Raw genomic sequence first — 115,343 nt, 5'->3', positions numbered from 1 at the left:
CTGCGATCGCTTTTTGATTGCGTTCCTCTACCTGCTTGGAAACTGTACCAAACGCTCCTTGAGCAAATGCACCTAGTAAAGAGCGATTTCCATTGCGACTGGTTTGGATACTGCTAAACCCACCATTAGATTGAGAAATGCTACTTTGAATATCAGGTTGATTAACCACCTCCCCCACCTTGGCCAGTCCTGACATTAAACCTAGTCCTGCATCCAAGCTTAAAATCTCTTTACCTTTGTCCCGATACTGATTAGCAATTAACGGTTCTCCCCCTTGACCTTGTATGACAATTGTTCCTGGTCTTAATGTATATTCAGTTCCATCTTTAAGAATTGCAGTAACTACAGCAGTAACTCTTCCAGAAGAATCAACTCCTTGAATTTCTGCACTCAAAAGTGTATTAGCAGGAATCGCTTCTTCCCCAATATTGCTTAGTAAAGGTTGGGTGAGTTTAACAACAAACTTAGTTTGAAGGTGAGAATTATTAGAATTAACATTTGCCGACCAGACAATAGGTGTTTCTAATATCCCAGTAGCGTATTCTCCTACTCTTAAATACTGTTCTTCTCTGCCCTCAATAATAGCAGCTTCTTCTGGAGAATAATTGTTGCTTTCACTGAAATTAGTTACCTTATCACTTTTATCTAAACTTTTCGCACTAATTACTGGAGTCCACTTTGCTTTTAGTTGTTCAATCACCCTTTTGTTATTATCAAAATTGCTGTCATAATCTGATTCTGAGTGATTCGTAGTAACTGTTTCTAGTTCTGTTCCTAGTTGAGAATCGCGGTTATAACTCGACCTACGTCTAGGAACATAATCAGATGTGACAACATTTTGAGTCTGCGTACTTGCTACCTCCTGTTTGTCATTTGTAATTGCTGCTGCATAATCAATTTGACCACCAGAACCTAGAGAACGTAAATTTGCTAATTCTGTTAATGGATCTGAAGGTTTTGTAGGAGCTTTAAAGGTGGTTTGTTGTTTGGGTAAAATCGTTGAAGTTGCAACAGTTTGTACTGGAGGTGAAGAGCGTGCTATTGGCGCTTCTCTGACAGGTCTTTCCCTTCTCATTGGTCTTCTAGGTTGTTGTTCCCTAGTGACTGTTGACGATGTTTCTCTGCTGACAAATTTATTAGGAATAGTTTTAGTTCTAGGTAGGTTTTCAACTGTCTGTTTATCCTGTTTTTCAACTGGTGATTCTTGCCTAATTCTATTTTGTTCTTTAAATGCTTCCAGTTCTTCAGCTTGTTTTTGTAATGCTAATTTGGCATAAATATCACCATCTTGTTTGGGAACTTCTTCTTCAGGAGGAGAGGTAGCAGCAACTTCTGGTGTTTGTTCTTTCTTCGTTACCTTCTCATTCATCATGGGATTGAGGAACATAAAAATTAGTATAAATCCTAATCCAAATCCTCCTCCAACTACTATTGTGCGTGACCAGGGAGAATTTACAACTGAATGTTGTGTTTCTACTAATTCCAATTCATCTGCCAATTCCACATCTGATTCAGTAATAATATTTTGATTTTCAGTACCAGCAAGATTATTTCCAGCATTATCTTCAGCGAAATTGAGTAAGTCATCTATCTTATTAGATTCAGTTCTGTTTTCTAAATTCGTTTTCATAAATATCCCTATTGTATTTACAGTAAATAACCAGAAATCTCAATTTTTATGGATCGGATCAAAAGCATCTTATTAATTCAATAACACTAAAATCTTCAGATTGATTAATGCCTAATTTTTGATGATACTTTTTCGATAATAAACATAACTTCTATAAAAATCTTATGAAATGATATTTCGTCATTAAGATTTTTATTTTCAATCAACCACTAGCAATAAAGTAAATATCTGTTGTGTGAGATTAATTTTGAATTTTTCACTCCTTAATATAAACCTAGTCCAAGTTGAGAAGTGTAGTTTTTTAAAAGGGAACAGGGAAGAGTATAGAATTTGAAAATAAAACCCGATTTAAAAAACTATGGGTTTCAAAATAGACGCGGTTTAGTTCAAATAAGGCTCTTTATCCAGCTTTCCTTCTCTCAGTTCTTCCCTAAATTTAAATCTGTGATTTCAATAATTTCTAACCCTGACCTGCGAACCGAATAAATTTTCTGAGCAATCTCTGTTGTTTCTGGAGGTTTTTGAGGAGTTTGTATTACTTGAACTGTCACAGTTTTATTAAAAGCTATTCCATTACCAGCATTATCCTCCTTACTAAAAGTCACCAGAGTAGCAATCACATCTACTTGCCATTTTCCTTTACCTATCTTGCGTGGTTCACTAACATATCTTGGTACTAGAGAACTTTGTAAACCACCTTGAAAGACACTTGGTGGTGTGAGTTCTGCTAATCTTTTCAGAAAACTGGCTCGAAAGTCTTGTTCTTCACTTAATGCAAAAGCAGCTTCCCAAGCTTTTGTCGTAACTCTTGCAGTCCCTTTTGTAACTTTTATATTAGTGCCATTATCTTGTTGAGTAATAATTTCTCCATTTTTAGTTGATTTGATTAATCCATCCCAATTGAACATTTTTACCAACGTATCAACCACAAATTTTTTAATCACTTCTGCTGAACGGTCATCAGGTTCTAGTGCTTTAACATTGATTGTATTACCATCAGCAATTTGGACTAGAGATGGTGGCTTTTTACGAGCTAAAGTTGAAGTTGCACCATAATTAAAAAGTTGTAACAGAAAAGATAAAGAACTAAGAATTAGAGACATTACAGCAACAATAGCAATAGGATTAGATACCGATTGCCCAGAACTTAAAAATTGTAATGCTTCTCTTTTTGGAACTTTGGATTTAGTGTGATTGAGCATAATTTCTCAAAATTGATAAAGTTCTTATTGATAAAATTCTTATTTGCGAATCATAGTGGTGATTCGAGATACACTAGCAGAAAGAGCAATATTACCTGCTGAGATAGCACCACTAGCCAACCATTGAGCGCCATTATTAAGCTGAGTTAGGACTGCTAGACCACCTCCAGCAGCAATTCCTGTGGCTAAAAATGGGGCAACTAAACCAATAAATGCCAAAAAAATCATCGGTTGACTAGCTTTAGCTGTAGCAATTAACTGTCCAGCTAAACCTAAAATAATATTGAAAGAAAGTTTAGCAAGACCAACAGTAAAAAACCCTGTTAACCAACCAAAAATTGCTTTATTACCAATTGGCATTAAAGAACCTCCAACTGCTAAAGGAGCTATTAATGCAGTTAGAAGTAATGCTAGTTCCAACCCCCATTGGTAAGCATTATTTAATGCTAATAATAAACTGGTAATAAAAGTGGTAACAACTGCACCAATCGCCGCACTAGAAGCCGCAGATAATTTGCTAGTAATAGTTCCCACTAAACCATCACCTTCAGCTTCAGAAGCTGCTTGGTTGATTTTGTCCAAACCTTGAGTTACCCAACTACCTGCTGCTCCTAAATAACTACCACCTTCTACATCTTTAAAAATGTCAGGAAATTTGGCTTCTAAATCGGCTCTTGCTTGTTTGAGACATTGTATTTCTTCTTCATTTGATAATTGAGAAGAACGACATTCTTGAATCGCATTACCTACGGCTGTTTCTAATGCTGCTTGTCCTAGTGCTTGTTGGTAAGCTGCTCTCAAATCAGCCTCTGCTGCCGTGTACTCTAATATATAGTTATTGACACTGTTAATATATTCCCTCAATGCCAAAGTGCTATTCGCTAGTAGAGAACCATTATTAGCAAGGAGAACAGTGACAATTAAAGGCCAAATTAATTCACTGAATGCCCTTTGTTCTTCGTCATTAATCATTTGCTTACCCCATTGCACCATGAATAATGCGAGGGTAGCAACTGCAAATAATACTCCAACTTTGCATAGAGAAGCATATAATCCACCTGTAAGAGTTTGTTGCCATAGTTCATTAAAACCTTCTGCTACCAAGCTGGCACCAGCAGAGGCATTTTCAATTAAATCCCCTGCACCGAAGTTATTAGCTGCTAGTATTGTTAGACCTAACATAGTGTTATTCCTGGTAGGATAGAAGGAAAAAAAGAGTTGATTAACTCCTTGTTTAAAAATGTGATTAGTGTTAAAATTTTAGAGGCTATATATATCATTTCTTGACATAAGCAGGGTCTAATCTACTCCAACCAGTTAACTCTAAATATTGACTGGTCATACCAGTAGTTAAAACTCTTCTGGCACGATTTTGTTCTGCTTGACTTTCAGCAATTTGATTGAGCATGAGGTTAGTTTGTTGAGCATCATGTCGTGCTTGTAAACCATCAGTACGTACCTGTCCTAACATGGAGACAATTTGAGCATTTTGAGCAGCGATCGCTTTGAGGACATCTTGTGAAGCATCCATATTTTGAGCATCTTCAGCTAACTGCTGTGCTTCTCCAACAGTTTTATTGGTAGCATCAATTTCAGATTGAGTCCGCTGCTGTCCTTCTTTCCCTAAAACACTAGCTACCGTAGCGCGGGTGCTATCTCTTTCTAGTTGTTTCCCAGCTTCCACCGCACCAATAATGGTGCTACTTTCTGCTGCTATCCCTCCTTTTTCTTGCAACTTATCAGCTAATTTTTGACTAGCTGCTGTAGGGTCTGGTATCCCCATATTTCCCTTAGATTCTTCAATTGCAGCTTGAGCATCTTTTTGGAGATTTCCCCAACTTTTATCTACTTCTTCCTTGAGTTGATTCGCTACCTCGTTAAAATAGCCGTTTATGTATCCAAATGTTTGATTGAAGAAGTTGTCAAGTTGTCCTCCTAAGTCAATTGCAAAAGCATTACTTGGTATAGTTATTGCTGCTAATATAAAACCTGATGTAATAGCAGTTGAAATTAACTTTTTCTTGTTACTTTTCATGATATTTCACCTGTTGAGTAATTCAATAAATGAATGATATGCCCAGAATATTAGACCTTGTGTTTTAATAATTAAAAAATTGTAGTAGCATAATTTACAACACCAAAAATAACGAAAGATGGTTTTTAAAGTAGAGTGATTATTACAATCACATTCTTATATAGCAATCCTATTTGAGTTGAGAACTTATCAGTGATAGCGTAGCGTGATGTAAGTCATGGGGAGGAAACAGAAAGAGATAAAAAGAGATGTAACCCACTAGACTGAGAAAGAAAGGCTATATACCAATTTTATGTGAGGCTGAACAGAATCCTGAAATCCATTGATTGTCCCATCTTTATCTGTGTTTATCTGCGTTTATCTGCGGTCAATTATTCTTGATATTTCGTTCTATGCAGCTTCATATTAATTGGTATTAAACCCTAATTTCTCCGTGTCGCGCCAGTTGCTGCCTCTTTCAGAGGAGCTATGCCTACGGCACGCTGCGCGAACGCTAACAAGTCGGGAAACCCGCCCAACGCACTGGCTTCTCTGTGGTATGTCTTCGACACGCTTTGCGAACATTACTAATTGACTTGTGCGTAAGTCCTAATACTATTTCTTTATGAGGTATAGATTTCCTTTATGCTACTATTTTCAATGGTTTATCAGACTTAGTTTCTGAAATATGAATTTGTTTTGATTTCAGTTTCACCTGTTCTAAAATTTCATTAGCCTCCTCAGTAAGTTCTTCACCTCTAATCAATTTGATGTACACTTCAGAAAACCTGACTATTCCCGTAATAGGATCATCTTGGTATTTCCTGAGATATAATGTTCTGAGTTCCTGTTCTTGGGGATTATTAGCAACAGCAGCTAAAAGGCAATAAGCAGGATAATAACGGCAGAATGTAAATTTCCCATTATCATCTAATAGCCATTGTGAATAAATACTTTCCTTTTTGGGAAAGAATGACTCTGTACTATTACGAGAAATAATCTCTGTTGGATATTGAAAATATTTGATAAATGACTCTATCGCACTACTTTGAATCCGACCAATCAGCCGAGTTGTCAGGTTAGCAAAGATTTTGGCAGATGATTTACTTTGATAGATAGTATCTGGCTCTTGTGCTGATAAAATTACACGAATTCCAGCTTTAGCACCATTAGCACATAATCTACCAATTAGTTCGGCAATTGCTTCAAATTGAAACAATATTGGTGCTTCATCTAAAAAGAAAATTGAAGCCTTAGAACTAAGAGCGCGACGCAAAGCCGCAGCATAAGCACTTAATGATAAAATAGCTGCATCTGCCTCAGAAGAAAGAGAACGCAATGCAAATACTAACAGTTTAGCATCAGTACGAAAACTGGAAGGTTGGCTAATAGATTGACCGACTCTACTATTAAGCCAAAATTTTAATCGTAGCCTAATTTGGTCTAGTGCTTTTAATTGCTCCTCACTATTACTAGCAATTGAATCTAGTTTAATATAACCAGGAGAACAATAGTTATAAAAGTCATTGAGTGTAGGCGTATCATTCCATTCCTCCGTTCCTAAACCTTTTTCTAATGCCAGTTTATAACGTAACTTGATGTCATCATCAGCAAAGAAAGTTTCAATTGCTAAGGTGATAATACTTTCAATATTACTCACCATTGTGGCATCAACACCAACAGAATTAGTGCCTATCACCATTGTGATGATTGTAGATTTAAGAAAATCCTTAAAATCTGTTAATCGCTCTTTTCTTAACTCTGTTTCTAAACCCCTCAAATCTGGTAATTCAAACAGGTTGTTTGTTTCACGGCTAATATCAAAATATGCCCCATCTTCTCCCATAAAATTAGTATAATCAGTAAAAGTGCTACTACCATCAGGCTTGGGATAATCAAGAGCAACAACAGGAATATCTTGAGCTAAAGCTGGGGTAAGTAAACCAGCCACCAATACTGATTTACCTGCGCGAGTTGTCCCAAATACTGCTAAATTTTTGTGGTGGTTGTATAAATCTAAATGAATAGGAGTACCACCTTCATCAGCAATTAATTCAAACCCTGTTTTATCCCCAGTTGCAGTTTTAATTACTGGCATCAATCCGGGGACTTCATTGGTAAAATAAGGCAATCTGCGATTAAACGGTTTAGTCAACAAGTTTTGCCAAACAATTGGTAAACATTGTAACCATACTTTCCAGGCATATTCCATTTCTCGCACCACAACAGCCGGACGGAGAAAGCAGCTAGAAACATAACGACAAGCTTCGTCTAGTTTCTGACGTGAGGGACGGTGTACCAGAAAGACTACTGCGGTATTAATTGGTACTGCACCTTTATAGATAGTTTCTTGTGCTGCGATCGCTTCTTCCATGTTCAAATTGGCTTTTACATCCACACTGTTTTTATCAGCAGACATGGCAGAGGAAACGATAGATTGTTTAGTCAGACGTTGCAGTGCTGTTTTAGCTAACCCCTCATTGGCTCTTGTTAATTGACAAATGATTTCTGTATCAGAAACCTTATCTCTAGCAATTAGTTCCCACAAATAGCGCAATTGAGCATATTCATCCACCCAGCCAATTGGTTTTTCTGTGAATGTTAATGCACCAATATAATGGTCTTGTAAATTTACCCAAGCTCTATCCAAAAAAGGAACTGATGCTTCTCGTTCTAAAATTAAGTGACGGATGTGGAAATCGCTGTTTTGTTCTTCCCGCAATCCATCATTATCCAAAGTCAATAAGTGCGGAATATTTGGAGGGTTGCTGGTATTAAATTGTCCCCAAATTACTCCCCACAGTTCCTGAGAACCCAAGGGTTTAATATTCAACCCCATTTTATTATTCAGGGTTTGTTCCCATAGCTGAAAGCCAGATGTAAAGCTATTTTTGAGAATTGATTCAATACGTTGATGTCGCACTTCGTGAATTTGTCCAGTAAATTTATGCCAACTTTCTTTAGCTTGGAGAATGAATTTCTCTACAAAGTCCGCTGTTTCACTATTTTCAGCAACAGTATAGGTACAGTAAATTCTCAAAAATTTGTTTTTGCGATCGCCTTGATTTGTTAAATCTCTAATTCGCAACCGTTCTGACCGAATTAACAGCATCAGTTCATTACTACGACAATTTTCTTCTAATGCTTTTAGTTCCTGTTGACGGTTATGGTCATCGGTAAATGAACCCAGATGAAATGTTAAAGATTCACCATAGGGTATTTCTTTAAGTCCGGCTTCTATGCCCGCAAAAATTGGTAAAATTTGGCTTTCTGGGAGAGAAGAATGGATACCTTGACAATCAAAGCAGAATTTAATTTGGATATCGTCTTTTCGCTTGAGGATAATTGCTCCAACATCTTTTCTGCCGGCTATGGAGATACTAGCTATCGCTGCAATATGGGTTAAATCCTCAAAAGGAGTCAGGCGTTTGGCTACAGAAATCTCTTGAGCAGAGATATTTTGTCTACCTACCTTATCTTTGGGTATTTTTTCTTTCGCTGAAGAATTCATTGCCATGATTTCGTTACTCAAATAATGTAATTTTTTCTGACTTTGACTAATAAAAAAAGGATGTAAGCCTCGAAATTTATTTATGGGAATATGATAATTGTGAATGTTCAATGGTGTTGCTGTTAGCGCAGCTTGGCTTTATACCATTTATTTATGAGGCTGCGCTGAATAAATTCTTCAAATAAGGTTTGAACCAAAAGAAAATGAGATTATTTTTTAGGGAATCTATGGATCTACGGCTACGCCACACAAGCTATTAAACAAAAATTGTATTAGCCATATCAGGCGATGATTTTGTGTGATTTTTACCGAAATTTAGATAGTTTCAGATTCTAATTGATCCTGCATTTATGCAACGACTTTTGAATTTTCTTATCTAGTACACTGCGGCGTAAGTTAATGAACCATTCTCAATCGTTCAAAAGCTGATTCCATATTACTTTTAACTTTTGTGAAGCGGTACTAGCCTGTAGACGGCACTATTTGGAATTTGGCACGACCATTTTTTTTGAAGTTGATGTTAGTATTTCTGGTTTTTGAATCAGAGAGTAAAAGCGTTTGTATCCTCTGGTAACTCTGGGTACTGTGAGAAATTTTGATAGCCAGGTTTTATTACTGGTAAGAGTCCACCAAGTTGCACATCCCCAAGCTGTAACTAACCCAGTAACTAACAAAGAAGTTTGAAAAGTTAGCTTGCAGATCAAGTAAGTTGTCAAAGCAATAGCTGCCCAAGGAAAAACTTGATCTGCTGGAAATGGTCCAATTCTCGGTTGTTCCCCCAAAACTCTGTTGACTGTTCTAAATTCTTTGCGCTTCATTAGTTATCTGATGTTTTTGAAGGTGTAAATTTAACCTAAACTGCTATTATCAGACTGAGAGAAAAACTGAAATTTTGTCCGTTGTATTGTCGAAAAATAGTGAATTTATCCAAGAGTGATAGAAGTTGTTGAAAAACGAGCGCCCGTTATGAATCTCCAGAAACCACCTTGCTTTTTGAAAAGAGAGTTAAACGCCTCTTTTTTTGAATTACTTAGACTGCATTACCAGTAATCAAACCTGTGAGAATATCGCCAACTACAATAGTAACGCTGATGATCAGCGGAGTTCTTGCTAAATTCTGCCAATCTTCATCATTTCTGGCAGCATTGACAATTCTCACCAAGGAAATACCAAGATACAGCAGAAACAATGCTCTAAGAACATTAAAAAATAAGATGATAGCATCAGCAGGAATGCCTGCAAAAGCTCCTGTCATCCATGTTTGTGCGCCATTAAAAAATTGGGCATTAGCTGATGTTGTGGTGAAATCAAAAGTGAAAATTATACAGATAATGCCAACTAAAATGGCATAAAAGTTGATTCCCCAACGGCATTGCAATTTTTCAAATTTGGTCAGCAATTTATTTGCTAATTGGGGAAATGCTGCGATGATGGCAGTTAGCAAGATTAAAACAGACATCAGCAGGTGATTAATGGATGTATTTGCCAGCACTAATGCGGTTGCTGCTGCTACCAATAAGAAAATTGAACTTTTTTTATCAACTGGGCGACGTTGGGATACTATTGGATAAACTTCAATTGCCTGTTGCTTGGGAATTTGGTAATTACTGCAATCAGGACTATTGTGTATTCTCATGTCTCAATCTTTATAATTACTTACGAATAAGCATCATTTTCTACTATCCTGCTTCTCTGAGTCAGCTATCAAATTTCGTAATTGCAGATATAAGATTGTGTCTACTTTTTTTCAACACTTATTTCTAAAACATTGGTATAAAATTTATGACAACATCTATCAATTGATATAATAAATTTAGCGTTGCTGAATGATGGGATGATTTTATCTCACGCTCTAAAAGATAGCATCCTATTATGATCTAAATCTTCTAAGAGGGCGATTGTTCACAAAAGATAACGCCTCTCTTGCGGAATCTCGGATGTGTTTTAGCCGAGTTAAATCATCAATTTTGCTCATAAATAACCATCGCTTCTGCTAAAACTTGCTCACGAAAATAACGACTTAAATCTGCTTGGCAGCTTAATAGTTTTTACTCACTAACAGCATCCAGAAAGTCATCTTTATATTCTTTGAGAGTATCTTTAACTTCAGCTTCTATATCAGGACTAATTTTCTCAGTTTCCACCATGTAGGAGAAAAATTTTTTAAAAGAAGTCATGTAAGATTTAGTGCTGCTTTCAGATGCCCACAGTGCTTTACGAGGAAACCAATCAATCAGAAATGAAGAAACATCTTGTTCATCGGCTTCATCAAGTTTTTGTAATGGCTCATAATAAACAAGATATTCTGCAAAAAACTCAATATTGGTGATATGCAGTTTTATCGTTTTAGCTGAAAGATTAGCTTTCTCTAACCATACTTTAAACCCATCTAATAGCGGTTGATTATACTTTTCGATTTTGGCTACTTCTTTTTCAAATTCACTCATGACTTACTGTGATTCAGATGTAGTTAAATAAAATGTTAAGCACGTCTGGCTAAAATCGTAGAACTGTCTCCGTTATGCATTTTTATCTTTCCTTCCAGTTCATTTTCGTCTTCCAATTTCAACCAACCACTACCAGAAGCCTCATCACATTCATCATTGCCTTCCCAAGTAAATTCTAATTTGTTACCATTACCATCTTTAACAATATCGCCATCAATAGATCCAAAAACTAAGCCAAATTGAAACTCCCCATTTCCTTTTTCATCAATTTCGATATAAGCCTGTACTTCCATATTGAAATATTCTTCATCCCAATTCGACATTTCATAAATATGCCAAGTTCCAGTGAATTCCATGATTTTATGCTCCTGATTTAAATATTTACTATATCAGTATTTTTGTGAATTTCTTTCATCTTCCCCAGTGATTAATTGAAAAATATCATTAGGATGGTTATTATCATCTGGTTCAATAGTAGCTTCATCAGAAAAACCAGCAGCAGCAAATTGAGATTTAATGGATTGTAAGTTAATTCGTGTTAAATAAGATAGTTTACTTGATAAACCATGAATTGTTGTTAGACAACTACCTACCTGAATGTTGCTTAGAGTCCGCTAAATCATTAGCAAGCACCCATAAAGCTAACATATAAACATCTTGAGGAAACTGAATGGAAATTGTTTTTAATTCAGATACTCTTACTACTTTACGTTCGTTTATATACATTTGTACTCTTTTTTAATATTATGTGGATTCAATTTATTTACAATACCAATCTTTGCTGTAACCGTGTATATCGTCGCATATCATCAGTAGAACGCACAGCCAAAGATATAGCTTTTTTTGCCCCAATTACAATTGCTAACTTTTTAGCACGAGTTAAACCTGTATAAAGCAGATTACGACTAAGCATCATATAATGTTGCATATAAAAAGGCAAAATCACCACCGGGTACTCAGAACCTTGGGATTTATGTATAGAAACGCTCCAAGCGAGTGTAATTTCATTCAGGTCAGCATAATCATAAATTACAGAGCGAACTGACAAGTCAGCGATTGCGCTATCGCCATATTGCACATTTATTTCTTGTTCAACAGTGTCTATGTCTGTGATGATTCCTAAATCACCATTAAAAACTTCTCTTTGATAATCATTAGTCTGCTGAATTACTCTATCACCTACCCGCAATGTCATCCCACCCCTGGTAATCTCTACCTTATCGGGACTTTTAGGATTAATTAATTCTTGCAATACCGTATTCAGATTACGAGTACCCACTAATCCCCTTGACATCGGACAAAGCACTTGTACATCCGTAGCGGGGTTAAAACCTAATTTTGGGATTAAGTCTGTAATTAATTCGCAAATTGTTTGCACCCCATGTTCTGGCTGAAATCCCCCTCCATGCCACAAACAGTCAGAAACTGGGGAATTATTGATTGGTTCGATTGTGGGATACTGACCCCGATTAATTTGATGAGCAGCAGTAATAATTGCACTCTGTTGAGCCTGACGAAATACCTGAGTTAGTCGTACTACTGGGACTCTGCCCGAATTTATCAAATCAGCAAGTACACTACCAGGACCTACTGACGGTAACTGATCAATATCTCCTACCAATAAAAGTTGTGCGCCGGCGGAAACTGCTTTGACTAAGGCGTATGCTAAAAACAAATCTAACATACTGGCTTCATCAACAATAATTGCTGTTTGAGGTAAAGGATTGTCGTTGTCAGATTTAAAACCCCTGGTTCTGGGGTCAAATTCCAATAAACGATGGATGGTTTTTGCTTCTAAACCAGTCATTTCCGCTAATCTTTGTGCAGCCCTTCCCGTTGGTGCAGCTAAAGCAATGGATTTACCCATGGCCTTCCATAAACTGACTATGGTATGGGTAGTGAACGTTTTACCAACTCCTGGACCCCCTGTAATAATCATGATGGGGGAATAAGCAGCCATCTCTACAGCTTCCTGTTGCTGTTGGGAAAGTTCAATTTTTTGAGTTTGTGTAAATCTTTCCGTCCATGCCCGGACGCGGGGAATGTCAGTAGTAACAGGTTTATTCAAACGTTCATGTATAAGTTCTGCTAAGTTTTTCTCTGTATGATAATAGGTAGGCTTGTAGCAAAGTAATGTATCACCATCCTTTTCTCTAATTAACTCATCTTTCAAAGCCATGTTTGTGATAGTTTGAGTCATTGCCTCTTCTGTGGGCTGATGAGATTCAGTAGTCAGCAGTTTAATTACCGATTCAATTAGTTCTGGCTGTGGTAAGTAACAATGCCCATCTTCTGCGGCTTCACTCAAAGCATGAACAAGTCCAGCACAATATCTAAACTGAGAATCCGGTGCAACTCCCAGATTTCTCGCAATTTTGTCAGCAGTGAGAAATCCTATACCGTAGATATCAGTCGCTAATTGGTATGGATTATGATTAACCGTAGCGATCGCTTTATCCCCATACTGTTTATAAATTTTGACTGCATAGATAGTAGAAACGCCATGTCCTTGCAAAAACACCATCACTTCTTTGATAGCTTTTTGAGTCTCCCAGGCGTTTTTTATCAACTTGATCCGTTTTTTTGCTATGCCATTCACTTCGATTAAACGGTCAATTTGATTTTCAATGATTTCTAGTGTTTCCGTTCCAAAATGGGCAACAATCCGTTTTGCTGTGACGGGACCCACACCTTTAATTAATCCACTGCCCAAATATTTTTCAATACCCGTAAGTGTAGCTGGTTTAGTTTCTTTATAATTGATAACTTGAAATTGTGATCCATATTGGGGATGGTCACGCCAGAAACCCGTTAGTTGTAGTGTTTGTCCTGGCTGAATATTGGCAAAACTGCCGACAATAGTTGTTAAATCTTTGATACTAGAGCGAGTTAAGCGTGCCACTGTGTAACCGGACTCTTCTGAGTAAAAAGTTAGCCGTTCTACTACTCCCGTAATAGTTTCTTGGGGAACAGAAGCATTAATTTGTTGGGAAGTCGGGTTTGGTGCAGTGGACATTGTTTACTCAAATTATGCTGAGTCCAGTCATCACAAAGTTGTAACTCGAAAGCAATAAAAGTAGAATTACAGTACTTGTATACTTAGATTGAAATTCAAATAACACATAATCTAGCCTGATGAATAAAGTCATGAGCATAGGCTTAACTGTCAATAGTTATAGCAGTCGCCGCAATTGTTAGGGCATTTTTCTGTTCCCTTTAAATCAAAATACGATTTCTTAAGCATTTTAGCAACTGCTATAAATTAAACTGCTGCCATTAAGTCTTCCTGATTGAGCGGCTGATACTCTGGATTAGAAAACGACCGAAAGTCGTCTTTACACAAAGCAGTTATCTGACACAGTAGCCGAAATTGGAGCGGTGTCGGTGGTAAATTTACACGTTCTACTTTCAGTATTACTGAACTGGGGTCGCGTTCAAGAAGTTCAAAAACTTCATTTCTTAAGTAACGTGGGCAATAGCCTACGATGTGGTGATCCTCACTATGAAGAGTTAATGCTTGGGAATCGTAGGAGTTTTGAAATTCATGAGCTAACCATAATTTTTCTCCAGGTTCCAAGCGATTAATCCGCTCAATTGCACATTGTGGCAGGTGTCGCAGCCCATGTACAAAAAAGTGCAGCTGATATTGTCCTGCTGCATCTGGCTCTGGGCAGGGAAAGACGGTGAGTGTGTCTGTTTCTCGTTGTCCACCACTACGGGCTAGTACTGCAATTGGATCATCTTCATGTTCTGGAATATTCAGCCATTGCCGGAAACTTGCATAATCAGGACGGGAACGAGGCAACAACCGATTAGAGAAAATAGGAAATAATTGGGTTGATGTATATTCTTCATTCAAGTGCGGAAAGGAAGATAAAGGTGTAAAACTGCACATCCGTTCTGCCGCTTTTACGCCTTGGGTGTAGACAAACTTGTACCTTGTACCATCAAAGGTTAACCTACCAATCGGAAACCAAGAGCGACTATTAGAGTCTTGCCAAGCTAAAAATAATGTTTGAGGTGTCTTCACTGAAGTAATTCCCTTAATTTAAGCAGCTTGTGTTGGTTGAATTCCAGAATATTCTGTGCAAACTCAACGGCAATAGTTGAGATGCGCTTACGCTGAATACGACTAAAAATTAATAGGGTATTTGCTCTTGAGATGCTTTCAAGCCGCTCCAGCCATACATTGGCTGCTTGGGGATAACGATGAGCAACTCGGTGAAATACATCAAAAGTTTTAAGGGGCTTTTTGTCTTCAACACTGTTATAAAAAGCAGAATAACATTTATTTGCATACGCCTCGATTGAGCGTTTCTGTCTCTGTCCGTCAGGGAGGTCACGTCCCAAACACGAAGCATGGTCATAGGTAGGTGCTAAGTGTACAGTTTCTGTAGATGCCACCTTATTTCGCACAAAAGCCCAGTTTTCATGATGCCGGTCTCCGTTACCAATCCAGGCATCTAACAACAGGTACCCAACAAACACTTCTACTGCTGTTTGGATACCGCTCGGTGGTGTCCAAGCTATTGGCAAGCCCACATAATCTGCTGCGATAACTTGCAGGACAATATCTATTGTATGTTGTGATGCGCCATAGGTAACGAAGGTAGGGTAATTTGGCACAATTGGCGTGAGAATTTCGTTGCCATGAACAAGTGTCCCTCCTCCTGGTAAAAAGTACGGTGAAACTACACCCCAATTCCCTTCCCAAGTTTCTGCCAGATCATAAGTAGCATGGGGTAATCCTAAAAGCTCAGACAACTCAGATGCTACTTTCTCTGCCCAATCTTCTCCTAAATTTGGTCGCGCTTGCTTATATAGGCAACGCCCAAGTTGTTCATGCTCAAACCAAAATTTATACTTGCTGCCCATCATCTCGTTACTGGAAAGCTCATAATCTGCTTCAGTAACAAAAATGATAGGAAATTCAGGAGCGGGCTTCATTAGTAATTTATTTCCTTATTAATAACTTCAACCACCAAATATATCTATATTACCAATTGCATACTCCGATGAATCTATGGTCGAAGATGGCAACCCCTGAAGTTCTGCTTTGTTCCTCATACTTTCTACCTTATCTGCTTCTCTAATAGCTAACGGATTAATTTGCTGACGTTCTGCTAACAACGTCGCCACTGAAATCTCCAATGCTGGTAGTTTACTATTGGTAGGCACAGGTACATCATCGGGAAACATTTGACAGAAAGTAGTAGCCGCAGCCCTCTCCACAATAGTTTGAATTTCTGCACCTACACAGCGATTAGTTTCTTTCAATAGTCGTCGCCATTCCTCTTGACTGTAAGGGTCAATTTTACCAGAAACATCACCACTAAATCTATCATCAAATCTAGCACAGTGAAGTTTAAAAATACTGTGTCTTTCTCCATAATTAGGCAAGTCTACTTTATAAATGTAGTCGAATCTGCCTGCCCTAGTTAATTCTGGTGGTAGCCATTCCAAGCGGTTGACACTGGCGATTACAATTACATCACTGGTACGTTCTTGCATCCAAGTGAGTAACTGTCCTGCTAACCTTCTAGCTATATCATCATCTCCAGCAAATCCCTTATCAAAGTCATCAAAATAAATAACAACTTCATTCAAACAGTCTACTAAATTTAGTAACTGTTTCAGTCTTCTTTCTGCTTCATTACCATAGCTTCTCAAATTACCCCAATCTACTAAAATCAAAGGAACACCTAAAATTTGAGAGCATACTTTAGCAGAATGTGATTTACCCGTACCTGGGGGACCTACCAGCATTATACCTTTAGGAACTCTGAGTTTATAGGCTTTGGCAAGGGGACTAAATAATCTTTTGAATTTCTTAAAAGCCTCCTGCATCAAATCTAATCCTCCCAAGGGAACTTGGGGAGTAGGAATAAACTCAATTCCATAAAGTCTGTTAAGCAAATTGATTTTATATTGGAGTAGTTGTTTAGCTATTGTTTCTGCACTTTTATCATGAGAATGAATTGATTTTAGCCCTTTTATTAAATCGGAAATGTATAATCCAATCCCACTACGGATAATTGTAATTTTGTCAATTTCGCTCAAATTGGATGGTAAAATTCCCTCTGCTTCCTCATTAAGACTTGCAGTAATTTCTGAGATATCAGGTAATTCTTGAGTGACTACAGGAATTTGAGCAGCAAGTTCTGGGTGTAAGTTAGCTTGAGAACCTAAAAGAATAGCACATTTGATTTTACCAACAGCAGATTGGGAGAAGGAAAGATTGAGCAACTTTGATTTCACCCATTCAGATATCAAGAAAAACTGTGTTTCTTGGGCTACATTAGCACTAATCCAAGGGTAGATACTCTCGATAATTAATACACCTTCTTCCTGAAAACATTCCCAAAATTTCAAAATTCTAAAGTGGTCTTTAAGCTCTTGTGTCGGATTTAGAGTATAGCCATAAAAATCTTTGAAACTTAAATCTATATTATTTACGCATTCAACTTCCTTAATTATTTCTTGTCCCAAATTCCATAGATAGCACTTAATGCCTATTTTTGAGCAATATTGGCAAAGAGAGCGGAGCATTCGATATCTTTCTTGTACAGGAGATTCACAAATAATCACAGGCTCTCCTGTGGTGATGAAGTTAGTCAGTTTTGCTAAGAATAAGGATGCCATATTATTATATCCAGAAGCTTTTTATAGGATTAGTACCGCAGTGCGAAAATCAAAATGAATACGGCATTGAGCTTTTCAGATATCTGAAATACGGTTCTAAACTACAAAGTTTTTAACAATTATAATGGTGGGTTCACTTGTGCTGTACTAGATTTATACTAATTCTGTATGATTATTGAATCTTTGAAAATCCAGATTAGCCAAAACTTTGGCTGACATTGATGAAAGTTTTAACGTACATAACAAGATTCAAATCTGATTCGTATATCCAAATTCTAATGATAATTTGAGGTTTTATCTAGGATTAAACTACGTAATTTCTTTCTATCAAATGATAGATGCAGAATGTAAATAAAAATAGATTAAGTTACAGATTTAGAGTAAGAGGATTGTCTTTAAAATAGGAGTATAACCAATACTTTTCTGATTAATCCACAATTTACTTTGTCGTCTGGGTAAAGGAATTATAACTTTTTCCCCTTAATCAAAAGGTATTGGTAGTGTTGTTACTTATACGCAACAATGGTGACTAAATCAGTTCCAGTTTATCCTATTATTTTAATTCCCACCTTCGCTGATACTAAAAATCGTTCTCCTTCTATTAAACCAAATGGTGGTGGTAGTGTGACTGTGGGTGTTTCTGAAAAACGGTTTGGACAAGTGCTAAAATATTATTTTGGTGATTGGGTGCATTCCCAACAAGAAATGCTACCAAATGGTCATGACCGCCCTTATACCGCAGATTTTGTAATTGTAGAGCCAACTATTGAGCTATATCTTGATATTGAAGTGGATGAAAGCCATTGTTTTTCTACAGGAGAACCAACACATTTTATTGGCGATGATGATTATAGGAATAAGTGTTTTGTGGATGCTGGATGGGTGATAATTAGGTTTGCAGAGGAACAAGTAGTTAGTCAGCCAGAACGCTGTTGTCGCTTTATTGGCAATGTGGTAGCAAAGTTGAGTAGAAATGAATCATTGAGTTACCAATTTACAGATGTTCCACAACTGACTCCTGTTAAGCAATGGTCAAGAAAAGAAGCAGCTTCCTTGAAGAAAAAGAAGTATCGCCAAGGCTACTTGTCAGCTACACCATAAAAATAGCACCGAAGACCACAATCCCCAAGTATTCCTGGATCAACAAATGTGATCCATGGATCACAAAATGCAATTGAAACCTCCGATAACACCTGAGTTCGATGTAAGAAAATTCGCTAGAAATGAGTCTTCAAAAGGGTTAGAGGCTTGTAGGTAGAGAGACTATATTCTCAATAAATCTTAATTATTGAGAATGACTGGAAAACCGGGCTAGATTAAAGTAAATTTTTATAACAAAATCTAAATTTATATTACGAATACTATTTGAATACCAACTCAAAGTACCTCAGATTAGGAACAATTAAGATAGGCATCGCATTCACAAACTCTTGTTCCAATATTCCAAACCCGTCAGGATTACATCTTCCAACCACAACTTAAACCGTTCTGTTAAGTTATCATCTTCATCAGCATAAGAGAACTGAAATGGAGAATCCGTTAGTGTTTGAATATCACTAATATTGCGTTCACCATCCTCTGTATTATCTCTATGGTAGGCACAGGCTGAACATACTAGCAATCCCCGATATTCATGTCCAAGAACATGAAAGGAAAACAAAATTGTCGTTGATATTCCTATATTAATAACCAACTGTATCCAGGCATGATAACTACGAAGATTAGCAAAATATCCTAACTGTTTAGCAGTTTCCACAATTTGGTAACGGTGGTAATATGAACGAGTATCACCAGCAGGCGCACTAATTATAAAAACATCTGCATCATCCACTATATTTTGTACAGATAGCTTGATTTCATTGGCAACATCTTGTGCGCGATTAGAGGCTATTTCAAATAACTTTGAAGCAAAATCTTCAACTTTTTGACTGCGCTCTGGAATAGATGCTGATTGATTTTGCTTAAGCTTTTCAGCAATAGAAGCAATAATAACCTGAGTCCGTCGTGCCTCTGACAACACCTGTTCTGATAAACCAAGACTGCGGAGGAAAGCTTGCTTTTGGCTCTTGGCAAACAAATTAATTAATTTTGATAAATCCCCCTGATCTGCCTGCTCTAAAGCGGCAATGTAATCCGCTCGGTCATCACGAGTTAGAACTAGGGGAAACCAACCAGCTTGAATAAAAACTAAACTGGCAATACATCGAGCAACTCGGCCATTTCCATCCTGAAATGGATGAATCTGTGTAAATCTATGATGCAACCAAGCCGATTCAACTTCAGGGGGAATTTGTTGATTTCGATGTTGATGATGCAATTCAATCAACCTATCCATTTCCGATGCTACTTGTTCTGGAGGGCAATATTCATGAATAATACCATCTGGTCTGATAGGATTGTTCGGTTGACGCTTCCAGTCACCGCTAATCAGAGAAACACGAATAATTTCCCCTGTTGACGGAACTAAAGCCTCTGTATTATCTTGGTTTTGGGTAAGAACCTGATGTAGCTGTTTTATATAAGAGGTTGATAAATTCCTTTGTCCACCGACAAAATCAAACAGTCCTTCAATAGCAGTTTCTTGATCCCTGATTAAAGATACTACTTGTTTTACCGGACGATCTGTCGCTCCATGAGGAATTAGTGATTCGTTAATTCCTTGTTCAATTAAAAGGCGAGTTATTCCTCTATCTATATTGTATAACCGCTCAATAATTCCCGTTTCAATGGCTATTTCCCGGCGTAGTCTTTCCATAAAAACTTTAAATTCACCAGATGCGCGCAGCCGCTCTGCCTGTTCATTCCAAACAGTAACCAAAGGACGTAACTCAGAACTAGCTAAATTTTGCCAACTTGATAATATATCTTCTATTGGTTGCCATATCATAAGTAATTACTATTTGATGATTCTCTAACATTTTACCTCAAGTTTTCCAAGTTTTTATGCTCAAACTCTTATTTTTGGTAACCCATAATTTTGTGGTCAATTTTATTTGTTGATAAAAGCTAATACTCACTCATCACTTTGGTAAGCTTAGTAAACATCTCTCACTTTTTTTCTAAATTTACCTTACAGATTTCGAGTAATTAGCAATATTTGTTATAACCCTCTTTCATTAAACTGGGAATCACAAAAATGATTTCCTAATTTTGAAATATAGATGTGATAAAGGTTTGAATATTTTATTAATAACAAAATATGGAGAACATTTTGAAACAGTAATAAATCACCAAAAACCTTGTTAAATAAAGGGTATGGCTAATGGCACGGCTATCAGATTTTTACTTTCTGAAAGTGATGGAAGAGGGATTCCAGGTTAAATCAGAATTGCAAGTTGTTAAATTTGCGTTCCTAATGGGTTGGAAGCATTTCCACGGGCGACATACCACCCGCTATGAATGAAATAAACACTCGAAATCTCAAAATTTCGTAATGATCAGGGTTTTGGCTCGTGTTTCTTAAAAGTTGAAGTCCTTGCTTTTGTTTTGAACTCATCTGTACGTAAATACACTCGTCTCACCTGTCCTGACTGATTTTTCTCCTCTTTGCAAAAAACTGGGATGCTCCCCACAAATCTTCTTCTCTATTTCTGCGATTTCCTCTGCTTGTGGTGATTTTTCTTCCATCTGTGCGACTGATTCTTCTGGGGCTGCTTGCCAATTCATATCGGCATTGAGCCGAGATCCTTGCTCAAACGGAAATAGAAGCTGAAAAGCCTTGTCAATTCTAGGTTTCAAAGATTTCAGAAGGCAGAGGAATAGCAGCCTCAAAAGGTTGAGGAATATTTTGCAGATTCACCACATAATCGCCATACCGCTTGATATGTCTAGTGAGATAGGGACTCAAAGCAGCTACAAAGCGATGATTGACTGGATATCCTTGTGCCGTTAAAGTCTGAATTGCCAACGACATATCCACAGTATTCTGTAAAATCACAGCACTAGCAACCAAATCGAGGTACTTCAACCGCTTTTCCTGCTCAATCGGGTCGTTTTCAGTAATAACGCCATCCTTACCAAAAAACACCCAATCCAAGAAATGATGATACTTTTCTACAATATTTGTAATTGCTGTAATCTCAGAACGCATCTTAGCATTAGAGATATACTCCAACTTTGGCGCTCGGAGGGAATAGCTTTTCCCCATTCACGTAATTCTAAAGATGATTGAAGATGTTTAATAATAGCAACAGGTACATTTTCTAGAGGAGGAAAATATCCCAGTCTTTGAAAAGATTTCAACATTACCATGAAGCAAAGTAAAGCTTCATGGCTACGAACACGAGACTTAACAAATTTAATTTCTTCAACCGTTGGTGTATAAAGTTCAGCTAGTTCTTTAGCAGAGGGATATTGTTTAAATCTTGGGTAAGCTGTACGATCTATTAAGGTCATCTAAGTTAAAATTAGCATAAAAAAATTGAGGGCTACCCAAACTAGGTTTAGGTTGATCCCTCACTCGTGAACCGCACAGTATTTTATCTTCTTTTCTGATAGCGTATCCTACGGGATCTTGCTACACGTAGTGTGCCGTAGGCATAGCGTTGGAGCTTGCGGAGCGCCCGAATCTCATCACCATATAGTGGTTGTGTAGAGGGAGTTCCGGTCTTTACCCGCTTAACGTGGAGATTACCTCCACTCCAATCTATTTGCTCCCATCGTAGTGCAGCAGCTTCCGCAACTCGCAATCCGTGACGGTAAATTAACAGGATTAGTGTTGAATCTCGATGGGTATGGCAACCACCAGCTTTCTTGAGTGCATCTCGCATGGCCTCAATTTCTGAAACTAGTAGGTATTCTCGTGTTCTGACTGCGGCATACTTACGAGAGTTGGGTGATTGAATCGGTGAATTTTCAATTTTACCAACTTTTGATTGTTGGAGTGTCTTTGTATTCATAACCAGACCCCCTGAAAAATCAATGTTGTTTTGTCTGGTATTACCTACTTTGACTCATAAGTTGGTATTTGAGTTTCAATTGTATTGATTAGTAACTATGTACTAAAATATGTCTGCTTGTATCATTCTTCGTGTTTACTTAAAACGGGAACGACAGAAAATCTGAAAACTATATACGATAAGCTTTTTCAGCTTCTATTTCCGTTTGAGCAAGGATCTCGGCTCAATGCCTAAATCGCTGTGTGTTCCCAAATTCTAATTTGACAATATCTCCTCTATTCGGAAAATAAGAATTAACTACCAATCCTCACTCCCCACAGCGTTTCCAGTTTCAAATTCAGGATGAAATTTATCAGGAGTCATACCCAAGAGCAACTCATCAAGCGTATATTTTTTTCTTTTTTGTGGTGTAATCACAATACTGTTACCTTCCACACTAAAATTTATCGCAATCCCTTCTCTTAAATTATATAACTGCATAATCCGTATATTGCCGCATTTCCGGAGCTTGAAACCCTAACACAATATCTTCCTTTGCCACCCCCAGATCCACAAGTTCTTGGGCTACTCTCATTTCCGTCATATTTTGCTCAATCCAAATCTTTCCCTGCTTAATATCCAAATGTAAAACACAACCATATACCCGCCGATGGCCATCCCATCCCACATTCATGACCTGGTAATGGTCTTGTTTCGGATCAAAAACAGTGTAGCAATCTATCGACCCATTGGCGATGGGGATAGCAGCATAATCTGTCAACAACGACTGAATTATATGGCGATAAGACTCTATGGTATCCATTGTACAATTACCTCTTGAATCGGGTCATAAATAATTTGTTTAATTTGATATCATTAAACATGAGATTTGTGCAAATTCCCGTTTAAAAAAAGTTTCATAAGTAACCACAGGCACAGCTAAATAGAGAATGCGAGTTGGATCACTGATTTCTAAGGCCAGCCGATAATTCAAAAACTGTCCTAACGCAGCATGGTAATCGGTCAGTGGTGAATCACTCAAGAAGGTTTTAATCTCAACTGCAATTTTTTCTTGGTCTCGCTCTGCTGCTAATAGTTGCTGGGCACCTAAATCAATTTCAAACTTTGTTCCGCCTACTTCCAGTCGCAGGGGATCATCGGTTATCTGCCACTGCTCCTTTTCCTTCTTCAATTCTAACCACAGCATGAAATCTATCTTTAGCTGCCATCGTTATCTTTCTCTGATTTACTTGCAATTATAGAACAATTGAAATAAAGAGTGCGCTTCGCGCCATCGCACTGCGGGCGTAAACCAACGGGAGCAATCACTGCGCTCACCGTAACCACACGCACCAAAAGCCATCTGGTGCGTTAACCAAATATTCCCAACGAGCGAACGCTTTCTTAGACATGAAGTTCCCTGCACATTCACGGAAGGATAGAATAAAATAAAAGCTTCCTGAAAGCTCCCTTCCAGGAAGCTAGATGTTAGTTGTCATGTGATGGTTATTTCCCAGATGGATATCACTAATGTTGAGGTTAGCCCGGTAGAAATTCTCCCTCCCTCCTCCAGTAAAGTTGTATCTCGTGATACTTCAGCATCTGTTACCGCCGAATTAGTAGAGGAGGTGATTCGTCAATATTATTACCGCACACCTGCTGTAGCAAATGATGAGGAGTTGATTTTGGCTTGGGCAGGGTCACAGAACCGTGAGCAAACTAAGCGAAAATACTATCGCTTTGGTCAAAAATTACTCGCTTGGTTGGAAAAACAAGGTGTACGGGATTTACGGCTGGTTCAGCCACCAAAGTTACTGGAATTTATTGCTAGTTGGGGTGAGGTTTCCCCTTATACTAAATCTAACCAGGTACTAATGTTGCGATCGCTTTGGAGTTATGGTCATGGGGAGAATGTTGGCTATTTTTTACGGAATATCGCAAGTACCATAAATTACGATAATTTCAGTGACTTACCGAAGGCAGAGCGTTATTTAGAAGATTGGGAGATGGCGCAGTTGGCTGATGTTGCCCAACGGTTGGGGGAGCAGTACTGGCTGGTTTTTTCTTTGCTTTTTTATAGTGGGATGCGGGTGGGTGAGGTTGGTCGGGTGACGGTTCCTGGTGATAAACCGGGTCAGCCGAAGGAAGATTATCCGGGTTTATATTGGCACAACTTTAAATGGCAGCCAGACCCGATACCGTCAGATAGGTATAGGGGATATTACACAATTAAGTTTCGGGGGAAGGGGGGGAAGTACCGGGAGATTGGTTTGGACCACCAGACTTCGCTGATCTTTAAGAAGTACCGGGGGATGGCAGGTGAGAAGATGCCAGTGTTTCCGAATCTGTCACCTGACCCGAAAAAGCGGGGTTTGCCATTGAGTGACCGGGCGATTAAAAGGTTGATTCAGGATATATCTGAGGTGGCGAAGGTGAAGTTTTCTTGCCACTGGTTACGCCATTCTCACGCGTCGCGGGCGGTGGATAGTAAATCACTGTTTGAGGTGCAAGACCAGTTGGGGCATAGTAAGAGCGATACTACTAAAACCTATGTTCGTTCTAAGAAGGATGCGGGAACGGGGACTGTGTTGCCGAGGTTTTGAGGAGAAATGTGCGCCATGGCGCACAAAATTGAGTTGCAAGTTCGCGTACTTACTTAGTACAGCGCAGCTATCGCCTTTGAGACTGCACTCTCCAAAATTTTCTTAGGGGAAAACTTTATTGAGGACACTGTGCAGGATTTTCTTAGGGGAAACTTTCTCCCATAAATCTGCAATTTCATCTTTACTGTTAAAATTGAATTGGTAAACAGTATTAGCATGAACTTGGGAATTTTCCAGGGTGATAGTGAAACTATTATCATCTTTATAAATGCTGTTATTTTATAGTAATAAAAATGGCATAATTAATATTTTACAAGGAATGATTTAGTTGATAGAGATTATCAGAGTTCGTGCCACACCAGAACAAATAAAGCAGATGTTACAAGAGTTAAAGTTTTATATAAAAGTAGCTGTAGATGTAGATGTAGCGACCTGCAATACTAATCAGTCAAACCTGCAATCAAGGGATTTTCAAACCAGGATTAAATGCAACTATAAATACACTTCAGCCAGAATTAATTGCAACTGACCGAAAGTCCTGTTAAATCGTTGTTTAGCAGTTTACTCAAAAAAGGCTCCAACTTATCAACAAAACTATTTGAGCTTCAGCCAGGATTAATTGCAACTATATAAGGTAAAAGAAACGACCGTTTTTTTTACCCCTATTATTACCATCAAGCAGAACCAAAACCGGAATCAAGTTTAGTAAAGAAACTCGGTAATTATATCAAAGGCAAAATATGCTGTTAGGTAACGAGTTTATTTACTTGTTGTGGTTCAAAGTATGTTGATAGGCTATGCCCGAATTTCAACAGATGACCAAAATCTGAACCTGCAAATGGATGCTTTGCAGCTTGCTGGTTGCGAGAAAATTTACTCCGACCGGACAAGCGGTGCAAAAGCAGAACGACCGGGACTCTCCTTAGCATTGGAAGTTCATTTACTACTTGCTTAATTCGGAAAGTGACAGAAGAGGGGTATTTTGAGTAAGCTACCCATCACCAATTGTCAAAAGCAATATGGCTGTATAAGGTATTTGTTAATTGTGCAAAGTAACCTTGTTAGGGTAGGTGAGAGTTTCTTGGGAGATTTTGATGAAACTCCTCTAAGTTTGGAAGGGAGCAACGTGATTTCATCCTAATTTCATCTCTACATGAAACACTAGTGATCAGAGTGTATTTCTTAAACCTAAAAGCACTTTTAACCGTTCCCAAGTCCTGATGCTTCATACTCACAAACCTAACAAGCGCAATGTCTAACTCAGAGCGTTCTCAAACACCCATAACGATTTTTTGTGTTTCTAGCACATTCCTCAGCCTACTGTTATTAGTAAGTCCCACAATTGTTCTGGCTCATGCTGGACATGGAAACGAATTTCAAGGAGGAAGTGAAGCTACTCAAACTAGTAATTCTATCCAGGTTGATGCCGACACAGCCAAACGCTTAGGAATTAAAGTCGAGCCAGTCAAACGTCAGCAGTTAGCCATCGGTATTAAAACTACTGGACAAATCGAAACTCTACCCAGCCAAAAAGTGGAAGTAACTACCCCCATTGCCGGGGCGAAAGTGGTGGAATTATTGGTAGAACCTGGTGCATCAGTAACAAAAGGTCAACCTGTTGCTGTTGTCACTAGCCCAGACTTAGTAACATTGCGCGTGGAATCTCAGGAAAAATTAGCACAAGCTCAAGCTGATTTACAGCAGTCCCAAGCAGACTTAAGACTGGCTCAACAGAATTACCAAAAATACCAACAAATAGCTGACGCGGAAATCGCCCAAGCACAGAGTCAAGTTGAATTTGCTCAAGAAAAATACAACAAAGATAAGCAGTTGGCTGATGATGGTGCTTTACCTCGACGCAATGCTTTAGAATCCCAAACGCAGTTAGCACAAGCAAAAGCCGAACTTACCAAAGCCAAAAGCCGTAGAGAAGTTATTGAAGCAGAAAATCAACTCAAACGCGCTCAAGCAGCAGTTGGACTAGCAAAGTCAAATATTAGTCGCAGTAATAATATTTATCAAACCCGACTTGCTCAAGTAGGAACGTTTGCTAATGCTAAGGGATTAGTCACAATCACTGCTCCCATCTCTGGTAAGGTTGCAGATCGAGAAGTCACTATTGGTCAAACCTTTGAAGATGCTGGTGGTAAATTGATGACGATTGTCAACGACACTCAGGTATTTGCTACAGCTAATATTTATGAAAAAGATTTCAGCAACATCAGAACTGGTCAAAGAATTATTTTAAAAGTTGCAAGTCTACCAGAACGAACCTTTTCAGGACGAATTTCTCGCATTGGGACATCGGTAGAAGGAGAAACACGAGTTGTACCAGTACAAGCCCAGGTGAATAACTCAAGCGGTCAACTCAAACCCGGAATGTTTGCTCAACTGGAAGTTTTGACAAACCAAACTTCCTCTGCTACTTTAGCTATTCCTACCTCAGCAGTGGTTGACGCAAATGGTAAAAAACTTGTCTATTTGCAAAATGGTAATGCTTTTCAGTTCACTGAAGTAACTTTAGGACAAACTTCTGGAGATATGGTTGCGGTCAAAAGTGGTTTGTTTGAGGGAGATATGATTGTTACTCAACGCGCACCACAACTTTACGCCCAATCATTGCGGGGTGGTAGCAAATCTGCAACCGGAGACAAAAATGAAACACATACCAACACAGAATTAACCCAAGCAAAAACAAACTTACCTATACCTTTGTGGTTATTGGGAATAGGAGGAATAACACTTGTTGGTGTTGCTGCTTTTGCCGCAGGTAGTCTTTGGTCAAGTCGTCGCATACGTCAGCGTTTTGTATCAGTTGGTCATCCCGAATATGATGGCTTTACTTATGAAACTGAAACTCATATTGATAACCATAAAAAACCAACCACATCAAATTCTGCTGCTGTCTTTGATCAACCAGACAATAATATTTAATAACTTAAAATGCTCAATAACATCGTCAGGTGGGTGATTGACCGACGTTGGCTCGTTGTCTTAGCTACAGCGATCGCTGCATTGTGGACATTCTACGTCATTCCCCAAATGCCATTAGATGTGCTACCACCCTTTGCACCGCCCCAAGTAGAAATTCAAACCGAAGCACCGGGACTCGCGCCGGAAGAAGTTGAATCTTTAGTAACTTTACCAATTGAGAGTGCAATTAATGGTACACCAGGAGTAACCGCAGTCCGTTCATCCTCAGCAGCAGGAATTTCAGCCGTGAGGGTAATCTTTAACTGGGGGACAGAAATTTATCAAGCACGTCAGCTAGTGACTGAACGACTGCAACAAGCAGCCAGCAAACTTCCCCCAGGAGTAGAAACGCCGCAAATTTCTCCTACTACTTCACCTGTTGGTTTAGTTGTTCAATACGCTTTTACAGTCGAATCAGAAAATAATTCTCAATCCAAAATTGACTTGATGGGAGCTAGACGAATTGTTGATTGGCAAGTCACAAATCGTCTTTTAGCTGTTCCAGGTGTGAGCCAAGTAGTAGTTTTTGGTGGTGATGCTCGTCAATATCAAGTTTTAGTTGACCCAGCAAAATTAGCAGCCTTTAATATTTCTTTAGAGCAAGTTACTAATGCTACAAAAGCCGCTAACGGTAATGCACCAGGCGGTTATTTAATCACACCAGATAAAGAAACATTAATTCGAGGTATCGGACGCATTGAATCAATTGCAGATTTGCAAAAATCAACTATTACTGCACGTAACGGAGTACCGGTGAGGCTACAAGATGTAGCAGATGTGAAAATTGGTGGTGCGATTAAACGGGGTGATGGTAGTTTTGATGGTAAACCAGCAATTATTTTAATGGTTAACAAACAGCCGCTTGCAGATACTCCCACTGTTTCCCGTGCGATAGAAGCGGCAATGAAAGAAATTCAAGCTGGTTTACCACCAGAGATTAAAATCACCACGACATTTCGCCAAGATAGGTATATTGATTCCTCGGTTCAAAATGTTAGTTCATCATTAATTCAAGGTAGCATCATTGCGGCAATAATTCTTATTCCCTTTTTAATGAATTGGCGGACTCTGGCAGTATGCTTACTAGATTTTTTCTTAACTTTACTGTTTGGATTGCTAGCCCTTTCTTGGTTGGGAATAGGACTGAATACCATGACGTTAGGAGGTTTGGCAGTAGCGATTGGTACGGCAATTGATGATGCTATTGTTTATGGAGAAAATACTTATAGAAGATTGCGAGAAAATAAAATTTCTGACAATCCATTACCACCGTTAGAAATTATTTTTGAAGGTTCAAAAGAAGTACGAGAATCATTGATTGGTGCAACTGTTATTGGCATTATTGTTTTTTCACCAATTTTTACTCTGCCAGGTGTAGAAGGAAGAATTTTTACACCAATGGGAATCTCTTATTTAGTAATAGTTGTTATTTCTAGTTTAGAATCGCTGTTAGTCTCCCCTGCTTTGTGTGCGATTTTACTACCTAATGTCAAAGTGGCAAAAAGAGAGCCTTGGTTGGCGAGATTATGTAAGACAATTTATAGCTACTGTCTCAACTTTTCTTTTCGGAATTCTTTACCAATCATTGGTGTTGCATTGGCTTTAACCGTAGCAGCGATCGCAGTTATTCCTTCATTCGGTAGAGCTTTTTTACCAGAGTTCCAAGAGCAAACGATGGTAAATACTTTAACTTTATATCCTGGTGTGTCTTTAGAAGCGACAACAAAAGCCGGTTATGTAGTAGAAGATGCGCTTAAAGATGACAAACGCTTTAAATTTATTCAAACACGAGCCGGACGTGCTGAGGGAGATGCCGATGCGGCAGGTGTGAATATTGCACACGTTGATATTGAACTTAGTGACGAGGGGATGAAAGACCGCACGAAGACTTTAGAAAAGCTGCGGCAAGAGTTTGATAAGATACCGGGAGCAGCACCAAATGTGGGCGGATTCATCTCCCACCGTATGGATGAAGTTTTGTCTGGGGTAAGAAGTGCGATCGCAGTCAAAATTTTTGGTTCAGACTTAGCACAACTCCGCCAAATCGGCGAACAAGTAGAAGCACAGATGAAAACCATTGATGGTGTTGTAGATTTATTGCTAGAACCACAAATCCCCATACCACAAATTCAAATTAAATTTGATCGAGATGCTGCTAGTCGCTACGGTTTATCAGTCGGAGAAATTTCTAGCATTATTGAAACCGCACTCAACGGACAAGTCGTTTCTCAAGTTTTAGAAAATCAACAATCCTTTGACCTTTTAGTGTGGTTAAAGCCGGAAGCACGACAAGATTTGTCCACCATTCGGGATTTATTAATTGATACCCCTAATGGACAGAAAATTCCTTTAGGTAATGTGGCAATAATTGACAATGGTACTGGGCCTAATACAATTAATCGTGAAAATGTTTCCCGTTTGATTGTAGTTTCAGCTAATGCTAAAGGTAGGGATTTACGCTCGATTGTCAATGAGATTGAAGCCAAAGTCAAAAGCAATGTCCAAGTGCCTGCGGGTTATTTTATCCAATACGCAGGTCAATTTGAAGCCGAAGAACGCGCTACCCAAAATATTCTGGTGTTCAGTGCGATCGCATTTGTGGCAATTACAGTTCTCATGTATATTTCAGTGAAATCTGTACCTTCTACCATCATGATTATGATTAATTTACCAATTGGTTTGGTAGGAGGTGTAATCGCAGTAGCGTTAACTGGAGGCGTGATTTCTGTTGCGTCTTTGGTTGGATTTGTTTCCTTGTTTGGGGTAGCAACTCGCAATGGTTTGTTATTAGTGGATAACTATAACAGTAAATTTGCCGAAGGAATGCCGTTAAAAGAAATTATTGTTAAAGGTTCAATGGAACGACTTAATGCGATTTTAATGACAGCTTTGACTTCTGCATTAGGTCTAGCACCAATGGTACTACAAGGTGGCCCAGGACAAGAACTTTTGCAACCACTTTCTATTGTTGTTTTTGGTGGTTTGTTTACATCAACTGCGATAACTTTGGTTGTTTTACCTGCTTTGTATGCCAAGTTTGGTAAACATTTATTTCCCAAGAAAACGGAGGAGAGTAAAGCAAAAGACGAGAAATTTTTTATGCACATGTAGCTACTCAAAACGTCTAAACATATATACAAAGAGGAATAAACCAATGAAATCACTTAAATCTGGCTTAATTATTCTTGGAAGTGTGGGACTACTATTTTTAGGATCTTGCAGTAATGCTAATCAATCAGCTAATACAGAAAATAGTCCAGATGCTTCCAAGGCGACTACTCAAACACCATCTGTTTCTGCCTCACCAGCAACTAAAACAGATAGCGAACATGGTGCATCTCATGGAGGCCAAGTTGTAGAGACAGGAAGCTATCATTTAGAATTTGTTCCTGAAAAAGAAGCAAATGCAACTCACATGGATTTATATTTGCAAACAGGTGATAACCACGCCACAGTACCTAATGCAAAAGTAACGGCTCAAGTGCAGCTACCTGATGGTCAACAAAAGACGATTCCTTTTACTTATGATGCCAAGGATAAACACTATACTGGTCTACTGAATGAAAAAGCATCTGGTCAGTATCAAGTGAAAATTACGGCAGATATTAAAGGCGAACAAGCAACCGGACGTTTCAACTTTAATCGCTAACTAGTGTTTATCATGCTTTGATTTCGACACTGATTATTCTAGTTTTCGAGGCAATCTCACTTTTCAACCGTACATTTTTACACACAAATACTATTTTCATCAAAATGAAAAGTTTTTTGACTGCACTGGCTATCACTTCAACTCTTGCATTGACTCAAGGTTGTGCTTCACAAGTTAAATCTGGGGAAATTTCAGACACTAATCCCACCAGCATAAGTAATGCGAATCCCCATACTGGTCATAATATGGAGAATTCTAAAAAACCAAAAGAAAAAGATAATCCTCATGACGGACATAATATGGGGGACTCCCATGATGAGCATGGTCATTCCCAGTTAGAACCTGCGAACGCTACTGCAAAGCTTATCCTTCCCAGCAAAATAACTCCTAACACTCCTGTTCCTATAGCGATTGAAATAAAAGACAAAAATGGTAAAGCCATTGCTAATTTTGACAAATTTCAAGAAGAATTAATGCACTTAATTGTCGTTAGTGATGATTTACAATCTTTCCAACATATTCATCCTGCATATAAAGGAAATGGACGCTTTGAAGTTCAATTTAATTTTCCCTATTCGTCTAATTACACTCTTTTCAGTGATTACAAAGTAGCAGGAAAAGCAGAACAAGTGTCAGTCCTCAAAGCACTAGTTCCAGGTCAATCACCAGCTAAACCAAAAATTGATTTAGCTACTACTAAAACTTTTGATAATACTCAAGTTAATCTCAAGTTATCTCAATCCACCATTAAAGCTGGACAAGAGGTGCATTTAATTTTTAATTTACAGGATGCTGCAACTAAAAAACCACCTACAGATTTAAAACCTTATTTAGGAGAAAGGGGACATTTAGTTATTCTTAAGCAATCATCACCGTTAACACAAGCAGACTATATCCATGCTCATGCTATGAAAAATACTCCAGATCATGAAGTTCATTTTATCACCAGTTTTCCAAAACCGGGAAAATATAAAATGTGGGGACAGTTTAATCGAAACGGGAAAATTATTACTGCTGATTTTTGGGTAACTGTTACTTAAATACATTGATATATCTTGATTTCATCTTGATTTCATCTTGATTTCATCTATACTTTGTATAATCTAAATTAGAAACATGCTCCTCATGTTTACACCCCACCAAGCTTTTTAGCCGTGCCACTTTCAACCATGACTAAAAAGCTTGATTTCTTATTAATTAAAAGATTTGTTATTTTACAAGTAATTTTATTAAATAGATTATTTTCCTGAGAAATTAAGTTACTTGCTACAAAAAATAATTATATTTTTTCACTAAATTAAAACTTAATTATTCAATTTCAAAACTAAATCCAGTAATTTACTTCTTTTGTTGTAATAGTATTCTTAAAATTAATAGTGTTATCCATTTATTTCTAGCACCACCAACTTGCAAATAAGCTTAAACACATTACTACAACCAATTATTAGTTCTAATTCTACCTGTCATCTTTCGACTGAAGTCGTTGGTAGCGATGTGGAGATTCCTTGAGATGAAGTTCAAGTTTCTTCATATTAATTTATTTGTAAATTTTAATGATAATTGCTGAAATTTCATCTTGATTTCATTATGAATTGTCATGCTAGTAGATAGAGTTAGTATAGAGGTTCAGCAAAAAAATCACCAATAATTCTCACCTAAATAAGGACAACTTAACTGGCTACTTCTCCTCATTAATCAGGGTATTAATGAGGTAGTTAAATATAGCTTTACCGAGCTTGATGTATGTATCTATGAAGAGCAGATTAATTCATAAATAATGCTCTGTAATTGAGCTGATGTATTTGATTATTTTGGAGGTAAATATGAAGAGATCATTGATTTACGCTGTTGTGTTTACTCTGAGTAGCACAGCTATTATTTTTCCTAGCTATGCAAGTCCTAGAACAGACAATGGTAAGGTTCCCCATATTGATAGAAATACACAATTTCTCCCTACACGTTGGGGAAGTTTTAGACATACTTTCCAGTTGCACGTTCCCCAAAATAGTAAAGCTGTTACTCAACTACTTATCAAAGTTCCAGACAATGTAACTATAAGTAATGACATTCAGGATATCGATGTTGTGGATGAAAAGGGAGAGAAAATTAATACTAATGTATCTGTCAACGGTAAAACAATACTACTAGCTTTTGCTGAACCAGTTGCCCCTAATACTAAGTTTGATATTGACCTTAACAAGATAAAAAGACAAAATCTTGGTAATGGTTCTGTTTACAGTTTCTCAGTTAGAGAGGTTGGTATTGATGCAGAAATCCCTATAGGTGTTGCTTGGTTTCGTATTTACTAATCGAATCTTTTTCTAATAACAAATTAAGGAATTTCATGGAGATTTCATTTATGGATGTGAAACTGATAATAGGAACAAAATTTACGTAATTTTTGAGGAGAGACGAAATGAAAAAATTGATTTATCTGACTGCTTTTACTTTAGCAGTGACATCTTTTTCAGTTCCTGCTGTATGGGCAAGTGGAAAACCAGGTGATTTTAGAGCTTCTCATCTGCTTAAAAGTGCTGCCATTCCTAATACTGCTTATGCCACAGATGCTACTCATAAATTTGAAGTTCATGTACAAGGTAAACCTTTAGCAGAACTCGCAATTAATCTACCTGATGGAATAAGAATTGATAAGGGAATTGAAGTTAAAAATCAATCAGGGCAGAAAATTTCTACGACAGTTTCTATTAATGGACAAAAAGCTACTGTAGCTTTTTCACAACCAATAGCTCCTGAAACAAAGCTCTCAGTTTTAATGAAAGGAGTCAATACTCAAGGGTATGAATCAGGCTCTGGTACAACTTGGCAGTACCAAGTTTATGCTAAAAAAGTTGGATTCACGCAAGAAATTCCACTTGGTTTAGCTCAGATTCAGACTTATCCTTGATCCAAATAATACAGATTAACCACTTACTCTTCTGCTTGACTGGAGATTTAAATCTAGTTTAGAACTAGCAAATTGATATAAAGCATCAAATAAGAGCAGAAAAAAGCTCAACATTTTGGAGTAAATGTAGTGAAGAGATCGCATCAATGGATAACTTGTCTGAACTGAGAAACCGAATTTAACACAATCGCTAGCTGTTAGCATAGGTCAACTCCTAAATTAGAGATAGCCAGAAACAAGAATTCACCACCTATTTAGGTGGTGAATTCATATAGGTACTATGTACATCCAAAGTTGGAAGGTAGGAAGTTCTGCCCTTCTTATTTTACTAAGAAAACATCAGCTAAATTAAACCACATTAATCCAGAAATCAGCAGTAATGATTTTACCGTTGCGATTGAATTGTCCCCAAAGTTTATACTTTCCTGCTTGCGGAAAGCTAGTCATAAAATGAACCTGTCCAGTTGGAGTATTATTGAGTGCGTGAGCATGGATGTAATCTGCTGCTGTTAATGAGCTTGACTGTCGCAGGATAACTAAATGTCCTTTTTCTCCCAAGTAAGGCTGCAAGTCTGTAAGCGGTTGATTGTTAGTAGCATCTTGTAATTTAAACATTAAAGTTACTTCTTGACCTGCTTTTACAGTGGGTTCAGAAAGAGCGAGATTGACTTGAGTATCATTGAAAGTTTTACTACGCTTAATGTCAATTTCTGGAGCAGCAATAGTGATTCCTGGAACTTGTGTTTTTAATACTGAAATTTGTTCTGACTGACCAGCAGGTTTGTAGTCACTAAAGAATGTGTAACCACCTGCTTTTGGAAAACTAGCTTCTACTTGAAACTGACCATTATCTTTATATGTGGGATGAAGATGGCTGAAAAACTGAAGATCGTCACTGACAATAATTAAGTGCATGAGCTTTTCTTGGAAATTGTCAAACTTGGCGATCGCCTTTCCTTCTAAATCTTGAACATCAATCAATAGCGAAATATTTTTATTTGGGGTGATGTTACTGGAAACTTTAAGTTTTACTTGAGTCAACGCTTTCTTCTCACCATGAACTGTGCTACTTGTTGAATGTTCTCCATGATGACTTTCATTGATTGAAAGCTCCTCATGCTGATGTGTGCTAACAGACATTGCTTTTTCTTCAGCTTTAGGTAATGATGAGCAAGCTTGAACTATTACCAAAGTAGTAGTGATAGCGATCGCATTGATAAATCTCTTCATTAATTCTGCTCCATTAGTGAATTTATGAATTGTCTACTCAACATAAAATTGAGTTTAAATTGTCTAGTTTACTGGAGAGTCAAGAGGCAAAATCAATAAATTATTATGTTTAATTTTTATTGAATTTCATGCAAAAGCACGTTTATTTAAAACAATAAACGTACCTGAAAATCTGATATTTAAAATTCCATATTAACCTTCAAGTAATAATAGGACAAATTGTTGAATGATATGTTTCAGATTGAATTTCCCAGCCAGAAAGCATCGCTGACAAATCTTGTCTCAAAACAAGTAATTGCTGAATCTGATAATCAATAGCTTGTACCTTATCCTCAAGCTTGGTTTTTATATGTTCACAAGGTAGTTCCCCCTCATCATGAACATTCAAAAATTCTTTGATTTCGGCTAAAGATAACCCCAGGCTTTGGGCGCGTTTAATAAAGTGCAGGCGAGCTAAAACATCAGTGTTAAATAATCTAAAACCACCCTCAGTTCTGCCTGATGATTTGAGTAGACCAAGCTCCTCATAGTAGCGAATGGTTTTAATCGGTACTCCACTTTCTTTAGCAACTACACCAATCTGTTTTGACTTTTCTTGAACTAGCATAATTACTTCTCTTAAATTTAATCGTCTACTTTATCCTAGATTCTCCAGTCAGATGGAGAGTCAAGTATCAACTCGATTAAAAATAATGGGGTAAAGTGAAAACCCCTAAGCTCAAGCCAGGGGATATACGCCAAGCTAAGAATTCTCGCTTATTTTCAGGGAAGTACGTCAACTTCTGATTGTTTTACTAACTTACCTGCTTGATGCCTAACCTTTGGTACACCTGCAAACAGTAAGCGAATTTGGGTAATCACGATATACAGGATAGGTACTACAAACAAACTCAAGAAAGTTGCAACGAACATTCCACCAAAGACAGCAGTACCAAGAGATTGACGGCTAGCTGAACCTGCACCTGTAGCCACAGCAAGCGGCCAAATTCCTAGCAGAGTAGAAATCGCAGTCATGAGAATTGGACGTAAGCGTTCGCCAGAAGCTTTCACTGCTGCTTTGGTAATTGAAAAACCTTGTTCGCGTAATTGGTTAGCAAATTCAACAATTAAAATTGCATTTTTACTCGCTAAACCAATTAACATCACTAACCCAACTTGACAGTAAACATCGTTATATAAACCGCGCCATGATTGGGCTAACAATGCTCCCAAAACCGCCAAGGGAACTGACAATAAAATAATCAGAGGATCAATGAAGTTATTATACTGAGCAGCTAAGACTAAGAACACAAAGAAAATTCCTAGACCAAAAATAATTGGTGCTTGTCCACCAGATTCTAATTCTTCTAAAGTAATACCTGACCATTCATAGCTGATGTTTCTGGGTAAAACAGTAGCGGCTAAATTTTTCATAGCTTCTATTGCTTGTCCAGAACTAAAACCAGGAGCAGCTGCACCGTTGATTTCTATTGAGCGATATAGGTTGTAGTGGTTAATTGTTTGCGGCCCGGTGGTTGGTGTAACCTTCACCAAACTACTAAGGGAAATCATCTCACCGCGTCCAGAACGCACATATAGTAGTCCAATATCTTCTGGGTTAGAGCGAAACTGTTGATCTGCTTGGACATAGACTCGGTACGTGCGACCAAAAGCGTTAAAGTCGTTGACGTAGCGGGAACCAATGAAAGTCTGCAAGGTGCTAAAGATATCTCTGACAGGGACTTGTAAGGCTTCGGCTTTTTCTCGGTCTACTTCGATAAGTAATTGGGGTGCATTAGCGGTGTAGGTACTGAAGACTCCTTGCAATCCTGGGGTTTGATTAGCTTTGCCGATTAAATCGTGGCTGATTTTGACTAAATTATTGATATCACTATTATTGCGATCGCCTCTATCTTGCAATTGAAATACAAAACCACCCACACTCCCTAAACTTTGGATAGTCGGAGGATTCACTGCAAACACGGCTGCGTCTTTAATTGCTGACAGTCCACTTCTAGCTTGATTTACAATTGCTGATGCAGTTTGTTCGGCTGTTTTTCTGACATCCCAAGATTTTAGCGGTGCAAATATCAAGCCTCGGTTAGGAGTATTACCACTAAAACCAACACCACCCATTGCAAAAGTACCTTGAATCTCTGGGATTTTCAGAAGTTCTTTTTCTGCTTGCTTCGCAACTTCACGGGTGTAATTGAGTGAAGTGCCATCTGGCCCCTGCATTAAATTAATAAAATAGCCTTGGTCTTCTTCCGGTAAAAATGCTGTGGGGACGCGCAGGTAAAGCCAGCCTGTCCAAACCAAAGATGCAACAAACAGTAATAAGACAACGATTTTGAAGTTGATGAGCAATCTGAGAATTTGTTGATAGCCTTTTTGTATCCAGCCGAGCAACCAATTAATCGCTCCAAAAATCCAGCCTGGTAAACCGCGTGGTTTTTGTGTTTTTCGTAATAACAAAGCAGCTAAAGCAGGCGTGAGGGTAATCGCGTTAAAAGTTGAAAGTACAATTGAGAATGCGATCGTTAGTGCAAATTGTTTATATAGTTGTCCTGTTGTTCCAGGGAAAAAACCTACAGGAACAAATACAGCCAAAAGTACGAGAGATGTAGCAATCACCGCCCCAAATAGTTCGTGCATTGATTGGGATGCAGCGCGACGCGGGCTTAAACCTTTTTCTTGAATCAAGCGAGTTATATCTTCAACAACAACGATCGCATCATCTACAACCATGCCACTAGCTAAGGTTAAACCAAACAGAGTTAAGCTGTTAAGTGAAAAATTAAAAACCTTTACAAACGCAAACGTCCCAATTAAAGAAACCGGAATTGTAATTGCGGGAATGATGGTAGTGCGCCAGTCTTGCAAGAAAATAAAAATGACGATGACAACCAGCACAATTGCTTCTAATAAAGTCTTGACAACTTCCTTACGAGATGCTTCGACAAACAGCGAGGAATCATAGGGAAATTCATATTGCAAACCAGGTGGGAAATCCTCTGCAATTCTCGCCATTTCCGCTTTGACCGCATTGGCAATCTTTAAAGCATTGCTTCCAGGAATTTGCAGGATTTGATAGCCAACAGCAACGTGACCACTATAGCGAGCAAAGGAACTGTAATTTTCTGCCCCAAGTTCAGCACGACCAACATCTTTGAGCTTAACAAGTGTGCCATCTGTACCTGCTTTGATGACCATGTTTTCAAATTCGTCAGCGTCTTTTAACCGCCCTTGAGTTTGCAACTCTATTTGATACATTTGCCCATTGGGTGCGGGTGGCTGTCCAATACTACCGATACCTAACTGTAGGTTTTGTTGGTGAAGTGCGTTAATTACGTCCTCAGTTGTCAACTTGCGATTGGCTAGTTGAGTCGGGTCAAGCCACAACCGCATCGCGTAGCGGCGATCGCCAAAAGTCGCAATGTTACCGACACCTTTAATGCGTCTGAGGCGATCTAAAACATAAAGGTCGGCGTAGTTACTAATAAAAGTGTCATCGTACTTATCGCCTTCACTATATAAAGCCATCGCTAAGACGATACCACTGGATTGCTTAGTCACAGAAACGCCCGTTTGTCGGACAACTTCTGGCAATTTTGGTTCCGCAAGCAAGACGCGATTTTGCACATCAGCAGCCGCAGTATCAATGTCATACCCTTGGTCAAAAGTGACGATGATGTTGCTAGTACCGTCACTGCTGCTAGTTGAGGTGATATATTTTAAGCCTTCGACACCATTAATTTGTCGTTCTAAAACTGTTGTGACTGTATCTTCTACAACTTGCGCGCTCGCACCAATGTAATTGGCGGTGACATTGATTTGTACGGGGCTGATATCTGGGTACTGCTCTACTGGTAGTAGCGGAATGCTGATTATACCTACCATGAGCATGACAAGAGCGCAGGCGATCGCAAATACGGGTCGCTTGATAAAAAAATTAGCAAACATAGACTTATGCTTTCTGGGTAAAAATCTGGATTTAACTAAGGTTCAGGAATAATAGATGCGCCGTCTCTTAAGTTGAGTAAACCGGAAACAATAATTTTCTCTCCTGCGGTTAACCCTTTCAGCACTTGATACTGATTACCCTGGATACTACCTAGCTCTACGGGTTTGAGGCGTGCTACTAACTCCTGTTTTTTGGGTGAGGTTTCGGCTACGTACACAAAAGTTTCTGCACCCAAACGGATAACAGTTGTTGTGGGAATTAATACTCCTGGGCGTTTGTTCCAAATCACTTTCGCTTTAACAAATTGGTCGGCTCGCAATTGTTTGCGGGAATTATCAAACAGTGATTTTACTAAGACTGATTGAGTATCGTTGGCTGTGTTAGGAGCGATGAAAAATATGCGGCTGCTTCCAAGATTTTTACCCCGTTCGTCAATTAACTGCAATGTCATTCCAGGACGCAATCGGGTTGCTTGCTGAACTGGTACGGAAATATTGACTTCTAGAGTTTGATTTTCGGTGATAGTTGCCAATTGAGTAGAGGTATCAACAAAATCACCGATTTTGATGGGGATATCGCCCACTTTCCCAGCAAAGGGGGCGGTAATTTTGTAGTATTTCAACTGGACTTGTTGCTGTTTGGTAGCTGCTTGAGCCTGCTGTACAGCTTTTTCGGCTTGAGAAATGGCAGCTTTTTGGGCTTGAATTTGGGCATCAATTGCATTCAAACTGGCTTTAGCTGTAGCTAGTTTATTAGCGTATTGATCCTGAGTTTGGCGAGATATCGCACCTTCCGCAGCTAGGTAAGAGTACCTTTGGTAGTCCAACTCGTTGAGCTTGACATCAGCTTGTTTGGATAAACGTTCAGCTTCTATGGATTTGAGAGTCGCTTTGGCATTTTCGAGTTGCGATCGCGCCGCCATTGCAGCTGCATCCACACCGCTAACTGCTGCTTTTTGTTCTTCCGCATCTATTTGCAGAATTGGTGTACCTGCTTTTACCTCATCCCCTGCTTGTACAAAAATCTGGCTAATTTGTCCTTGAATTCTGGGACGGAGAGTGACTGAACGCCGCGATCGCAGGTTAGCAATAAAATTGGAACTTTGTTCAATTGTGCTTGCTTTTAGGGAGGATAATTTTACTTGTACGCCAGGAGGTGCAGCAGCTGTAGCCACTGGGGGTTTTTGGCTGGGAGTTAGTACACGCCAAACTGCAATTCCTCCACCTGCTAATAGTAGAGTGAGCAATAGCCAAAGCCAAGGTCTTTTTGAGTGCGGTGACGGTGATTCAGCCTCAAAATCATCGTCATCTAGAATGGGAGTCTGATTTTCCAAATCATTGTCTGAATCTAGAATAGGAGTTTGGTTTTCCAACGGGTTCATGTTTGAGCAATTTCCTGTAAATTAAGTTGAGTCAAAATAATTCCTCATTGATAAATTTTTTATCAACAGTTAGTAAAAGCTAACTGTTGATATGTTTTTGAAAACCTCTAGATGGATGGATAACCAACAGAGGCGATCGCTTCTTTAATAGCCGTCTCTGATGCTTGAGTTTCTACACTGATAGTTTTGGTTTTTGTATCAGCTTTGACAGTGGCAGCAGCATCAACTTTTTGAATTGCTGTGTTGATAGTATTTACACAAGCTGAACAAGCTAATTTAGGGATAGTAAGTTGTACTGTCATCTCTAAAAACTCCTGATTTTTTTACTACTAAAGCGTGGTTTGTTTGAGTAAGTTTTTAATTTTTTTACTCAACCTGGAATTAGCTTAAATTCTCCATCTGCCTGGAGAGTCAAGAGGAAAAATAAAAAAATAACTACAGATAAAAATAGATACACACTGATAAATCATTACTGTTTATCTGTGTGCATCTGTGGTTTTATATAAAATTGGAATTTTTGTTCTTGTAATTAGTGAAAAGCTTTTGAAAGTATTATTTTTAGTAAAATCAAAAGTGTATAAGCAGCAATAAAACAACTTAATTCTTGAGAATTGCTGTAGCTACCATCAACCCCCATACAACACCAAAGCGAATTCTGGTTGCGCGATAAACCGCAAAATTTGCATCTTCAAGCAAGCGGTGAAATTCATTTTGGGTATAACACTGCTGATGAGCCGGATCGAAACTTTTAAGGATAATGTCACAGATTTTACAAGTTAAATAATCTCTACACCAATCTAGGATAATAACTTTACCATCAGGCTTAAGAACACGCCTCATCTCCTTTAATGCAGCAAGTGGATCATCAAAGTAGTGAAACGAATTAGCAGACACAATCACATCAAAACTATCATTGTCAAATGGCAAATTTGATGCACTTGCAATCTGGAATGATACTTGAGGATAAGCACTACATTTCTGTTTGGCGATCGCCAGCATTTTATCTGAAATATCTACCCCAAAAATCTGTTGTGATGAATACTCAGCCAGCAGCAAACGTTCAAACTCACCAGTCCCACAGGCAACATCAAGTATAGTATCTGTTGGTGATATCTCTGCCCAAGTTTTCAGAAAAGATAGTGTATTAGTTATATAACTTTTCCAACGTAGATCGTAAACAGAAGCTAACTGGTCATACTGGTTACGAACTATAGTTTCATTCATATTGTTTTTTGTAAAATTTATTCGTGTTCAATAATCGGACAAATAGTGGAATGAGAATCATCCGGCTTGATTTCCCAACCAGAAAGCAACCCTGATAATTCTTGTCTCAAAATCAGTAATTGCTGAATTTGATCATCAATAGCTTGTACTTTATCTTCTAGTTTAGTTTTGATATGCTCACAAGGTAATTCCCCTTCATCATGAACATTTAAAAATTCCTTAATCTCTGATAAGCTTAATCCTAAACTTTGAGCGCGTTTAATAAAGTGTAGTCGTTCCAAAACATCAGAGTTAAATAATCTAAAGCCGCCTTCTGTTCTTCCGGATGATTTGAGTAGACCAAGTTCTTCATAGTAGCGAATAGTTTTAATTGGTACTCCGCTGTCTTTGGCAACTACACCAATCTGTTTTGCTTCTGCTTGAGCTAACATACTTAGCAAATCCTTAGTGAAATATGATTACCGATCATATACTAAACTCTCCAGCGAACTAGAGAGTCAAGCATAAGCAGTATCATTCCGTCATTTTTATGAGAAATGAATTTGAGTGGACACCTTTTCTTCACTAGCGTCTGCGGCTTGGACGGAAATTGCACCACGAAACATATTCATGCCGCAGCTGAAACCATACTCACCTGGTTTTTCGGGTGTGAACTCAATTGAGGTTAATTGATTGACTGGTAAATCAGCAGCAATACCAAAATCAGGAATTAGCACTTTCGCAAGGCAATTACTGGGATTTTCGCGCAGAAAGTTGAGTTGTACTCTTTGCCCCGCTTGGACAATAACATGATTCGGTGCATATCCCTTATCTACATTGATGGTGGTTTTCTGAATTCTTTGCTCTACAGTTGTTTCATGCTCATCGATTGAACTAAAGGATTTGGGTTGTGGTTCTTTCATCGTTTTTTCTTCCTTTATGACTGTTGATTGAATGTCTGAAGCTTCGGCTTGAATTTCACCGCGAAACATATTCATGCCACAGGTAAAGAGATAAGTTCCAGCTTGTTTGGGTGTAAATTCCACAGTGGTTACTTGATTAAGCGGTAAATCTGCGGCAATGTGAAAGTCTGGAATCACAACTTGTTCTAAGCAACTACTGGGATCTTTGCGTTCAAATTTCAGCCTTACTGGTTTCCCTACTTGCACCACAATTCGACTAGGATCATATCCCCCATCAACAGTGACGGTTACTTCTTGGACATTTCCACCTGTTGCCACTGCTTTCTGAGACTTAGGTTTACTCAGCAAGAACCACCAAAGTTGTAGGCCAAGTAGTCCCAATCCGCCGAGGGTGACGGCTATCTTATTCTCTAATGGCTGTTCAATACGTTGAAATTGATTAGTTTGGACTGTTGCAGATGAGTGCGTATCGTGAGATTTTTGTGCTGCTGCTTCACCAGAGGCGATTGATAATACAATTCCTAAACTGGCTATACTACCGATGAGTGCTGTTTTGTTTACCATTGAAAAACCTCCTACATGGATATAATTCGTGGTTCGTAATACTTCTCTACGTTCGCGTAGCGTGTCGGAGACAGACGCTCCGCGTAGCTTGCTTCCACGGAGTGGTACGGCTGCGCTCAGTACAAGTTCGTAATTAAGAAAGTCAGCTATGGTCTGAGTTTTAGGGATTGAAAGAGAATTGGTGTAAATTATTAGCTACACTAGCGTTCCTGAAATCACTCCCAGCAGAAATCCAAATCCTGCTAAAGTCCCGAAAAATATGGTTTGATTGAACATTGTTATTTCCTCTATCCCAGTGTTTTAGGTTGGAAGTTACGTAAACGCAGCGCATTAGTAACTACAGAAACCGAACTAAATGCCATTGCTGCACCGGCGATGATGGGGTTGAGTAACCAACCGAAGAAGGGGAAGAGAATTCCGGCGGCGATAGGAATACCAGCAACGTTGTAAATGAAGGCGAAGAATAGGTTTTGGCGAATGTTGCGAATTGTAGCGCGGCTGAGTTGAATGGCTGTAACTATGCCTTGTAAATCACCAGAGATTAAGGTGATATCACTAGCGGCGATCGCCACATCTGTACCAGTCCCAATGGCAATTCCCACATCGGCTTGAGCTAAGGCTGGTGCATCATTGATACCATCACCAACCATTGCGACAATTTTGCCTTCTGCTTGTATTGCTTGCACTGTAGCAGCTTTTTGGTCAGGACGGACTTCTGCTAAGACTCTTTTAATACCAACCTCGCGCGCAATACTTTCTGCGGTGCGGCGGTTATCGCCTGTGAGCATGACAACTTCTAAACCAAGTTTTTGCAAAGCTCTCACAGCCTGGGTGGAAGTGGGTTTAATGGCATCAGCAATCCCCATTAATCCTTTGATTTCGCTGTCAATTGCCAACCAAACTGCTGTTTTACCTAAATATTCTAAGCGTTCTTTGTCTTGTTGCAAGGCTTGAGTGTTAATACTCAACTCTTCCATCCACCGTTGTGTACCAATTTGCACCAAACGGTTAGAAACAACACCTTGGACACCGCTACCTGCGATCGCTTCAAAATCTCTCACATCTGCTAATGGCACTTGCTGAAATTCGGCATATCTAACAACTGCTTCTGCCAAGGGGTGTTCCGAATTACGTTCTAAGGATGCAGCTAGCTGTATCAGCTTAAGTTCGTTGCCGTTACGTGTACCGTCAACTGTGAGAAAATCTGTAACTGTGGGTTTACCTTGGGTAATTGTGCCTGTTTTGTCCAAGACAATGGTTTGAATTTGGTGTGCTATTTCTAAGCTTTCGGCTCCTTTAATTAAAATGCCGTTTTCTGCACCTTTACCTGTACCTACCATCACAGAAGTTGGTGTGGCTAAACCCAACGCACAAGGACAAGCGATAATTAACACCCCGACTGTGGTAATCAACGCCAAGGTGACATTGCCCATGATGTTGTACCAAATAATAAATGTGAGGATAGCGATCGCAATTACCGCAGGCACAAACCATCCAGTAACTTGGTCTGCTAATCTTTGAATGGGGGCTTTTGAGCCTTGAGCTTGCTGCACTAATTGGACAATCTGCGCCAGTACGGTATCTTTACCAACTCTTGTCGCCCGAAACTTAAAACTTCCAGTTTTGTTGATAGTAGCTCCGATGACTTCATCCCCTGGGTGCTTTTTCACGGGTAAACTTTCGCCAGTCACCATCGCTTCATCAACTGTGGATGTCCCGTCAACGACTTCGCCATCAACGGGAATTTTCTCCCCAGGACGCACCAGCACCACATCGCCAATTTGTACTTGTTCAATCGGTACATCTATTTCTCGTCCGTTGCGAATTAACCTTGCTGTTTTGGCCTGTAAACCAATCAGTTTACGGATAGCTTCTGAGGTTTGTCCTTTGGCGCGGTTTTCAAATAGTCGCCCTAGTAAAATTAGGGTAATGACTACAGCACAAGTTTCATAATATATATCTGGTTGTAGCCCCTGACTGATGAAGAAACTAGGAAATACTGTAGGGAATAGGGAATAGAAATATGCTGCACTTGTACCTAAAGCTATTAAGGTATCCATTGTCGCGGCATGACGCTTAAAAGCTTTCCAGCTATTAACGTAAAAAGAATAACCACACCAAAACTGTACAGGAGTGGTCAGAACTAATTGCACCCAAGGATTATGCAACCATGTGGGAATAAAAGGTAGGTTTAACCCTGTCATCATTGGTAGTGAGCCAATCACCAGCACGATGCTCATGATTCCCCCTACTGTCACCTTTTGCTGCAAATCGCGGGACTCTTTCAGGCGATGTCTTTTCTCTTCATCATCTTCTCCCGCCATCAGATTTTGTTCTTGGAGAGGGTAAGCATAATAACCTGCTGCATCCACCGCATCTTGAATGGCTTGTAAATCTGTTGTTCTGGGGTCATAATCAACTGTTGCCTGTTCTGCCCCAAAATTCACACTACATTCATTCACACCTGGGACAGAACTAATAGCATCTTCAATACTTCTGGCGCAGGAAGCGCAACTCATACCGCGTAGTTTAAGTGTCGCATTCTCCATTTCAAAGCTCCAATTATCAAGTCGTTTTCAAGACTGATTTCATCTTGAATGCTCCAGTTCACTGGAGTGTCAAGGGGGTAAAGGAAAAAAATTGGAACTAGGCAGAAATCCCTTTCTCAACTAGCTTTGCGGCTATTTCTCATACATTAACCGAACTGGGGAAAAATTTCTGTTCAAGTCTCTTGACTCTCCAGTGAACTAAATATTTGAAGATAAACTCCAGCAAACAATAACCAGCTTGATCTAAAGTTCGGAAAGCTTTTGGAATGCGCTATTGGCAAAATTTGCCTATGGTTATACCATTTCAGCGGTTCTGGCATAGTTCAGCGTCGGACTTGTAATTCACTGGACTAACAGCTATGAGCATCATCCATCTACCCTCAACAAAAACCACTGTTTCAAAATCTCCTACTGTTTCAACCTTAATTCGTCCCCCTTCACCTTCTCTGTTAATTGCTTTCTTTAATGGAGCCGTACTGCCTATTCAAGCAGCAATTAATGCTCAGTTAGCTCGGTCAATAGGTTCTTTCCCTCTAGCTGGAGATATTTCGTACTTCGTAGGCACTATAGTTCTCGTAAGTCTTCTATTAACTGGCAAATTCGGACGACCAAATTGGTCTGCGTTACCCAAAGCACCTTGGTGGGCTTTTTTTGGCGGATTGGTGGGTGCTTGGTACATAACCTCAAGTGCATACTTGACAACTAACTTGGGAACTACGCTCACAATTGCGTTGATTGTCAGTGGTCAATCTTTCATGGGTATGCTGGTAGATCATTTTGGATGGCTCTCAGTGCAGCCTCGTCGTCTTACGCCTAACCGACGCATTGCTGGAGCATTATTACTCTTAGCCGTTTTTTTTCTCACTTTGAAATAAGAGTTTTTAGTTTGGAGTATTAGTATGGAAATTTTGCTAGCGCTGGTGCTGGTTCTGCTGGCGGACTGCTTGCTTATGGTAGTGCTGCTAATGTTCGATTAATGCAAGTAATTCGTTCCGCGATCGCTGCTGCTACTGTTAATTTCACTATTGGATTTACAACTTTAGCACTACTGATGGTGCTGGGAGTCATCGGCCCGCTATCCCTCAACCAATTGTCTCAAGCTCCTTGGTGGGCTTTCTTTGGCGGTGCTTTGGGAGCAACTTACGTAACGCTCAATACTCTCAGCATTCCTAAATTAGGTTTGACAAGCACAACAATGGCTGTAGCATTTGTCCAAATGCTGATGTCACTGATCATTGACCAGTTTGGTTTATTTGGGGTTATGAGTCATATCGTCAGTGCGCCCAGATTATTAGGAACTGGGCTTTTATTAGCCGCAGTTATACTTATACAATTAGATGCTAAACACAGCCTCTAACTGACCAATGATATATCTGATATCTGCAATAATTCAATCCATCATAGTTGAGATTTTCTTTGTTCATGGTTACTGAAGGATTTTATCGTCGTCCCTTACCTCCTCCTAGTATTTCTTTTGCTTCCCCACAGGGGCGACAAATCTTTCAAGAAGCGATCGCATTAGGTGGTATGGAGGGTTATTTTCCTCTGGCTGAACAATTCCATACTCAATCAGAGCCAGCTTTTTGCGGGTTAGGTACTTTAGTCATGGTTCTCAACGCCTTATCAATTGATCCTGGGCGAATTTGGAAAGGTGTATGGAGATGGTACGGTGAAGAATTTCTCGAATGTTGCCAACCACTGAGTGCAGTTAAAAATCAAGGCATTACTTTTGACGAATTTGTTTGTTTAGCGCGTTGCAATGGAGCTAAAGTAGAAGCCTATCGTTATGACCAAAGCAACCTACAAGAGTTCCGAGAAGCTGTTAAGCAAGCCACCTTTCTACCCCAAGGTTTACATTTAGTTGTTTGCTATTCACGACAAGTTGTAGGACAAACTGGGGATGGACACTTTTCTCCAGTAGGAGGATACCATCCAGAACGTGATCTTGTGTTGCTTTTAGATGTAGCTCGTTTTAAATACCCACCTCACTGGGTTCCCTTAAATGTTTTATGGAATGCTCTACAACCCATTGATACTGCAACTGGTAAGTGTCGTGGCTATATGCTTATTTCTAATAAGAATATTTCCAGTCAAAACTTTTTTTATGTAGGAGTTGATATACATCAATGGGTGATGATTGCACCTTATTTTAAGGTTATTGCACCAACTTTACTGGCTCAAGAACAGCCAGATTCATTATTTTTATTGCTGGATACGATATTAATAAATTTGCCACCAGAGTTAACTTCTGTTCTCTGCATTACTGGAGATAATCTATCAAATGAATTTTTTGAGATATGGTGCTGTTTATTGGAAGAAATTAAATCGCATCCTTTATGGACAGTTACTCAAAACGTACTATTGACTAGAAATTTCTCGGAAACTTCTGTTATAGGAAAGTGGCACCTCCAAGAGAAAAACTTAACTTATTTACTAACAATGTTTCTTTTATCTTGTCCAGAGGAAATTTATCAACCGCTAAATGAGCGTTTGCGTTCTCAGATATATCAACTCCGAGAAGTCGATAGGCTGCCGCCACTGATGCGTCAGGAAGTAGTTAGCTTAAAAGAACAAATATTAGCGTTACAGAATTTATTTCAAACATTATCAAATTAAATGTACAACAGTTTGCATATTTGTGTAATATCTGTAGAGACCTTATACATAAGGTCTCTACATTTCTTCCTGTTTAAGTTTTTTCTCTTTTAGATGAGTGTGTCTTCATACAGAATTGGTATTACCTCTGCCTTTCTGTTTGTTATAAACTAGACTTTTTTTGATAATAAAGTCTACATCACTTGAACAGAGATGTTGAATGTCGTTACAAAACTTTACATGATTAGATATAGTAGTCCTATCAAGGGTGAAAATGTCAACATTTCATAATATCTTCCATCCAATGAACATAACTGATTTGTTGACACATACAAGCTTGAAGATAGCGGAATTTATCTAACATTTTATTACCCCATTCTTGAGGAACAGATACAAGTTGTAAAATTAGATAAGCGATGAGACTGGCATAAATTTGTATGCCAATACCATTAACATTTTTGGTAATTAATGTATCTAGTTTTAGGTGCATATTTAAAAATTTCCATAACAATTCAACGCCCCAACGTAAACGGTAAATATCCCTGATTTCATCATCTGTAACTGCCGCTTCTCCATTCGCAGGTAAATTCGTGACTAAGCGAAATTCTGTTTTTGTTTCTAAATCACAAAAATTAATTACCCTGTAAGCGGGAGAATCGGTCGCTGAACCGATTTTTACTAATCCAGTTCCCGATTCAAATTCTAGTTTCCAATTATTCTTAATTCGCACTACAAAATATTTGTCTTTTTGCACTAATTCTTGCATAAAATTTAGTCCTGCAAAACCTCTATCCATTACCCTAACTGCATCTGGTGGTAAGTTAGACATCATTTCTGACCCAAATTTGTAATCATGATTATGACCAAAGTTTATCAAATTATCTTCTGGACTTCCTGTTGACAGATTAAGGGAACTAAAAAGTTTTACTTGATGATGTCCTAAAACCCATAGCAACTTACTTGTTAAGGTAATTACTGTAGAATCAATTGGACAAATGGCGTATTTATCATGTAACTTTTTGTGGGCTTTTTTCTGGACTACTTTATTCAATTGATGATAAATATTTTGGAATATTTCTTGAATTCTGTGTGTGTTAGCCTTGGAAAATGTCGAAATTCTTACATCAATCCCTGTATTGTTTAATCTTTTAAATAAATCCCGCATACTTGTTAAACTATTATCCAAAGCATAAGCCAACCAACACTCAACGTAAAGACGGCTGTTCAAAACCGGATAATCATTTTTTGGCAAGGATTTGAGGATGTCTTTGACAATCTTGGGAAATGAATTTATAATCATAATCAAATCTATATTTTGAGATAGCTTGCCCAGATTTTAATATATTTTGGGCAATTTTTATCGCAGTTTTTTTAACATTCAACACTTCTGGCTCAATCCAAATTAAAACTTCCTGTTCCGAACCCAAAGAAGCAGATTTACCTGTTGCTGGATCATAGGCAAACCACCAGACATTACCTTGGCTATCGCGCCGTTCCCAAACTTCTGGTTCGGGTTCTTTATAGAGGAAGTCAACAAACCATCTCCAGAATTTTCCCAAAAATAATTGAATGCTGAATCGATTTTTGTGAGGTACTTTAGAATCAGAACTTGATGTCAATCTCTGATGTAACTGTTGTCTGCTTGTCATAAATAAATTCCCAGGTATAACTATTGAAAGGACAAAAAGTTATCCTTTCTTTTCGCAACTCAATAATTTAATTTTTAATGCTCCATTTAACTGGAGAGTCAAGAGATCACGAGAAAAACTTTTATGAAGCAAAATATAGTTATAAATTTGTATGAAGAAAATTAATTTGTAATTAATATCAAACAAATTTATACAAATTATTAAGATTGTATTCATAAGCTTGAATCTCCACCTAACAGGAGAGTTGACAATACTAGTAAAGTAATTGTTGGTGGAGATTATGACAAAACGTCAAATTGAGATATTTACAGCCAATTGTCCTCTTTGTGACGAAACAGTCCGTACAGTGCAAGAATTAGCTTGTTCAAATTGTGAAGTATTAGTCTATGATTTGCGTTTAAGTCAGGAGCAGCAGACTTATCTAGCGAAAGCTGAACATTATGGAGTTCAATCAGTACCAGCGATCGCTATCAACGGAGTGTTAGTGCTGACAGGTAAACCAACTCGTGACCAATTGCTAGCAGTGGGTGTGGGTCAACCCCTGAATTAAGCATGGATGTCAAACAAAGTCCAAACAGCGCGATTGCCTTTAGCAGTATCCTTCGGGTAATCGCATTTATTACTAGACCAGTAAGGATGCGATCGCCTTGATTATGTAAAGAAACGTGTACAAGAAGAATATTTCATCCTCTTTTCATCTCTATATGTAAATCTTAAATTATAGGTTTTTGTTGAAGATAAAACGATCTAGCTATTTGATTGGAAAGAAAATTAACTTAATTTTTGCAAGAAAAGTGAAACCAAAAAAGCTTGCATAATACTTGATGTCTGAGCAATTTTATTGAGTTTAATTTAAAATTTTTCGTCTCACAAGTTCCTCACAATCTCTCGATAATTTCATAAATATAAGTTGTCTTTAACTCTTAAAATGAGGTGGGGTTATGAAAACAAAAACATTGTTGTATGGCTTGGCTGGTCTATTAAGCACTAGTGCGCTCGCTGGATTAGTAATTTTAAATAACGCACAAGCTCAGGTTTCAAACTCAGAACATAATACTCATCACCAATCTACAGAAACTACTCCTCCTCCCCAAAGAGGGATGATGACTAATATGGATCAGCATTTCATTGAAAAGATGGTTCCCCATCACACTCAAGCAATAGAAATGGCTGATATCGCATTAAGTCGCGCTCAACACCCAGAAATTAAAAAGCTAGCTCAAGCTATTAAACAAGAACAAAACAGCGAAATTCAGCAAATGAAATCTTGGTATAAGGCATGGTACGGGAAAGAAGTACCTGTAACAGCCATGACTCGTCAAGAAATGATGGCAATGCATCAGCGTATGTGCCAACAGATGAACCCAGGCATGATGAAAATGCCGATGAACTGCAACATGATGGGTATGAATGTAGATTTGGCAGCATTGAAAAATGCACCAGATTTCGACAAAGAATTTGTCCGTCAGATGATTCCTCATCATCGCATGGCTCTAATGATGTCGCAGATGGCTACTAAAAAAGCTACCAAACCAGAAATTCGTAACTTAGCTCAGTCCATCATTAAAACTCAAACGGCTGAAATTAACCAGATGCAGCAGTGGTATCAGGTTTGGTATAAATCCAACCCTGAAGAAAGTTGAATTCCGGAGAGATTTTGACCTGACACGATTGATATCTGCTCTCAAGGAGGTCAATTATGTGGAATTTTTTTAGACGCAAGCGTCAACAAGATAGTGACAAGACTGCTGTAGACCCAATATGTGGCATGACTGTAGAAAAGGCTACAGCATTGAAGTCCGAGCGAGACGGACAGACTTACTATTTTTGCAGCCAGACTTGCCTGCATACTTTTGAATCACAACTAGCAGGATGAAGGAGTTCATTCAAAAATGACCAGAACTCACGAGCATCACGGACATAGACACGCAAGCATTGTACCCCAAGGTGGGATGGCAAAAGATCCTATTTGTGGCATGACAGTACCTAAAGCCACATCCTTGAAGACAGAACGAAGTGGACGCACTTACTATTTTTGTAGCCAAACTTGCTTAAACACATTTTTAGATCCTGAGAAGGAACTCAAATCTATGCGGACTCGCGTCACCATTGCGATGACGGGGGTACTATTTTTAGCAATTCTGCGAGCGGCTGCATTTTTGGGACTGGCAGCAGGTGTAAGTATCTTAAGCTGGGTGCCGATTTCTGCTCTACCCTGGTTCACCTGGGGAGTCTGGCTTTTTATCCTGGCTACCCCTGTGCAGTTCATTGGTGGCTGGTCATTTTACGTGGGAGCGTGGAATGCCATCAAAAGCCGCAATGTAAACATGGATTTCCTGATTGCTTTAGGAACCAGCGTTGCCTATTTCTATAGTGTGGCAGTGATTTTCTTTCCTAATGCTCTACCTGTTGGAGTTGAGGAACGTAGCGTTTATTTTGAAGTTTCTGCCGTCGTCATTGCCTTTGTTTTACTAGGCAAGTATATGGAAGAAATTATCAAAAAGAACTCATCGGCAGCAGTACGCAAACTTCTAGATTTAAAACCTGCCACCGCCAGAGTCATCCGAGATGGTATGGAGATGGAAATTCCGGCAGAGCAATTAATGGTGGATGAAACAGTTGTTGTCCGTCCGGGAGAAAAAGTACCGACGGATGGAATTGTGCTGGATGGATCTTCATCTGTAGATGAGTCAATGCTGACAGGGGAGTCACTACCAGTAGAGAAGCAAGCCGAATCTGCGGTGATTGGTGGTACTTTAAACAGAACCGGACTTTTCCGTTTTCGGGCGACTCGTGTGGGGGCGGAAACGGCTTTAGCTCAAATCATCAAAATTGTGGAGGAAGCCCAGACAAGTACGGCTCAAGTCCAACGGTTGGCGGATAAAGTGACGGGTTATTTTGTGCCTGCGGTTGTGGGAATTGCGGTACTGGCATTTCTCGGTTGGTTACTTGTCGGGAACTTTCCGCAAGCTTTACTGGCATTTATTGCTGTGTTAATTATTTCTTGTCCCTGTGCTTTGGGTATTGCTACTCCCGCCGCGTTGATGGTTGGTGTGGGTAAGGGAGCAGAAGCCGGGATTTTAATTCGGGGTGGGGAAATTTTAGAAAGGGCAGAAAAGCTCTCGACTGTCATTTTTGACAAAACTGGCACCTTGACTCGTGGTGAGCCTAGTGTAACGGATATTGTAGCTTTGGCAGAACGCCCAAACGATGAAATTCTCCGGTTGGCGGCGGCTGTAGAAGCGGGTTCAGAACATCCTTTGGGTGAAGCAATTGTGCGAGAAGCCAGACATCAGATGCTAGATATTCCCAAAGTGAATAATTTTGAAGCTATTCCCGGACATGGGATTCGGGGAGAAATTAATCGAGATAGGATTTTGCTTGGTAATCGCCGCTTGTTCCGCGAGCAAGGCTATCAAATTAATCCTGCAACAGAAGAGATACTGACTCGTTTGGAATCTGACGGTAAAACAGCCATGCTGGTTGGTTGTAATGGTTTGCTAATGGGGATTGTGGCAGTAGCCGACACCATCAAACCTGAAGCCAAGGAAGCGATCGCGGCTTTACGGCGGGAAAAAGTTAAAGTCGTGATGCTCACCGGAGACAATCAGCGTACTGCCGAAGCGATCGCCCGTCAACTGGGAATAGATAAGGTAATTGCAGAGGTATTACCCGGTGATAAAGCCCAAGTTGTCAAAGATATTCAACGACGCGGCGAAGTTGTGGCAATGGTGGGAGACGGTGTTAATGATGCACCCGCCTTAGCAACTGCTGACATTGGTATTGCGATTGGTTCTGGTGCAGATGTGGCCAAGGAAACAGGTGGGATCATTTTGGTGAAAAACGATGTGCGAGATGTTGTCACCTCGATTCGCCTATCTCGTGCCACGATGCTCAAAATCAAACAAAACCTATTTTGGGCGTTTATTTACAACGCCATTGGCATTCCTATTGCTGCCTTCGGTTTTCTCAACCCAATTATTGCCGCAGCTGCGATGGCTTTGAGTTCCTTGTCAGTGATTGTTAATTCATCCTTATTGAAAGGATTTAAGTTATCTAGCACATAGTTCTATAAAAGGAGGTTTTTATGATTCATCAACACAAACATTATTCCTTCCAGCTTGATAACCTGTCTGTAAACCAGGCACTATTTATTATCTTCACTGTTAGTGTTTTTTTACTGCTAGCTGTTTCTCGCTCACCTCTAGTTTCTATCTTTCTTTACACCCTACCACTGGTCTTTATTTTGATGTCCCTTCCTATCTCACTTACGTTTTTTAGAAGAAAGCCAGTAACAAATAATTCACCCTTAATGTTGCCGCCAGCTAAAAAGCTGATTTCGCTGTAGAGATAGACAATTAGAGAATTTCAATTACTACAAATTAAGAAAACATGGCTCACCAACACAATCATCAATCCAGCACAAGAATATCAGTTGTCAAAATCGTATTGTTTGTCTTTCTCGCCATTATTGCCTTCTTTCTCATAGCAGAACATTGGGCCCATATACTTGGCCTTCCACCACTATTCTTACTTCTGGGACTTTGTATAATTATGCACTTATTTATGCACGGTGGACATGGCGGACATGGGGGAGGCGGTGGAAGCAATAACCAATCTCAATAAAGGCAATTAGCACAAAATAACTAATACTTCACCACAAGAAAGGAAAATGAATTATGAAAGATATCCCTGCTTATGGTCTTTGGTCTTTAGTAATTATCAATTCACTGATATTTATCATTTTTGCCTTCAGCTTCACAAAGCCAAAAAGTCCTCGTGATTGGCGTTCATTTGGTGCTTTCTCAGCTTTTATTGTCGCGTTATTTACGGAAATGTATGGGTTTCCATTGACCCTTTACTTACTATCAGGTTGGCTACAAACTCGCTTTCCCAAACTGGATATTTTCTCCCATGATGCCGGACATCTCTGGTGGACATTGCTGGGTTGGAAAGGCGATCCCCACTTAAACCCAATTCACCTTTTAAGTAACGTGTTTATTTTTGGTGGACTCATCTATCTTGGCTCTGCCTGGGAAGTCCTTTACAAAGCCCAGCGCAGTCACACGCTGGCGACTTCTGGGCCTTATGCAACAATTCGTCATCCCCAATATGTAGCTTTTATCCTCATCATGTTCGGATTCCTGCTTCAGTGGCCCACAATCTTAACGCTGTTGATGTTCCCAGTGCTGGTGTGGATGTATACACGACTAGCACGCCAAGAAGAACGTGAGGTGCGAGCAGAATTTGGTGCAGAGTACGATCGCTATGCCAGCAATACACCAGCTTTTTTCCCTCGTCTGGGAGATACTATTAAGAGAAGTAATACCTAAAAGGGAGAACTAAGTAAGTGAAAAGACAGGAAAGAATCAAAATCCTGTTTAATCGTCAAAACGCCTTTGCATTGGTAATTTTGCTCCTATGTTTAGCCGTCTGTTATTGGCTACTAAATCCCCAGGTAAATATATTAACACCAGAAGGATTTAGACAAACTGTAAAAAATTTAGGGTTACTTGGCCCATTTGTCTATATTGGTATCTTGGCTTTATCTGTAGTTATTAGTCCTATTCCCAGTGCGCCACTCGCAGTTATAGCTGGCACTATTTGGGGGACATTGATGGCAGGAATATACAGCATCATAGGAGGTTTTATCGGTGGTTTAATTGCTTATTTTTTGGGTCGAACTTTGGGGCGATCGGCCATTAAAGCTTTAACTGGTAAGATAATTTATTTCTCGAAAAACAGAGGAGAGACCTATCTTAGCTGGGTAATTTTTATTACTCGGATGCTGCCAATATTTTCTTTTGATTTGATTAGCTATGCTGCGGGAATTGCTGGTCTTTCTCTTCCTAAATATGCCCTGGCTACTTTTTTAGGCATGATTCCCTCAACATTTTTACTGACCTACATGGGAGGAGCATTAAGGGTAGGCACACCTTTAGGAATTGCTATTTCGATTATTTTACTGATTGTAATTATAGTGTTGCCTTGGTTGATTCGACGTTATAACTGGCTAGACCTTAGAGATGTTGTGCGTGTGGAATAAATATATATTTTTTTGATTTATAGGACTTACGCACGAGCTATGGAATAAACGAACCACAGAGGCACAGAGGACACGGAAGAATGAGGGTTTGAGAGATATAGCAGGTGACAGGTGACTCTTGACAGGTGACAGAGTTAAAAGGCTTTTACTGTCTACGTTTTATCATCTGTTGATGTCCTAACCACCTTGGCTGTTGCTATATTTTGCGTAAGTCCTGATTGATTAAAAACTTAAATTTTTTCGATTGCAATTATTCAAGCTTTCTACTCAGTTAATCAGAGGTGAATTATGCTATCGCAAAATCATCATCGAGAAAATCAACATAAGGTCAAAAGTTTATGAAAGTGGTATTCGTCAAGGAGCGCCTGAAGCCATTCATGTTGCAGACCGTTTTCACTTATTGCAGAACTTAGCTGAAACACTTAACCAAGTTTTCGCTACACATCATCAAGCTCTCAAAGCCGTCGATGAAGCACACAATCTTTCATCAATAACCCAAACTGATGGCACTGTGGTTGTACGAGTATCACGACCAAGCCGTGAACAACAGGCACTACAATTAGCAGAAGAACGTCGTGCTAGGCGAGTTGCTATCCATAGCTTCTTGGCACGCTTGTGTTATTCCTACATGTTCTTAAACATATAGTTTTTTGTACCAGTGCGTTTCCAGATTCAAGCCAGAAAAACCACGGCTTTGGGGTTATAATTTATGATATCAATCTTAGCTATCATGACTGCCAACAAGACCCCACCCAGCGAGATGATTCGCGTGCCTACTGTACTAATTTCTGTAGTACGCAACTTAGCAAAAATACACCGTGACGGTCATACAACAGCGTTACTGCAAGGCTTACAGGAAGTGATATCGCGTTTTGATAGCAGCGTTAAACTGGAAGCAACCACCGAATTACAGCAGGTGGAGGAAAAACTTTTGGAAATGGAAACGCACCTTTGCCAGCAAGATCAACTGGTGTCCACTAAACTGGAAGTCCTTGGTAAACAATTGGAAAAAATAGAACGGGCGCTTGCTTCTGGCAAATACGGTAGTCAAGCCCGTAGTAGCAGATCCGCATACCCATATCAACAACAACCAGTTGAAATAAAATCTTTTGCTCCTGAGAATTTAGCGCAACGATTGGGTGTCACTGCTCAAAGTTTGATTACAGAGCGCGAAAGCAAGAGTGAAAAAGAATTTATTAGTTGGTCGAGGAATCGTGACCCGATGAGCTTGGGGTGGACATTTCAGGAGCAAGACGGATTATATTATCCGGTTAGGCAGTAGTAGTCTCTACTTCTGTTTCAGAATCTCGCCTAACTCTAGACGTGCTAAATAAAATTTCATTAACAGTTAAATGAAGGACAAATCGTCCAAAATACTCAGGTCGGGAATTGGGGGCTGGAAGAAAGACTTCCCTTCCCCCAGGAGATGGCCTTTGGTAAAAAGTTTACTGTGAAGATTGCGGTACAAGAAACCCAATTGGCTGTTTATTTGAATGACACTTTTCTCTCTCATTACCAACATCGTGTCCAACCGGCGGAAATTGATAGTCTGCGATTAATCTGTACTCAAGGTAATCTGCAAGTTTTGTCGGTCAACATATCTGAGCCAGTAGTTAAAAATGATGATCCTCACTCTGATCTCGATATTGACCAATGATTCTAATGGATATGTTATTCGCGATGCTCAACGACGGTTGTTGTACTGAGTTATGGTTGAAATACTGATATGAATGCTTATTGCAAACTGTAAATTGGAGCTTTTTTACCCACTGCAACTGTTGCAAAAACTACCAACGCTGTGATGATAGTTGGTGTTGTCATCTGCTCTTGCAGAAATAATACTGAAGCAAAAATAGTCAGAAAGGGTTGCAAAAGTTGCATTTGACTGACTCGCACCACCCCGCCAATCCCCAGCCCATGATACCAGGCAAAAAAGCCAAGAAACATACTGAACACACTGACATAGCTAAAGCCTAACCATGCTTGTAATGAGGCGTGAAGTCCATGTTGAGCGACCGCAATAGCAACGGGAACTGTCAAAGGAATAGCAGACAAGACCAATGCCCAGCAAATCACCTGCCATCCGCCTAATTCACGCGATAAACGTCCTCCCTCGGCATAACCCACAGCCGCAGCAATAACCGCACCGAGTAAAGCCAAATCAGTAATCTGTAATCTTCCACCTCCAGTTATGACTGCAAAGCCGACAACTACTGTACTGCCAATACCACTACATAACCAGAATTTGGTCGAAGGACGCTCGCCTGTTCTCAATGCACCAACAATGGCAGTAGCTAATGGTAAAATGCCTACTATGATTGCCCCATGAGATGCAGGTAAAGAGCGCATTGCCCAAGCTGATAGCAAAGGAAACCCTACAATCACACCTAAAGCCACAACCACCAAACTGGATAAATGCCGCCGTGATGGTATGGGTTGCCGAGTCACCTTCAATAACAAAGCTGCCAAAATAGATGCTACTACCGCACGTCCTAACCCCACAAAGGTAGAGTCCAATTCAGCTACTGCAAGGCGTGTTGCCGGAAGTGTCAAACTAAATATTAAAACACCCAGAAAACCATAAGCTAAACCCAATGTTTCTGCATCTGTGCTTTCATTGGTTTTATGGTTACGGACAAATTGATTGCCAGACTTGATTTTCATTTTTTTATCTTGAAGAAGTTAGGGAATAGAAAATAAGCCTTCTCTGTTCCCTTGTAATTTGCGTTTTACCTTACACAGACTTTGCCGAATTTCTAGTATAATTCTGTACGTTAACTGGTAATTTAATCTCTGGTGATAGACGCGGATCTGGTATTGGCGTTGTGGTTGTTAATCGTAATGGCAATTCTCCCGCCCACACGCTTAAAGCGTAATCTTCCTCATAGTCAATTGGTGGTCCTGTTCTCACTTTGGCAGAGGCTTCTGTTATGGGTAGTGATAATACCAGTGTTCCGGCAAGTTCCTGACGGGTGGGAGAACGCACCTCGTCCCAGCGACCAGAAACAACGTGTTCGGTAAATGCTTTCAATGCTGCTAATTTTTCGGCTTCATCTTCCACAACGGTTGCAGTTCCAAAGATGACAACAGAACGAAAATTCATTGAATGACGAAAAGCTGAACGTGCTAACACTAACCCATCTAACAAGGTGACGGTGATGCAAACTTCGATACCCTGTTTCAGGTTTCGCAACATTCGACTAGCTGGGGAACCGTGGATGTACAAACACTCATCTATTCTGCCATAGGCAGTAGGAATCACAAATGGTTGAGAATCAACCACAAATCCGACATGACAGACTAAGCCTTCATCTAAGATTTGGTAAATCTCTTGACGCTCATACTTTGCTTTGTGAGGTAATATTTTGATTTGATTACGTTGGGTAATTGTTAATAAATCAGACTGGGTTTCAGTTGGTAATGAATTCATATTGATTGCTGTTGTGAATAAGTAGTTTGGGATTAAAAATTGTAGTTATTACCAAGCAAGAGAAAGAAGGTTTTGAGCAATTTTACGCGTTATATACTTTTTTGGCTTTTTGTACCTGTTCACTTAATCTACGAATCAACCAAGAGAATGCAAATCTAGCCGCATCAGATTGCTGTTCATAAATCCCAATTGTGAATAAACAGGTTCACCAGATGGGGAAGCATTTAAAACTGCATGGGTACAACCAATTGTTTTCAGATATTCCATCGCTTTTTTTGTTAATTTTGTGGCAATTCCCTGACGACGGTAAGCTGGTTGTACATAAACGCCCCAGATATATCCATCACAGCGTTCTCTGGCTTTCATGATATTTGGATACAATCCAGCAAATCGTTGACAACCGACAGAACCAATAATCAGACCGTCTATCTCTGCGACAAATGCCTGATATTCTAGTTCTCGACGGGCATGATCAATAAAGTGCAACACTGTGTCCAACCAATCGGCTGTAATTGCTTGGGGGGAAATGTTGTTATCTAGCCACATTTGATAAAAGTGTTCTGCAATTAGGGCATCTTCCTGGGGAGTTTCTGCCCTAATCTGAATCTTCTGTTGGGTTAGCATCATTGAGTTGTTGAAATCCTGTTATCAAGAAAGGCAGAGGGCAGGAGGGAGAAGGGAATACTGATTCGGATTTCTCTGCCAGTGACCGGAGGGAACAAGGGTTAAAGACCCCCACTGAACCTTGATTCAGTGCTTCCAAGTCAGGAGGGGTCTGAATCCCCTTGTGACTTGTTTCTTCTGCCCTCTGTCTCCTGCCTTGGTTATGACTAAGTTAGTCATTTAAGTGGACTTTAACAAGAGCCAATTTTATACTTTTATATAAGTCCACTTGGGAATTGAGTATGGATTTAGCGATCGCTCTAGATAGTCGTCTACCACAGCCACTTCATCAACAAATCTACGAAGAATTACGACGGGCAATTTTGACTGGGCGATTACTACCACGCCAAAAAATTCCTTCCACGAGATCGCTGGCCAAATCTCTAGGCATTTCTCGGACAACGGTAACACAGAGTTACGAACAACTTTTAAGTGAAGGCTATTTGCAAACAATTGTTGGTTCTGGTACTTATGTCTGCGCTCAACTGCCCGATGACCTGCTGCATTCTGTGCCTGTGATTACGGATGAAAAACAGAATGCTTCCCCTATTCAGCTTTCACAGCAAGGAACTCGCTTAACCAGCACACTATTCTCATTACAGACAGAAGTGAACACTGCGATCAGTTTTCGCTATGGAAGACCTGCACTGAACCATTTTCCCAGAAAACTTTGGTCTAAGTTGTTGTCACGGCACTGCAAGGCTGATTTAGACTGGTTGGACTATGCGACGGATTTTCAAGGATATCTCCCCCTAAGAGTGGCGATCGCTCATTACTTAGCACGAGCTAGGGCTATAAAATGCGATCGCGAACAAATCATTATCACCAATGGGACTCAACAAGCTTTAGATTTAGTGATGCGGTTGTTGGTTGATCCGGGTGATAGCATGGCAATGGAAGACCCTGGATATTTGAGCGCCCGTCGGGTATTTCTCAGTCATGGTGTAAATTTGTTACCTGTGCCTATAGATGACTCTGGTTTGATGGTCGAAAAACTGGCAAACAGCGATGGAGAAAGAATTCGCATGGTCTATGTCACTCCTTCCCATCAGTTTCCTACTGGATCTACTCTATCTCTACCCCGGCGTTTGGAGTTGCTCTTATGGGCGCAGCAGCATAATGCTTTGATTTTGGAAGATGATTACGATAGTGAGTATCGTTATGGCGACCGCCCTATTCCTGCTCTCCAGGGATTAGACCAGAGCGATTGTGTGATTTATATTGGTACTTTTTCTAAGGTTTTGTTCCCTTCACTGCGAATAGGTTATTTGGTTGTACCACCACATTTAGTATCGCTGTTTGCCCAGGTGAAGTGGTTGAGTGACAGACAGCTACCAACTTTAGAACAAAAGGTATTAGCAGAATTTATTGCTGATGGATATTTGGAAAGTCATATTCGGAAAATGCGATCGCTCTATGACCAACGCCGGCAAGTGCTGGTGCAAGCATTAAATACACATTTTGGCCAACAAGTTACTATTTTTGGTGAGAATGCAGGTATTCATATTATGGTGAAATTTGACACTCATTTGAGTGATGAAACCATAATTGAGCGTGCGGAAACGGTGGGAGTGGGTTTGATGTCTGCTCGTTCTTCTTATCTTAATTCATGGAGCCAAGGTGAATTTATTTTCGGCTATGCTGAACTGGATGAAATGCAGATTCAAGAAGGTATTGGTCGATTGGCTCAGGCTTTTAATTAGTTACAAAGAAAGGCAGAGAGCAGTTTTAATAAAAACTTTAGTTCTGGGTATAAAGCCCAGTTTAAAACCAGAATTGTATCGAGACGCATAGCGCGAGATACAAAGCGTCCTTGCTTGGGGTACAGTTGGGATACCAGCAATTTGGGACATGATGTAAAGTTTTGTAAATTTAATTTTTCAAAACTCTTGATTTACCGTTGTTTGAGCCTCCATGTGAACTTGATTATTCAAATGAAAACATCCCTAAGAAGAGTCATTTATGGGCAAGTTTAAGAGGCTGAACTACGTAAAAAGTTGATTTTAGTGTGCAAAATTTGAACGTCTCTGTACCATTTTTTGGCAAATTAGTAAATTGTTAAATTAGCTTTTGCAGCATTTATTTACATTGTGTCCCAAATTGCAGATATCCCGGCTGTTATGCATACTAGTACCGCCCCTCTAAGTGTTCGTAGGTTTCAATTGCAGGTAAAAATGGTGACCTGACTCTGTTTAATAACTCATAGTACTCAAACTTACTTTCATCTTCAGTTAATTCACTTGGCATTTTATACGAATATTGAATCTCATCAGCTTTCACTAAGCATTTCACATAAATTGGGCGAACATATTGAACTATTCCATAATAAACATTAGCGCTTAGTTCACACAGTTTTGTAAAGTGATAGCCACCAAAATCATCAAATAGCCAGTTATCGATATCTTCTAGAATTAGAATCTCCGTTCCTGGATCTAGTAAAACCCCACTATTCTTATATATTTTAACTATTTTTCCCAATATCGCATTTGATCTAAGAAGGGAGTGTTTACACCTATTGCCAATTAAATAAATAGCATCTTTCCTACACAGTCTAATTTTTAATTCTTTTCCTATATTAGCGGAGTATATTTCATAATAAAATTCATGATTAAGCCAAGTTTCAAATTCCTCAACAGACTTCTTCAGTGCCGCCGTACTTTCTAAGTTGCAGTCTAGCTGAGGTGATACTGATATTCTATGCAATAGCCTTAGCAGATTATCTCCGTCATTTTTCCCAGGAATAATTTCCTTATTAACAGCCGCAATAACTTCTAACAATAATATGAAAAAATACTTCTTAGCTGTGCTGTCTTGAGGCAATACACTTGTTACTAATTTTGATCGATCTTCTGGAAAGCAGCAGATAGCATAGTTCACATAACTCGTAATCAACTCGATAGACGAATTTAGGACACGTATTTCCTGTTGGATGTTCATCTTTATATGCTCCATAACTATTTATTATGCCGTGATCCTCACCGAAAAGACGGCGATCACCTTAATTCTTAAGCGTAGCCGACGATATCATGGAATGAACAGCCGACCAACCCCTTTGTAATTATCAATATTCCCTTTTTTTTTGTAATTTGGGGAACACAAAAAAATAAATTACGCAATTTCACTCCAATCAAAACGACTTTTCTGCCCCCTGCCCTAAAAGCGATTGGGTATTTTTTTATTTGGAAATCCCTTGGTGTGATAGGTCATCCGGCATTTATGCAACACCAAAATTATCTGTTTATTTTCAACATTTGGTTGCCACCTTTTTGAAATTCATAAGCAACTGGCTGCACTTCTACATCAAACTGTTGACTAGAGAGGAGATTGACTACTAACTCAAGATAAGGTGACGGTTCACAATCAAGTTTCAATAAGGGGAAAATTCTCACTTCTTTTGAAATTCTCAAGAGTTCATGAATAGATGCAATATGAAAATCAAGAGATAGGTGATCTGAATAAAGAAATAGTAGATGAGAACAAACACATAGTTCAAATTGATGGTCAGCTAGTTCTAATTTTGGTAGAGATTGCCACAAATAACGCCCTTTTATTCTACCGATTTCATAATCTAGCAAAAACTTATCCATTGCTGCCAGACGAGCGTAACCAAGTTGTTCTGGATCATGAAAATTCTGCCAAATGTAACGGTCTACATTTTGCTTAACTTGCGAGATGATTGGTTCATAAGTTTCTTGTACTCGTTGTCTAATTAGGGTTCCAGAGAACTCGTAAATGGGATCAAGGGAGACAACTGAATATCCCAATTCTGTCATTTCAGCATTGAAACTTGCTGGACCATCACCACAGCCAAGAATTTTCTTGTTTAGGTCTATTTCAGATAGATTAAACATGAGCTTATACTCTTGTAGTGTTCTACCCCAAGGCACAACTTCGTTTAATTTCATAATTTTTCTGATTTAGTGATTGACAAGCTAGACCATAGATACCAGCACGCGATAGTGCGGTAAGGTTTCCAGTTTTCTCCTAATTGTTCTACAGTTAGTTTATTAGGAAGTTCCGGTAGACTATAAAGGCGATGGATAGCATTACGAATACCCAAGTCATCTACAGGTAAAACATCCCAACGATGTAATCTAAACATCAGTAACATCTGCACTGTCCACCGTCCAATTCCCTTAACTTCAGTTAAGATTTTGATGATATTTTCATCATCCATTAACAGCAAATCATCTATGGTGGGTAATTTATCAAATCGTTGTGCTAAGTCTTTCAGATATGAAATCTTAGGACGAGAAATGCCAACTTCTCGCAAAATATCGTCTGGGGTGTTGAGAATATTGCTGGGGGTTAAAACAGTGTAAAGTTGTAAAAATCTCTGGTGAATAGTTGTTGCTGCTTTACCTGATAATTGTTGGTAAATAATAGACCGACAAAGTGAAGATAATAAATCCCCTGTTTGCTGGACTTGATTGAGTCTACACTCCCCCACCTGTTCTATTACCTCGGCTAAAATTGGATCTGCTTGCTTTAATGTGTCAATAGCAACTACGTAATTCATGAAAATTTGAAGTCATCCACTCTGATTGGTTAATTGGTTATAATTCCCACATCTGTGCAAAAATTTAACAACCGTTCCCCTTCGTTTTCAACGTCTTATGCTCTCCAAAGGAAAGCATATACAGCAAAATTCAGGAGTTAGTCCTATGGCTATCTATAGCTTGCATGACGACGTAGGAGTCATACGCTACGCTATCGGCTTGTCTTCGACACACTATGGCTAACACCTCCCGTCAGGGATACGTGAACGCTCAGGGCAAGGAGTCAAAAGTAAAAGCCTCTTGGCAGGGTGGCGTATGCCTACGGCAGCTACGCTAGAGCCATGTTTTGATTCTAGTACCGCAAGGCGGAAGTCAAAAGTAAAAAGTAAGATGGAGTAAGATTTTTGGCGATTGAGAATGGTTGTTTCATTTACGCCGTGTTGTACTAGTAGTCTGTTAAATTTATTTTTACGGATTTTGAAAATCAAGAAACTTTGTATTTTATAGTTTTTGACAAATTTCTATCCGTCAATTACTTCTTGACAGACTACTAGCTTTGTACTTGATTTACTTGCGATATGCTGTAATTTTTTTGTGTTGCGCCCCGTTAACCTTATAATTACTGAAAATAAAAATCAACCATGCCAAAAAACTGGATTATTAAAGTAGATAATTATTTCCATGCTAACCCCGATTGCATTATCGCTACTGCCCATGTAGATACATTCCCTACAGACTTACCTTTAGAACCAAATATCAGAGAACCAAACCGCAAAAGTTCAACATACAGGCAAATCTTTGACTCTCTGACTACGGAACCACAGAAATTCTTCGAGCGTCACAGTGGTATAGTTCTGTGTGCCAATAAAGTTAAACCCAGTAAGGATAAAAAACACCTGGAACTAGAGGTTTTAGAAGCTGCTGAGGGTGGAAGCGATGGTATTATTAATGGTGGACACACTGTTTTAGCGTTTGATAGTGCTAAAAATTACAAGTATGACCTTAGCGTAGCACGGGTCAAAATTACTATTCACATTGGATTAGAAGAAACTGAAGCTAAAGATATAGCATTAGCATCAAATACTACATCACCAGTAGATTCTCGCTCTAAGGTCAATGCTAGGGGAGATTATGACTTTATCAAAAGTTATTTAGCCCAGTTAGAACTCAAAGAAAGTAGAAAATTTAGAGTAGCTTATTACCAGAACCAAAGTGGTGTTCCTAAAAATACCCATTGTAATGTTACCCATTTGTTCAAGTTACTAAATTGCTTGGATAGAAATAGATACAATCCTGAAGGTAATACGAGAAGTAAGCACCCGGCTGTTAGCAATACTCCTAGTCAACTTTCTGATGCTGAGAGGGAAAGATTAATTAAACTACTGCCTCTGCTTACTAAAGCTATGTGGATAGAACAAAGGCTGTATGAAATTATTCAAGAATATATCAGCAAACCTAAAAGAAAAGGGATCAATGATTTAGCATCAATTGATATGCGGAAAAATACCCTTTTGGCGGATAGTAAATATTCTTTTGGGTTTGGTGCGCCAGGAGATTTGGCGTTACCAATAGTTGCATCTTACAGGGTATTTCTAGATAAAGAATATAACTGGATTGTGCCTTTTGAGGATTTGGCTGAAGATTTTCTTCAACAGTTGTGGGACAGTTATTTTCGGAAGTATTTAATTTCCGAGAAAATTGCTGGTAATACGGTGGGTGCGAAAATCTGTCGTAATCAGGAAATTTGGGATAGTCTGTATATTTTTGCCCAAAGTTATCTGAATCAGCTTTTGGTGAAGATGGTTAATTCTGCTAAACGTGAGGAGTTGACGTTAAAATAGTTAGGAGAAAAACTCAGTATTTATTGTCATTATCTCCTTGGGAGTAATTTAGATTTTAACAAATCAATAAAAGCTTCAACAATATGGGTAATTTTGCTACCAGGAGAGTAGGTTGTTAATAAGGATAATTTTCTCATTAACAACAAACAAAAACCCTAGTGGAGCATAGATATAATTCTGCCCAAATGAATTTTACTATCAAATTTATGCGACAAGTAACTAAGCAAATTAAAGAGCGATACAAAATTGACTTACAATCTCAAGATATCGACTACGAACTCTGAAGATTGAAATAATTTGCACTCCTATTGATGCGAGCGACGATGTAACATTGTCAATAAGTACATAGAGCGATCGCTCTTTAGTGGAGCAACATCCAAAGGTAATTGAACTGTAAAAGTGCTACCTTTACCCAATTCGCTTTGTACATTTAATTTACCTTGATGTGCTTGAACAATAGCTTGAACAATGGCTAATCCCAATCCAGAACCGCCAGTGCTACGGGAGCGATCGCTATTGACTCGATAGAAGCGGTCAAAAATTCTAGTCAAATCATGCTGCGGAATACCAATACCCGTATCTTGAACCTGAATCACAGCATAATGGTCACTGCGATCTAGACAAACGGTTATCTTTCCTCCTTTTGGTGTGTATTGAACTGCATTGATAATTAAGTTAGAAAACAAGCGATAAAGCTGATCTGCATTACCAATAACATCCAAAGAAGTTGACACTCGTACAGAAGATGTTAATGTTACATCAGATGCGATCGCCAAGGCTGCAAATTCCTCTATTAAATCGTTAACAATATCATCCAAGCAGCAAATGTCTCGTTGCATTGGCATTGGTTGACGATCCAGACGAGTCAGCAGCAACAAATCTGTAACCAGAGTTGTGAGTCGCTGATTCTGACGCTGTAGAGTTTGCAGAATGTCCCGTGCTTCTATTTCATCTATTTGGGGCATCAAAAGGGCTGATTCTACTGTCGCTTGTGTTGCTGCTAGAGGTGTCCTTAACTCGTGTGCGGCATCTGCCGTAAATTGTTGAATTTGTCTATATGAGCGATAAATTGGTTGCATTGCTAGTCCTGCTAACCACCAACTAGCAACACCAACCAGAGCCATTACCATTGGTAATCCCAATGCTAAAATGAGCTTCACAGCAACAAGATAACTGTTGAAGTCTGCCAGACTTCGCCCTACTTGAATGTAACCCCAATCACGATTGTCTTGGGTGTGTAGAACAAAAGAAATTTGGTGGTAGAAATGTCCTTTGCTGTCTTTCAGAGTTTGCCAAAGTTCCTTGTTAAAGGCTACGGGTAATCCTTCTGGATAAGTTCCGGCGATCGCAATCAAGCGTCCGGAATTATCGAAAAAACGCACATAATAATTACCTTGATTGATTGCGCTTAAAATATGGCGTTTGGGATTTAACTGCTCTTGAATGCAGCTTTTATCAACTACACAAATATTGGGTAAAAGCTGCTGTATAACTGGTTCTAATTCACCAGGTTGCTGTAATTTTAGTTCAATACTGTCGTGTAGTGTTCCGGCAACAGACTCCAGTTCTCGATCTAATGTCATCCAATGGGCATGGGAAATCGCTCTGTAGATACCAAATCCGCACAGGCTTAAAATCAAAGCCATAACGAGGGCATACCACAAGGCTAAACGCAGGCGGGTCTGCTTAAACAGTTTATTTTGATTCATGGCGTGAGATTGAGACGATATCCTGTACCATGCAAAGTTTCAATCATATTCCCGCAGCCACTATTAGCTAGTTTGCGACGCAGCAAACGTATTTGAGCAGCTACTACATTACTTATGGGTTCTGCACTCACTTCCCAAAGCTGATTGCGAATTTGTTCAGTAGTCACAATTTGGTTTGGATGTTTCATAAAATACTCTAGTAACTGGAATTCTTTATTAGTTAAGGAAATCTCCTGTTTCTTGCCTGTATTATTTTGACTAACAACCATATTGTTACCGTAATCTAGAGTTAAGTTGCCAACAGTTAATTCTTGAGGCTGAAATTGGGGCGATCTCCTCTGTAGCGCCCGCAACCTTGCCAATAATTCCGCCATACCAAATGGCTTTACTAAATAGTCATCTGCACCTGCATCTAGCCCCGCAACTTTATCTTCCATCCTATCTTTTGCCGTCAGCATTAATACAGGCAAAGGGCTTTTGTGAGAACGTAGCATTTTGCATAACTCTAATCCTGACATTCCAGGCAGCATCCAATCGAAAATAGCTAATGTGTATTGTGGTGTCCACTTATTGTCTAAATATGCCCACGCATCATTACCATCTAGTACCCAATCAACCAAATACTTCTGCTGGATAAGAGTTCGTTTAATAGCTGCCCCCAAATCTGGTTCATCTTCTACTAGTAGCACTCTCATAGAGTTCTCCTGTCAACTTTGCGTATAAAATATTTCTTGTCTACAATACCTCCAGTCTTGCACCTTCACAGATAATATTAAAAACCTACCCCCTGTGAAACCTCCAACCCTCTCCCTGCGAGCAAGGAAGACCTCATGTAATTGGGAAAAGCTACAAGTGTTTACAAGAATCTATTGAGTCATTACTCATTTTTACAAGTAAGTATGAAATCAAGATGAAATTCCAGCTACTTCCAGAATATTTATAAAATATTTTGGCGTTAAATAGCTATTAGACAAATTAAATTCGTTAGCGCTGTGTTTATGACACTGAACCTTGATCTATAAAAACAAAGCCCACAGTAAGTTGAGCTTCATTGCAGTGCAAACAAAAGTGTAGGTAGTAAAGTAAATCATAAATATCATTTTAATAACAATTGCAAAATCATAGCTACTGAATATTTCAGAAAATGAGCAAATATTTAAGACATAATTTAAAATTTCATCTTAATTTCATAGTCAGCGTTCAGCATAGAAATATCGGATATATTCATAGTGAAATACAGGTTTTTATCGAAACTTGCTTTCAATAATGACTCTGTTATACCAATTTTATGTGAGGCTGCACAGAATCCTGAAATTCATTGAATGTTTCATCTTTATCTGTGTTCATCTGCGGTCAATTATTCTTGATATTTTATTCTATGCAGCTTCATATTAATTTGGTATTAGACATAAATTATTACCTAAGAAGGATGACTGCTATGGATACTTGAATAACTCTCTTCCCCGAAGAAGTATTGAAGGGATACATATTTTCTTTATTTACACTAGCACTAAATTGAGGCTGTAAATATAACAGAAGAAAAGCCTTATTGAGTGAACGAGTTCATGAAGTAGCAATCACAGTAATTTAATCATTTTTCTGATTTTTCTACTAGATGTTCAATATGAATTATCTTCCTAAATCTTTACCGTTCGAGAACTTTTCTAGTTCACAATTCAACAGTCGTAATAGATATACAAAGATTACAGCTATTGATGTTACACAGGCACTAGGAAATGTACCTATTGTACGACTTAAAAACATCTCTCGTGTATGTCTTGAATCAGAGTGTTTATTGAAACTAGAGAGCTGCAATCCTGGAGGATCAATTAAGGAGAAAAATGCAGTTTACCTCGTCAAGCGTGCGGAGGAAGAAGGACTACTTCTACCTGGTGGTACGATTATCGAGTCAAGCTCAGGAAATTTCGGCGTTGGTCTAGCAATGGTAGGAGCAGTCCGAGGGTATCGAGTTATTATTGTTGTCGATGCCAAAACTGCGCCACCGTTTAGACGAATGCTCAAAGCTTATGGTGCAGAACTTGTAGATGTACCGCTACATGAGGCAGACGAATCAGGCTCTATGCAAAAGGCAAGAATGAAACGAGCGCATGACCTTGCCGCAACCATTCCTAATGCTTGGTATCCATGTCAGCACATGAATCCTTGGAATACTGAGGCACATTCATACTACACTGCGCGGGAAATTGAAGCCCACTTTGCTGGTGAACTTGATGCTGTCGTGGTAGGTGTTAGCACGGCGGGACAAATAATGGGAATAGCTCGTTATCTCCTACCGCGATTTCCAAAAATACGTATTGTTGGCGTTGATGTGGTGGGTTCAGTGATTATGGGAACGCCTGCCAAACCGTACAAGATGACGGGTATTGGGTTATCTTTCTTTCCACCAAATCTCGATCTTTCAATGCTTGATCGCGCTTACGTGATACCAGAGGATATGGCTTACTCAGTGTGTCATGCACTTGCAAGTCATGAAGGATTGCTTCTTGGTGCATCAACAGGGGCAATTGTCGCTGGTGGTTTGCATTTGGCGCACTCTCTTGGTGCTGGTGCGCGGATTCTGATGATTAATCCAGACCGAGGTGATAGATACCTTGAGACAGTCTACGATTCTGATTGGCTTGATCATCATGGATTTACCTTGAAACAGGGGAAACATCTTGATGATGCGATCGCCTCACTGACTCCTCTGTCTTTCTAACTTCATCGGATAGCGATAAGAAATATCATGAATACTCCACCCCATATTGAGGAAAGTAAAAAAGCATTTCAGGAGCGATCGCTCCTGACGCTATTCACCCAGTTTATTCCTCTTTCCCTGTCCGATGTGGCAATGACTCTTGGTGATCCGCTTCAGACAGCGGCACTCAGCCGCCTTGCATTCCCGCAGGAGACATTAGCAGGAGTAGGAATTGTAAAAGCGGTAGCTGTATTTCTTGAAAGCCCGATTATCATGATTCTTCATGCATCAACGGCGCTGGGGAGCTATGCCGCTTCTCGGCGTGCGCTTTGGCAGTTTACAGTAATTGCAGGAATCTCCCTTAGCGGTATCTTTCTGGTACTTACCTGGGAGCCTGTGTATAACTGGCTTCTTCTTGATGTATTTGGAGTCAGCCCTTTCATCGCCACACGAGGCAGAACTTCTTTTCTTTTGATGTTTCTGTGGCCGTTCGTCATTGCCTGGCGGCGATTTTTTCAGGGGCTTCTTATCCGTGCTAAAAAGAGTGTTCCCGTCGGATTGGCAAGTGTTGCACGATTTATTTGGGTAATTGTAGCGCTTGTAGTGGGAGTAAATTTCAGATTTGATGGGGCGCTCCTTGCAGGTGTCACTATGATGGGAGCAATACTCATTGAAGCGGTAGTTGTTACATGGTTTTATTCACATCTCAGTATTAACTCTATTCTTGACCAGCAGATAAAGCTTCACACGGATAACCTTCCTAAAACCTTTAAAGGTGTCACATTTTACTATCTTCCTCTTGCATCAACAATGCTTCTAATCTGGGGTGCGAGGGCAATACTCTTGAGTTTTGTTGCTCGCTCATTCGATAGTAGTCTTGCTCTTGCAGTGTGGCCTGCAACCTGGGGACTGGTTCTTTCTATTGCAAACGGTACAAGAATGGTTCAGCAAGTGGTAATTTCTTCTTATGAAGATACATCAAAGCGGATACTTGCTACTTTTGTAGTTCTTGTCGGTTTGGGGTTTACCTCGATACCGTTGTTTCTGGGGTTTACGAGCCAAGGATTTTCGCTTCTTCGTCAGTTTTTTGGCGATAACCCATCTCTTGTAGAAGCAGCACTTCCCGTCATACAAGTACTTTCGTGCTTACCCCTCCTCCTTGCACTCCAAAATACTTTTCAAGGGCTTCTAATTCACCGCGCAAAGAACTGGTTCATTAATCTTGCAACATTAGTTGCCGCAGCCCTCACCTTGATAGTATGTGGAAGTCTCATTTTCACCGGACATAGTGGAGCTACTTCAGCAGCCTATGGAATGATTGCGGGAATTGTGGGTGAAATTATAGTCCTTATTTTCGTACTTCAACATAAATAAAAAGGAGTGCGATCTCTTTCCTTCCCTTGGCTACGTAACACTACCGCGTTAGCACAATCTGTTCGTAGAACTTACGGGACGCTTTGCGCTTAGGAGACGCTACGCATAGCTTCCCCGTATCTCTTACGGGATCGCAGGAAAGGGGTACGCTTTTACCGCAGACATCGCACTCCTTTTAATTCAACTGTCTTTAGCCATTTTAGACAGCATTGTGTTTGTGTGTGAGAGCGTAAACTTGCGGGGGCGCTACCGCTATCAGTTAAGTGAAGATCCTTGGCATCGTATAACTTCTAAAAACGGCGTTGCTCAATCATGAAATGATTTGGTTCCGTGAACGAAGTTTCAATGTTTCCAGCCTCTAATTCATCCCACAAATATGCAACGCCCTAAAAACTTATCTTGCCTAGTTATTCGGAGTCCCAATCATCTCATGCATCTTGTTCATCTGCTGTGTATTCATCATCTTTTTGCAACAGCTGCATCCGGTTTGAGTGGGCTGCTGTGGAGTCTCGTTAGCTGGCACTGGCACTGTTTTTTGGCTAATTTGTTGTTGAGTCTGATTTGCCTCTTTTGTAGTAGTGCTGGAAGTGGCAGTCTGAGTACGGCTCTCTGCTAGACTAGGACTAGCAGACAATGTTAGCAGCGCAAAAATAGCTAAAGTTCCGGTTAATACTGTCTTCATACGTGTAGACATATTCTCTTTGACCCTCTATGTTTTTATCGATTTGTTAGTTCTTGAGGAACTGAAACTATATTAGAATCTCCGGTCGAGTGGAGAGTCAAGCGGTCAATCTGTATCGTCTAGATCAAGGATAAGTCTGAATCTGAGCTAGACCAAGTGGAATTGCTTCCGTGAATCCAACTTTCTTGGCGTAAACTGGGTATTGCCAAGTCTCGCTATACATTGGGATATTAACCCCTTTCATCCGAATTGATATGGTTGTACCAGGGGCTACTGATTCCGAAAAAGCTATAGTAGCTTTTCTGTTGTTCATGGAAACCATTGTAGGAATTTTTTGACCTAATTTATTTTGGACTTCAATTCCTTGATCAATACTTACTCCTTCTGGTAAATCAATCGCCAATTCTGAAAGAGCTTTACCTTGGACATGAACATCAAATTTATGAGTAGCATTTGGGATACGGGCATCATTAGGAACAGCAGCACTATTTCCTAAATGGGAAAATTTAGCATCATTTGGATTTTTAGCCCAAGCAGTAGGAACTGAAGATGCAAAAACTAAGGTAAAAGCAACCGCGTAAATCAGCTTTTTCATCGATATTCTCCTTATTTAGTTAATCAATTATCTATATAGGAATCCAACTTGAGTCTTGCTATGTATACTGAGAAATAAAACCTTGTTTGGCAGGCTGTCAGTCAGCTTGATTTTTCAACAATCAAATGGGATTTCTATATATTTATAATTATGAAAGCTATTGATGAAATCAAGATGAAATATTGTTATATCAAGGGAAATTTAAAATATAGTTAATATTATACGCAATTACTCCAAGTTATTTAGGGGATGCTGAATAAATGTAAAACTTAGATAAATCAAGGAATACAGGGGAATAAAATACAAATAAAGTGTAAAAAAAAGGATGATGGTGTCAAAAACCGACCATTTTTCCATGCTCAATACTATTCCTGCTTTCTTGCAACACTTCCTGAAATCCTAGCCCATGACTTACGTCACGCTGCGCGAACACAGATAACTTTTTCAGCAACACCTATTTATGATTAAACTATTAAATATCTAAATTTAAAAGCAATTAAAAATTCTCCTGATAGTTAACTCAAAAATCAGTTAACTATCAGGAGTTTTATTTGGATAGCGAAGATTTTAAGGACTAATACGAAATCTAGCTACACCTATAGGTATTTTTGCATCACTACCAATGAGATCAGCAGATAAATAATAAACAGGGCCATTACCAAGAAATGGTTGTTTGACATTATTGATGTCAATCTCTAGCTTAGTGTTAGGAGAAACTGGTTCAGCAAAAGCTAGTAGTATAGTCTTGCCATTCAAGGAAACATTAGCGTTAATTTTCTGACCATTCTCTTTATTTACAACAACATCATTAGTATTATCGCTCCACCTTACAGTACTTGGAACTTCAATATTTAACTGCGAAACACCTTTGCTATTTTTAGGAACGTGTACTCGCAAAGTATGTCTAACAAGCGCCCAGCGAGTCGGAGGAAATTGGTAGTTACCATCAACATGAGGAAGACTATCATTTTCTTGATTGGCACTTACATAGTTTGCAGGAATTAAAAATGCAGCAGCTAGAGTAGATATAGCAATATAAGATAGCAATTTTTTCATGTTTACTCCTAATCTAATTAGTAATCTCAGCAAATATTTAGATTCGTGTTTTGTAAGCTGTTATAAACTAATACATAACAACTAAGTAAAGATAGAATTATCTATCTCCTAGATTCACGCAAGCATCACGAGAAGTTATAAGTCTTCTCATTAACTCGGTTACTGTTTTAAGTCAAAAAGGTCTACTACCTTTATTGATCAGTTTGACAGGTCTTAATGAAATCTGGATGAAATTTTTGATTAACATGAAAATCTAAATATTAAAATGTAGGGAATTGAGCTACACCAATGGGAATCTCTACCTCACTACCAACAACTTTAGCTGAAAAGCGGTATACTGAAGCTGCACCAGTAACTGGTTGTTGAACTTTATTAAAATTCACTAAGAGTTTAGTGTTAGAAATAACCTTTTCAGGGAACTCTATAATAATTTGTCTGCCATTGGCGGAAATATTAGTATTAATTTTCTGCTCATTCACATCTAAAACATCAATGTCATTACTCACAGCGACAGTAGGTGGAGTTTGAATAATAAGTTGGGAAACAGCGTTGTTATTTTGGGGGATGTTTAACCGAAAAGTGTGTTTTACCAAACGCCAGCTATTGGTAGGATATTGCAAATTATTCTTAATAATAGTCTCCTTAGCATTTGCATGACCAAAGGAAATGAAAGCTATAGTGGCAAGAGCAAACACTGTACCTGTGTAAATCAATATTTTTTTCATCTTGAATTGTTAAATAGTCATTATGTCAAATAAGTTACAGGTTTCTACTAAATAAACCTTTACATAATAAGTCTGACAGGTCAGGATGAAATTAGGGTGAAATTTTGACTGGTTCAAAAAATAATTTGTTGATGTTGTGTTAGATAGCCAGTCCGAAAGTAAAACTTTGTTGAAGTAACGAAAGAAAAATTTAAATGAACCACGAAGACACGAAGGAAGCGAAGAAAGAAATACAAGATCAAAAAATTCGGCGCAAGCTCATAAAGAAATGGTATTACTTATAATCTTCTTTTATAAATGTTTCGTCTGCTTTCAAAAATACTTCCTTAACTTTGACTGATGCAAATTAATTAATACATTTTATACACTCTTGTCAGACAGAAAGTTTATGGTATATCTTTACTTGCAATCGAGCAGCAAGCAAAATGCTTTTGATTAATGAATCACCCAAATTAGTTTTCAGAGGTCAAAAATGACTAATTTTTCTTCTACTTCAGTGTTGCGGAAGACCGCAGGTCTTACTTTGTCTAAACCAGTACAAGTAACACTTTATATGCTGCTATCTTCTTTGGTTATCTGGACTGTTTTGTTCTCTACCTATCCTGCGGCTCATAACACGGCACATTCAGCGCGTCACCACACTTTAGGCGTTGCGTGTCATTAAATTATCATAATCTCAAGATTTTTCTGGTGCATGAGATTTTGCTAAAACACTCGGTAAAATAACGCCACGAGGATGGCGCAGATTTCGCGCCATTTTTTGAGATAGAAGTAATTTCAAGTTTTGTAAAGTAAAGATACTTTGTCTTTCATCTCTGCATTATTTTGCTTTGATTTCATACCATCTCTGATTTATTGTCAATATTTTTACTGGAATTCTTCACTCTGTAGTGAATAGAAGCTGATAAGGTAACTTTTACTGACAACTATCAAATATTAACCGAAGATACATAGTTTACGTAAGGTTTTATGAAAAAATATCGACTGTTTGGGGCGATCAGTGCTGTTTGTGTTGCGTTGTCAATTCTTTATTCCTTTGTAGGAGTTTCCCAAACTCCTATACCCAGAGTACAACTCTCTACTAACCCACCTTTAGAACAGATTCATCCCTTTGAAGCAGGAACAGATAAACCACAATCTCCCGTTACACTAACGCTACAAGCTCTTGATGCTATAGGTAAACCCTTAGAAAATACCAAAATTAGCTTACAAATTCTGACACCACCACCTAATCCTTGGTTGACTACAGATTTCCCCATTGTCGAGGGAACAAAATTACTACAAATGGATGCGGCTGCACCTGATGGTAAGTTAGAAATTCAGCAGATGTTACCTATCCGTGGGAACTACCAACTGCGGGTAAATGTGTCACCCTTAGTAGCAAATGCTTTTACCCCCTATGAACAAACCTTGAATTTGAATATCCAAGAAAATCCAGTTAAATACAAATATTTTGCTGTTTTTGCAGCTATCTTACTATCAGTTGGATTATTAGGTGGTTGGGTTATCGGCGGACAAGAAGAACTACGACAAGGAGAAATTGCGCCGCAATCTGTGCGTCTTTTGTTAAGTGCATTGACAGTGGTGGCTATAGTAACTTTATTGTTTATTAACATTAGTGCAGAAGTTGCAGAGGCTCACGGTAGTGGACACTCAAGCGGTAAAGAAGAAATCGCACCATCAGTCCAAAAATCTCAAGGATTAGAAGTCCGTGTTGAGGGAAATAAAAACGCAACGGTAGGAAAACTTGCGAATTTAACAGTGAATGTAAAGGATACTGCAACAGGACAACCTATCAAGGATGTAGGGTTACAGGTGAAGGCGATCGCTCTAGAAGATAATTTAACAGTCTTTGCCTACAAGGGAGTTACTGACCAAGAAGGCAAGTTAACATGGCAAGAGCAATTTTTTGATGGCGCACCTCACAAAGTTGAGGTCGAAGCAACTCCTAGCCCTGGATCTAAGCGTCAATTTCCAGTGGTGAAAGTCGCACAAGAAGTTGAAGTTGAGGGAATTGCACCGCCAATGTACATCCGGTTGATTGGTTTATTCTACTTTACTGCCATTGTGGGTATTGGTATGGCAATAGGATTGCTAATACAACAGCGGCGAAAACCACAAGCTGGGGCAAATTAAAAGCATCAACGCTTGACACTACGCCGTATCAATATTCCTAAAATACCCAGTCCTAAGAATACAGCACTAGCGATCGCCAGAATATTCCATTCTTGTTTAGTCGTGCTAGTTGCAGTTTTTTCTGACTGGGTTAATTTTTTGGATGAAGGAGATGGTGCATTCACACCAGATGCAACCGTAACCTGATATTTCATCTGAAATGACTGGAAATTACCTTCAGTTTTAGGCGTACAGTTTAACTCCAGTTGATAAATTCCAGTATTGGGAAAGACAATATCTGCTCCAGGAATACCTTGATATTTTTCAACTGAGATAGCTTTGACAGTAGGTTGTAGCACTGGTAAATCAGCAGGTTTACGAGGTTGCAAGTAAACAGCCATTTGACAATTAGCCTGCTCTAGTGGCAGGATTTTTCCTCCTTTGCGGGTAAGTGCAACCCAGGCTTTAGCATATTCTCCAGCTTTGGGAGTATGGTAAGGCTCAATGTGCCAAGTGCCTGCCACATCCCCTGATACTTGAATATTGTGAGCAGTAGCAGGAGTCACAAATAAGGCGAAAAACAGCGTGTAGCTTAGAGTTTTATTGATAGTTGATAGATATAACATTTTATTTGTAACCTTCACACAAGCCACAGCCTACGTCAAAAGAGAAGCATTCAAACTTAACTTTTTTAGTGATTTTATTTATAAGTACCCAAGCAAAATTAATTTAACATATTGAGTGAAAACAAAAATGTCTGTATTCCTTACCTGTTAAGAGTTCCCTGTTCCCTCTCCCAAATATAAAATTTATTTTGCACGACTACTTATCTTTTAGGAAAGTATTCAATTTTCAATTGCTTGCGCGATAGCGTTCAGCGCTCCGTAGGAATCGCTAACCCAAATCCAGATCCCTCAGTACGACGCGAGCGATCGCTTCGTCTGTCAAGGGTAAGTGAACAATGAAGGTGCTACCCTTACCAAGTTGGCTTTGCAACTGTATACTACCTCTATGAGCCTGAACAATTGCTTGCGCGATCGCTAATCCCAATCCAGATCCACCAGTACGACGCGAGCGATCGCTATTCACTCGATAAAAACGTTCAAAAATTCGCTTTTGCTCCGGCGACGCAATGCCAATGCCTGTATCTTTAACTTCAATCACTGCATCAGTATTGCTGCGTTTGAGGATAACAGTTACACAACCACCAGCAGGGGTATATTGAATAGCATTAGCAATGAGATTAGAAAGCACACGTAACAGTTGGTCTTCATCTCCCATCACGTATAAAAACTCCTGGCATAAAACCGAAGATGTTAACTGCAAAGAAGCCGCAGCCGCTAACGCTGAAAATTCTTCTATCAGGTCATTAATCAAAACATTCAGACAGCAATGTATTTGTTGTGTCGCTAACATTTGCTGTTCCAATCGAGACAGTAACAGCATATCCTGAACTAGTTCAGCTAGGCGATGATTCTGACGTTGAATAGATGTCAAAATATCTTGCACTTCCTCCGGCAGATACTCCATATCAAATAAAGTTTCTACCGTCGCATTAATCGCTGCCAGAGGAGTACGCAACTCATGAGAGGCATCAGACGTAAACTGTTGCATTTGTTTATAAGACCTGTCAATTGGTCGCATTGCTAACCCTGCCAGCCACCAACTAGAACCGCCAACTAACAATACCGTAATTGGCAATCCTACCGCCAAAATTAACTTCAAAGCAGCGAGACGACTATCAAGGTCATTGAGATTACGCCCTACCTGAATATAGCCCCAATTTTGATTATCTTGAGTGTGCAGCAGTAGAGACTTTTGACTGTAGCGATTGCCTTGTAAATCTTTGACTATTTGCCACACTTGGGTTTGCACAGTCGGTGGCAATTCATCAGCTTGGAAACCTGCCACTGCAATTAACCGTCCTGAACCATCGACAAAACGGATGTAATATTGCTTATCTTTGTATACAGAACTAAAAATACCGTGTTCATCAGGGGTGCTTTGACCGTGACTCAGGATCTTTTGGGTAGGGCAACTGGACTCAGCTAAACAAATATTTGGTAAAACCTGCTGGAAAACTGGCTCTGTCAGACCGGGTTGTTTCAAATTCGGTTCAATTACATCATGTAGTGTCCCTGCTACCGATTCCAGTTCCCGGTTGATAGAAGCCACATAAGCATCAATAATTACCTTGTAAACCACAAAACCGCACAAGGATAGAATCAGAGCCATAACTACCGCATACCAGGTAGCCAATTGCCAGCGAGTCTTACGAAATAGTCGAATCTGCATTGCCAGGATTAAAACGATAGCCCATACTAGGGATAGTTTCGATTAGCCCATCACAACCATATTCCGATAACTTGCGTCGCAAAAGTCGAATTTGGGCTGCTACTACATTACTAACGCGTTCTGCACTAAAAGCATACAGATGATTCAAAATTTGGTCGCGGGTAATAACTGTATTAGGACGTTTCATCAAGTATTCTAATAATTGGAATTCTTTTTTTGTTAAATAAATTACCTTATTTTCACCATTCGGGTACTGTCGAGAAACTGTACAATTACCGCAGTCTAGGATCAGACCACCAACTTGCAATTGTAAAGGCTGGAACTGAGACGTAAGCGATGCGCCTCCTAAAGCAGATCGCCTTTGCAAAGCCCGCAACCGTGCCAGCAGTTCTACCATACCAAATGGCTTTACCAAATAGTCATCAGCCCCTGCATCTAGTCCTGCTACCTTATCTGCCATGCTATCTTTAGCAGTTAGCATCAGCACTGGTAAAGCATCACCCCGATCCCGTAATCGCTTACATAGTTCTATCCCTGACATTCCTGGTAACAACCAATCAAAGATTGCCAGTGTATATTGAGTCAAATCATCTTCTAAATAAATCCAGGCTTCGTTTCCATCCAAAACCCAATCAACAATATATTTTTCTTTACTCAACTTTCGCTGAATCGACGCACCCAAATCTGGCTCATCTTCAACAAGCAAAACTTTCATAAGCAGCAGATGTATTTTAGTAATTTGTTCATTAAATTAGACGCAATTGAGCGACACCAATTGGTAACTCTGCATTTATACCAGCGAAAAGGTTAGATATATTGTAGAAATTATTATCAGTAGTAACTGCTGTTTTTTTAACATTATTCATTGTTCTATTCATTACGCTTTCATAATCACTTTACTAAATTCATTAATAATCAGAATTATTTTCAGTGAAAGATGTTACCTCTTAATAGTTTGACAAAATAAGATGAAATTTGGGTGAAATTTTCGCTAGTTACAGAGATTTCTTAAAAAAACAAATAAGTGACCTTTGATGAAGCTATAATACTTTTGTAAATGTATCATTTTTTATAGTCTTAAAGCTATCTCTAACGCTGTTTCAGCTTATAATGATGTTGACAAATAGTTGAAAAAGCAAGATATTCATACTGAATGTTTTGTCATACATTTAACTGAAAATATACTCTTGTAGATTTGTGTGGCAACGACGGAGGTAACTCAGTGCTTGTTTTTCTAAGTAACGAACTCTCCTCTCACTAATGTTAAGCTGTTGAGCTACCTGCGTCAAAGTGAGTTCGCAATTATCTTCTAAGCCATAATGCAAAATTAAGACTTGTTGCTGCTGTGGAGTTAATTCTCTCAGTGAGAGATAGATATCTTGACGCATTAAATTTTGAGTTACTTGGATTTCAGGGGAGGCTTCTGGAACTTCTGTTAAAAATTCTTGCAATTCTGTGTCCTCGTTATCGCCCACTTGTTTATCAAATGAGACAGGTTGACGAGATATCATCAGCAGTTCGCGGATTTGAGCAGGGTTTAATTTCATCTTTTCTGCAATTTCAGACATACTAGGACTGCGCTTTAATTTTTGAGATAATTCCCTTTGCACTTTTTTAAGTTTATTCAACTTTTCGGTAAGATGAATTGGCAGTCTAATAGTTCGTGATTGCTGAGATATTGCTCGTGTCATTCCCTGGCTAATCCACCAATAAGCATAGGTAGAAAACTTATAGCCACGAGTGGGGTCAAATTTCTCTACACCACGCTCTAAACCTAATGAACCTTCCTGAATTAAATCCATAAACTCCACATTTCGTCCTTGATATTTTTGGGCAATAGAAACCACTAAACGAAGATTTGCTGCCATCATCTTTTGCTTCGCCTGTATACCGTGCTGAAAAATTTCCTTCACTTTTATTTCACTAAGCTGTACATATTTAGCTAATTCTTTTTGAGATGGTTCGTGATTGAGTTGTTTTGTTAAAGTTTCTTTCTGTTTATATAAGATAATCATCTGCTGTACCTGTTTGCTATATAAAATTTCTTCCTCATGAGTCAACAATGGTACACGAACAATATCTTGCAGATAATTCCGAACTATATCTGTGCTGAATTTAGTCTTTGAAGTTGTTGTAATTATGTTACGATTTGGCATATATTTAGTATTTTTTGTGTATGTAAAAATTACAGCAGATTCGATGTTGATGAAGTACAGTAACCGATTGAACTTCAAGCTTGAAAACTACATTCTGAAATTGGTGTACCTCATTTACTCCAAAAGTGCTGTAAGTATATTTATATAAATTATTCATTCATGTTACGATAAGTAGCTACGGCTGAAGGAGAACTCCGATTGAGGTAGCGGAATATCCAATATTTAAAAATTGTATCCATGATGACTGGTACAGTAGCAATAAATAAAGAAGTAAGACTTTTATTTTCTGGTAAACCGTAATGTTTTAAAGTACTTTCTAGAATTATTCCCCAACCATAGGAGGAGTGAAACCCGACAAATATATCTGTAGATAGAATAATTAAAAAAGCTTTGGCAGAGTCGCTTAAACTATAAGTTATATCGCCAGCAAAAGACCCAAGAATAGATAGCTGCTGCTTATTGGTTAAAATTAAAATAATTAATGTGATGGCTGTAAGTATATCTGTAAAAACATTTGTTACTGCATTAATACTTTTAATTTTATTGTCTGCTACTAACGCAATAGCTTTTTTCTTAATCTTCTTTTGAACAAGCTCGTCAGAGAATGTGGTGATTTTACCTATTTGAGCTTCAAAATAAACACTTTGCTCAAATCTCTTGAGTTCCGCTAAGGCTTTTTCTTCTTGAGAAGAATTTAAGAAAATATTTGACTCTTGTGAATTCCAGAATCTCTCAACTAGGGGAGTGATTACAAAGTTTCTCGAAAGCTGATTTATCAGTAATGGAACTACAATCAAAATTAACAAAAAACGGACTGAGGAAATTGTTTGAAGTCGAGAAGCGCGAAACTCTTCAATAACCTTTGTTTCGGCATTTGGATCTAACTGCTGCTGAAATTTTCCTATTGTCCGCAGGATAGAGCGAGGAATAAAGCTCATCTTTTGAGATGATGACTTTGGTTTCATTTTAATTTATAGGCATCAAAATTGTAGTTGCACCCATAATTTAGTGAGGCAACTGCGGCGTTTTAAAGAGCTATAAGATTTACAGCAGTTTTCACCTATTTCAATCACATCTATCATAGGGGCTCAGCATTGCGCTTTACCCCTACAATATGGTGTATTTACAGTCAGATACTGTCAGACTTAAGTCTCTAAATTCTACTTTACAAAAATCGTGTGAAATTCAGATGAAAAATCAGTTTTTTCAAGATGTTGTTCCAGTTTGATACTGAATCTGGGCTATTTACCCCCTTTATATTCTTCTGTTCTGGTACAACGATATGCTTTGCGATCGCACTGTTCAAACTACTATTGACAACTCTGAAAGTGCTTTACCTTGGACATGAACATCAAACTTATGAGTAGCATTTGGGGTATTAGCGGTATTAGGAACAGCAGCACTATTTCCTAAATGAGAAAACTTAGCATCATTTGGATTTTTCGCCCAAGCAGTAGGAACTGACGCAACAATAGATAAAGTAAAAACAACCGCATAAATCAGATTTTTCATCAAAACACTCCTTGTTGTTTGATTAACTCTATATCTATAATTGTGAATGATAGTGATGAAATTTAAATGAAATATTGTTAGTTTAAGTAAAATTTATAATAATCTATTTCTGAGATGTAAGAATTCAAAACTTTTGTTAGTCTTTAAATTAAAGGATTAGAATAAAGAATCAAACAAACTTCTGACATTGAACTTATTTCTGAATACAAGGGAAGAAGTTTGTTTTATTGAATAGTATTGAGTTTAAATATTTACACAAAATATAGCTACACTTATAGGTGTTTCTGCATTGCTGATAACAAGATAAATCCCCATCACATTTTCTGTTCATACCCTCAATTCAATTGATTTAAACCACATTTTCTTGAGCAAGCGGACAAGGAAAACTTGGATCGCCTATTTCTATCTGAATTGTAGTGTGTTCGATACCAAAATGGTCGTGAAGTTGTTGATTTACCTGAACTAAAAAAGCATCACTAGGATTTCCAGAAGGCATAATTAAGTGAGCAGTGAGAGCTGTTTCTGTGGTACTCATCGCCCAGATGTGCAAGTCATGAACACTAGATACACCAGGAAGTTCAGCTAAGAATGTACGGACTGCAAGTGGTTCAATACCTGCTGGTACTGCATCTGTGACTAAGTTCAAAGATTCTTGGAACAATTGCCAAGTACTCACAATAATCACGACAACGATCATCAAACTTACAACTGGGTCAAACCATAGCCAACCAGTGGTAACAATCGCAATACCAGCCAGGACTGCACCCAAAGACACCGCCGCGTCAGCAACTAAGTGAATAAAAGCTCCCCTAATATTCAAGTCTCTTTCACGACCAGATAAGAACATTAAGGCACTTCCCATATTAATGGCAATACCTACCGCAGCCACGCCGATAATTGTACTACCTGATACTGGACTAGGTTGAGCAAAACGCTGTATGGCTTCCCAGGCAACTGCGCCAGAAGCTACGAGTACGAGGACAGCGTTCAAAAGAGCTGCCAAAATAGAGGAGCGACGTAACCCGTAAGTGCGGCGTGGTGTTGGTTGGCGACGACCGAGGAAGCTTGCTCCCCAGGCAAGTAACAAACCTAGAACATCACTCAAATTGTGACCAGCATCGGCAAGTAGAGCAAGGGAATTGGCAGCTAACCCATAAACTACTTCAATGACAACAAATCCAGTGTTGAGAGCAACGCTAATAATGAAGGCACGGTTGTAATTAGTCGGTTCGTGGCTGTGTCCGTGACTGTGATTGTGAGACATGAATCTGCCCTTAAGGTGATTTCTGAAAAGAATTTTACTAATGACAAGGGCGCAAGCTTTGCGCCCCTACGGTGAATTTTTAAACACCTGGTAATTTTAATTCTGGAAATCACCTAAAGCGTTACCAACGGTGACAGAATTTCTAGGTTTTGACAAGTGACAAACTTATCTTTAAGCATATCTTTGACCAAGGAAAAAAATTCGGTTATTGCACTTTCACTATCAATAACTGTAATAACAAGTGGTAGCACAGAAGACTCAATAGATGGATCTAGCTCGTTCATAGTGCGAAAAATACCATGTTTGCCATATCCAGAAATTGCTCGCATCACCGTCATCCCTGTTATTCCCTGTTGTCGAGCGATTCCCAATAGAGTTTGGTGAAGTGGTTGGTGCTGCCAACCATCAGACTCACTGATATAGATTGTTAGCTACTTCCATTTAATTGGTTCGTGATTGTACTGTTGAACCATAACTGTTATCCTGTCGCTACCACTTGCTATTAATTATCGCTTGAAGGTAAAGCGTCCATTAAATTTTTCACCATTGACATCAGAAAGAATAGCAACTTTATACTCACCTGCTGCTTTTTCAGAAAATACAGCATGGTAATGTTGTTCTTTAGCTTCATAAGTGAGGGGAAGCGATTTTTGACTACCATCAGGTAGCTGAACTTGAGCAGTTACTTTTGCATCCGACACTGTAGTATGTTTTTCTCCTTTCTTTAAATAGAAATCTAAATGAGTTTCATTATCCTTTGCTTCAGTAACAAACTCCAAATGATACTGCCCAGACTCTATAACTTGACCGCCATGTGAATGTTCACCTTTACCGTCTTCGGAATGCTCTTGAGCATTATTTTTATTATGAGAATGACCATCATTTTCCGAGTGATTATCTTTCGCTGCGGTTTCAATTTTGGCAGCCGTCTCTGTTGTTGATGCCGATTTATTCTCTGAATTTACAGCTTGATTACTGCCACTACAAGCACCTAAGAAAAGCAAGCTTACACTACCTAAAACTACGAAGCTGGTCTTCAGAAATTTCATTGATTTACACTCCTCAATATTTGGTCAATTAACAACTAAAAACTTGCCTCTCCTGCAATTTCTGTCTGAACAATTGGTTCAGCCTTTCTCGGCACTAAAAATCTACCAAACTGTACATACAAAGCCGGAAGTACTAACAGGGTTAAAGCAGTTGAGGTAAACAATCCCCCTAACACCACAACAGCTAGTGGCTGGAGGATTTCTTTTCCGGCTCCACTACCAATTACCAAGGGTGCCATACCCAAAGCTGATGATAATGCCGTCATTAAGATAGCAGCCAACCTTTCTACCGACCCTTCCATCAAAGCCTGCCGCAGAGGTTGTCCTTCTGCCATCCTAGAATTGTAGTTCTCAACTAGTAATAGTCCATTACGTGTAGCAACGCCGAATAAGGTAATAAATCCTACCATTGAAGCTACAGAGAGAATACCACCAGTCAAGGCTATGGAAATGACTCCACCCACTAACGCCAAGGGCAAGTTTATCAAGATCATGATGGTGGCAGGAATCGACTTGACAGCAAAGTAAATCAGAACTGCGATCGCAACAAGTGCTAATCCCCCAGCCGAAAGTAAAGTTTTCGTCGCTCCTTCTTGCGCTTCAAATTGACCACCGTATTCAATAAAATATCCAGCGGGTAATTGCACCTGTTGCTTAACTCTGTCCCGAATATCCTTAATTACAGAACCTAAATCTCGTCCACCCACGTTGCTGGATACGACAATATAGCGGGAGACGTTTTCGCGGTTGATGGTATTGGGGCCTGTACCATAGTTGATTTTTGCAACTTGAGCTAAGGGAATTTTTTGTCCGTTGGGTGTATCAACTAGCAAATTACCGATAATTTCAATATTGTTACGGTATTTTTCTTGCAACCAAACCACCATATCAAAGGTTTGTTGTTGCTCCAATACTTGAGAAACGACTCGCCCATTGAGTGCAGTTTCTACTATCTCTGACAATTCGCCAATAGTTAAACCATAGCGGGCTGCTGCATTGCGGTCGAATTGAATTTGTACCTGTTTAATCGGTACTTGCGGTTCTAGTTGCAAATCTACTAGACCCGAAACACCGCCCATAGCTGATTGTACTTGTTGACCAAGGGTGCGGAGTTCTTCCAAATCGGGTCCAAAAATTTTCACAGCGATCGCACTTCGTACCCCAGAAAGCACTTCATCCATCCGGTGCGAAATAAAACCACCGATATTGGGAACGACTCCGGGAATTTTATCAAATTCTTTACGAATCATTTCAATTGTTTTTTCTCGGTCTTTTGCCCCCTCGTCGCTGAGTTGGACATCTATTTCCGCCCCATTTACACCAGCTACCTCAGTATCCCCCTGAGCGCGTCCAGAGCGCAATTGAGCCGTTTCAACCCCAGAATTTTTTTTCAGGGCTTCTTCGATTGCTATCCCTACTTGATTAGTCGCATTCAGAGATTGGCCAGGCATTAAAACTGCGGCGATTACCAAAGAGCGGTCTTGGAATTCTGGTAAAAAAACTTGCCCTAACGAGAGTAGAATCATCGTTGAAGCCACAAAGGCAGCGATCGCACCTGTCAAAATAATCTTGGGGCGACGAATAGAAAATTTCAAAAGTGGACGATACAGGCGATGGGAAAATCGTTCAACCCAAGTTTCTGTACTTGGTAAACGCCGATTTACTAGTAAAAGGGCGCACAGTGCTGGAGTCAATGTCAGTGCTACTAAGGTAGAAGCGCCAATTGACAGCAAATAAGCTACAGCCATCGGTGTAAAAATCCGACCTTCTACACCAGAAAGAGCAAAAATTGGTGCAAAGACGACTGCAATAATGATTGTCGAGAACAGTACGCTTACCCGCACCTCCACTGAGCCATTAAAAACAACTTGCAGTGGTGGTACAGGATTACCTGCTATTTGGTTTTCTCGCAAACGGCGGTAGACATTCTCCATATCGACAATTGCATCATCCACCACCGAACCAATCGCAACAACAAGTCCGCCCAAAGTCATTGTATTGATGCCTTGTCCCGTCCAATTCAGGATCATCATTCCCAACAACAAAGACACGGGAATCGCACTCAAACTAATAATCACCGTGCGCCAGTTCATCAGAAATAAAATCAAGATCACACAAACGATGATTGTGCCATCACGCAAAGCTTCTTCAACGTTTTTGAGCGAGGCTTCGATAAAATCTTCCTGACGGAAAGTAGTTGTAATTTTCACATCTTTGGGCAGACCGACTTGAATTTCCTCTATTGCTGTCTCAACTGCCTTCGTTACTTTTGGCGTATCTGCTGCTGGCTGTTTGTTGACTGTCAAAATTACCGCTTTTTTACCCGCAAAACTGCCATCGCCGCGTTTGAGTGCTGCACCAATTTGGACATCCGCCACTTGTTCCAACAGGATTGGCGTGCCATTTTTGGCTTTAATTACTGATTTTTTTAGCTGTTCAATAGATTCAATCCGTCCAACCCCTCGCACCAATGTCTCTTGGTCAGGAGTAATTAAAAATCCCCCTGGTGCATTAGCGTTGGCTGCTTGTGCTGCTTTGGTGACATCATCAAGGGAAACATTAAACGCTTTCAATTTGTCTGGGTTTACCAACACTTGATACTGACGCTCATCCCCACCAAATATGACGACATTACTTACGCCAGGGACAGCAAGCAGGCGGTTTTTCACTTGCCAATTGACAATCCGCCAGACCTCCATCATCGGAGTGGTTTCAGAAGTAAAGGCATATTTGACAGTCCATCCCAAAGGTGAACTAACAGGCAGAACCTCTGGGTTTTCCACACCTTGCGGTAGTTGACTGCGTGCTTGTTGCAACCGTTCCGTTACCAATTGGCGGGCGCGATAAATTTCTGTATCCAAGCTAAAAGTCGCTCTCACAGATGAAAGACCGACAGCTGAGGCAGAACGCAATGTTTCTAGTCCGGGAGTGCCGTTAATCACACTTTCTATCGGTCGAGTAACTAGGGATTCAACCTCCTCTGGTGCAAGTCCTGGGGCTTCGGTCATAATTTCCACTTGCGGTGGAGCAAAGTTGGGAAATACATCCAGTGGCATTTGCGTAAGGATGAGAAAGCCCCAAACAGATATGAGGATGGAAGCAATAACTATTAGCCAGCGTTGAGCGATCGACCATTTAACAATAGAATTAAGCATTAGTGAGAAAGATAAAGTTTTACTGAGGATGAGTCAGCATTAACTTTCTCTAGGATGACAGACTGGAATGAAATTCAGGTGAAATTTTTACAAGGGAGAGTTTAGGTGATAAGCTACGCTCCATCGTAGGCGATCGCGATTCCTTTACTCCTTTTTTGAAATCCATAACTAATTATCATTGGGTTATTGAACATCAATGAGTTGCCGTAAATGAGTCAGCTAAACGTTAAAATAATGAGGCTATTTGTATAAATATCATATTTTTTGGATTAGGTTGAGCAGCAGAGGTAAGTAATGGCAAAAGCAAAACGTAGCGGGGGAAAAGGGTTTGGTAAACCACCTAAGCCACCATATCTCAATAGCTCATTAGATTTTGAAGAATTAGTTAATGGCAATCAAATTTTGTTAGTGAACATAATCACCGACGATAATAAAGGGATTGGAGATGCCTTTACATTTATAAAATATAACGATCTTGCTAAAGAGTCATCAGATTTTAGGTCAGCTATTGCCACCGCTTTTGACTCCTCATTGATTAAACTGGCGAAGCGGCGACGAAATGAAGAAGGTAAGGGTTTACTAACTCTAACTCCAAAACGTTATCGTCAAGAATGCGGACTTAGTGATAACTCTGACGGTGAAATAGTTTTTAATTGGTGGACTTTACCAGAGTTGAAAGTTGCTCAAGAACGAAGCTATATATTTGGTGGAACGCGAATTCTTGCCAGATTGACAGAACCTCTAATTATGTATTCTCAAGAAAGGTTTCCGGTTATCTATCATGCTGTTCCATATACAAGTGGAAATGACCAAGTAAATTATGTGCATCTCATGTTTACTGTTCCATTCAGTTCCAGCGAAGCAGCAGAAATTCTTAGTATCAATATAATTGAGCGTGAAACTACACCTTTAACAGAACTTTTACCTCCTATAGGAATCCGGTTTGATTATTAAAAATATACGTAGGGTGTGTTAGCGACAGCGTAACGCACCAAACCCTTGAGAACGGTGCGTTACGGATTTCATCCCAACGCACCCTACAATACCTAATCCTGTTCAAAAATCAAATAGTAATCCTATAGTTTCTAAAAAGTCATTTAAAAACAAAAACACTATGTCTAAAATCCGCATTGGCAATACTGTAGTTAAAAGTAATGAAAAATTAAGACAAATACAATCACAAGTTTTTACTAGTTATGGCTATCAAAAAGTAAACGATTTTTTGCTCAATGATAGCAGAGATTTTAGAGTTGTATTTGATATGTTATGGGAAAAATATCAAAATCAGCCCCAAAACTTTTATGATTCTACTCTAATAAAGGTACTAGAGAAATCGAAATCATTTAAAAAGTTTATATTAGCTGTTAATATAGAAACAATTTCTCAGATGAAAATCCCTTTTGATAAATTTTATATACCGTGTTTAAAACAATGTTATCAAGATTATGAAACTCATAAAGAAACGGGTGCGAGGGGTTGGGTAGTCGGTGTTATTCCTTTTCTCGGTGCTACTTACCCTGAACATCGAAAATTTTTATCAAATTTGATTGACTCTTTAGATGTTACAGAAAATATTAATTCAGGAAGAATTATCTATTTAGATAAGCATCTAGCTTTAACTTATAAACAAGATGATGCAAAAAACCAAGCATTAGGAGAACTGTTATTTGCGGCAAGACATTCTGAAGGTTTATGGTCTTTTAACCAAACAGATGTTTTTGTACCCCTAAGATCCTTACGTCAAGCTAAAACTGCTTTAGCTAATTACCACGGTAAGCCCCGAAAAGGAGAATTAGTAGGAAACGACTCTACACGTTTTTCCAGATTTTTAGACTTAGATATTAAAGATAATTATGCCTATATGTCTGGATATGAAGAATTAGTTAATTATAGAGGAAAAGGATTCCAAAAATGATAATTGGCGTTCTTGAATCAAGAATTATGTAGGTAGAGTGGGTATCCTAAAGCTTGGAAATAAAACACGTTATCAGAGTACATCAAAATATTACAAATATTACAAACTAAAAACACCTAATTAATAAGTGTTGAGTTGAGCTATGCTCAACCCAATCTTCTATTTTAGAAAGTGAAAGTTGTTCTCAATGTACCAATCACAGCATCATTGTTATTGTTAGCAGATTGACCAGGATTAGTTAACCAAATTACACCAGGAGTAATAGAAATGTTATCACTAATGCGATATCTGTAAAAGCCTTCAATGTGATAGGGTTTATCACCGTTGCTACTACCTAAATATGGTTGCGCGCCTGCAAAAATGCCTAAAAGATTGCCCTTCTTGCCAAAGTCGGGTAAAGCTACACCTAATCCATAGCTCCAAACTTCATCGTTATCGTTAGCTCCCAAGCCTGTAATATTGCTGTAGAGCGCAAATCCACTAATTGATAATTTATCACTAGGTCTGAAAGCTGCTTCAAAGCCGTAAGAATTACTTACAAATGGATTGCCACCACCGACAAAATTAGCTTGTGAAGTTCCAACTACAGCAGCACTTACCGAACCAGCATCAAATAAAGCACTATTTGCACCATGATAACCGTGAACGTAGGTTGCAGCCAAGGTCAGGCGATCGCCAACATTAACATTCAACTGTGCTAAAGCTGCATAATTACCATCGAATAAACCTGAGCCTGGACTAGGATTATTCGGTTCAGATCCTAAATAACCCAGAGTTAACGAAGGTTTAAAGGTACTACCACCACCAAATGGGACATTAACACCAATTCCTGCACCGCCACCGATGCGATAGATAGGACTTTCAGAAGCAAAGGTAGATAAAGCACCGTTACCTCCATCAAAGTCTTCAAAATAAGGGTTAACGGTGGGAACATAATCGCTTTGAATACCTCCAGTAGCAGCTACATAAACTTGAGAGTTGCCAACAGGAAAGTAATACGCTAACCAATCAATGAAAGCACTATTATTACTACCAAGAAACAAGTTAAAAGTTTGAGTACCTTCAGCAGTGCCATTGGGTAAAGATAATGGAGTAGCATTACCGGCTGCAATCCGAGTGTGTAAGGTATCTTTACCCGTAAAACTAGTTTGCAAATCTAAACGCACCCGGTTTTGGAAAACGGTATTGTTATTATCATTGTTACCAAAACTATCCGTAACCGCAAAAACAGCTTCACCTACTAGTTTTGTGGTAGTCGAAAACTGATTAGCTTCTAATTCAGAAGTGCGTGCTTCCAAGGCATCAACTCGACCCCTGAGTGTTGCTAGTTCCGCAGAAAATTCTTCTTGTAAACGCCGTAGGGTAGCTAAATCCTCTTTTGTCACTAAATCAGCTGTAGCTGTAGCAATCAATTCATTAACTCGATCCAAACAAGCATTTAAACCTGCCGCAAATTCATAACGAGTTAAGGCACGATTACCCCGGTAAGTACCGTTGGGATATCCGGCAATACAACCATATCGCTCCACTAAAGATTGCAAAGCTTGGAATGCCCAGTCCGTTGGTTGTACGTCCGAAAATTGAGAAACGGATGTCACTTGAGATAGTGAAGTTGGATTATTGGCTTCAGGATTGTATTGGTTTATTTGTGACAAAACGTTTTCGTTTTCGTCAGCGTTTGTTTGGGCAAGTAACTGCTGATGAGTTTGGGATGGCTGTTGTTGGCTGTCAGCAGCAATGGCACTAGCTGAAATAGCAAGAGTTACTCCCAAAAATACTGGGCTGAATATAAGTGTTTTCCACAATAGATTCGACATATTATTTTTCCTCACACCCTCTCGTAATGATGACGTAAATGCTAATACCAAAACGTATTATTTGCTACTTTAACGCCATTTTAATTTTATAATCAATACCTTCGCCAATTTGCAAAATATAGGGCTGAAAGCCAATAAAATCGTTACGATATCAATAGGGTTTCAGGATTTTGGCACAGGTATTGATAAGTACCACGACAGAATTAATTACATATTGGTTATTTATCAATTTTTTGCCAGTTAAGGATTTCAGCCCAGATTTTTGTGTAATTAATTTTGTCCAATTACTTAATGTATCGTGTCAATCTAGCTTAGAAGTAAGTTATTTTGCTGATAAATTCTAATTTAGTTCACTAACTTAAAAATTTGTAACTATTTATCTGGGTTTACCAGCACTTGATACTGACGCTCATCCTCACCAAATATGGCAATATTACTTACAATAGGAACAGCCAACAGGTGGTTTCTCACTTGCCAGTTGACACTACAAGCTTTCAAAATTAAGGAGCATCAGTCAGCTAGATAGCTCCGTGAGTTAAACCCATATCTTCGTAGAAGCGTGAGAGCTTGTTTTTCCAGTTGTCGCACTCGTTCTCGACAAATGCCTATCCGTTGACTAATCTGTACTAGGGTCAGTTCGCATCCACCTGCTAAACCAAAGCGCAAGATTAATACTTCCTTTTGCTGGGGAGTCAGCTTTGCTAATAGTTTGTGAACATCTTGATAGAGCAATTCTCGCTCCGTGTAGCGTTCGGGAGATATTCCATCATCCTTCAGCATATCCTGTAATTGGGTATCCTGCTCAGATCCAATTCCCATATCTAAAGAAACAGGTTGACGAGCAAACTGCAAACATTCTCGAATCTGACTGGGTTCTAGATTAAGCGCTTGGGCAATTTCAGTCACGTCGGCAGTGTGACCAAGCTTTTGAGATAACTCTCGCTGAACACGTTTAATTTTGTTGAGCTTATCAGCCATGTGAATGGGTAAACGAATGGTGCGGGATTGTTGTGCGATCGCTCGTGTAATTCCCTGACGAATCCACCAGTAAGCATAAGTAGAAAACTTGTATCCAAGAGTTGGATCAAATTTCTCTACCCCTCGTTCTAGCCCCAATGCACCTTCTTGAATTAAGTCTAGAAACTCAATATTGCGTTTCTGGTATTTTTTAGCAATAGACACCACTAACCGCAGATTAGCCTGAATCATCTTCTGCTTGGCAATTTGTCCTTGACTTAGTTGTTGCAGCAGCATATCTTCTTCCAACTGCATCTTGTCAGCCCATTCTTGCCGAGTTGGTTCACGCTGTAATTTTTCAGCTAGTTCTTCCTTGGCTATAAGCATCGCCATCATTTGCTGAACTTGTTTAGCAAAAAAAATTTCTTGTTCATGAGTTAAAAGAGGTATACGTCCAATTTTATGAAGATAGATACGGACTGCATCTGCTGTAGATGAAAGTTCGTTATTCTTGCTCTTAACTTTAGTTGGTTGGGATGCTGAATTAGACATGAATAGATTATCCTCCATTGAATAAATTAAAATCTTTATGAAATCATAAATAAACACAGATTAATCGAAATTATAAATTTCTACATTTTGAAAAATCACCTGAATTTACTAATGAAATTTTCAGCGCAAATCCAAATCTCTGAATTGTTTTTTATTAGTGCCAGTTTTGTGATGAATTTTGCATCTAACAACTGAGTAAAATTTGTAAAATACTCAATTAATAGGCTCAAAAGATCCTAAAAAAGTAGGTCGGGGACGGGTGATGTCAACTTCCCACAAAGCCTTGACATTCGCTAACATTTCCCTCACTAAATCGGGAATCATTCCTCGTAATCCATAAATTTCTATATCTGGAGTTCCTAAACCAACTGTCTTTAGTCCTAATTGACGACAGGTGTAAACAGTGCGGGGAAGATGATAATTTTGGGTAATGACAACAGCTTTATGTACACCAAAAACCTTGTGAGCGCGATAACAACTTTCATAAGTGCTAAAACCTGCATAGTCTAAGGTAATGTTCTTCATCGGTACACCCAGATCATGGGCATATTTCTGCATAGACCTGACTTCATTATAGGAAACTGTGCTGTTATCTCCTGTCATCAAGAGTTTACTAATCTTTCCTATTTTATAAAGTTTGACAGCAGCTTCTACACGGTCTGACAACATGGGTGTGGGATTCCCATTGGCAAGAATTCCTGCACCGAATACTATTGCAATCTGTTCTTTTGGAACTGATTCTGGTTGAACGTAGCGGGAGCCATTTGTCATTAAACCTATATAAGCCGTTGCTATTAAAGGTTTTGCTAATACACTAATTACTAAACCTAGCAAAATCCATCGCAGGTAACGGAACAATTTGAAATATTTTTCTCCTATACTTTTTTCAAAAAATCTCATAAAAGTGATATTGTACAGAGTATTTTATTGGATCAGCAATGCCCATTATTAGAAGTTTATGTGTACCTATTAATTACTTCTTATATTATCAGCCAGTGAATTATTTACTGGCTGTAATTTAGCAAAATTACTGTCACATCTGTGCTTAACTTAGTGATGCCAATTAATTCTCCAACACCACCCCAGCTACCTTCCCATTTTCCTCAACAACCGCACTTCGCTTAGGTAATAAAAACCTACCAAACTTCGAGTACAAAGCAGGTAAAACCAGCAAGGTTAACGCTGTAGAAGTAAATAAACCACCCAAAACCACTATCGAAAGTGGTTGTAAAACTTCCTTACCTGGACCCACTGCAATTACTAACGGTACTAATCCCAAAGCTGATGTAAAGGATGTCATCAAAATAGCATTGAGTCGTTCCATTGACCCGGTTATAATAATTTCTTGTAACGACATTCCGCTAGAAAATTTAGTAGTGTAATTGTCTACTAAAAGTAGTCCGTTGCGAGTAGCTACACCAAATAAAGTCACAAAACCTACCAAAGAAGCGACTGAAACAACGCCCCCTGTTAGTGCCACAGCAATTACACCTCCGACTAAAGCGATGGGTAAGTTAATCATAATCATTGCTGTAGAGGCAATGGATTTGACAGAAAGATACATTAATACCGTAATCACTACAAAGGAAATAGCACTAAAAATTAAAATGTTTTGTGAGGCTCTTTCTTCGGCTTCAAATTGACCGCCATACTGAATAAAATAACCAGAGGGCAATTGCACTTGTGCCTTGACTTTGTTTTTAATTTCATTGACTACCGATCGCAAATCTTTGCCTTTAGCATTAGCAGATACTACAATTAGACGGGAGACATTTTCCCTGTTAATCGTATTTGGTCCAGTGCCATAGGTAACAGTAGCCACCTTAGCTAAAGGAATTTTATTTCCCCCTTCATCTCCACTTTGGGAAGGGACATCAACTAACAAATTTTCAATTGTTTGTAAATTATTCCGGTATTCTGACTGTAACCAGACAATTAAATCAAAACTTTGTTGCTTATCCAAAACTTGCGATACTACTTTACCATTGAGCGCAGTTTCGACAAGTTCAGATAGTTGTCCAACTGTTAAACCATAACGTGATGCGGCAACACGGTCAAATTTTATTTGAATTTGTTCGATGGGAACTTGCGGTTCTAATTGTAAATCTACAAGCCCAGACACGGATGACATTGCACTTTCAACTTGTTGACCAATTTGGCGGAGTTCTTCTAAGTCTGGTCCAAATATTTTCACAGCAATTTGACTTCTTACTCCAGATAATATTTCATCAATTCTGTGAGAAATAAATCCACCAATATTTGCAGCTGCACCAGGTATTTTATTAAATTCTTCCCGCAACCATTCTACTGTTTCTTTACGCTTTTCCATTCCTTTGTCACTCAGCCCAATATCAAGATGGCCAAGATTTACGGGTGCTGCATCTGGATCACTAGGGGCGCGTCCTGCCCGTAACTGCACATATTTTAACCTGGGGTCATCTTTGAGTTTATTCTCCAGTACAAAGGCGGCACTGTTAGTAGCTTCTAAAGATGAACCTGGATAAAGAGCTAAAGTATTGACCAAAGTTGATTCTTGAAATTCTGGTAAAAAAGCCCGTCCCAAAGCTGGAAAAATCACTATTGCCGCTATCATCCCTGCCACAGCCCCAGAGATAATGATGATGGGACTGCGGATAGCAAAATTTAAACAAGGATAATAGAAATGCTTAAAAATTCGGGGTATTAATGGTTCCTTTAACGGCATTTTTCCGTGTGGAAGTAAGATTGCACACAAAGCCGGACTCAATAGTAATGATTCTAAACTGGAAACCATAACCACCACCAAATAAGTCATTCCCATTGGTCCAAAAATTCGGCCTTCTACACCTGCGAGGGCAAATATTGGAGAAAAAACGACAATAGTAATTAAAGTTGCACCGAGGAGAGATTCTCGGACTTCTTGTCCGCCTTCAAAAATGACTTCTAGTACCGGACGCGGATTGGCAGAATGTTTATTTTGGCGGAGGTTGCGATAAGTATTTTCTGCATAGACAATGGCATCATCAATTGCTGTACCGATGGCGATCGCTAATCCGCCTAAAGTCATAGTGTTTAGCCCCAAGCCTAGCCAGGATAATATTTGTAAGGAGAACACAAAAGTCAAAACAAAATCTAACAAGCAAAGTGATAGAGTCCGCCAATTCATCAAAAAAGGAATGAGGATAAGTGCGGCAATGATACTACCTTCTACCAATGCTGATCTAACATTTTCTACTGAAGCATCAATATAATCAGCTTGACGGAAGGTTGCATTTACTTTAATTTCTTTCGGTAAACCTGCTTCTAGCTCAGATATTGCTGCTTCAATAGCACGGGTAACGGAGGGAGTATCAGCTAGAGGTTGCTTATTCACCATCACTACTACAGCATCTTTGCCATTTAAGCTGCCATCGCCTATCTTAATCGCACCGCCAATTTGAATTTCGGCAACATCTCCCAAGCGCACAGGCGTTCCTTGACGGGCAACAATTACAGATTGTTTTAAATCATCCAAGGATTCAATTCGGCCAATTCCCCGAATCAGAGTTTGCTTGTCAGGGCTGATTAAAAAGCCACCAGGAGCATTGACATTTGCTCCCTGTACTGCCTCAGATACTTGCTGTAAGGATACATTAAAAGCTCTGAGTTTGTTCGGATCTACTAGTACTTGATACTGACGTACATCACCGCCATACACTAGCACTTGACTAACGCCAGGAACTGCTAAAAGGCGATTTGTAACTTGCCAATCAACGATTCGGCGTACTTCCATCAAGTCGATTTTGGATGTTGGGTTTTGGATGGACGTTTCTCCTTTGGGTCCCTCCTCTTCCACTGTGAAAGCATATTTTAATACAGTGCCGATAGGTGAACTGATAGGAGCGAGTTTTGGTGTTTCAATTCCTTCAGGTAGCTTACTTACTACTTGTTGCAGTCGTTCTTGTACTAACTGGCGGGCTTGATAGATATCTGTTCCCCAGCCAAAAACAACTCTGACTACAGAAAGTCCTGCTGAGGAGGAAGAACGAACTGCGCTGATCCCTGGTGTGCCGTTGATTGAGCTTTCAATTGGTAATGTCACCAGAGACTCTATTTCTTCAGGAGCGAGTCCGGGAGCTTCTGTTTCAATTTCGACCTGGGGAGGTGCAAAGTTGGGGAAAACATCCAACGGCATTTGCGGGATAGTATTAAATAATATGATTATTGTGGAAATAAGTGCCGCAATTACTACTAACCAGCGTCGAGAAATTACCCATTTAGCAACTGTACTAATCATTATTTATTTAGTTGTTAATTGTTGTTGGTTATTAGTTGTTAATTATTTCAAATCCACAACTTTATAAGAAAGAACTTCAAATTCCACATTATTAATTTTTTGGCGTTGCTGATAGCCTGCGTGGCGTAGCCATATTGAAGTATGAAATAAAAAATCAAGGATTTAAAACTCCTACTCTCTGCGCCACCCTGCGGGTTCCGCCTTCCCTAGGGGACGCTACGCGAAAGCGGTACTGCGTGTTAGCGTTAGCGGGGCGTAGCCCGATAAGTTCATATTTTTAATCAGCACGGCAAATTTTTTATTAGTAATTGGAATGAGTATCCTTGTCATTTTTCTCAACAGAAGTGGTGGGAGTAGAGGGGCTTGGTTGTTTGTGGTTGTCGATATAAACCTCGGTTTCATAATTAAAACCGTCACCTACTGGTACTAGACGGGAACGGTTACGACGGCTAGACCAGAAACTACCAGCTAGGAAAGCCAAAGTAGCAAGGGTCACTCCTCCTGCTCCAAATAACCACAGAGGTACTGGTAAGCTGTTAGCCTTAGTGTCCTCTGAATGTGCTTGTTCCTGTTCTTCTCCTTCTCCTTCGTTGGATTTACTACCACCCTTCAATGACTGTGCATAAAGTTGTGGCGCACGTTGGGTAACTACCGAATCTCCCTCGAATAAACCACTTTTAATCTCAATTAAATCTCCAGAGGTTTGTCCTAACTCAACTTCAACAGATTGGAAGGCATTGCCGTTTTGGACATAGACCAATTTCTTATTATTTGCATCCACTACAGCAGACTGGGGAATTGCCAAAGTAGCTGTAGATGTCTGGTCTGTTACAACTTCAAATTCGGCAAACATTCCAGGTTTAAGCTGCCCTCTAGCATTATTAACTTCGGCTTGTACTGGTACTACTCGCGTTTCTCCTTCTACCACTGAGCCAATTCGTGTAATCTTTCCTGTAAAGGTTTGATTAGGTACACTAGCAACTTTCATCCTGACCTGTTGACCTGTCCTCACTTTATCTAAATCTTTTTCATAAATATTTGCTGTAGCAAAAACCCGACTATCATCTGCGATCGTCATTAACTTACCACCTGCATCCTGAAATGATTGGCCGATAGTAACTTCTCTGTCAGTAACTTTGCCAGAAATTGGAGCAGTTACTATTATTAGTCCCTTAGCATTAGCGCGGTTTCCTAGTTGTAGCAGCCGCGTTTCATAAATAGCACTGCTGCGATTAATATTGGATTTTGCTAGTTGAACTGATACTTGAGCGCGTTTGAGTTGATTTTCAGCCTGGATAACATCGCGGTGACTATTAGCTGTGGTAAGTTTAGCTTTAGCTTCTGCAAGTTGGGTTTGAGATTCAAGGGCGTTACGACGTGCCAAAGCACCTTCAGTAGCTAACACTTGATCTTTCTCATACTTTTCTTGAGCAAATGCTACTTGGCTTTGGGCTTGGGCGATTTCGGCGGCGGCTATTCGCTGATAGCGATCGTAATTTTGTTGAGCCAGCCTCAAGTCAGCTTGAGCCTGTTGTAAATCAGCTTGACCTTGTGCTAATTTGTCCTGAGATTCCACGCGCAATGTCACTAAACCTGGACTAGTTACAACTGCGACAGGTTGACCTTTCTTTACTGATGCACCTGGTTCCACCAATAGTTCAACTACTTTTACCCCTTCAATTGGGGTGGTGACTTCTACTTTCTGGCTAGGTAAGATTTCAATTTGTCCAGTGGTTTTAATGCCGACAGCTAATCGTTGGCGTTGCACTGATTCGACTTTAACTCCCAGCAGTTTTGCGGTTTCCGCTTCAACTTCAACAGAACCAGTTGCTTTACTTCCACCACCCTGAAATGAACTTGCACCAGTATGGTCGTGTCCAGCACCAGCCAACACAGTAGTAGGAGTATTTAGTAGTAACAAACTCAACATTGTCAACGAAACATAACGCAGTGGAGCAGAACATTGAAACAAATTAGAGATTCCCATCGCTTGTTGTGTCCTAAGTTAGTGAGAAAGCAGAATCGCCTTTGGATGTTGGCATTTAATGTGCAAGTTTGGACTAAGTAGGTGAACAAAATAAAAATGAGGGGTATTACGTTTTGTAAAATGGCTGACACTAAATCAAAATATCGCATTGAGACAACTTTACATACCGTTACATACCTTTAAATTTTCCTGTTCACCTACTTAACGCTTTTTTTAGCTAGTTACATTGCTTTTGTGAGTAGTTTAAGGAGTTTTAATAGTACCCTTTTTCCAGTGTTTCATATCAACATGAAATTTGGGTGAAATTTTTAGTGGCGATTGTTATTAGGAATAACTATGATATTTAGGCTATATTCGTGTTTAGAATGTTACATTTTTCATAATTACAAAATACCTCAAAAATCTATAATACATATACGCTTTGGGATTGCTGTAGGCATACACATAGCATAAATATAAAGTTTATTTATGTATTTTAATTTTTATAGATTGAAGGAAAAATCAAGTAGACTAATTTTATCAGCTATAGCTATCAAATTTCAGCTATTAGCCTTAAATATGACGGCAAAGGAAGGCGATCAGGTATTTATATTTGGTAAAAAAGCTAGCTTTTTTAAGGGATTTTTCTACACCTCATTCTCAGTCTTTCATCTCAAAATGAAAATGAAATTGACATGAAATTGAGAATTAAGAAACTAGCTTTCTTTGACATCCAGAATTCTTAATTGCGTCGGCAAACTTTAGATCCGCTTCTAAGTAGCAATACTATTGCCAATTTTCCTAAATATGTCTGAAACCCAATAAAATCATAACGATATCAATAGGGTTTCAGGGTTTTGGCAATAGTATTGAAGTAGAAATTGAAATTTGAGACTACTGGTTATACCAAGCTTTGCGCCACTGTTTCATTTGGTTAATCTCTGTGTCTTGCGCTTTGATAATTTCTTGAGCCAAGTTTTTAATTTCAGGACGCTGAGACTTTTGCAAGGCATCTTTCGCCATAACTACAGCTGATTCATGGTGCGGAATCATTGCGTTGATAAAACGCAGGTCAAATTCTGTATCAGCTGCACCCAAGTCCATGTTCATCATCATGGCTTGCATTTGCTCAGAAGACATCTCCATGTCATGACCCATTTTGGCATCATAAGCCATTGGTTTATCTCCCGCTTTGGGATACCAGGCTGTACGCCACTGTTTCATCTGGGTAATTTCTTGGTTTTGTGCTTTGATAATTTCGTCCGCTAGCTTTTTGATTTCAGGGCGTTGCGATTTCTGCTGTGCTTCCTTGGCCATTACCGTTGCCCCTTGATGGTGCGGAATCATCGCATCTATAAACCGCAAATCATAGTTAGCATCGGCTGGTCCTAAATCCATTGCCATGCTGTGGTTCATGCCGCTACCATGATTCATCATGCCGTCATGGTTCATCGGTTGCTTATCGCTAGTATCAGTAGCAGTAGTAGGGTTTGGTGTTTGACTTTGGTTTTGGGAAGCAGTTGTAGAACAGGCTGTCAAGAAGCTGCTAGGAACAGAGGCGATCGCTACCAAAGTCAATGACAAAAAGCTATTTTTCAGAGTAGAAAGTTGCATAGGGTTCATGTAAATATTTCCTGATTGCATTTTCAAATATCCAGTTGGCTGGAGAGTCAACCCCTTGGGTTATTTATCTTTGGCTTGGGTAATAAAATTGCCCAGATAACTAGCTATTCACAAAGCGACTGTTGCACTTACTACATAATTTGACAGCCAAAAATGAAATTAGGATGAAATCAGGGTTCGTGTTAGTAGTACAGATATATAAGTGCATATCAACATGAAATCTGCATGAAATCCTCATACCTCAGTAGCTAGAAATATTTATTACCTCCTTGGTATGATGCGATCGCACCCGCAAATCTTTAAGGTGAGTCCAAAGGCAATAACGCCTTTAGTAAATCCAAAAAATTTCAAGAGGGTAAATAAATGGCTATACAAGAACTCACCTTGAGTCAAGTGAACCCACAGATGCAGCACTGTATTCAAAACTGCTTAGACTGCCACAGCATCTGTTTAAATACTGTTAGCTACTGCCTACAAAAGGGTGGTGATCACGCTGAATCTGCTCATATTCGGCTACTACTAGACTGCGCTGAAATTTGCAATACAAGTGCTAATTTCATGCTTCGAGCTTCTGACTTACATTCTCGTACCTGTGGCGTTTGTGCTGAATTGTGCCAACGGTGTGCAGATGAGTGCGATGGCATGGGTGATGATGCTCAAATGAAAGCCTGCGCTCAAATGTGCCGTCGCTGCGCGGATTCTTGTCGGCAAATGGCAATGGCAACTGCATAAGTCATTGCAATATCTGGCTGCCGTGTAGATATTATTGTCACAAAGTGGCTTGGAAATGCGGCAGTCATCTGGTTCCATTAGTATTTGCCTTTATTTCGCAGTTGGTATTGATAGCAATTTAAGCCACATATTCACCATCTACATCTCTAAGTGTAAGCATTGATAATGCTGCATCAATATGCGCTTAAAAAAATTTCAGCACGACTCTTGACTCTCCAGTGTACTAGAGCATTCAAGATGAAATTAGTTAGCGCCATTTAGTCATTGGAGTAGTCAGATGGAGAATACCACACTCAAACTGCGCGGCATGAGTTGTGCCTCTTGTGCCAACAGCATTGAAGACGCGATTAATTCTGTCCCTGGTGTCAATGAATGTATTGTAAATTTTGGGGCAGAACAGGCAACAGTTAAATATGACCCTAGAAAAACTGATTTAGCAGCCATTCAAGGAGCGGTAGATGCCGCAGGTTATTCTGCCTACCCACTGCAAGAACAAAACCTGATGGTGGGAGAAGATGATGCTGAAAAAAGACATCTTTTCAGAGAATCCCGTAATTTAATGCGAAAGGTGTTGGTAGGAGGCATTATTAGCATTGTATTGGTCATTGGTTCACTGCCAATGATGACAGGATTGCACTTACCCTTTATTCCTGTATGGCTGCACAATCCTTGGGTACAGTTGATACTCACTACGCCAGTACAGTTTTGGTGTGGTTACTCCTTTTACATCAATGCTGGGAAAGCTTTCAAACGTCACGCTGCCACAATGGATACCCTAATTGCTTTGGGTACAAGTGCAGCATATTTTTATTCGTTTTTTCCCACCTTATTTCCCAACTTTTTCATCAATCAGGGGTTAACTCCAGATGTGTATTATGTCACATCTTGCACCTACTGAATAAACCCGTAGAAAACAAATAATAAATACAAAAATATGACAGTGAATAATGAAGTAATTAAAGAATGGTTATTAATGTATCGCTGGCTCATCCTTTCTTTAACTGCTTATCTTCTCGCTCACTGGAGTTATTTGCAGACTCAGTTACCATTACCACCTGATTGGGGTCAGGCTGCACAAACTGCTCTTGAATCACTTTTTCCCAACATAGTTGTGTCTCTTATTTTACTGAGTGTTCAGCGATTAATTCCTCTCGCACGTAGTTGTGGTTTTGACATCTCTATTTCCAGGTGCAAGATGTGAGGCTAGGTAAATGTTGAGTAAAGTAATTCTTGCCAGTATAGCCAGCTTAGGATTGGCATTCAGTGTCGCTTCAGATAAAGCAGTTGCACAGATGAATCATGAAATGCGATCGCAGACAACTCAGTTCCGCCGCATTGAGCAACCATTCTGGGTAAAAGGTACCGTTACAAGGGTCGGTTTGGGGTTAATTGGACTAGAGATATGGTGGTTCCTCCTCAGTAAACCAAAATCCCAAAAAGCCGAAGCTCATGATGGTATTCAAGAAGTTGGCATTACTGTGGATGGAGGCTACGAACCTAGTCACATTCTAGTCAATGCTGGTCAAAGAGTCCGCCTTAATTTCCTACGCCGTGACCCTAGTAGTTGCCTTGAAGAAATACGGCTATCTGATTTCCATATTGCTAAAGACCTACTGCTCAACCAGGTCACATCTATTGAGTTCACACCCGATAAACCAGGTACTTATACCTTCACCTGCGGGATGAATATGTTTCGAGGAGTTGTGGAAGTCAAGTCCGTCACATAATCCAGTAGCAAATAATTAGCAAGATGATCCTGTTCTCACTTGACTCTCCAGTTAACTAGAGGGTTTAAGATAAGGTAAATACATTTATCTAGCATGAGAGCAGCTAAGTATGTTAGTCCAAGAAGCGCCAAAACTCATTGGTAATGTTGCCAAGTTTAGCGGTGTACCAATTAAAACTATTCGCTACTATGAGGAGCTAGGTTTACTCAGGTCATTAGGGAGAACCGAGGGTGGATTTAGATTATTTAACTCTGATGTTTTGGTGCGCTTAAACTTTATTAAACGCGCTTAAAGCTTAGGATTAAGCTTGTCAGAAATTAAGGAATTTTTAAATGATCATGATGCTGGGGAATTACCTTGTGAGCATATAAAAATTAAACTAGAAAATAAGATTAAAGCTATTGATGAACAAATTCAGCAATTACTTATTTTGAGACACGAATTATCAGGATTAGTTTCTGGTTGGGAAACCATACCTGAAAATCCTGAAAAAACAATTTGTCCTATTATTGAAAGAAATTAAACAATCAAGCTGTTCATTTAATTTTTTTATCAGTATATCAACGCATTAAGCTAAATTGATATACTGATTTTTTATTGAGAAAAATCAATTGATAAAGAAATTAGTTATTTTTAATTTTACCTATTGACTCTCCCGTAAGCTGGAGAAATTAAACTAATTTTAGTTGAGTAGATTAAGCGTATATCTATTCAACGATTTTTAGAAAATTAGTTATACCAATTTTTAAAATGATTGTTATAGATGTAGGTTGGATTTCGTCCCTCAACTCAACGCTTCAAAGCTTTGTGGATGTTGGGTTTCACTTTGTTCAACCCAAACTCGCTTGTTCCGCTTGCGCGAATACTATCATATCACCAAAGCAATTCAATCAATTGATTCTACAGCCACAGTGCAAGCTGATCCAAAAACAAAATTTGTGAGTATAGAAACTCAATCATCTAAAACTGAGAACCCAGTAGCTTTACGTAGCAGGATTCCAATTCCATACTCTGGGCTTTCTCCTGTTCTTGTCAGACGTTATAAACCGATACTTCATAATTAGGACAAGTCAGTTCTTACATGGATGCTACTCGAACGCCTGTGATTACAATTAAAAGTATATCAAAATGTGTATTATCTTACATCAAATAATGGTTTGTAGTTTGAAGGATGAGATGTAAGAATAGAACATAGAAAATAAATAGGATAACAAAAACAGAGTTTGATGGATTTGATGAGGATTTAAAGTAGACAAATAGTAAATCTTTTTATTTAATTATATGCTATTTGCATTTTTCTATAGCTGACTTCAATTCATGGTTTATGACTAAGAAAAGGAATAAAAAGACAATGAGTGAGAATAAGCAGGTCGAAATAGATGAACAAACAGTAGAAAATACCACTCAGAAAACAGGAAGAATAGTAATTATCACCGGAGATAAAGGAGGTGTAGGTAAATCCACATTTGCAAGAGGATTACTACATTTATATATCAACAAACAGTTAAAGTATTTGGCTTATGACTCAGATCATCGTAATGCCCAATTGTATAGACATTACGACTCAGCACAACCTGGAGTCAAGCTACTTGATATTTTCACAAGAGGTGGTGCAGATGACTTACTAATAGACTTAGAAAAAGAACTGCCTCCATTGGTATTAGTAGATTTACCTGCTCAGTCAGGTCTATTTTTTGAGAATTTTGAGAAAGACTTGGGTGTATTTGATGCTGTCAAAGGCTTAGGATACAGAGTCACAATGGTGAGTGTACTATCTAGGGTAAAAGACTCAGTGAATATATTACGAATTCTTCACAAATACTGTGGCGATCGCGTTGATTATGTAGTTGTAAAAAATCTGTTTCACGGTGAAGCTGATAAGTTTGAACGCTATGACAGTTCTGATACTCGCACTAAACTTTTAGATGCTGGTGCAGTAGAAATTAAAATGCCAGATTTGTTTTTCAAACCCTATGACTATATTGATGAAAAAAACTTGACTTTTAGTGAAGTTTTAGAAGATAAACAAGCCAACATTGTCATCAAATCTCGTGTTTCAGCTTGGTTGAAAGAATTTGAGCAAAGCGTGTTGAATGCTAATGAATTATTGGGGATAAAAGAAAATGCAGTCATCACAGATCAAGCAGCATAGCCAAAATAATCCAGGAATTATCCCCAATCCTAAACGACTGGTGATGACAGTTGGTGATGCAAGGATAGGTAAGTCAACTATAGCACGTTTGTTGATAGAGATTTATCTAGAATCAAAACTAAATCTCAGAGTTTATTACAGTGGTAATCGCAATAAGTTATATGCTTATCAGCTATTATTACCTATTGCTCAATTGCCATTAACGCAAGGTGGTGCAGACCAATTATTAATTGATTTAGAGACTTTTTCTGATGTCCAAGTAGCTTTGAGTGACTTACCAGGACAAAACTTTGAAGAGTTCCGACAATTTGCACAAGAAGTTATGCTGTGGGATGCCATTGCACAATTGGGTTATCGTATTACATTTGTGCATCCAATTTCATATCGTCGAGATTGCACAGAATATTTACAAGAACTTTTTAATTGTTATGGCGATAAAGCGGATTACATCATTATCAAAAATCTGTATTTTGGTGACGAATTTCCTTACTATGATGGTTCTGATATCCAACAGCATATCCAAGCAAGTGGAGGTGATGAATTGTATTTGGGGAGGTTATGGAGGGATAGTTATGAATTAGTAGAATCTTTGGATTCACCTTATAGTTATGCAGTACAAAATTACGAGATAGATTTTATGAATCGTTCTCGTGTGTTTAATTGGATGGAAGAATTTAGTGGGCAAATTAAGAATAATAAACATATTGAGGAATTATTGGGTTTATTGAATATTACATCCTCATTGGATTTACCCAACCAATTAATTAACGATTTCTAATTCTAAGTTTTAACAACCTACAAAAGTCAGAAATCAAAAAAAATTAGAGTTTAGAATCAACCTTCAAAGTTTTTATGAAAAAACTCTGGCTCTTCGGCACTTGTTATGCCAAATATGAGTTTATTTACCCCAGAAGCCTTATAAATAAAGGACTTTATTGTTTTTGATGCCAAATTTATGTCAAATCAACCAATGCATTAACCTACAGTCTTTATATAGCAAGGATTTTAGGATTCAATGGGCTAAATTAGCATAGTAAGTACCGAAGAGCCAAAACTCTTAAATATTAGTCAATTACTAATTTGACAACAATTATGATTCTTGATTTCTTAATCATTGCATTTTAGTAAATAACCAAAATATAAGATGTGTGGAAAATTTCAGGACAATAAAAAATTGACACATCATCTCTATAAAGAAACCTAAAAAAGGCACATGAAATTATGAACACCTCTGTAGAAGCTTCTTTAGATACAACATTAGCAGGACAATCAGATCATTTTAAACAGAAAGTTCTCGAGGTAGTGAGACGTTCTGGTATCAATCCTAAAGACCCATTGTTTTTGGTATTAAGTTCCCTGGGTAAATTTGAGGTCTTAATGGAAGACATTCCCGGTAAACTTAATACTGTAGTCGAGGGTTGGACAACAGAAATAGATGACAAACTTGATAAAGCATCAAGTGTAGCCATTGTTCAACAAAAAAGTGCGATCGCTAAAGCAGCATCAACTTTGTTGAGTAAAACCGAGCAAAAAAAATCTAGATCCGTCTTTAGTCCTTTAATAGCCACTGCCCTGGTATTATCTGGTGTGTTTGGTGTTGTTATGCTGGCTGGTAATATATTTTTTATTTGGAAAGGTAGAGAGTTAACAGAACCAGTTCGCTTGACTGGAGAAGAACAAGAAACTTTGAATTGGGCTAAGTCAAAAGACGGAGAATTTGCTCGTCAAATTATGAAATGGAACGATTTTGATTTGAGTGTTTGTCGAGCGAAAAAAGCTCAATTAAAAGGCAGATGTATGATTTGGGTTGTAAATAATGACGAGCGACAACGTTATCTAGATCAATTAAATCAAAAATCAAAATCAAGCCGTTAAACCAATTTGATTTGTTTCTGGACTATCTATCAGTCCCTCTACAATTGCTTTTGTAGCAGCTTGAGCGCGGTTTTGACAATCGAGTTTAGTTAGAATGCGATGGACATGAGACCTCACAGTACCTACACTCAAAAAAAGTTTGTTGGCAATTTGATTATTTCTATCACCAATAGCAATCATTTGCAAAATCTCTAATTCCCTAGAACTAAGCGAATATTGCCGGCACACTCGTTTTATTTTCAGACTGGGAGTAACTACTAATTGTTGAAGTTGCAAATTTTGAATTAATATTTTAGCGATCGCAGAATCTAACCAATTTCCTCCTTTGTGTGTCACATAAATAGCTTCTGCTAACTTTTCTTTAGCTATCGTCCTTGTGCAATATGAATCTGTACCTGCTGCGAAAGCTTCTCTAACAGAGTCTTCCATAGCTTGAGCATTAAAAATCACTATTTTAGTGATTGATGATACTTGTTTAATTCGTTTTACGACTTCAATACCACTATCATCTTGAAGATGCAGATTAACAAGAGCTATGTGTGGAGTATAAGTTTTTATTAGTTTGAGTCCTTCTGATGCTGTTTCAGCTTCCCCACAAATCTCGATATCATGAGCAGCCGTAAGTAACACATTGATACCATATCTACTCAACTCATGGTCATCGATAATTACTGTTTTTATCATGTTGTTCACCTACTATGTTTGCGGTTTCTTCTGATTTGGCAGTATTAATGATGATATTTAGAAATGCTAACTTATCTATTAAGTTAGATAGATGACAAATATATTAATTTAATATTTTCTTAAGATTTAGCCATAGAGTAAACTCTATGGTGTATTTAATGATTATCAGAAAGAAAAAATTTAAATAATTTCCATATCAAAATAAAGATAGAAAAACAACATCCAAAAGATTGAATTTTATTAAATTTCTCTAGGTAAGGCTAGATTAGCCCTCTATATCTTGGGTGCTATTTTTTTGAATGGCATTTATATAAAGATTAGAGAGAAATTACCTAATAAAAATCAATCTTTGTACCTTTACCTGGGCAGAACAGGATAAAATACAGCCAAGTTATTTTGGGTATTTTACAATACTGGACATACCAATATAAAACCACAACTTAGCAAATGGAACTTGACATCAAATTCCGGTTTATAAAATTTTTATACCTTTTTTATATCTTTTGGTAGTGGTACAATTAACAGCACAAGCTATAATATTAATAATTAGCTTATGCTCTTATAGCTGGTTTGCTACTTTCTGCTAAAAATTTTACACTTGTGTTGATTATATCAGCAATATCTACTGGATCTAGGGTATAAATTCGTGCCATGACTTCCTTCTTAATTTGTTCAACAGGATATTTATTGCTAGGTGTAACAGTATTTAATGAGTTTTTGTCCAAATCAAAATTTTGAAGGTAAGTAGATAGAGATATATAACCTTCTAAGTATTGTTCCAGAGTTTCACTATCACCACCACTCAATTTTGCTAAACGCAAGAAATTTTTAGAGTCAGTTTCGGGAATGGCTTTACCTTTCAACCATCTATATACAGTTGAAAAATCAACACCGATTTCTACAGATAAAGTTGTTTGAGTCCAGCCTTCTTTTAATAAATGTTCAATTAACTCGACTAATCGTTTATGACGTTTTTGCATAGTAGAAAACCTGGTTCTACCAGTTATAAAATTTACTTTTGCTTTTTCAACAAGTACAACAGTTAATTTTTATCGCACGTTTTACTTAATTGATAGGATTGGTGAAGACAAATAATGTTCTAATCAAACAGGTAACAGGTAAATCATTATAAGAACACGATATGTTTCTTTCATCCCTAACAGGTGTTGTAAGTAAATAAGCGATAAAAAATATGACAAACCTAACCCTCCGACTCCTTGAAAAGGAAGTGAAAGCTCCTTATATCACAAGATAAAGGTTTGAAGAGAGGTTTTTTATTAAATTGTGCCTAACTACTCAATTCTAGTTGGGCTGTTCCTAAGAAATACATTTTATCACCCTTATTAGGTAAGAAGTTAAAATTTTCTATTAGCTCAATAATTAGGGAAGAACTACCGTATCGGTAACGATTTTGCGTCTTTTGAGGTTTTTCTTGAGCTATTTACCCATTAGCTATTCGCTCTCTTCACCTATCTTCAACAATAAATCAAGGGGTTCAACAATTTTAGAGGGGGGAGTGAACAATCATTTTTGCCCTAAATTATTGAGCAATTACGAAATTTTCCATACTTTCCGTACTTATCCCTCTTCGGTCAAAGTAGGGTAAAACCTTAATTCTTCGTTGGGTAAAATAACGCAACTTCATTAATTTATCTAATGTTGATAAAAGAGGATTATGGCAGTGTGCGATTGAGTGAATAAAGACAAAGCCTTTCTCAGTAAATAAATATTATAGTGTATATAAGCATATTTTATAAAACTCCAGTCCGCTATATGAAAACTTGAACTGCATCGACTAGAAATGGTTATTGCATCTGTTTTAGTGGGAGACCTAGTGCCATATTAGTCAACATCAATTGTTAAGAAATTATAAATTTAGATGCAACTTATATTGCGCTGTGCAAGATTATTAATATTGCAGGGGGCAAGTAACAAAATCTACTTGAGAAAGCATCTGTCAATAAACAAGGTGTTATCACTCTCAAATCTAAAGTTATGACGTACACAATAGACTTAAATCGAGTCTCTATGAATGGAGGAGAGAACCAAGCAGGGTTATCTTCTAATTCTACCATCTTTTTGGATACACAAAATCTTACTGTTGCCGAAGATATTGATCCAATGGAGACGAACTCTGAACAAAATCAGGCAGCTAATCAATACCTATCAAACAGCGCGGATCATCTGAATGAAGGAGATAGCCTGCGTGGCGAAGCCATAACAGTCGAACTAGGTAGATTAGAGGACAGAATTGAAAAGGGTTTAAGAGCTTTTTGGGACATCGGACAATCTTTGGGTCAAATTCGAGATAAACAGCTTTATCGGCAAAGTTACAAAACCTTTGATGAATATTGCCTGAACCGTTGGGAAATGTCCCGACGGTCTGCTTATCGCTTGATACAAGCTGCATTGGTTTATGAAAATGTGACCCGTGGATCACAAAGTTTTGTAAATGTGACCCATGGATCACAAAATCAAATTCTGCCTACGAACGAACGCCAAATCAGACCTTTAGTAACACTACCCCCAGAAAAACAACGCGAAGCTTGGGCTAAAGCAGTTTCTACAGCCCCCAATAGAAAAGTTACAGCTGATTATGTTGCCCAAGTAGCCAGAGAGTACCATCGTGAGAACTCAGCAAATAAATCTAGGCAAAAGCACTCTTTTGAGCAACAACAGCAATCAACTGATAATTCTGAGCAATCATTAAACCGTAGTTGCTGGAATTGCCGTCATTCTAGTCAAGAGTTGATAAAAGATGATCACCAAAGTTTTTATTGCGATCGCCTGGGTAAATTAAGCTTTGTTGAGAAAGACGGCAACCAACGGGGTGCAGAATGCGAATACTGGACTTACCGTTTTGGAGAATCTTCTCAAGTTAGAAAAAATGTCATCCCATTACGAGAAACCTTTAACCTGACTTTACAACTTCCAGCACAGTTACAACCTCTGCTCCAAGATGCTGCTAAAGATTCAGGTTTAACTGTTATGGACTGGTTGACAAAACTGGTAGAAGAAAAGCTTTCACACGAGAATGAAAAGCAAAATACAGATATTGATGAAAATTTCGTAGGTACTGTAGTTTCAGAAGTGGCTTAATATTCAGGATTTTAAGCCAAGAGACAATATCTGAGGCAGATAGAAGTGAAAATTCAAATAAAAACCCTTGATAGCTTGAATGGCGTAGCCATAGCTTAACCAACATTAATTAAGATTAATTGTTGCAAGAGGCTTATAAGTAGCAGGTTTTAAAAAAGTAGCAATTCATTAATAAATAACAAATTTAAAGGTATATGGGTTTTCCTTGTATGCCTATAAATCTTGTGCTTATGAAAATCAACATTTCTGAATTTTAACAGTATCTACAGCGAAATGAAACTTCTAATCAGGTCAACATTTGGTAATTTGGGGGAGGACAGTTTTGGTGTCAGTAAGAGAGAATAATAGAAGATATCCAAAACCTGAATTATCAGGTTATCAATTAGCAATACCTTACCCAGCAGATGCTACACGCAAAACTGGAACTGGCGCTATTGCTAATCCACAAATACCAGTAGCTACTAAACGATTTAGGAAAGCTAAAAACCTTCCTTTCACAGAACAACCGCTATTTATAAACAACAACTACGAGATGACAGCAACAAGTGCGCCAATTATTAGTGCTACCCAAGCATACCTTAAACAACCTGATTGGAATAAATATAGTGATGGCAAGCTTTACTTCTCAAAAGAATTTGGTAAAGGTCGTTATATCGAGTTCTACATACTTCACCAACAAGCACATCAACCACAATATATCTTGGATGGTGCGGAACACCAAATCCTGGAAAAGTACGGTGTAATGGCTGCTAGATTACACGCAGTATTTGCTACTTATGCTACACAACAAAAAGAACCTTGGAAACAGCCTTTTATCCTGCGTGGTTCAGAATTAATTAAGACGCTGCAAATATATAAAAGTAAAAAACTCAGTAAATCACAAAAACTCAAAGCTATAGCAGATTTGGCTATGGTTGTGGGTACTTTGGGAGCGGTAATTCAGTGGTATGAAGGCGATTTAAATCTTTGTATTAAAGAACGTTGTTTATTGTGGATGGTAAGTGTACAGGAATATAGTCAGCCTAATTTATTTCAAGAACCGGAAGATTTATTAGAGGTAATAATTCGTGTACAGCCTGGACTTTGGACTTATAATTTTCTCAATGCTGAAGGAGAAAAATCAAAAACTGCCCTCTATCAATGTGGGTTTATGCCTAAGCAAGTCTTTGATTTAGATGCACATAAACATAAACTAGCTTTTGAACTTGCTTTATATATTATTCAAAATAATCGCGCTCATAAAAATGGTACTTACACAATTCATAATTTATTGAGTAATATCTTACCAGATTCTCAAATTGAAAAAGCAGTCAGTGATTATCGGTATGGTTGGCGATTGAGAGAAGATTTAGAAGAAGCTTTTCTGCTATTAAAAGATAAAGTTAATATGACGATTGAGTTTGATGATCAAACCTACCCAATGTGGTTAAGACCTTTGTGGGCAATACCAGAAGAACTAGCTCATTTATCACCTCAAGAAAGAAATCAAAAGTTACTGGGGAAGAAGAAGTTACCAGATAATTATATTCAAAATATTTTATTACCTGCTAAGTTAAGTTTTAAGTTACCTTCTTCACAGATAAATAATAATAAATCAGTAAAAAATCAAAAAAATACAAAATTTCACACAAAATCTAATAAAGCTGGTGTAAAAACACAAAGTCAGGTTGATGTTGTCATAAATAATTCTGGCATAGCTAAAACTTCGGGAGTAAGTAATGGTAAAGTAACAATTAGGAATATACCTGTTATCAAGGAAATAACTGGCAACTTGGTTAAACAAATGAGAACAGCTAAAAAAATGAGTCAAAGAGATTTTGCTCATGCTGTAGGTATGAGTCAAAGCTGGGTCAGGGATATTGAGACTAAAGGTAAAAATGCACCTATTCCTGAAAAGTATACTGCTATAATTAAAGAGATTTTAAATTTTAGATAAACTGTTGAAAATAATTACGTAAGAGCAATGGCTTATAGTGATTTTAGCTTCACTAAGTTTAGGAAAAATTTTAACATTACAATTGATGAAGAAGCTGATTTATTTTCTGAATAATTACTATATTAAGGAGTTGAATAAAATTTTAGGTATTTTGTGTCAAGGTGCTGAGTGGTCAAAATTAAGAGAGTTTGGATTGATATATACTAAAGTCATAAATAGATAGAACCAAAACCTATGACTTCACCATTTCCAGGGATGAATACCTATTTAGAAAATCCTGATTTATGGTCAGAAGTACACCATAGATTAATTACAGCAATTGCTGATGATATATCATCTCATCTGAATAAAAAATATTATTCCCAACTTCTATAAACCTCATTCTTTCGTTGAACTATAAAACCTGCTTATGGTTGCAATGAGATGACTAATTACAGGTATAATGCACAGCCATTATTTTATCTAGTAGCATCTATGAGAAAATTATTGATGCCTTGGCAATAAAATATGTGTAGGCATCAAAAGCTAAAGTTCAGATTGTCAAATGTATAAACCGTTTTATGAATTTATTCGGCAGATTTTGCCTGAATTTAAAATTGATGTGGCCGTTGTTGAGCCACTGCTAGAGTCAAGAAAGGTTTACAAGGGAGAATTCTTGTTTCGGGAAGGCGATGTCTGTGATTTTGTCGGCTTGACACT

General features: G+C 38.8%; 100 protein-coding genes and 5 pseudogenes (2 of these 105 cut by a window edge). 42 read left to right on the top strand and 63 right to left on the bottom strand.

The genetic code is table 11. The features are described 5' to 3' along the window. The 13 genes from H6G59_RS13085 to H6G59_RS13025 all read right to left on the bottom strand — a co-directional run. A protein-coding gene (locus H6G59_RS13085; RefSeq protein ID WP_190715012.1) for a TrbI/VirB10 family protein crosses the window boundary here: on the bottom strand, nucleotides 1-1,630 show its 5' portion. Its footprint begins 83 nt before the window's first position; only the first 1,630 of its 1,713 coding nucleotides appear in the window; the start codon lies at nucleotides 1,628-1,630; its stop codon lies beyond the left edge, outside the window. A 419-nt stretch (nucleotides 1,631-2,049) separates the two neighbouring features. After that, nucleotides 2,050-2,832 (bottom strand): hypothetical protein, encoded by a 783-nt coding sequence (locus tag H6G59_RS13080; RefSeq protein WP_190715010.1) that lies wholly within the window; start codon nucleotides 2,830-2,832, stop codon nucleotides 2,050-2,052. A 39-nt stretch (nucleotides 2,833-2,871) separates the two neighbouring features. Then, nucleotides 2,872-4,014: a hypothetical protein gene (locus tag H6G59_RS13075; RefSeq protein WP_190715008.1), complete on the bottom strand. Its 1,143-nt coding sequence runs from the start codon at nucleotides 4,012-4,014 to the stop codon at nucleotides 2,872-2,874. Nucleotides 4,015-4,108: 94 nt separating this feature from the next. Then, on the bottom strand, nucleotides 4,109-4,867 hold the full coding sequence (locus H6G59_RS13070; RefSeq protein ID WP_190715006.1) for a hypothetical protein: 759 nt from the start codon (nucleotides 4,865-4,867) through the stop codon (nucleotides 4,109-4,111). 622 nt (nucleotides 4,868-5,489) lie between these two features. After that, a complete protein-coding gene (locus H6G59_RS13065; RefSeq protein WP_422602373.1) occupies nucleotides 5,490-8,357 on the bottom strand; it encodes a hypothetical protein in 2,868 nt (955 codons plus the stop codon). A gap of 479 nt (nucleotides 8,358-8,836) precedes the next feature. Continuing rightward, on the bottom strand, nucleotides 8,837-9,175 hold the full coding sequence (locus tag H6G59_RS13060; RefSeq protein WP_190715004.1) for a hypothetical protein: 339 nt from the start codon (nucleotides 9,173-9,175) through the stop codon (nucleotides 8,837-8,839). 212 nt (nucleotides 9,176-9,387) lie between these two features. Next, complete coding sequence (locus H6G59_RS13055; protein ID WP_190715002.1) at nucleotides 9,388-9,993, bottom strand: hypothetical protein; 606 nt, start codon at nucleotides 9,991-9,993, stop codon at nucleotides 9,388-9,390. 412 nt (nucleotides 9,994-10,405) lie between these two features. Further along, a complete protein-coding gene (locus H6G59_RS13050) occupies nucleotides 10,406-10,804 on the bottom strand; it encodes a site-specific integrase (protein ID WP_190714999.1) in 399 nt (132 codons plus the stop codon). 35 nt (nucleotides 10,805-10,839) lie between these two features. Beyond that, nucleotides 10,840-11,160: a hypothetical protein gene (locus tag H6G59_RS13045; RefSeq protein WP_190714997.1), complete on the bottom strand. Its 321-nt coding sequence runs from the start codon at nucleotides 11,158-11,160 to the stop codon at nucleotides 10,840-10,842. 407 nt (nucleotides 11,161-11,567) lie between these two features. Then, a complete protein-coding gene (recD2, locus tag H6G59_RS13040; RefSeq protein ID WP_190714995.1) occupies nucleotides 11,568-13,820 on the bottom strand; it encodes an SF1B family DNA helicase RecD2 in 2,253 nt (750 codons plus the stop codon). Nucleotides 13,821-14,066: 246 nt separating this feature from the next. Beyond that, a complete protein-coding gene (locus H6G59_RS13035; RefSeq protein ID WP_127055496.1) occupies nucleotides 14,067-14,834 on the bottom strand; it encodes an HIRAN domain-containing protein in 768 nt (255 codons plus the stop codon). After that, entirely contained in the window at nucleotides 14,831-15,751 is a 921-nt protein-coding gene (locus H6G59_RS13030) for a HipA domain-containing protein (RefSeq protein WP_190648978.1), read from the bottom strand. The genes H6G59_RS13035 and H6G59_RS13030 overlap by 4 nt, the downstream gene beginning before the upstream one ends. Before the next feature lie 27 nt (nucleotides 15,752-15,778). Then, a complete protein-coding gene (locus H6G59_RS13025) occupies nucleotides 15,779-17,446 on the bottom strand; it encodes an ATP-binding protein (protein WP_190714993.1) in 1,668 nt (555 codons plus the stop codon). 522 nt (nucleotides 17,447-17,968) lie between these two features. On the opposite strand from H6G59_RS13025, the gene H6G59_RS13020 reads away from it, so the two are divergent. Further along, entirely contained in the window at nucleotides 17,969-18,547 is a 579-nt protein-coding gene (locus H6G59_RS13020) for a PDDEXK family nuclease (RefSeq protein WP_127055494.1), read from the top strand. Nucleotides 18,548-18,866: 319 nt separating this feature from the next. Here the strand turns inward: H6G59_RS13020 and H6G59_RS13015 are convergent, their stop codons facing one another. The 8 genes and pseudogenes from H6G59_RS13015 to H6G59_RS12980 all read right to left on the bottom strand — a co-directional run bounded on the left by H6G59_RS13015 (nucleotide 18,867) and on the right by H6G59_RS12980 (nucleotide 23,552). Next, nucleotides 18,867-20,333 (bottom strand): Fic family protein, encoded by a 1,467-nt coding sequence (locus tag H6G59_RS13015; protein WP_127055493.1) that lies wholly within the window; start codon nucleotides 20,331-20,333, stop codon nucleotides 18,867-18,869. Between the two features lie 605 nt (nucleotides 20,334-20,938). Continuing rightward, nucleotides 20,939-21,112, bottom strand: coding sequence for a hypothetical protein (locus H6G59_RS13010; protein ID WP_190714991.1), 174 nt, complete (start codon nucleotides 21,110-21,112; stop codon nucleotides 20,939-20,941). 61 nt (nucleotides 21,113-21,173) lie between these two features. Then, nucleotides 21,174-21,536, bottom strand: a complete 363-nt coding sequence (locus H6G59_RS13005) for a Tn3 family transposase (RefSeq protein ID WP_158624054.1) — start codon at nucleotides 21,534-21,536, stop codon at nucleotides 21,174-21,176. Then, entirely contained in the window at nucleotides 21,500-21,841 is a 342-nt protein-coding gene (locus tag H6G59_RS13000; RefSeq protein ID WP_127055490.1) for a DUF4158 domain-containing protein, read from the bottom strand. The genes H6G59_RS13005 and H6G59_RS13000 overlap by 37 nt, the downstream gene beginning before the upstream one ends. Nucleotides 21,842-21,924: 83 nt before the next feature. Beyond that, entirely contained in the window at nucleotides 21,925-22,344 is a 420-nt protein-coding gene (locus H6G59_RS12995) for a tyrosine-type recombinase/integrase (protein WP_190714989.1), read from the bottom strand. 297 nt (nucleotides 22,345-22,641) lie between these two features. After that, complete coding sequence (locus H6G59_RS12990) at nucleotides 22,642-22,824, bottom strand: AbrB/MazE/SpoVT family DNA-binding domain-containing protein (protein WP_190714987.1); 183 nt, start codon at nucleotides 22,822-22,824, stop codon at nucleotides 22,642-22,644. Further along, the gene (locus tag H6G59_RS12985; RefSeq protein WP_190714985.1) at nucleotides 22,811-23,146 is read right to left on the bottom strand and encodes a XisI protein; all 336 of its coding nucleotides are present in this window, start codon (nucleotides 23,144-23,146) and stop codon (nucleotides 22,811-22,813) included. The genes H6G59_RS12990 and H6G59_RS12985 overlap by 14 nt, the downstream gene beginning before the upstream one ends. After that, nucleotides 23,134-23,552 (bottom strand): annotated as a pseudogene (locus H6G59_RS12980) (XisH family protein). The gene H6G59_RS12985 and the pseudogene H6G59_RS12980 overlap by 13 nt, the downstream one beginning before the upstream one ends. Before the next feature lie 273 nt (nucleotides 23,553-23,825). Here H6G59_RS12980 and H6G59_RS12975 point away from each other — a divergent pair. The 8 genes from H6G59_RS12975 to H6G59_RS12940 all read left to right on the top strand — a co-directional run bounded on the left by H6G59_RS12975 (nucleotide 23,826) and on the right by H6G59_RS12940 (nucleotide 34,453). Next, nucleotides 23,826-24,926, top strand: coding sequence for a tyrosine-type recombinase/integrase (locus H6G59_RS12975; RefSeq protein WP_241993554.1), 1,101 nt, complete (start codon nucleotides 23,826-23,828; stop codon nucleotides 24,924-24,926). A 772-nt stretch (nucleotides 24,927-25,698) separates the two neighbouring features. Then, nucleotides 25,699-25,881 carry a recombinase family protein gene (locus H6G59_RS12970; protein WP_479686171.1) on the top strand — a complete coding sequence of 61 codons (183 nt, stop codon included), beginning with the start codon at nucleotides 25,699-25,701 and terminating at the stop codon, nucleotides 25,879-25,881. A gap of 296 nt (nucleotides 25,882-26,177) precedes the next feature. Then, nucleotides 26,178-27,860 (top strand): efflux RND transporter periplasmic adaptor subunit, encoded by a 1,683-nt coding sequence (locus tag H6G59_RS12965; RefSeq protein ID WP_127055488.1) that lies wholly within the window; start codon nucleotides 26,178-26,180, stop codon nucleotides 27,858-27,860. A 9-nt stretch (nucleotides 27,861-27,869) separates the two neighbouring features. Beyond that, nucleotides 27,870-31,010, top strand: coding sequence for an efflux RND transporter permease subunit (locus H6G59_RS12960; RefSeq protein ID WP_190714982.1), 3,141 nt, complete (start codon nucleotides 27,870-27,872; stop codon nucleotides 31,008-31,010). A 43-nt stretch (nucleotides 31,011-31,053) separates the two neighbouring features. Then, the gene (locus H6G59_RS12955) at nucleotides 31,054-31,548 is read left to right on the top strand and encodes a hypothetical protein (RefSeq protein ID WP_127055486.1); all 495 of its coding nucleotides are present in this window, start codon (nucleotides 31,054-31,056) and stop codon (nucleotides 31,546-31,548) included. A 104-nt stretch (nucleotides 31,549-31,652) separates the two neighbouring features. Then, nucleotides 31,653-32,588, top strand: a complete 936-nt coding sequence (locus H6G59_RS12950) for a hypothetical protein (protein ID WP_190714980.1) — start codon at nucleotides 31,653-31,655, stop codon at nucleotides 32,586-32,588. Between the two features lie 783 nt (nucleotides 32,589-33,371). Beyond that, nucleotides 33,372-33,857, top strand: a complete 486-nt coding sequence (locus H6G59_RS12945; protein ID WP_190714978.1) for a DUF2808 domain-containing protein — start codon at nucleotides 33,372-33,374, stop codon at nucleotides 33,855-33,857. Between the two features lie 107 nt (nucleotides 33,858-33,964). Beyond that, the gene (locus H6G59_RS12940) at nucleotides 33,965-34,453 is read left to right on the top strand and encodes a DUF2808 domain-containing protein (RefSeq protein ID WP_190714976.1); all 489 of its coding nucleotides are present in this window, start codon (nucleotides 33,965-33,967) and stop codon (nucleotides 34,451-34,453) included. Between the two features lie 348 nt (nucleotides 34,454-34,801). On the opposite strand, the gene H6G59_RS12935 is transcribed toward H6G59_RS12940, so the two are convergent. The 9 genes from H6G59_RS12935 to H6G59_RS12895 all read right to left on the bottom strand — a co-directional run bounded on the left by H6G59_RS12935 (nucleotide 34,802) and on the right by H6G59_RS12895 (nucleotide 46,246). Then, nucleotides 34,802-35,683, bottom strand: a complete 882-nt coding sequence (locus tag H6G59_RS12935; RefSeq protein WP_127055482.1) for a hypothetical protein — start codon at nucleotides 35,681-35,683, stop codon at nucleotides 34,802-34,804. Nucleotides 35,684-35,882: 199 nt separating this feature from the next. Then, nucleotides 35,883-36,290 carry a heavy metal-responsive transcriptional regulator gene (locus H6G59_RS12930; protein WP_127055481.1) on the bottom strand — a complete coding sequence of 136 codons (408 nt, stop codon included), beginning with the start codon at nucleotides 36,288-36,290 and terminating at the stop codon, nucleotides 35,883-35,885. 155 nt (nucleotides 36,291-36,445) lie between these two features. Then, complete coding sequence (locus H6G59_RS12925; RefSeq protein ID WP_190714974.1) at nucleotides 36,446-39,625, bottom strand: efflux RND transporter permease subunit; 3,180 nt, start codon at nucleotides 39,623-39,625, stop codon at nucleotides 36,446-36,448. A 35-nt stretch (nucleotides 39,626-39,660) separates the two neighbouring features. Next, nucleotides 39,661-41,007, bottom strand: coding sequence for an efflux RND transporter periplasmic adaptor subunit (locus H6G59_RS12920; RefSeq protein WP_190714972.1), 1,347 nt, complete (start codon nucleotides 41,005-41,007; stop codon nucleotides 39,661-39,663). Nucleotides 41,008-41,114: 107 nt separating this feature from the next. After that, the gene (locus tag H6G59_RS12915) at nucleotides 41,115-41,309 is read right to left on the bottom strand and encodes a heavy-metal-associated domain-containing protein (RefSeq protein ID WP_127055478.1); all 195 of its coding nucleotides are present in this window, start codon (nucleotides 41,307-41,309) and stop codon (nucleotides 41,115-41,117) included. 295 nt (nucleotides 41,310-41,604) lie between these two features. Further along, nucleotides 41,605-42,231: a class I SAM-dependent methyltransferase gene (locus H6G59_RS12910; protein ID WP_127055477.1), complete on the bottom strand. Its 627-nt coding sequence runs from the start codon at nucleotides 42,229-42,231 to the stop codon at nucleotides 41,605-41,607. A 17-nt stretch (nucleotides 42,232-42,248) separates the two neighbouring features. Next, nucleotides 42,249-42,662 carry a heavy metal-responsive transcriptional regulator gene (locus tag H6G59_RS12905; protein WP_127055476.1) on the bottom strand — a complete coding sequence of 138 codons (414 nt, stop codon included), beginning with the start codon at nucleotides 42,660-42,662 and terminating at the stop codon, nucleotides 42,249-42,251. Nucleotides 42,663-42,758: 96 nt separating this feature from the next. After that, the gene (locus tag H6G59_RS12900; protein ID WP_127055475.1) at nucleotides 42,759-43,697 is read right to left on the bottom strand and encodes a cupredoxin domain-containing protein; all 939 of its coding nucleotides are present in this window, start codon (nucleotides 43,695-43,697) and stop codon (nucleotides 42,759-42,761) included. 287 nt (nucleotides 43,698-43,984) lie between these two features. Beyond that, nucleotides 43,985-46,246, bottom strand: a complete 2,262-nt coding sequence (locus H6G59_RS12895) for a heavy metal translocating P-type ATPase (RefSeq protein ID WP_190714970.1) — start codon at nucleotides 46,244-46,246, stop codon at nucleotides 43,985-43,987. Between the two features lie 359 nt (nucleotides 46,247-46,605). Between H6G59_RS12895 and H6G59_RS12890 the strand changes: the two genes are divergently transcribed. The 3 genes and pseudogenes from H6G59_RS12890 to H6G59_RS12880 all read left to right on the top strand — a co-directional run bounded on the left by H6G59_RS12890 (nucleotide 46,606) and on the right by H6G59_RS12880 (nucleotide 48,862). Then, nucleotides 46,606-47,121: a DMT family transporter gene (locus tag H6G59_RS12890; protein WP_190714968.1), complete on the top strand. Its 516-nt coding sequence runs from the start codon at nucleotides 46,606-46,608 to the stop codon at nucleotides 47,119-47,121. Between the two features lie 59 nt (nucleotides 47,122-47,180). Next, nucleotides 47,181-47,603, top strand: a pseudogene (locus tag H6G59_RS12885) (DMT family transporter); the annotation flags it as partial. Nucleotides 47,604-47,668: 65 nt separating this feature from the next. After that, entirely contained in the window at nucleotides 47,669-48,862 is a 1,194-nt protein-coding gene (locus H6G59_RS12880; protein WP_190714967.1) for a phytochelatin synthase family protein, read from the top strand. Nucleotides 48,863-49,118: 256 nt separating this feature from the next. Here H6G59_RS12880 and H6G59_RS12875 read toward each other — a convergent pair whose 3' ends face one another. Both H6G59_RS12875 and H6G59_RS12870 read right to left on the bottom strand, forming a co-directional pair. Continuing rightward, entirely contained in the window at nucleotides 49,119-50,141 is a 1,023-nt protein-coding gene (locus H6G59_RS12875) for an IS4 family transposase (protein ID WP_190714965.1), read from the bottom strand. Continuing rightward, nucleotides 50,080-50,490 carry a hypothetical protein gene (locus tag H6G59_RS12870; protein WP_190648982.1) on the bottom strand — a complete coding sequence of 137 codons (411 nt, stop codon included), beginning with the start codon at nucleotides 50,488-50,490 and terminating at the stop codon, nucleotides 50,080-50,082. The genes H6G59_RS12875 and H6G59_RS12870 overlap by 62 nt, the downstream gene beginning before the upstream one ends. A 280-nt stretch (nucleotides 50,491-50,770) precedes the next feature. Between H6G59_RS12870 and H6G59_RS12865 the strand changes: the two genes are divergently transcribed. The 10 genes and pseudogenes from H6G59_RS12865 (at nucleotide 50,771) to H6G59_RS12820 (ending at nucleotide 58,193) form a co-directional block, all read left to right on the top strand. Beyond that, on the top strand, nucleotides 50,771-51,040 hold the full coding sequence (locus H6G59_RS12865; protein ID WP_127055470.1) for a thioredoxin family protein: 270 nt from the start codon (nucleotides 50,771-50,773) through the stop codon (nucleotides 51,038-51,040). A gap of 391 nt (nucleotides 51,041-51,431) precedes the next feature. Further along, complete coding sequence (locus H6G59_RS12860; protein WP_127055469.1) at nucleotides 51,432-52,133, top strand: DUF305 domain-containing protein; 702 nt, start codon at nucleotides 51,432-51,434, stop codon at nucleotides 52,131-52,133. A gap of 56 nt (nucleotides 52,134-52,189) precedes the next feature. Next, nucleotides 52,190-52,366: a YHS domain-containing protein gene (locus tag H6G59_RS12855; RefSeq protein ID WP_127055468.1), complete on the top strand. Its 177-nt coding sequence runs from the start codon at nucleotides 52,190-52,192 to the stop codon at nucleotides 52,364-52,366. A 16-nt stretch (nucleotides 52,367-52,382) separates the two neighbouring features. Continuing rightward, entirely contained in the window at nucleotides 52,383-54,557 is a 2,175-nt protein-coding gene (locus H6G59_RS12850; RefSeq protein WP_190714963.1) for a heavy metal translocating P-type ATPase, read from the top strand. A 325-nt stretch (nucleotides 54,558-54,882) separates the two neighbouring features. Next, nucleotides 54,883-55,116, top strand: coding sequence for a DUF2933 domain-containing protein (locus H6G59_RS12845; RefSeq protein ID WP_045873715.1), 234 nt, complete (start codon nucleotides 54,883-54,885; stop codon nucleotides 55,114-55,116). 53 nt (nucleotides 55,117-55,169) lie between these two features. Further along, the gene (locus H6G59_RS12840; protein WP_127055467.1) at nucleotides 55,170-55,823 is read left to right on the top strand and encodes a methyltransferase family protein; all 654 of its coding nucleotides are present in this window, start codon (nucleotides 55,170-55,172) and stop codon (nucleotides 55,821-55,823) included. A gap of 17 nt (nucleotides 55,824-55,840) precedes the next feature. Beyond that, nucleotides 55,841-56,536 (top strand): TVP38/TMEM64 family protein, encoded by a 696-nt coding sequence (locus tag H6G59_RS12835; RefSeq protein ID WP_127055466.1) that lies wholly within the window; start codon nucleotides 55,841-55,843, stop codon nucleotides 56,534-56,536. A gap of 325 nt (nucleotides 56,537-56,861) precedes the next feature. Continuing rightward, nucleotides 56,862-57,134 (top strand): annotated as a pseudogene (locus H6G59_RS12830) (transposase); the annotation flags it as partial. A gap of 132 nt (nucleotides 57,135-57,266) precedes the next feature. Then, complete coding sequence (locus H6G59_RS12825) at nucleotides 57,267-57,818, top strand: hypothetical protein (protein WP_242038862.1); 552 nt, start codon at nucleotides 57,267-57,269, stop codon at nucleotides 57,816-57,818. Between the two features lie 144 nt (nucleotides 57,819-57,962). Continuing rightward, a complete protein-coding gene (locus H6G59_RS12820; RefSeq protein WP_309296888.1) occupies nucleotides 57,963-58,193 on the top strand; it encodes a hypothetical protein in 231 nt (76 codons plus the stop codon). A 77-nt stretch (nucleotides 58,194-58,270) separates the two neighbouring features. Here the strand turns inward: H6G59_RS12820 and H6G59_RS12815 are convergent, their stop codons facing one another. The 3 genes from H6G59_RS12815 to H6G59_RS12805 all read right to left on the bottom strand — a co-directional run bounded on the left by H6G59_RS12815 (nucleotide 58,271) and on the right by H6G59_RS12805 (nucleotide 60,593). Then, nucleotides 58,271-59,200, bottom strand: a complete 930-nt coding sequence (locus H6G59_RS12815; RefSeq protein WP_190714958.1) for a DMT family transporter — start codon at nucleotides 59,198-59,200, stop codon at nucleotides 58,271-58,273. 70 nt (nucleotides 59,201-59,270) lie between these two features. After that, the gene (locus H6G59_RS12810; protein ID WP_190714956.1) at nucleotides 59,271-59,966 is read right to left on the bottom strand and encodes a pyridoxamine 5'-phosphate oxidase family protein; all 696 of its coding nucleotides are present in this window, start codon (nucleotides 59,964-59,966) and stop codon (nucleotides 59,271-59,273) included. 135 nt (nucleotides 59,967-60,101) lie between these two features. Then, nucleotides 60,102-60,593 carry a GNAT family N-acetyltransferase gene (locus tag H6G59_RS12805; RefSeq protein WP_127055461.1) on the bottom strand — a complete coding sequence of 164 codons (492 nt, stop codon included), beginning with the start codon at nucleotides 60,591-60,593 and terminating at the stop codon, nucleotides 60,102-60,104. Between the two features lie 278 nt (nucleotides 60,594-60,871). On the opposite strand from H6G59_RS12805, the gene pdxR reads away from it, so the two are divergent. Beyond that, nucleotides 60,872-62,332: a MocR-like pyridoxine biosynthesis transcription factor PdxR gene (gene pdxR / locus H6G59_RS12800; protein ID WP_190715035.1), complete on the top strand. Its 1,461-nt coding sequence runs from the start codon at nucleotides 60,872-60,874 to the stop codon at nucleotides 62,330-62,332. A gap of 424 nt (nucleotides 62,333-62,756) precedes the next feature. Here the strand turns inward: pdxR and H6G59_RS12795 are convergent, their stop codons facing one another. From H6G59_RS12795 to H6G59_RS12785, 3 genes are all read right to left on the bottom strand, one after another. Beyond that, nucleotides 62,757-63,566, bottom strand: a complete 810-nt coding sequence (locus tag H6G59_RS12795; RefSeq protein ID WP_190714954.1) for a hypothetical protein — start codon at nucleotides 63,564-63,566, stop codon at nucleotides 62,757-62,759. A 293-nt stretch (nucleotides 63,567-63,859) separates the two neighbouring features. After that, nucleotides 63,860-64,534 (bottom strand): SAM-dependent methyltransferase, encoded by a 675-nt coding sequence (locus tag H6G59_RS12790; RefSeq protein WP_190714952.1) that lies wholly within the window; start codon nucleotides 64,532-64,534, stop codon nucleotides 63,860-63,862. Continuing rightward, complete coding sequence (locus H6G59_RS12785) at nucleotides 64,531-65,148, bottom strand: DNA-3-methyladenine glycosylase family protein (RefSeq protein WP_190714949.1); 618 nt, start codon at nucleotides 65,146-65,148, stop codon at nucleotides 64,531-64,533. Before H6G59_RS12785 ends, H6G59_RS12790 begins: the two co-directional genes overlap by 4 nt. 621 nt (nucleotides 65,149-65,769) lie before the next feature. On the opposite strand from H6G59_RS12785, the gene H6G59_RS12780 reads away from it, so the two are divergent. Beyond that, complete coding sequence (locus tag H6G59_RS12780; protein WP_190714947.1) at nucleotides 65,770-66,969, top strand: AIPR family protein; 1,200 nt, start codon at nucleotides 65,770-65,772, stop codon at nucleotides 66,967-66,969. A gap of 305 nt (nucleotides 66,970-67,274) precedes the next feature. On the opposite strand, the gene rppB (H6G59_RS12775) is transcribed toward H6G59_RS12780, so the two are convergent. After that, nucleotides 67,275-68,678, bottom strand: a complete 1,404-nt coding sequence (gene rppB, locus H6G59_RS12775) for a two-component system sensor histidine kinase RppB (RefSeq protein ID WP_190714945.1) — start codon at nucleotides 68,676-68,678, stop codon at nucleotides 67,275-67,277. Next, nucleotides 68,675-69,373: a two-component system response regulator RppA gene (gene rppA, locus H6G59_RS12770; protein ID WP_127055593.1), complete on the bottom strand. Its 699-nt coding sequence runs from the start codon at nucleotides 69,371-69,373 to the stop codon at nucleotides 68,675-68,677. The genes rppB (H6G59_RS12775) and rppA (H6G59_RS12770) overlap by 4 nt, the downstream gene beginning before the upstream one ends. Nucleotides 69,374-70,302: 929 nt before the next feature. On the opposite strand from rppA (H6G59_RS12770), the gene H6G59_RS12765 reads away from it, so the two are divergent. Both H6G59_RS12765 and H6G59_RS12760 read left to right on the top strand, forming a co-directional pair. After that, nucleotides 70,303-71,397: a cysteine synthase family protein gene (locus H6G59_RS12765; protein WP_127055592.1), complete on the top strand. Its 1,095-nt coding sequence runs from the start codon at nucleotides 70,303-70,305 to the stop codon at nucleotides 71,395-71,397. Between the two features lie 27 nt (nucleotides 71,398-71,424). Continuing rightward, complete coding sequence (locus H6G59_RS12760; RefSeq protein ID WP_127055591.1) at nucleotides 71,425-72,750, top strand: hypothetical protein; 1,326 nt, start codon at nucleotides 71,425-71,427, stop codon at nucleotides 72,748-72,750. 403 nt (nucleotides 72,751-73,153) lie between these two features. Here the strand turns inward: H6G59_RS12760 and H6G59_RS12755 are convergent, their stop codons facing one another. From H6G59_RS12755 to H6G59_RS12740, 4 genes are all read right to left on the bottom strand, one after another. Beyond that, nucleotides 73,154-73,444 (bottom strand): hypothetical protein, encoded by a 291-nt coding sequence (locus tag H6G59_RS12755; RefSeq protein ID WP_127055590.1) that lies wholly within the window; start codon nucleotides 73,442-73,444, stop codon nucleotides 73,154-73,156. A 112-nt stretch (nucleotides 73,445-73,556) separates the two neighbouring features. Next, nucleotides 73,557-74,027, bottom strand: a complete 471-nt coding sequence (locus H6G59_RS12750; protein WP_127055589.1) for a DUF2808 domain-containing protein — start codon at nucleotides 74,025-74,027, stop codon at nucleotides 73,557-73,559. Nucleotides 74,028-74,594: 567 nt separating this feature from the next. Next, on the bottom strand, nucleotides 74,595-75,083 hold the full coding sequence (locus H6G59_RS12745) for a DUF2808 domain-containing protein (RefSeq protein ID WP_190714943.1): 489 nt from the start codon (nucleotides 75,081-75,083) through the stop codon (nucleotides 74,595-74,597). Between the two features lie 260 nt (nucleotides 75,084-75,343). Beyond that, nucleotides 75,344-75,808, bottom strand: coding sequence for a DUF2808 domain-containing protein (locus H6G59_RS12740; protein ID WP_127055587.1), 465 nt, complete (start codon nucleotides 75,806-75,808; stop codon nucleotides 75,344-75,346). A 472-nt stretch (nucleotides 75,809-76,280) separates the two neighbouring features. On the opposite strand from H6G59_RS12740, the gene H6G59_RS12735 reads away from it, so the two are divergent. Both H6G59_RS12735 and H6G59_RS12730 read left to right on the top strand, forming a co-directional pair. Next, entirely contained in the window at nucleotides 76,281-76,472 is a 192-nt protein-coding gene (locus tag H6G59_RS12735; RefSeq protein WP_071846710.1) for a CbtB domain-containing protein, read from the top strand. Between the two features lie 305 nt (nucleotides 76,473-76,777). Continuing rightward, nucleotides 76,778-77,944 (top strand): hypothetical protein, encoded by a 1,167-nt coding sequence (locus H6G59_RS12730; RefSeq protein WP_190714940.1) that lies wholly within the window; start codon nucleotides 76,778-76,780, stop codon nucleotides 77,942-77,944. A gap of 5 nt (nucleotides 77,945-77,949) precedes the next feature. On the opposite strand, the gene H6G59_RS12725 is transcribed toward H6G59_RS12730, so the two are convergent. From H6G59_RS12725 to H6G59_RS12680, 11 genes are all read right to left on the bottom strand, one after another. After that, nucleotides 77,950-78,549, bottom strand: coding sequence for a hypothetical protein (locus H6G59_RS12725; RefSeq protein ID WP_190714938.1), 600 nt, complete (start codon nucleotides 78,547-78,549; stop codon nucleotides 77,950-77,952). Nucleotides 78,550-78,817: 268 nt separating this feature from the next. After that, nucleotides 78,818-80,218, bottom strand: coding sequence for a two-component system sensor histidine kinase RppB (gene rppB, locus H6G59_RS12720; protein WP_190714936.1), 1,401 nt, complete (start codon nucleotides 80,216-80,218; stop codon nucleotides 78,818-78,820). Then, on the bottom strand, nucleotides 80,196-80,933 hold the full coding sequence (gene rppA, locus H6G59_RS12715) for a two-component system response regulator RppA (protein WP_127055583.1): 738 nt from the start codon (nucleotides 80,931-80,933) through the stop codon (nucleotides 80,196-80,198). The genes rppB (H6G59_RS12720) and rppA (H6G59_RS12715) overlap by 23 nt, the downstream gene beginning before the upstream one ends. Nucleotides 80,934-80,964: 31 nt before the next feature. Beyond that, nucleotides 80,965-81,096 carry a hypothetical protein gene (locus H6G59_RS27605; protein ID WP_277924632.1) on the bottom strand — a complete coding sequence of 44 codons (132 nt, stop codon included), beginning with the start codon at nucleotides 81,094-81,096 and terminating at the stop codon, nucleotides 80,965-80,967. Between the two features lie 291 nt (nucleotides 81,097-81,387). Continuing rightward, a complete protein-coding gene (locus H6G59_RS12710; protein ID WP_190714934.1) occupies nucleotides 81,388-82,374 on the bottom strand; it encodes an RpoD/SigA family RNA polymerase sigma factor in 987 nt (328 codons plus the stop codon). 149 nt (nucleotides 82,375-82,523) lie between these two features. Next, entirely contained in the window at nucleotides 82,524-83,339 is an 816-nt protein-coding gene (locus H6G59_RS12705; protein ID WP_241993564.1) for a CemA family protein, read from the bottom strand. Between the two features lie 337 nt (nucleotides 83,340-83,676). Then, entirely contained in the window at nucleotides 83,677-83,886 is a 210-nt protein-coding gene (locus tag H6G59_RS12700; RefSeq protein ID WP_242038861.1) for a hypothetical protein, read from the bottom strand. 349 nt (nucleotides 83,887-84,235) lie between these two features. After that, nucleotides 84,236-85,150: a cation diffusion facilitator family transporter gene (locus tag H6G59_RS12695; protein WP_127055579.1), complete on the bottom strand. Its 915-nt coding sequence runs from the start codon at nucleotides 85,148-85,150 to the stop codon at nucleotides 84,236-84,238. A 113-nt stretch (nucleotides 85,151-85,263) separates the two neighbouring features. Beyond that, complete coding sequence (locus H6G59_RS12690; protein WP_277872014.1) at nucleotides 85,264-85,569, bottom strand: DUF190 domain-containing protein; 306 nt, start codon at nucleotides 85,567-85,569, stop codon at nucleotides 85,264-85,266. An 87-nt stretch (nucleotides 85,570-85,656) separates the two neighbouring features. Beyond that, nucleotides 85,657-86,199, bottom strand: a complete 543-nt coding sequence (locus H6G59_RS12685; protein WP_127055578.1) for a hypothetical protein — start codon at nucleotides 86,197-86,199, stop codon at nucleotides 85,657-85,659. 35 nt (nucleotides 86,200-86,234) lie between these two features. After that, nucleotides 86,235-89,354 carry an efflux RND transporter permease subunit gene (locus H6G59_RS12680; protein ID WP_190714932.1) on the bottom strand — a complete coding sequence of 1,040 codons (3,120 nt, stop codon included), beginning with the start codon at nucleotides 89,352-89,354 and terminating at the stop codon, nucleotides 86,235-86,237. Nucleotides 89,355-89,648: 294 nt separating this feature from the next. On the opposite strand from H6G59_RS12680, the gene H6G59_RS12675 reads away from it, so the two are divergent. Together H6G59_RS12675 and H6G59_RS12670 are read left to right on the top strand one after the other, a co-directional pair. Then, nucleotides 89,649-90,308: a hypothetical protein gene (locus tag H6G59_RS12675; RefSeq protein WP_190714930.1), complete on the top strand. Its 660-nt coding sequence runs from the start codon at nucleotides 89,649-89,651 to the stop codon at nucleotides 90,306-90,308. Nucleotides 90,309-90,468: 160 nt separating this feature from the next. Then, nucleotides 90,469-91,269, top strand: coding sequence for a hypothetical protein (locus H6G59_RS12670; protein ID WP_190714928.1), 801 nt, complete (start codon nucleotides 90,469-90,471; stop codon nucleotides 91,267-91,269). A gap of 164 nt (nucleotides 91,270-91,433) precedes the next feature. Here the strand turns inward: H6G59_RS12670 and H6G59_RS12665 are convergent, their stop codons facing one another. The 6 genes from H6G59_RS12665 to H6G59_RS12640 form a co-directional block, all read right to left on the bottom strand. After that, nucleotides 91,434-93,086 carry an iron uptake porin gene (locus H6G59_RS12665; protein WP_190714926.1) on the bottom strand — a complete coding sequence of 551 codons (1,653 nt, stop codon included), beginning with the start codon at nucleotides 93,084-93,086 and terminating at the stop codon, nucleotides 91,434-91,436. A gap of 510 nt (nucleotides 93,087-93,596) precedes the next feature. Beyond that, nucleotides 93,597-94,595: a sigma-70 family RNA polymerase sigma factor SigB gene (sigB, locus tag H6G59_RS12660; RefSeq protein ID WP_190714924.1), complete on the bottom strand. Its 999-nt coding sequence runs from the start codon at nucleotides 94,593-94,595 to the stop codon at nucleotides 93,597-93,599. Nucleotides 94,596-94,808: 213 nt separating this feature from the next. Then, the gene (locus tag H6G59_RS12655) at nucleotides 94,809-95,495 is read right to left on the bottom strand and encodes a SanA/YdcF family protein (protein WP_190714922.1); all 687 of its coding nucleotides are present in this window, start codon (nucleotides 95,493-95,495) and stop codon (nucleotides 94,809-94,811) included. 163 nt (nucleotides 95,496-95,658) lie between these two features. Then, the gene (locus H6G59_RS12650) at nucleotides 95,659-98,850 is read right to left on the bottom strand and encodes an efflux RND transporter permease subunit (protein ID WP_190714920.1); all 3,192 of its coding nucleotides are present in this window, start codon (nucleotides 98,848-98,850) and stop codon (nucleotides 95,659-95,661) included. Nucleotides 98,851-99,151: 301 nt separating this feature from the next. Then, entirely contained in the window at nucleotides 99,152-100,837 is a 1,686-nt protein-coding gene (locus H6G59_RS12645) for an efflux RND transporter periplasmic adaptor subunit (RefSeq protein WP_190714918.1), read from the bottom strand. Nucleotides 100,838-101,710: 873 nt separating this feature from the next. Further along, a complete protein-coding gene (locus tag H6G59_RS12640) occupies nucleotides 101,711-102,439 on the bottom strand; it encodes a DUF305 domain-containing protein (RefSeq protein WP_190715033.1) in 729 nt (242 codons plus the stop codon). 363 nt (nucleotides 102,440-102,802) lie between these two features. Here H6G59_RS12640 and H6G59_RS12635 point away from each other — a divergent pair, with 363 nt between their 5' ends. The 8 genes and pseudogenes from H6G59_RS12635 (at nucleotide 102,803) to H6G59_RS12600 (ending at nucleotide 108,925) form a co-directional block, all read left to right on the top strand. Next, the gene (locus H6G59_RS12635; protein ID WP_190714916.1) at nucleotides 102,803-103,171 is read left to right on the top strand and encodes a four-helix bundle copper-binding protein; all 369 of its coding nucleotides are present in this window, start codon (nucleotides 102,803-102,805) and stop codon (nucleotides 103,169-103,171) included. 277 nt (nucleotides 103,172-103,448) lie between these two features. Beyond that, nucleotides 103,449-104,057, top strand: a pseudogene (locus H6G59_RS12630) (cation transporter); the annotation flags it as partial. A gap of 48 nt (nucleotides 104,058-104,105) precedes the next feature. Then, nucleotides 104,106-104,372: a hypothetical protein gene (locus H6G59_RS12625; protein WP_190714914.1), complete on the top strand. Its 267-nt coding sequence runs from the start codon at nucleotides 104,106-104,108 to the stop codon at nucleotides 104,370-104,372. A gap of 10 nt (nucleotides 104,373-104,382) precedes the next feature. Beyond that, complete coding sequence (locus H6G59_RS12620) at nucleotides 104,383-104,898, top strand: cupredoxin domain-containing protein (RefSeq protein WP_190714912.1); 516 nt, start codon at nucleotides 104,383-104,385, stop codon at nucleotides 104,896-104,898. Nucleotides 104,899-105,007: 109 nt separating this feature from the next. Next, a pseudogene (locus H6G59_RS12615) lies at nucleotides 105,008-105,421 on the top strand (heavy metal-responsive transcriptional regulator). Nucleotides 105,422-106,249: 828 nt separating this feature from the next. After that, nucleotides 106,250-107,050: a nucleotide-binding protein gene (locus H6G59_RS12610; RefSeq protein WP_127055572.1), complete on the top strand. Its 801-nt coding sequence runs from the start codon at nucleotides 106,250-106,252 to the stop codon at nucleotides 107,048-107,050. Then, complete coding sequence (locus H6G59_RS12605; protein ID WP_127055571.1) at nucleotides 107,022-107,828, top strand: hypothetical protein; 807 nt, start codon at nucleotides 107,022-107,024, stop codon at nucleotides 107,826-107,828. Before H6G59_RS12610 ends, H6G59_RS12605 begins: the two co-directional genes overlap by 29 nt. A gap of 443 nt (nucleotides 107,829-108,271) precedes the next feature. Next, nucleotides 108,272-108,925 (top strand): DUF6753 family protein, encoded by a 654-nt coding sequence (locus tag H6G59_RS12600; protein ID WP_190714910.1) that lies wholly within the window; start codon nucleotides 108,272-108,274, stop codon nucleotides 108,923-108,925. On the opposite strand, the gene H6G59_RS12595 is transcribed toward H6G59_RS12600, so the two are convergent. Next, nucleotides 108,914-109,609, bottom strand: a complete 696-nt coding sequence (locus H6G59_RS12595) for a response regulator transcription factor (protein WP_127055569.1) — start codon at nucleotides 109,607-109,609, stop codon at nucleotides 108,914-108,916. The two genes, H6G59_RS12600 and H6G59_RS12595, sit on opposite strands and share 12 nt — an antisense overlap. Nucleotides 109,610-110,160: 551 nt before the next feature. After that, entirely contained in the window at nucleotides 110,161-110,589 is a 429-nt protein-coding gene (locus H6G59_RS12590; RefSeq protein ID WP_127055568.1) for a helix-turn-helix domain-containing protein, read from the bottom strand. Nucleotides 110,590-111,604: 1,015 nt separating this feature from the next. Here H6G59_RS12590 and H6G59_RS12585 point away from each other — a divergent pair. The 4 genes from H6G59_RS12585 to H6G59_RS12570 form a co-directional block, all read left to right on the top strand. Further along, nucleotides 111,605-112,708, top strand: coding sequence for a hypothetical protein (locus tag H6G59_RS12585; protein WP_190714908.1), 1,104 nt, complete (start codon nucleotides 111,605-111,607; stop codon nucleotides 112,706-112,708). Between the two features lie 325 nt (nucleotides 112,709-113,033). Next, nucleotides 113,034-114,644 carry a helix-turn-helix domain-containing protein gene (locus H6G59_RS27735; RefSeq protein ID WP_190714906.1) on the top strand — a complete coding sequence of 537 codons (1,611 nt, stop codon included), beginning with the start codon at nucleotides 113,034-113,036 and terminating at the stop codon, nucleotides 114,642-114,644. 234 nt (nucleotides 114,645-114,878) lie between these two features. Continuing rightward, complete coding sequence (locus tag H6G59_RS12575; RefSeq protein WP_199321036.1) at nucleotides 114,879-115,019, top strand: DUF4058 family protein; 141 nt, start codon at nucleotides 114,879-114,881, stop codon at nucleotides 115,017-115,019. A gap of 169 nt (nucleotides 115,020-115,188) precedes the next feature. Then, a protein-coding gene (locus H6G59_RS12570; protein WP_127055558.1) for a Crp/Fnr family transcriptional regulator crosses the window boundary here: on the top strand, nucleotides 115,189-115,343 show its 5' end (the start). Its footprint extends 433 nt past the window's final position; the window shows 155 of its 588 coding nt (coding positions 1-155); it begins with the start codon at nucleotides 115,189-115,191; its stop codon lies off the right edge, out of view.

The sequence above is a fragment of the Anabaena lutea FACHB-196 genome (genome assembly GCF_014698305.1).
Lineage (GTDB): Bacteria > Cyanobacteriota > Cyanobacteriia > Cyanobacteriales > Nostocaceae > Anabaena > Anabaena lutea.
This window is presented reverse-complemented; position numbering and strand designations above follow the sequence as displayed.

Excerpts from the sequence above, each read along its gene's own strand:
- H6G59_RS13080 (WP_190715010.1), bottom strand. The coding sequence starts at position 2,832 with ATGCTCAATCACACTAAATCCAAAGTTCCAAAAAGAGAAGCATTACAA.
- H6G59_RS13075 (WP_190715008.1), bottom strand. The coding sequence starts at position 4,014 with ATGTTAGGTCTAACAATACTAGCAGCTAATAACTTCGGTGCAGGGGAT.
- H6G59_RS13070 (WP_190715006.1), bottom strand. The coding sequence starts at position 4,867 with ATGAAAAGTAACAAGAAAAAGTTAATTTCAACTGCTATTACATCAGGT.
- H6G59_RS13065 (WP_422602373.1), bottom strand. The coding sequence starts at position 8,357 with ATGAATTCTTCAGCGAAAGAAAAAATACCCAAAGATAAGGTAGGTAGA.
- H6G59_RS13060 (WP_190715004.1), bottom strand. The coding sequence starts at position 9,175 with ATGAAGCGCAAAGAATTTAGAACAGTCAACAGAGTTTTGGGGGAACAA.
- H6G59_RS13055 (WP_190715002.1), bottom strand. The coding sequence starts at position 9,993 with ATGAGAATACACAATAGTCCTGATTGCAGTAATTACCAAATTCCCAAG.
- H6G59_RS13050 (WP_190714999.1), bottom strand. The coding sequence starts at position 10,804 with ATGAGTGAATTTGAAAAAGAAGTAGCCAAAATCGAAAAGTATAATCAA.
- H6G59_RS13045 (WP_190714997.1), bottom strand. The coding sequence starts at position 11,160 with ATGGAATTCACTGGAACTTGGCATATTTATGAAATGTCGAATTGGGAT.
- recD2 (WP_190714995.1), bottom strand. The coding sequence starts at position 13,820 with ATGTCCACTGCACCAAACCCGACTTCCCAACAAATTAATGCTTCTGTT.
- H6G59_RS13030 (WP_190648978.1), bottom strand. The coding sequence starts at position 15,751 with ATGAAGCCCGCTCCTGAATTTCCTATCATTTTTGTTACTGAAGCAGAT.
- H6G59_RS13025 (WP_190714993.1), bottom strand. The coding sequence starts at position 17,446 with ATGGCATCCTTATTCTTAGCAAAACTGACTAACTTCATCACCACAGGA.
- H6G59_RS13020 (WP_127055494.1), top strand. The coding sequence starts at position 17,969 with ATGGTGACTAAATCAGTTCCAGTTTATCCTATTATTTTAATTCCCACC.
- H6G59_RS13015 (WP_127055493.1), bottom strand. The coding sequence starts at position 20,333 with ATGATATGGCAACCAATAGAAGATATATTATCAAGTTGGCAAAATTTA.
- H6G59_RS13010 (WP_190714991.1), bottom strand. The coding sequence starts at position 21,112 with ATGAATTGGCAAGCAGCCCCAGAAGAATCAGTCGCACAGATGGAAGAA.
- H6G59_RS13005 (WP_158624054.1), bottom strand. The coding sequence starts at position 21,536 with ATGCGTTCTGAGATTACAGCAATTACAAATATTGTAGAAAAGTATCAT.
- H6G59_RS13000 (WP_127055490.1), bottom strand. The coding sequence starts at position 21,841 with ATGACCTTAATAGATCGTACAGCTTACCCAAGATTTAAACAATATCCC.
- H6G59_RS12995 (WP_190714989.1), bottom strand. The coding sequence starts at position 22,344 with ATGAATACAAAGACACTCCAACAATCAAAAGTTGGTAAAATTGAAAAT.
- H6G59_RS12990 (WP_190714987.1), bottom strand. The coding sequence starts at position 22,824 with ATGCAGTTATATAATTTAAGAGAAGGGATTGCGATAAATTTTAGTGTG.
- H6G59_RS12985 (WP_190714985.1), bottom strand. The coding sequence starts at position 23,146 with ATGGATACCATAGAGTCTTATCGCCATATAATTCAGTCGTTGTTGACA.
- H6G59_RS12975 (WP_241993554.1), top strand. The coding sequence starts at position 23,826 with ATGGTTATTTCCCAGATGGATATCACTAATGTTGAGGTTAGCCCGGTA.
- H6G59_RS12965 (WP_127055488.1), top strand. The coding sequence starts at position 26,178 with ATGTCTAACTCAGAGCGTTCTCAAACACCCATAACGATTTTTTGTGTT.
- H6G59_RS12960 (WP_190714982.1), top strand. The coding sequence starts at position 27,870 with ATGCTCAATAACATCGTCAGGTGGGTGATTGACCGACGTTGGCTCGTT.
- H6G59_RS12955 (WP_127055486.1), top strand. The coding sequence starts at position 31,054 with ATGAAATCACTTAAATCTGGCTTAATTATTCTTGGAAGTGTGGGACTA.
- H6G59_RS12950 (WP_190714980.1), top strand. The coding sequence starts at position 31,653 with ATGAAAAGTTTTTTGACTGCACTGGCTATCACTTCAACTCTTGCATTG.
- H6G59_RS12945 (WP_190714978.1), top strand. The coding sequence starts at position 33,372 with ATGAAGAGATCATTGATTTACGCTGTTGTGTTTACTCTGAGTAGCACA.
- H6G59_RS12940 (WP_190714976.1), top strand. The coding sequence starts at position 33,965 with ATGAAAAAATTGATTTATCTGACTGCTTTTACTTTAGCAGTGACATCT.
- H6G59_RS12935 (WP_127055482.1), bottom strand. The coding sequence starts at position 35,683 with ATGAAGAGATTTATCAATGCGATCGCTATCACTACTACTTTGGTAATA.
- H6G59_RS12930 (WP_127055481.1), bottom strand. The coding sequence starts at position 36,290 with ATGCTAGTTCAAGAAAAGTCAAAACAGATTGGTGTAGTTGCTAAAGAA.
- H6G59_RS12925 (WP_190714974.1), bottom strand. The coding sequence starts at position 39,625 with ATGTTTGCTAATTTTTTTATCAAGCGACCCGTATTTGCGATCGCCTGC.
- H6G59_RS12920 (WP_190714972.1), bottom strand. The coding sequence starts at position 41,007 with ATGAACCCGTTGGAAAACCAAACTCCTATTCTAGATTCAGACAATGAT.
- H6G59_RS12915 (WP_127055478.1), bottom strand. The coding sequence starts at position 41,309 with ATGACAGTACAACTTACTATCCCTAAATTAGCTTGTTCAGCTTGTGTA.
- H6G59_RS12910 (WP_127055477.1), bottom strand. The coding sequence starts at position 42,231 with ATGAATGAAACTATAGTTCGTAACCAGTATGACCAGTTAGCTTCTGTT.
- H6G59_RS12905 (WP_127055476.1), bottom strand. The coding sequence starts at position 42,662 with ATGTTAGCTCAAGCAGAAGCAAAACAGATTGGTGTAGTTGCCAAAGAC.
- H6G59_RS12900 (WP_127055475.1), bottom strand. The coding sequence starts at position 43,697 with ATGGTAAACAAAACAGCACTCATCGGTAGTATAGCCAGTTTAGGAATT.
- H6G59_RS12895 (WP_190714970.1), bottom strand. The coding sequence starts at position 46,246 with ATGGAGAATGCGACACTTAAACTACGCGGTATGAGTTGCGCTTCCTGC.
- H6G59_RS12890 (WP_190714968.1), top strand. The coding sequence starts at position 46,606 with ATGAGCATCATCCATCTACCCTCAACAAAAACCACTGTTTCAAAATCT.
- H6G59_RS12880 (WP_190714967.1), top strand. The coding sequence starts at position 47,669 with ATGGTTACTGAAGGATTTTATCGTCGTCCCTTACCTCCTCCTAGTATT.
- H6G59_RS12875 (WP_190714965.1), bottom strand. The coding sequence starts at position 50,141 with ATGATTATAAATTCATTTCCCAAGATTGTCAAAGACATCCTCAAATCC.
- H6G59_RS12870 (WP_190648982.1), bottom strand. The coding sequence starts at position 50,490 with ATGACAAGCAGACAACAGTTACATCAGAGATTGACATCAAGTTCTGAT.
- H6G59_RS12865 (WP_127055470.1), top strand. The coding sequence starts at position 50,771 with ATGACAAAACGTCAAATTGAGATATTTACAGCCAATTGTCCTCTTTGT.
- H6G59_RS12860 (WP_127055469.1), top strand. The coding sequence starts at position 51,432 with ATGAAAACAAAAACATTGTTGTATGGCTTGGCTGGTCTATTAAGCACT.
- H6G59_RS12855 (WP_127055468.1), top strand. The coding sequence starts at position 52,190 with ATGTGGAATTTTTTTAGACGCAAGCGTCAACAAGATAGTGACAAGACT.
- H6G59_RS12850 (WP_190714963.1), top strand. The coding sequence starts at position 52,383 with ATGACCAGAACTCACGAGCATCACGGACATAGACACGCAAGCATTGTA.
- H6G59_RS12845 (WP_045873715.1), top strand. The coding sequence starts at position 54,883 with ATGGCTCACCAACACAATCATCAATCCAGCACAAGAATATCAGTTGTC.
- H6G59_RS12840 (WP_127055467.1), top strand. The coding sequence starts at position 55,170 with ATGAAAGATATCCCTGCTTATGGTCTTTGGTCTTTAGTAATTATCAAT.
- H6G59_RS12825 (WP_242038862.1), top strand. The coding sequence starts at position 57,267 with ATGACTGCCAACAAGACCCCACCCAGCGAGATGATTCGCGTGCCTACT.
- H6G59_RS12820 (WP_309296888.1), top strand. The coding sequence starts at position 57,963 with ATGGCCTTTGGTAAAAAGTTTACTGTGAAGATTGCGGTACAAGAAACC.
- H6G59_RS12815 (WP_190714958.1), bottom strand. The coding sequence starts at position 59,200 with ATGAAAATCAAGTCTGGCAATCAATTTGTCCGTAACCATAAAACCAAT.
- H6G59_RS12810 (WP_190714956.1), bottom strand. The coding sequence starts at position 59,966 with ATGAATTCATTACCAACTGAAACCCAGTCTGATTTATTAACAATTACC.
- H6G59_RS12805 (WP_127055461.1), bottom strand. The coding sequence starts at position 60,593 with ATGATGCTAACCCAACAGAAGATTCAGATTAGGGCAGAAACTCCCCAG.
- pdxR (WP_190715035.1), top strand. The coding sequence starts at position 60,872 with ATGGATTTAGCGATCGCTCTAGATAGTCGTCTACCACAGCCACTTCAT.
- H6G59_RS12795 (WP_190714954.1), bottom strand. The coding sequence starts at position 63,566 with ATGAACATCCAACAGGAAATACGTGTCCTAAATTCGTCTATCGAGTTG.
- H6G59_RS12790 (WP_190714952.1), bottom strand. The coding sequence starts at position 64,534 with ATGAAATTAAACGAAGTTGTGCCTTGGGGTAGAACACTACAAGAGTAT.
- H6G59_RS12785 (WP_190714949.1), bottom strand. The coding sequence starts at position 65,148 with ATGAATTACGTAGTTGCTATTGACACATTAAAGCAAGCAGATCCAATT.
- H6G59_RS12780 (WP_190714947.1), top strand. The coding sequence starts at position 65,770 with ATGCCAAAAAACTGGATTATTAAAGTAGATAATTATTTCCATGCTAAC.
- rppB (WP_190714945.1), bottom strand. The coding sequence starts at position 68,678 with ATGAATCAAAATAAACTGTTTAAGCAGACCCGCCTGCGTTTAGCCTTG.
- rppA (WP_127055593.1), bottom strand. The coding sequence starts at position 69,373 with ATGAGAGTGCTACTAGTAGAAGATGAACCAGATTTGGGGGCAGCTATT.
- H6G59_RS12765 (WP_127055592.1), top strand. The coding sequence starts at position 70,303 with ATGAATTATCTTCCTAAATCTTTACCGTTCGAGAACTTTTCTAGTTCA.
- H6G59_RS12760 (WP_127055591.1), top strand. The coding sequence starts at position 71,425 with ATGAATACTCCACCCCATATTGAGGAAAGTAAAAAAGCATTTCAGGAG.
- H6G59_RS12755 (WP_127055590.1), bottom strand. The coding sequence starts at position 73,444 with ATGTCTACACGTATGAAGACAGTATTAACCGGAACTTTAGCTATTTTT.
- H6G59_RS12750 (WP_127055589.1), bottom strand. The coding sequence starts at position 74,027 with ATGAAAAAGCTGATTTACGCGGTTGCTTTTACCTTAGTTTTTGCATCT.
- H6G59_RS12745 (WP_190714943.1), bottom strand. The coding sequence starts at position 75,083 with ATGAAAAAATTGCTATCTTATATTGCTATATCTACTCTAGCTGCTGCA.
- H6G59_RS12740 (WP_127055587.1), bottom strand. The coding sequence starts at position 75,808 with ATGAAAAAAATATTGATTTACACAGGTACAGTGTTTGCTCTTGCCACT.
- H6G59_RS12735 (WP_071846710.1), top strand. The coding sequence starts at position 76,281 with ATGACTAATTTTTCTTCTACTTCAGTGTTGCGGAAGACCGCAGGTCTT.
- H6G59_RS12730 (WP_190714940.1), top strand. The coding sequence starts at position 76,778 with ATGAAAAAATATCGACTGTTTGGGGCGATCAGTGCTGTTTGTGTTGCG.
- H6G59_RS12725 (WP_190714938.1), bottom strand. The coding sequence starts at position 78,549 with ATGTTATATCTATCAACTATCAATAAAACTCTAAGCTACACGCTGTTT.
- rppB (WP_190714936.1), bottom strand. The coding sequence starts at position 80,218 with ATGCAGATTCGACTATTTCGTAAGACTCGCTGGCAATTGGCTACCTGG.
- rppA (WP_127055583.1), bottom strand. The coding sequence starts at position 80,933 with ATGAAAGTTTTGCTTGTTGAAGATGAGCCAGATTTGGGTGCGTCGATT.
- H6G59_RS27605 (WP_277924632.1), bottom strand. The coding sequence starts at position 81,096 with ATGAATAGAACAATGAATAATGTTAAAAAAACAGCAGTTACTACTGAT.
- H6G59_RS12710 (WP_190714934.1), bottom strand. The coding sequence starts at position 82,374 with ATGCCAAATCGTAACATAATTACAACAACTTCAAAGACTAAATTCAGC.
- H6G59_RS12705 (WP_241993564.1), bottom strand. The coding sequence starts at position 83,339 with ATGAAACCAAAGTCATCATCTCAAAAGATGAGCTTTATTCCTCGCTCT.
- H6G59_RS12700 (WP_242038861.1), bottom strand. The coding sequence starts at position 83,886 with ATGAAAAATCTGATTTATGCGGTTGTTTTTACTTTATCTATTGTTGCG.
- H6G59_RS12695 (WP_127055579.1), bottom strand. The coding sequence starts at position 85,150 with ATGTCTCACAATCACAGTCACGGACACAGCCACGAACCGACTAATTAC.
- H6G59_RS12685 (WP_127055578.1), bottom strand. The coding sequence starts at position 86,199 with ATGAAATTTCTGAAGACCAGCTTCGTAGTTTTAGGTAGTGTAAGCTTG.
- H6G59_RS12680 (WP_190714932.1), bottom strand. The coding sequence starts at position 89,354 with ATGCTTAATTCTATTGTTAAATGGTCGATCGCTCAACGCTGGCTAATA.
- H6G59_RS12675 (WP_190714930.1), top strand. The coding sequence starts at position 89,649 with ATGGCAAAAGCAAAACGTAGCGGGGGAAAAGGGTTTGGTAAACCACCT.
- H6G59_RS12670 (WP_190714928.1), top strand. The coding sequence starts at position 90,469 with ATGTCTAAAATCCGCATTGGCAATACTGTAGTTAAAAGTAATGAAAAA.
- H6G59_RS12665 (WP_190714926.1), bottom strand. The coding sequence starts at position 93,086 with ATGTCGAATCTATTGTGGAAAACACTTATATTCAGCCCAGTATTTTTG.
- sigB (WP_190714924.1), bottom strand. The coding sequence starts at position 94,595 with ATGTCTAATTCAGCATCCCAACCAACTAAAGTTAAGAGCAAGAATAAC.
- H6G59_RS12655 (WP_190714922.1), bottom strand. The coding sequence starts at position 95,495 with ATGAGATTTTTTGAAAAAAGTATAGGAGAAAAATATTTCAAATTGTTC.
- H6G59_RS12650 (WP_190714920.1), bottom strand. The coding sequence starts at position 98,850 with ATGATTAGTACAGTTGCTAAATGGGTAATTTCTCGACGCTGGTTAGTA.
- H6G59_RS12645 (WP_190714918.1), bottom strand. The coding sequence starts at position 100,837 with ATGGGAATCTCTAATTTGTTTCAATGTTCTGCTCCACTGCGTTATGTT.
- H6G59_RS12640 (WP_190715033.1), bottom strand. The coding sequence starts at position 102,439 with ATGAACCCTATGCAACTTTCTACTCTGAAAAATAGCTTTTTGTCATTG.
- H6G59_RS12635 (WP_190714916.1), top strand. The coding sequence starts at position 102,803 with ATGGCTATACAAGAACTCACCTTGAGTCAAGTGAACCCACAGATGCAG.
- H6G59_RS12625 (WP_190714914.1), top strand. The coding sequence starts at position 104,106 with ATGACAGTGAATAATGAAGTAATTAAAGAATGGTTATTAATGTATCGC.
- H6G59_RS12620 (WP_190714912.1), top strand. The coding sequence starts at position 104,383 with ATGTTGAGTAAAGTAATTCTTGCCAGTATAGCCAGCTTAGGATTGGCA.
- H6G59_RS12610 (WP_127055572.1), top strand. The coding sequence starts at position 106,250 with ATGAGTGAGAATAAGCAGGTCGAAATAGATGAACAAACAGTAGAAAAT.
- H6G59_RS12605 (WP_127055571.1), top strand. The coding sequence starts at position 107,022 with ATGCAGTCATCACAGATCAAGCAGCATAGCCAAAATAATCCAGGAATT.
- H6G59_RS12600 (WP_190714910.1), top strand. The coding sequence starts at position 108,272 with ATGAACACCTCTGTAGAAGCTTCTTTAGATACAACATTAGCAGGACAA.
- H6G59_RS12595 (WP_127055569.1), bottom strand. The coding sequence starts at position 109,609 with ATGATAAAAACAGTAATTATCGATGACCATGAGTTGAGTAGATATGGT.
- H6G59_RS12590 (WP_127055568.1), bottom strand. The coding sequence starts at position 110,589 with ATGCAAAAACGTCATAAACGATTAGTCGAGTTAATTGAACATTTATTA.
- H6G59_RS12585 (WP_190714908.1), top strand. The coding sequence starts at position 111,605 with ATGACGTACACAATAGACTTAAATCGAGTCTCTATGAATGGAGGAGAG.
- H6G59_RS12575 (WP_199321036.1), top strand. The coding sequence starts at position 114,879 with ATGACTTCACCATTTCCAGGGATGAATACCTATTTAGAAAATCCTGAT.